Genomic DNA, 109,600 nt, shown 5'->3' on the forward strand with positions numbered 1-109,600 from the left:
CGTAGCCCGGATGGAGCGCCAGCGTAATCCGGGACGGTGCGAGATGCCGGGCGAGCGGCCCCGGATTGCGCTTCCGCCGTCGCTCTTCGAGCTATGGCGGACAAGTCGCTTCATCCGGGCTACGCGAAGCTACGATCCGAAATCCCGTGGGCTGAACGGCAGGTCCATGATCTTCCATTCCCCGTACAGATTTGCCGGCAGCATCTTGTAAGGTTGGCAGTTCTGGAGCGCGCTCATGGCGGACTTCACGAGTGCCACCCCTTTTGCGGACGGCGGAGCCTCGATCAGGATCGGCTCGCGCGCCAGCGTGCCGTCGGTCGCGAACACCGTGCGCAGCTTGATGTGAACGGCGTCGGTCGGGCTGAGTCCGGCCGGCAATTTCGCACAGCTGCGCAAATGGCGACGAAGCGCGGCGATGACTTCAGCCGGCAACTTGGCTGCGATTGAATCCTTGGCATCGCCGCCATCGTCCTTGGGGGTGTCTTTCGGCAGTTCCGGCGGCAATTCCGGCGGCAGGCCCAGCATGACGCCGTACTTGACGGTGACGTCAGGTTGCGGAGCCTGATAGGCCGGCGGCGGTGCGGCCTCCGGCTGCTGCATCGCTTGCGGCGGCGGCTGCATCGGTGGCTGCGGCATCGCCTGGGACGGCGGTTGTTGCTGGGCTTGCGGCGGCGGCTGTTGCGACGGCTGTGGCTGTTGAGGCTGCGACTGCACGTTGGCCTCACGCTGCTTCGGCGCCGGCGAGGTTTGCGGCTGCTTCTGCTGCGGTTCAGGTGGCGTCTGCTGCGACGGTGCCGCGGCCTGCTGCTTGGCCGCGGGCTTGTCCGCCGCTTCGGACTTGTCGGTGAAATCGAGCTTCGGCAGTTTCAGATCGGGCGTCGGCTCCGGCGGCTTCTCCTTGGCCGCCTCCTTCGTCTCCTGCTCCTTGATCTCTTCCTTCACCTGCTCCGGCGTGACGATGTCGACGGTCACGGTCTCCGGCGGCTGGCTGCGAAACGGATGGACCTCGCTGATCACGATGATCAGCGCCACCAGCGTCAGATGCGCGATTGCTGACGCCGCAATGTCCGTCCGTATGATCTTCCGCAGTTCCATCGACCGATCTTGGGTTGCCGTCGCGGTCCTAGCATACCCCGGCCCCCTCTCAATCCCATTTCGGGGCGAAGCCGAAGTCGGTCAGGCGGCCCTTCGGATGGGCGAGTGCGGCGATCCGGCTCATCTCGTCCTCCGACAGCTCGAAATCGAAGATCTCGATGTTTTCAGACAGGCGTTCGATGCGCGAGGTGCGCGGGATCGCAGCGACATTCTGTTGCACCAGCCAGCGCAGGCAGACCTGCGCCGACGACTTGCGGTGGGCGCGTCCGATCTCGGCCAGCCTCTGGTCGGACTTGATGCGTCCCTTGGCGATCGGGCTGTAGGCGACGAGCGCAAGGTCATGCTGGTCGCAGGCCGCCCTCACCTTCGCCTGATCGAGATAAGGGTGGTATTCGACCTGGTTGCAGACCAGCGGCTCCGGCGAGAGCGCGACCGCCTGCTCGATCAGCGCCACCGTGAAATTGGAGACGCCGATGTGACGGGTCAGGCCCATGGTCTTCGCATGCGACAGCGCGCCGAGCGTCTCCACCAGCGGCACGTGCGAATTGGGCCAGTGCAGCAGCAACAGATCGACGCTAGGAAGCCGCAAGCGGGCCAGGCTCTCCTTGACCGAGCGCTCGAGATCGTGGGGCGCGAAATGGTTGGTCCAGACCTTGGTGGTGAGGAAGATGTCGTCGCGCCGCACGCCGGAGGCGCGCACGCCGTCGCCGACCTCGCGTTCGTTCTCGTAGACTTGCGCGGTGTCGATGTGGCGATAGCCGAGCCGCAGCGCCTGCTCGACCAGGCGCGCGGCAGGTCTTCCGCTCAGCTCCCAGGTCCCGAGCCCGATCGCCGGGATTTTTGCGCCATTGGCCTCGACGAACAGCATGAGGACTCCTCTTCCGTTGCGGCAGCCCCTGACGTCATCCGGTCTCATTATGGACCCGGCCCACGATGCTGCCAACGGAAGGCCGCGGCAGTCCAGCGGGTTATTTGGCGCAAATGCTAACGGGAGGTTCGCGTCAGGGCCCGGCAGCCCTCGGTGTCAGGGCTTTGGCGTCAGGCTTTGGCGAGCGCCTGGAACACGGTATCCGGGGCGTGCGCGATCACCGCGAGCAGCGCACGGGCCGGTCCCCGCGGCGCGCGCTTGCCCTGCTCCCAGTTGCGGATGGTCTCGACGGGAACGCCGAGCTTGGCGGCGAACTCCATCTGGGTCAGGCAGGCGCGGCGGCGCAAATCGCGCACTGCGAGTGGGTTGGCGTCGGCCGGCGCGGCATTGGCCGTGGGCTCGACCGGCGACGGCTGGACCGGAAATTCCTGTCCATCCCGCAACTCAACGACTCGTCCGTCCGCCTTCAGCCGCAACCGCATGCTCATTCCCCCAAGCGAGGCGATGATGCGGCAGGTCGCTTAAGTTCGGATTAAAGACAGGAGCCCGTAGCCCGGATGGAGCGCAGCGTAATCCGGGACCACTGTCGCTTGGGGCACCCCCGGATTGCGCTGCGCTCCATCCGGGCTACGAATTCCCGCTGCCCGCCCCTACCTCAACCCGAACCAGAGCGTCGCAATCCCGAGGAAGGAGAAGAAGCCGACCACGTCCGTCACCGTGGTGACGAAGGTGCCCGACGCCACCGCCGGGTCGGCCCTGACACGCTCCAGCGCCATCGGGATCAGGATGCCGCCAAGCGCGCCGGCGATGAGGTTGCACACCATCGCCAGCCCGATGACGATGCCGAGGCCTGGGATCTTGAACCAGGCCACCGCCGCAATCCCCGTGATCACGGCGAAGGCGAGCCCGTTGACGAGACCGACCAGCGCCTCGCGCATCACCACGCGCCAGGCGTTGGAAGAACCTAGCTCGCGCGTCGCCAGCGCCCGCACCGCCACCGTCATGGTCTGGGTGGCGGCATTGCCGCCCTGGCTCGCCACGATTGGCGCCAGCACGGCGAGCGCGACCATCTTCTCCAGCTGGCCCTCGAACAGGCCGAGCACGGAGGACGCCAGGAAGGCTGTCGCGAGATTGACCAGCAGCCAGTTGAACCGCGCGCGCGCAATCGTCAGGAAGGTATCCGATAGCTCTTCGTCGCTGGTGACGCCGCCGAGCGCCTTGAGGTCCTCGTCCGCCTCCTCCTCGATGACGTCGACGACGTCGTCGACGGTGATGACGCCGACCAGGCGGTCCTGGGTGTCGAGCACGGGAGCTGCGACGAGATTGTACTTGCCGAACATGCGCGCTACCTCTTCCTGGTCCTCCAGGACGGAGACGCGGCGGCGGTCCTCGTCGGTGAGCTCGGTGAGCGGCACCGGCCGGCGCGCGCGCAGCAGCACGTCGAGGGGGACTGCGCCCTGCCAGTGCTGGTCCTTGTCGACGACGTAGATCTCGTAGAAGCGGTCGGGCAGATCCGGCGTTTCGCGCATGTAGTCGATCGCCTGCCCCACGGTGAAATCCTGGGGCACCGCGATAAACTCGGTCTGCATCCGGCGGCCCGCGGAATTCTCGGGGTACAGCAGGCTGCGTTCGAGCGCGACGCGCTCCCTGAGCGGCAGCTTCTCGAGGATCTCCTCCTGCTCGGCCTGGTCGAGGGTCTCCAGCAGCTCGACGGCGTCGTCGGATTCGAGCTCGCGAACGCCCTCGGCGACGGTCTCCGGCGGCAGTTCTTCGAGGATCTCCTCGCGCACGCCCTCGTCGAGCTCGTTCAGCGCGGAGAAGTCGAAATCGCGCCCCGTCAGCTCGACCAGGCGGACGCGGTCGTCGGGCTCCAGAGCGCCGATGAGATCGCCGAGATCGGCCTCGTGCAGCTCGGCGACGCAGGCGCGCAGCGAGGCGCTGTCGCCGGCCTCGATCGCATGGGCGATTTCCTCGACGAATTCGTGCCTGATATCGCCGTCTTCATTGCGCATCGGCACGTGGTCGAGTACCGAATCCGCAGCGGATCGGGCAACGTCCATATGTTCATCCATGGCGCGCCTCGCCGTTTGACAGGTTGGAACGAATGGTCTGGGCTGACGGTCAGGCAATACCCACAAGGCAAAGCCGAGCGCAATGACAAAGATGCTTCGACAGCGGTGGACCGCGATGTCATCAGGCGCGGCCCTCGCTGCCCTGATCGGCATCGCCTCGACGGAAGCCGCCGAGTGCCCGCGCAAGGACGCGCTCGGCACCTCGCGCGTGCTGAGTGTCGATGCCAGGACCACGCCGCGCGTGGGCCTGAAGAGCTTTCCGCAGACGCTTGCGCTGGCCGATCACGAGGTCGTGCTGACCTTCGATGACGGGCCGAACCCGCCGACGACGTCGAAGGTGCTGGTAGCGCTGGCGCAGGAATGCGTGCGCGCGACCTTCTTCCTGATCGGCCTGCACGCCAGCCAGCATCCCGACATGGTCAAGCGCATCGCGCGCGAGGGCCACACCGTCGGCCACCACACCTTCTCGCATCCGTTCATGGCGCGGATCCCGTTCGACAAGGCCAAGGGCGAGATCGACCGCGGCGTCGCGGCCGTCGAGATGGCGCTGCACGGCAGCTCGACGGCGACGCCTTCGACGCCGTTCTTCCGCTTTCCCTATTTCCAGGGGACGCAAGCGCAGCTCGACCTGCTCCAGTCCCGCGGCGTCGTCGTGTTCGGCGCTGACCTCTGGGCCAGCGACTGGAACGAGATGACGCCGGAGCAAGAATTGAAGCTGGTCACGGAGCGGCTTGCCGCTAGCGGCAAGGGCATCGTCCTCTTCCACGACCCCAAGGCGCGCACCGCCGCGATCATGCCGGCCTTCCTGCGGTATCTGAGGGAGAACGGTTTTCGCGTGGTCCACATCGTGCCGGCCGGCCCGCCGCAGAAGAGCGCCGATGCGCGCTGATGCCGGAATGTCACGCCGGCGCAAAATGGGGTGATTTGGGCCCTATTAACACTCTGTTCATGATACCCCCTGCTAATGGACGGGGACTTTGTGACGGGTAAGGCTGCTGGCGCCTGAACCGTTTCCTGATGTCTCCGACCTACTATGGCGGCCATCGCACATGAGGGCAGACGGGGTTCATGATCGGAAGTAGCGTTGTCTTGCGGACGCGATCGTGGATCGTCCTTTGCCTCGGCGGATTCCTTGGATGTTCGACCATCGGATCGCCGGCGGCGCTTGCCGCCGACTGCCCGGGCCATCCCGACGCGCTCGGCACGTCCCGCACCCTGGTGGTCGATCCGCGCGAGCATCCGCTGATCGGCACCATGCAGTACCGCGAGACGCTGCCGCTCAAAGATCATGAGGTCGTCCTGACCTTCGACGACGGTCCGCTGCCGAAATATTCCAACCAGGTCCTCAAGATGCTCGACGACGAGTGCATCAAGGCGACCTTCTTCATCATCGGCAGCCAGGCCAAAGCGAATCCCGAAGGCGTGCGCAAGCTGGTGGCGGCGGGCCACACGGTCGGCACCCACAGCATGAACCATCCGCTGACCTTCGACCGGATGCCGATCGAGAAGGCCGAGGCCGAGATCAACGGCGGCATCGAGTGGACCTCGGCCGCGATGACCGACCCGTCCAAGCTGGCGCCGTTCTTCCGCATTCCCGGACTGATGCGCGCCGAAGGCGTCGAACACCATCTGATCTCGCGCGGCATCCAGGTGTGGAGCGCCGACTTCCCCGCCGACGACTGGCGCCATGTGTCGTCCGACCGCGTCTATCAGCTCGCGATCCAGCGGCTGGAGGCCAAGGGCAAGGGCATTTTGCTGCTGCACGACATCCAGGCCCGGACGGTCGCGGCGCTGCCAAAAATCATCCGCGACCTCAAGGCGCGCGGCTATCGCATCGTGCATGTTGTGCCGGCGACCGCCGAGCGGCCGGCGACGCCGACCACGCCGGTGGAATGGCTGCTGCATCCGCCGACCGAGACCGTGCCGATCGCGCGCTGGCCTTCCGTTCCGAGCTTCGTGTTCACGCAGACCAGGACGCTTCCGGCGCCCTCGCTCGCCGACCTCAATGCGCAGACCGAGCATCAGCCGCTGCTGCCGCGCCGAACCAAGGGTCAGATGGACGTCGCATCCGCCCTGCCCGTGCCCGGCCGCGCTCTGTTTGCGATCCCGGAAGGCTCGGTCGAGGTGCTGCTGTCGACGACATTGTCGCGGCGTGCCGCGACCCGGCTGGCAATGGCCGCCGAGACGCCGCATGCGGCCAGGGGCAAGGCCGCAAAGGGCAAGACGGCCAAGTCCCAGGCTCGGCACACCGCGCATGCGGCACCGGCCGCACCCAAGCCTGCCGCGCAGGCCAAGAGCGCCACGCCGCGCTCGACCCGCATCGCCAGCCTGAAGAAGCGCGCTTAATCCCTACCTACTGCCGCATGATGGCGGCGACGCAGAGCAGCACGATCAGCGCCAGGAAGAACAGGTCCATATAGGATTTGAGCTCGCCGTCGCGGCGCAGCCGGGCCACGTCGGCGACCACCTGCTTGCGCGCGTTCGTTCCCCCGGAGCCGTCATTGATCGGGCCCTGAAGCCTCCGCGTCTCGGCTTCCAGCTTCTCGATCTTCTGGAAGAAGTAGAACGCGCGGAGCGTCGAGACCGCGCGCATCGCGGCATAGATCAGCACCAGGATCGCCAGGATCGCCCGGTTCGGATACTTCTCCATGAAGTTCAGGCTGAAATAGACCACCGCCATGAACGCGAAGTTGGTGATGAAGCGGTAGACGAAGCTGAGAAAAACCATGCTGGCTCGAGCCTTGAGGGGTGCGCAGCCGGATCGTGCTGCGAATTCGGGATCGGGACCCAGACCGGGAGCTGGGTTGTGACGGCCCGTCTACGCCAACTTTGTTTCAACAAAGATACTGCAAGTCGCCGCCTTTTAGCCACACGCCGCCATAATGCAAGCCGGACGATGGCGGTCGGCCTACCCTGACGCAGCGCGCCCGCTACGGCTCAATGGCGATTTGACGGAAGTCGCGATAGACTGTGCGCTGCCGTCACATCTGGGATCTGCCGATGCCGAAGAAGGGAATCACCGGCCACGACGACTGGGTTCTGACCGAGGCTCTCGCGACCGCCCTGGTCGCGCTGGAGCAGCTCGAACCGAAGCACCAGCCGAACGCGCATATGGACGACCTCCGCAAGATGCTGGCGAACGGCAAGGAGCCGGCGGCGGTGAGCCTGCACCTCGCCCAGGCCAAATGCCGCCTGTTCCCCGACCTCGATCCGCTGGAGATCTACCGGGAATACGGCATCGGCGAGGAATATGGCTGAAGCGGCCGGCCGCCTGTCTTGACGAGAAGCGCTAGTTTCGTGACGTCTTGAGCAACGGGCATTCGCTGTCGCTCAGCGGCAGAAAGGCGTCCTCGGCAGGTATCTTCTCGACGACGTTGTAATAGTCCCAGGGCGTCTTCACGTCCGAGGGCTTCTTGACCTCGACGAGATAGAAATCATGCACCAGCTTGTTGTCGGCGCGCAGCCGCGCGCCGCGCGCGTAGAAATCGTCGACCGACATCGCGCGCATCTGCTCCAGAACAGCGTTCGTCTCGTCCGTTCCGGCCGCAGACGCGGCCTTCAGATATTGCGACACGGCGGAGTAGACGGCGGCCTGCGGCGCGGTCGGCATGGCGTTGTGAAGCTTGTAGAACCTCTGGGCGAACGCGCGCGTTTCCTCGTTGAGCGCCCAATACCAGGCGGTGACGGTCGTCAGCCCCTTGGCCGTTTCGGCCCCCATCGCGTGTACGTCGGTCAGGAACATCAGCTCGGCGACCGCCTTCTGCGGCCCCGCGTTCATTCCGAACTCGTTCCATTGCTTCATCGAGGTCACGAGCTGCTCGCCGGCATTGGCGAACGCAACCACCTTGGCCTTGGACGCCTGGGCCTGCAGCAGGAAGGAGCCGTAATCGGCATTTCCCAGCGGATGAAAGACCGCGCCGAGCGACTTGGCCCCTGCCGCCGCCAGCACGCGCTGGGACACCTCGACCATATTGCGTCCGAACGCGTAGTCGGACGCGATGAAGAACCAGCTGTCATAGCCTTGCGACACCAGCTTTCGGACCGAGCCGGCGACCAGATTGTAATTGTCGTGCAGCCACATCAGGCCGGTGCGCGAGCATTGCTTGCCGCCGATCTCGGTGGTGCCGACCGCCGAATAGATCACGATCCTGTTCTTGTCGCGCGCGATCGACTGGATGGCGAGCGCCACCGCGGAGTTTCCGACGTCGGCCACCATGTCGACGCCGTCCACGTCGAACCATTTGCGGACGATCTGGGCGCCGATATCCGGCTTGTTCTGATGGTCGGCGACGACGATCTCGGCCTTCAGCCCCGGCGTTGCGCGTTGAAAATCGTCCACGGCCATCCGCGCGGCGACGACGGAGCCGGGCCCGGCCAGATCCGACAACGGTCCGGCCTGGTCATTGATGATGCCGATCCTGACCACGCCACCGGAGAATTCGGCGGCCGCGCTCCGTTCGGCCAGCGCTGCCGGACTGAGCGCCAGGATGAGGCCGAAGGTCAAACGGCAAAGCCGGCTGCGCGACGATAGCAATTCTCCAACACGACAAGGCGCCATTGCCCCCTCCGCTTCAGCATCGCGACGGCATGTCGGCGATGATCGATATCCGGTCCCGACGGCGCTCGGCCGGTCGAATCTGCTCGCTATCCCTGCCGCTCGACGGCCTTCCTGACGAAGTCCAGCCGCCGCGCCTGCGCAGGCGCAACCCGTTCCTTCATGGCAGCGACGATCGCCGCCGGTGCCGTGTCCGGCGAGCCGGCCGCAAAGGGCGGTGCGGGATTGTACTCCATGCGCAGCTGGATCATCTCCGCAGCGGCCTGGCCTCGCAACATCGACACCAGGGTGAGCGCGAAGTCGATGCCGGCGGTGATGCCGCCGCCCGTCATGCGATTACGGTCGGTGCAGACCCTCTCCTGCGACAGCTCGGCTCCGAACAGCGGCAATGCATCCCTCGCCGTCCAGTGCGTGGCCGCGCGATATCCCTTCAACAGACCGGCGGCGCCGAGCACGAGCGAGCCGGTGCAGACCGACGTCACGTATTGCGCGCCCCTCTCCTGCTGTCGCAGAAAAGCGAGAACGTCCTCGTCCAGCATCAGCTCGTCGGTGCCGTAGCCGCCCGGAACGCAGATCACGTCGAGCTGCGGGCAATCGGCGAAGGTGACCGTCGGCGTCAGCGCGATGACGGAATCGCTCGGCACCGGCTCGATGCGTTTCCAGACCAGATGCACGGTCACGTCAGGCAGGCTGGAGAAGACCTGGGCGGGACCGGTGAGATCGAGCTGGGTGACGCGCGGAAAAACCAGAAGACCGATCTGCAACGGGCCCGACATGTCCAACCTCGACAACGTGCTTGACGGTTGCAGCCTGCCATGTTGGCCTTGCGGTCGAAATGGCTTAATTCCCTCAATTCTGGACACGCCCATGATCGGCTTCCTGATCTTTCCCGAATTCCAGTTGCTGGATGCGGCCGGTCCGATCTCGGTGTTCGAGATCGCCAGGCGTCACACGCCGAATGCGCCGCGCGTGATCACCGTCGCAACGAAAGCGGGCGCCGTGCGCAGCTCGTCGGGCATCGAGATGCTGGCGCGCAATCTGCGATCGGCAAGCTCGGTCACGACGCTGTTCGTCGCCGGTGGAGAGGGCGTGGAGGCCGCGGCGCGCTGCAAGACGACCATCGCCTTCATCCAGCGACTGGCGAGCCGCGGCGTGCGCATCGCCAGCGTTTGCAACGGCGCCTATCTTCTGGCGCAGGCGGGACTGCTGGACGGGCGCTGCGCGACCACGCACTGGTCTTGCACCCGCGACTTCATCGGACGCTACCCGAAGGTGCGACTCGAGCCGGACCAGATCTTCATCCGCGACGATCGGGTGTGGACGTCGGCCGGCATCACGGCCGGGATCGATCTCGCGCTCGCCATGATCGCGCAGGACCATGGCGAGGAGGTCTCGCAGGCGACCGCGCGGCAGCTGGTGCTCTATCATCGCCGCAGCGGCGGACAATCGCAGTTCTCGAGCTTGCTCGAGCTCAAGACGCCGAACGGCCGCTTCGGCAGCCTGTTGTCATGGGTGCGCGAGAATCTGGATGCGCATCTCACGGTCGAGGCGCTGGCCGAACGCGCCGGATTGAGCGCCCGACATTTCGTCCGCTCCTTCACTGCCGAGACCGGATCCACGCCGACCAAGGCGGTCGAGCGCCTGCGGGTCGAGGTGGCGCGCGAGCGCGTGCAGTCCTCCGGAGAGGCCATCGAGCGCGTCGCCCAATCCACCGGCTTTCGCGACCCCGAGCGGATGCGCAGGGCCTTCATCCGCGCATTCGGTCAGCCGCCGCAGTCGCTGCGACGCGCGGCGCGAAGCGCATGAGAAGCGGCCGGTCGACCTCAAGGCCCGCCGGCGACTGATCCCGCGATCACCATGACGAGGGCGCCAAGGTCGATCCTGCCGTTGACGGTCAGCTCCTCCGAGCTCTTCACCTCGCCCTGCACCTTGAGCGATTGCGGCCGGTCGGCGGCCTGCCGCTGCAGCTCGCCGATGATGGCGTCCTTGAGTTTCTCTTCCAGCATGGGCTTCGTCCTTCAGGCTGCCATCGCGCGGCAGGATTGTGCACAGGAGCGGCACGCCGAGACGCATTCGTCCATGCCGCCGACCCGCTCGCAATCGGCGGCGCATTCGGTGCAGATCTCGGCGCATTCGCCGCAGGTATGCCGGTGGTGCGGCGTGTTGATCAGCATGAAATGCGCAGCCGTCCGGCACATTTCGGCGCAGGCCATCATCAGGCGGAAGTGTTTCGGCTCGACGTGCTTGCCGCCGGTCTCGAGGCAATGGTTCATCGCCGTGCCGAGGCAGGTCTGGTAGCAGCTCATGCAGAGCGAGATGCAGCGGGTCATGTCTTCTGATTGAGCCATCCGGTTCTCTCCGTTGCGCATCGGTATCCCCCGCTCCACCAAGGCAAGGCAACGCACTTCGTTCCTGGTTCCGGCCGATTGTGACGTCCGCGGAACCGTCCGATGCAGCGCTAGCCGAAGCGCCTCTCGCGCAGCGCGCGGTAGCGGACATTGGTCTGCGGCTTGATGAACAGCGCCTTCACGCCCGGATGCCGCTTGCGGGTCTCCGCCTCGATCGCAATGACACATTGCTCGATGTCGTCCGCGCGCTTGTCATCCGCAAACTCGACGCTCAGGGCGGCGACGATCTCAGCCGGCGACAGCTGTACCGTCAGAAGGCCGTTGGCCCTGAGCACGCCGGGCGAGCGCCGTGCGATATCCAGAACGGACCGCGCCAGCTCCGGATCGGCAGGCTCGCCGATCAGCAGGCTCTTGCTCTCGCGCGCGAGGCCGACGGACGTGACCGCCAGCAATATGCCGATCAGGATCGAGCCGATGCCGTCCCAGACCGGCTGCTCCAGCCATACGGCAGCCGCTGTGGCCGCGGCAGCGATGGCGATGCCGACCAGCGCCGCGCTGTCCTCGAGCAGCACCATGAATGCCGGCGGATCCTTGCTGCGAACGAACGCCTGGTAGTATCCGAAGCGCTGGCCATCGGCGCTGAAGTGCCGCAGGGCGACCAGCCAGGAGGCGCCTTCGAACAGAAACGACAGGCCGAGCACCACGAAGCTGACCATGGGATCTTCGATCTGCTCGGGTGCGGCGACGTGCAGAATGCCCTGATACAGCGAGACACCGGCGCCCAGCGCGAAGATGAGCAGTGCAACGATGAAGCTCCAGAAATACAGCTCGCGCCCATAGCCAAGCGGGTGGCATTCGTCGGGCGGACGGCTCGCGCGCCGGTAGCCGTAGAGCAGCAGGATCTCGTTGGTGGTGTCGACGAGCGAATGCACGGCCTCGCTCGTCATCGCCGAGCTTCCCGTCCACGCAGCGGCGCCGATCTTGGTGACCGCGACGAGGACATTGCCGAGCAGCGCCGCGTAAACAGAGGTCTTCGTCGAAGATCCCCCCGCGACGTCTTCGATGTCTGGTGCCGCGCTCCTCATGCCAGGCGCCGCGGCAGGCTGTGGTGGATCGTGCAGGCGGCAACCGCGGCGTGGCCGAATGCGACCGAGATCTGGTGCAGGTCGGTGACGACGTCGCCGATGCCGTAAAGGCCGTCAACCGAGGTACGCTGATGGTCGTCGACCTTCAGATAACCCTCCCCGGTATGATCGGCGTCCAGCGAGACCGCGAGCTGCGAACGCACCTCGGCCCCCATCGCCGGATAGACCGTGTCGAATTGCATCGTCCGGCCATCGACGAAAACGGCCTCGAGACCCCCCACCCTTCGCCGCAAGCGCAGGTCGGGCGCGAACACGATGTCGACGCCGGCCTCGACCAGCTCCGATGTCACGCTCTCCTCGTCGTCCTGTCCGGTCGCGAGCAGCGTCACCTCGCGCGAGTAGCTGCGCAGGAACAGTGCCTTGCCGGCGGCCCGGCCAAGCGGGCCGACGACGCCGATGCGGCGGCCGATCACCTCGAAGGCGTCGCAGACGGGACAATAGCGCAGCAGCCCGTCCGCGACCGCGGCGCGCCATTGCTCGAATGGCGGATGGCTGTCGACGATGCCGCTGGCGAGGATGACGGTGGTGGCCTCGAGCGCGCCGCCGTTCCAGATCGCCTGAAAGCCGTCGTCGCGCCGCTGCAAGGCGGTAACCTCGGCTTCCACGCGCTCGACGGCGAGCTCGCCCAACTGCGCCGACATGCGCGCGATCAGGTCCGCGCCTGATAGTCCGTGGACGAAGCCGGGAACGTTGTGGCTGCGCGGGATCAGCGCGGCCCGGCTCGCGCCAAGGTCCACAACACAGACGCTGCGGCGGAAGCGTGCCAGATAGATCGCGGCCATCAGCCCGGCAGGGCCGCCGCCGACGACCAGGCAATCGAACCGCGCGCCGGTCATTTGGGATTCGGATCCGCAAGACCGGCGCCAGGCTCCTGCAGCTGCCCACTCCGCGCCAGCCGGACGGCATTGCCGAGCGCGCGCGCCGCGTTCTGCACCTCCTGCTGGAATTCCCCGTCGTCGTCGAGCTCGCGATGCGAGGTGGCATATGGCTCCATGTAGCCGACATAGCCGTCGAGCTCGGCAAAGCGCCCCGCCGAGATCAGCTGCATGTCGGTCAGCCAGTCCGACAAAGCGCGGCGCACGCCCTCGGCACCGACGGCGTCGCCATGAACGACCACGCCGAAATGACGGCCGGCGAGATGGCGCGGATAGGGCCAGCCCTTCAGCTCCATCGCCTTGGCCTCATCGGCCTTCTTGCCATGCGTCGAGGTCGGATCGGGATTGCCGCCGTCGGCGCAGACCATGCGGTCCATCATTGCCTTCAGCCCGGACGGCACGTGGTACCAATTCACCGGCGTCACGATCAGGATGCCGTGGGCCGCGACCCATAGCGGATAGATCTCGTTCATCCAGTCGCCGGTCTGCCCCAGCGAATAGTTCGGATAGCAGCTGCACGGCCAGTGACAGAGCGGCATGGCCGTGCCGACGCAGGATTTGCAGGGATGAATATTCTTGCCGAATTCCGAGGCGAGGCGCGACAGATCGAGAATGTCGACAGCAAACCCCATATCGACGAAAACAGGTTCGGCCAACTTGACCAGACGCCAGGTCTTGGACATCTCGCCGGGACAGGTGTGCTCGCTCCGGGCCGAGCCATTAATGATGAGAATGCGCGGCGTCTCCTGCGCATCGTCATGCCGGCGCTGCGCCGCCAGGATCTTCGCGCGCGCGTCGAGCCAGTCGATAGCAATGTCGTAATCGGGGTCGGAGAAACCCGCGCCCGCCTTCCGCGTCAACGGCGCCTTGCGCGAATGGCTATAGGCGTCCCAAGCGGCGCCGACCACGGCATCGAGCTCGCGCTGCAGTGGGGCAAAGGCGGGATCGATGAACTGACGCTTGTAGCGCCGTTCGAACTCCTCGCGCGACAGCTTGACGGGCGGCATCCCCTTGCGAATTTCGGCATCCGTCATGTTGGCTCCCGGCGAAGGCGGTATCATCCGACCAACCCGGGGGGCAGCAACCGGTTCCTTGCCGCTACTGGCGCGCCACGTCCTGCGGCGTATCGAATTTCGCGATACGCTGGTCCAGCCGCCACAGCTCGATGCGATGGGCCAGCACGAGCGAGGCGGCCTCGCGCTTGGCCTGCTCGTCATTATCGCAGACGAGATTGATGCATCCGAACACATGCCCGTCCGGATCGATCTGGAACGCGCGGTAATGCTTGAAGTTGCGCATCGTCATTCTCCTCGTCTCGTGCAGACCGGTGCGCTCAGCCAGTCCGTCAGGTTCGAGGTCACGTCGTTCTGCTTGGCGCGCTGCAGCAGCAGCTCGCGCTCCCTGCCAGGCGGCAGGCTGAGTGCGCGCTCGCGGGCGTTTTCGGCAAATGCGGCCAATCGCTCCTGGAGCGATTGGGTCTGTTTCCTGCGGTTGCGTTTGGCGGTCATTGTTGTTCACGGTGATTTCGGTTGGACGGAAATCGGCGCCGGCGGGGGCCGCCGGGGTCGAGGTTCTCTTGTCATTCAGCTTCCGTCGCAAAGGCGGGTTCCGGCATTTCAAAAAGTTAAAGCTGCGCGATTTTGCGCGAGGACGGCCGCACGTCATCGTCCCTCGTGCTCGCGTGCCGTTCGTCACGATAATCGACTGCGCCGGAACCGAATTGCTGATTCGCATGTTCAAGAACGACTTGAAGGAGAAACATCATGGCGAAGACAGCATGGAAACGGCCGGGCTCCCCGATCGGCCGCAAGGGGCCACGCAAGGCCAATCCCGCGTACAAGCGCCGCGCGCGTCAGCCGTGGACGCCTGCGGATGTGAGCAAGCTGAAGCAGCTCGCGAAGGGAAACACGCCGACGGGCGTGATGAGCATCAAGTTGCAGCGCCCGGTCGCGGCCATTCGCAGCAAGGCGCAGCGCGAAGGGATTTCGCTGCGTCCGGCCAACCGCTCACCCTACAACCGGCGAACCAAAGCCGCGAAGCGGCGTTGACGGAAGGCACCGCCGGGTGACAACCGGACACAACGGGGACGATGGACGTGGCGCTCATTTTTCCGGTTTCTGCCCACGACATCAGCGCATCGGTACGCGCCGACATCTAACCCGTTCCCGGCGCGTGCCGCCTGAACTGCTGCACGCTTCGCTCCGTTCACACGCCAGGCCAAGCCGGCGTCAAACCGGCGGCTGCAAGCCCGGCGAGCGCAGCCACTCGCTCATCTGGGACCCGGTCTCCGCTTGGCGCGCCTTACGCAACATCTCGTCGCGCGCCGCTCCGGGCGGAAGCGACTTGGCTTCTTCGCGCAGCCGCTCCGCTTCGGCGGTCAGACGCATCTCCAACAGATCCGTTTGCTTCACTCGACGCCGCGTCAACATGGGCGTTCTCCCTGATCACTGGGTCGTCGGAGCGCTCCGTTGCGTTCTTACCGATTGAGGTCATTGCGCATAGCGATGGTTCTAGAACGTTCCAGAACCACAGCGGTTGCAGACCAGGCGCATCCCATGGTCGCGGCATAACCTAGGTTAAATTAGTCGGTGACAAAATTTGCTAATCTGGGGAACATCGAGTGACCGGCTTGGATTGGCGTAAATGGACGACTATCGCCGACTGCAGAAAATCTGCGAGAGCCAGGCCGCTCTCAGCTCCTCCCCCGCAACGCGGACTGCGCTGCTGGAAATGGCGGAGGAGTATCGCAAGCGAGCCGAATGCACGGCACTTCAGGGGGGGGGGGGGCGAGCCGGCCAATCCCGGACGCACCGAAGGTCTCGGCTAGCCGGCTGTCCCGGCCTCGATCAATCGGGCCGATAGAGCTGCAGGTAGTTCGGCGAGAACAACGCCGCGTCCTTGAGCGCGTCGAGATCGTTGATGGTCAGCGTGCGGTCGCGCAGCACGATCAGACCGGTCGCACGCAGCTCCTGCACCGTCCGGTTAAGATGCACCACCGACAACCCGGTGGCGTCGGCGAGATCCATCTGCGTGACCGGCATGACGCAGGAATTGCCGTCGACCATCCCGACGGGACGAAGCCGTTCGAATATCTCGCAGAACAGATGCGCCACGCGCTCCAAGGCGGTGCGGCGACCGAGGTTAATGGCCCATTCGCGCTGGATGGCGTTGTTGACGAGGGTCTCGCACCAGAACGCCTCGGCGAGCGAGCGATCGCTCATCGTCAGACTTTCGAAACGTGCGCGCTTGATCTCGGCGTAGACCACCGGCGTCATTGTCGCGATGGAATGGTCCATCACGGGGAGCAAGAACGCGTGCGCGTCACAGCTCTCGCCCGGAAAGATGAAATTGACGATCTGGCGCCGGCCGTCCTCGAGCGTCTTGTAGCGGCAGAGCCAGCCTGATAGCACCACACGGACGCTGTCAACGGGATCGCCCTCCGAGATCAAGTCTTCACTCGCCCCGGCGCGCACGAGACCTTCGAGCAACGCATATTCAAGCGACGCACGGGCCTCCGACGACAACGGCCGCATCACGTTCAGCCGGCGAATGACCAGCTCCACCAGGCTGCGATCGGAGGTCGACAAGGACATCAGTCAGCCATCCGGTGTGTGGAACGTGCGCTTGTTCAGCGGAATAGCGATCGTGCATTGCAGCCCCGGGGGGTCGAATGCCAGGGAGGTCAGCCCCTTGAACTCGAACGCCAGCGTGCGCTCCAGAAGCTCCGTGCCAAAGCCCTTTCGCGGCGGCGGCTTGACCTGTGGCCCGCTGCGCTCGCGCCATTCGAACACCAGCTCCGCGGGCTCCGTGCTTTCGTCGATGCGCCAGCCGATTTCAATACGCCCGCTCGGCTGGCTCAAGGCGCCATATTTCAGCGCGTTCGTCGCAAGCTCGTGGATCGCGAGCGCGAACGTTTCGGCGGCCTTGGGCTGGAAGCGCACCTTGGGACCTGAGACCTGCATCTGCTCGCCCTCGCGGGCATTATAAGCGAGAAGCTCCTCGACCACGAGATATTCCAGATCGACACCGCCCTCGGGATCGCGTGTCACCAGCGCCTGGGTGCGGGCAAACGCGTTCAGCCGTCCGTCGAGATGGGAAGCATATTCCTCGACAGTAGTGGCGGATTCGGCCGAACGGCGGGCGATGGAGCGCACCACGCCGAGCGTATTGCGAACGCGGTGCTGCAGCTCGGCCAAAAGCAGGCGCTGCCGCTCCTCGGCGCGGGTGATCGCCGGAACATCGATGAAGGTGATGACAACGCCAGCGATGACATCGTCGATGCTGTGATAAGGCAGGATGCGCACGATGTAGCGCGTGTCGCCATCCAGCGCGCTCAGCTCACGCTCGGCGCTCGCAAGCGTACGCAGCACGCGGCGAATGTCGTCATAGAGTTCCTCGATCGGGATGCGCGCCTTGATGTGAGTGATGGGCCTGCCCGTGTCGGTCTCCACGAGATGCAGGAGCTGGGTAATTGCCGGTGTGAAGTTCATCACGCGCAGCTCATTGTCGAGAAAGACGGTCGCGATGCGCGTGCTCTCCAGGAAACTCTTGAGATCGCGGGTGGCACGCGTCAATTCCTCGACACGGTGCGTCAGCTCGCCGTTGATGATGGTCAGCTCCTCGTTGACCAACTGCAACTCCTCGGGCGAAGCTCCGGGCTCCTCGTGGGCCAAATGTAACTCCTCGTTGAGAGACTGGTATCCTCGTGGACGGTTTCGGCTACTCAGGGATGCTCTTCAGGGTTGCTCGCGAACTCCTCGAAATGTGGCCTGGAGGCGCTCGCCTGTGGCGCGCGCAGCTCGCTCCCGGGACGCTCGACATGCTCGGTGCGCACTGGCCCCTACCATAGCAAAAATCGACATTCTCCCAACGGATCAAAGGCAAATGATGATGGAGTCGCGTTTGGCCATGGAACCCACCCCGGCTTCCATCGTTGGGACCAAACCGGCCTCCGACCCTATGTTCCCATCGGTCCGGCAGGCTTGCTGGAGGGATCATGTCTGTCTCCACCACCCCGCCTAGGCTAAGCTCGCCACTAACGGGTCGCCGTATCCTCGTGGTCGAGGATGAATATTTTCTCGCCGATGACATCGGCAAGGCGCTGCGCGCGCTCGGCGCGGAGATCGCCGGTCCCGTCGGCCACATCGAGGATGCGGTCGAAATGCTGCACGATGGCGGCGTTCTGGATGCAGCCGTGCTCGACGTGAACATCCGCGCCAAGCCGATCTTTCCCGTCGCCCGGGAGCTTAGGGCACGCCAGGTGCCCTTCGTGTTCACCACGGGCTACGACAGGATCAGCATCGAGCCGGAATTCCAGGACGTGCCGATCTGGGAGAAGCCGATCGACATCGTGGCCATGGTGCAGAATCTGGCGAGCCTCGTCGACGGTCAACCGTCATCGCCGCAGCCATCGTCGCCTGAACGGGCTGCGCCTGCGGGATGAACGAGCCGCAACCAAACGGGAATCAGAACAGATGCGCGAAGGCGAGCCAGGCGGTCACCGCCAGGCACAACACAACGGCGACGTAAGGTAGCGCGACGCGCAAGACGGCAAGCCTTTCCGCGTCAGCTCATCATCATCCAGGTAAATGCCGCCACCATCACGAGAAAACCCGTGATCGCGGTCGCGACAAAGGCCTGTTCGATGCGATCCATCGCCATCGCAGCCCCCTTTCCAGCCCGGGCAATGTGACCGCTTCGGGGCCGCCGCGCATTAGGCTATGTGAATCGGCTTTCCTCCTTTTGTCAGTCCGCCGGTTCAGCCGGGCAGCGCCGCGGAAGTTGCGACGACATCGCCCTACGACTTCGCCGTTCCCGGCTCGGCCATCTTGCGATGCTGCCTGGCCAGCATCTCGTTCGGGGTGACGTTGGCGACCGTGCTCTGGATCTTGTTCTTCAGCCCGGTGACGACATCGGACTCGCCGCGCAGCATCGCATCGAACCCCGCCTTGGCGACGTCGTAGGCGCCGTCCTTCTGCTCGGTGCCGACCTTGGTGTCCATCATCCCGGCGCGGCGGAAGAACTCGGTATCGGTGGCGCCCGGCATCAGGCAGGTGACGGTGACGCCGCTGTCACGCAATTCCTCGCGCAGCGCGAACGAGAATGAGTCCAGGAACGCTTTGCTGGCGTTATAGGCCGCCTGGAAACTGCCGGGCGTGAAGCCGGCGATCGAGCCCGTGATCAGGATGCGTCCGGACTTGCGCCGCAGCATCTCGTTGCCGACGCGATGGATCAGATAGAGCGTGCCGGTGATGTTGGTGTCGACGAGGTGCCTGACCCTGGCAAAATCCTGATCGAGGAACGCCCTGCCGAGCCCGATTCCGGCATTGGCCAGCAGCGCGTCGATCGGCCTGTCGCCGACCGCGGCGCAGAGCTTGTCGACGCCCTCGGTGGTGGCGAGATCGGCCTCGACGGGCTCAACGCTGACGCCGAGCCTGCGCAGATCGACCGCCACCCGCTCGATCATCGGCTCGTCAGCCGCGATGACGAGGTTGAATCCCGCCTGGGCACAGCACCTTGCGAGTTCCAGGCCGATACCGGTGGAAGCGCCGGTGACGATTGCGAGTTGATTGGCGGGCATGAGCGTGTCCTCGCTTGAGGTTGATCACGCCCAATTACTGCCCTGCGCTCTCGTTCCTATCCGCGTCGCGATTTGCGCCAGCCGGTGCAGTGCGAAGAATTTGCGCGCGGCGTTAGCAACCAACGTTCACGCCTCGACTTAGATGGCCAACTGGTTCAGTCGGGAGGACGGAAGATGAAGGCGCTGGTTTGGCACGGCAAGGAGGACATCCGCTGCGACACCGTCACCGACCCGGAGATCCAGGACCCGCGCGATGCCATCATCAAGGTCACGAGCTGCGCGATCTGCGGCTCCGACCTGCACCTCTTCCACAATTTCATCCCGGGCATGCTGCCCGGTGACATCATGGGCCACGAGACCATGGGCGAAGTGGTCGAGGTCGGCTCCGGCGTCGACGGCAAGCTGAAGAAGGGCGACCGCATCGTCGTGCCCTTCACGATCATCTGCGGCGAATGCGACCAGTGCAAGCGCGGCAATTTCTCCGTGTGCGAGACCACCAACCGCAAGCGCCATCTGGCCGACAAGGTGTTCGGACACACGACGGCCGGCCTGTTCGGCTACACCCATCTGACCGGCGGCTATCCAGGCGGCCAGGCCGAATATCTCCGCGTGCCCTATGCCGATGCCACCCACATCAAGGTGCCGCCAGGCATTCCCGACGAGCAGCTGCTGTTCCTCAGCGACATCTTCCCGACCGGCTGGCAGGCCGCCGTGCAATGCGACATCGAGCCCACCGACACCGTTGCGATCTGGGGCTGCGGTCCCGTGGGGCAGATGGCGATCCGCAGCGCCATCCTGCTCGGCGCCAATCAGGTGATCGCGATCGACTGCCTGCCCGAGCGGCTCAGCATGGCGGAAGCCGGCGGCGCCACCACCATCAACTTCGAGACCGAGAGCGTGGTGGAGCGACTGAACGATCTCACCGACGGCAGGGGACCGGAAAAGTGCATCGACTGCGTCGGCATGGAATCGCATGTGATGGCCTCCCTGCCCGACACGCTGCTCGACCGCGCCAAGCAGATGGTGATGGCGGAGAGCGACCGGCCCCACGTGCTGCGCGAGATGATCTATGTCTGCCGGCCCGGCGGCATCATCTCGGTGCCCGGCGTGTACAGCGGCCTGTCCGACATGCTGCCGATGGGCGCGTTCATGAACAAGGGCCTGACGATGCGGACCGGCCAGACCCACGTCAACCGCTGGACCGACGACCTGCTCCGCCGCATCGAGGAGGGCGAGATCGATCCCTCCTTCGTCATCACCCACACCGTCCCGCTCGAGCAAGGACCGGAGATGTACCAGGTGTTTCGCGACAAGCGCGACTCCTGCGTCAAGGTCGTGCTGAGGCCCTGAAGGAGCAAGCCATGTTTCATTTCTCCAACATCGTCCGCACCAAGGGCGATCCGAAAATCGTCGAGGGCGGGCCGAGCCTGAAGCGGCCGGAAGATCAGCTCGCCCGCGCGCTCGGCTGGTTCAGCATCGGCCTTGGCGTCGTCGAGTTCTTCGCGCCGAGACGCGTCACGGAAACGCTGGGCATGGAAGGCCATGAGACCATGGTCCGCGCCTTCGGCGTGCGCGAGATCCTGGCCGGGATCATGTCGCTGTCGGTCGACAAGAACGCCGGCCTGTGGGCCCGCGTCGGTGGCGACGGTCTCGATGCCGCCGCGCTGCTGTCGGGGCTGACAGCCGACAATCCCAAGAAGGGCAACATCGCGCTGGCGCTCTTGATGGTCGGCGGCATCGCCATGCTCGACTACCGCGCCGCGCAGGACACCAGGCCGAGGCGGCCGCCGCGCGAGGCACGGCGCAAGCTGTATCCGAACCGCAGCGGCTTCCCCAAGGGCATCGAGAGCGTCAGAACGGCGGCCAGGCAGATCGCAGCGCCCGCCGATAATGAGGTGAAGCAAGGCGATGAGCGTCGAGTCCCGTGATAAAGCTGCGTGGTGGGAATCCGCCGTCATCTACGAGATCGCACCGATCTCCTTCCAGGACTCCAACGGCGACGGCAAGGGCGATCTCGCCGGCTTGCTGTCGCGCATCGACTACCTGAAATGGCTCGGCGTCGACGCAGTCTGGCTGACGCCGATCTACAAGAGCCCGTTCCGCGACCTCGGCTACGACATCTCCGACTATTGCGCGATCGATCCTGCCTTCGGCAGCCTCGAGGATTTCGACCGGCTGCTCGAAGCTCTGCACGCCGAAGGCATCCGGCTCATCCTCGACCTCGTCCCCAATCACACCGCCGATGATCACGAATGGTTCGTCGAGAGCTCCAGCTCGCCCGCCAGCGCCAAGGCCGACTGGTACATCTGGGCCGATGCGGCCGAGAACGGCGGGCCGCCCAACAACTGGCTGAGCCGCTTCGGCGGCAGCGGCTGGGAATGGTGCGAGGCGCGGCGGCAATACTATTATCATTCCTTCCTGGTCGAGCAGCCCGACCTCAACTGGCGCAATCCGCAGGTGCGAGGCGCGATCGCGGGCGTGATGCGGTTCTGGCTCGACCGCGGCGTCGACGGCTTTCGCGTCGATGCCAGCGCGGTCCTGATCAAGGACGAACTCTTGCGCGACAACCCGCCCAATCCGGCGGCCGGGAGCAAGCCGCCGCCACAGCGCCAGACGCCCGTCTTCACCGACGACCGGCCGGAGACGATGGATTGTATCGAATTCATCCGCGAGGTGATCGACGGCTATCGGGGACGCATGCTCTGCGGCGAAGTCCAAGGCAAGACCGACCGCATCGGCCATTTCTACGGTAACGACAAGCCGCGCCTGCATCTGCCGCTCAGTTTCGCCCTGCTCGACTCGCAATGGGACGCTCTCTCGCTGCAGGCAACGATCGACGCCTATTTCAACGCCCTGCCCGCGCATGCCTGGCCGGTCTGGGTGATCGGCGGCCACGACAAGCAGCGGGTCGCGAGCAAGATCGGCGAAGCGCAAATGCGCGTGCTGGCGATGCTGCTGATGACGCTGCGGGGAACGCCGTTCCTCTTCATGGGCGACGAGATCGGCCGCAAGCGCGTGCCCATTCCACCCGACCGCGTCCATGATCCTTTCGAGAGGCTGGTGCCGGGATATGGCCTCTGCCGCGATCCCGAGCGCGCACCGATGCGATGGGACGACAGCCCCGACGGCGGCTTCACCACGGGCCGTCCGTGGCTGCCGCTGGAGCCCCCCGGATGGCGCGGCCAATGTTGCCGGGCAGCGGCGCGACGAGCATTCGATCCTGGCGCTGTTTCGCGCGCTGATCACGCTGCGGCGCGAGCATGCGGGCCTGCATCACGGCGGTCATGAGCCGCTGCGCGCGCAGAACGACGTTCTCGCCTACAAGCGGACCGACGGGCGCAACGAATTTCTGGTCGCGCTCAACATCGCCGCCGAGCCGCGCAAATGGCACTGGATGGGCCGCGGCCGCCTGCTGATGTCGACGCATCTCGACCGGCCGCCCGTGGCGTTGCCGGATGCTTCCATCCTGCTCCGGGGCAATGAAGGCGTGATCATCGCGCTCGATCCGCGCTGAAGGCCGCGAGGAACCATCCGCGCGGCAGAGAGTCTGATCAACGCCTCCGACGTCCCCCCTGCCGGAGGCAGACTGCACGAAACCGCAACCCCGGCGCTCACCGCCCCTTCAGGCGCCGGGGTTAGCGGCGTGGGTCTGGGAGGCAGGTCACCTTGGAGACAGCCATTTGGAGACAAGCCATGGGCAACACAAAGGGACTCCAGCAACGCATCGTCGGCAAGACCAGGCAAGCCGTCGGCGAGATCATCGGCGACCAGGATCTGCACGATGACGGCAAGGCCGAGGCCGAGCGCGGCCGCGACAAACGGGACAAGCCGAGTGAGCTCAACCCGCTGAAGAAGCTCAAGCAGCTGACGTGAACGCAGAGCCGCGACCAGCACTTGCCAACGCAGCGCGGCGCACTGACGAAGGCCTGTCGCGGGTCACGGGGAGACGACGACGTTCGCGCTGGATTGCCGCCGCCGAGTTCGGCCTGATCAGCAGCACTTTCTCCACCATCGTCAGCCAGCTGTTCGCCGCCCGGATCGGCCGCGATGCCGCGGTCGACTGGATGACGGTCGCCGCCATTCCCGCGCGCGACTGGGCGATCAGCGCGGAGCCGTCATGGAGTGCGGTCCTCACCGGGATCGCCTTTCATCAATGGGCGGATTTTTCCTGGGCGCTGGTGTTCTTCGGTGTGCTCGGACGCTGGACCGCCGAGTTGCGGCCGGCGACCATCCTGCTGCTCGCGCTGCCCTGGGCCGCATTCTCGTCGGCCACGGAATGGTTCGTGCTGGTGCCGCTGTTTCCGTTCTGGCAGCCGCTGTTCACGCTGCAGCAGCCCTATTGGATCGGCCTGCTCGTTCATGGCACCTCGGCCCTGACGTATCCCCTGTTCGCCCGGTTGCGCTGGAGACGCGGCGCTGCAGCCGGGCGCGACATCCGCTTCACCAATGCCTGGATCACCGGTGCGCTGGTCGTGGTGGCGCTGTTAGGCGCGATCGCGTTGTTCGGCAGCCACGGCTACGAGCCGCCGTGGATGGGGCGCGACAGGGATGCGGACCAGACCTATATCCGTCACATGACGGCGCATCATGCCCAGGGCATCGAGCTGGCCCGGATCGCCGTGGAGCGCGCCCAGGACCCGCATCTGCGCAAGCTCGCGATGCTGATGGTCGCGAGCCAGGCCGGCGAGAGCCGGATCTTCGAGAACTGGTGGCTGAGCTGGTTCGACACGGAGATGCCCGACTGCAGCACCGAAGAGCGTGCCGCCATGCCGGGCTTCCTGACTCAGGCCGAGATGCGACAGGTCAAGGCCGCGCCGGCGGACCGGTTCGACGCGGTGTTCGTCGAGACCATGAGCAAGCATCACATGGGCGCGGTCAGGATGGCCGACCGGATGTGGCGGAGTAGCGGAGACCCGCGCCTCCGCATCATGGCGCATGCCATTCGCCACGCCCAGCAGGGCGAGATCGCGCTGATGCACGATGCGAGCGGCATTTCGGCGGTCGCCACGGCCGTCCGCAACATGCTCGCCGACAACGTCAATTGAGCGGATCGCCTCCTACTCCCGCCAGAACTCGGCCAGTTCTTCCGTTGTCACCAGGTCAACCTGGCCGTGAAAGCGGGTGCGGTACATCGTCATGAGCGCGTCGTGCCCGACGTCGGATGAGCTGCACAAGGCATCCTCGACGATGACGACCCTGAAGCCGAGATCGACCGCGCTCAGGACCGTCGAGAGCACGCAGACATCCGTCTCAGCGCCCGTGATCACGACCGTGCCGACGTTCTTGTCGATCAGCCGGCCCGCGAGGGCGGGATTGCTGAACGCCGAATAGGCCGGCTTGTCGATCATGGCAGCCGGCGGAACGAACTTGCTCAGCGCGGGCACCAGCTCGAGCGCGGATGGCGGCAGATGCTTGCGCGTTGCCTGGCTCCAGCGATGAAAATAGCTCTGCCACTGGCCGGGACGATCTTCCGGATCCTGCGGCGTGATGAAGCGCGTGAAGATGGTTCTGGCCTGGTGGCGCGCGACGATCGAGACGATCGCCGGCAGGACCCGCTCCATCCATGGCGTCGCCCACAGACCGCCGGGGGCGAAAATGTTCTGCATGTCGATGCAGAGGTGAACGGCCTCCCTGACCTCGGCCACTTCCGACGTGCTGTCCCTCATCGTCCTCCACCGTCAAGCGCATTCGGCGATCCATTGCGAATGCGAAGGCGAAGGCTTTGGTTCCGAACCGCCGCAGTGCAGAGGCAGACCTGGAACCCGCTACGCGATTACGCCGGCGTTGCGGTCGGCGCCACGTCGAGGCGAACCGCAATCCCATTCAGCTCCGGCCTTGGCGCCGGGTAGAGCTTCATGACGAGCGGATCATGGCCGGGGACGATGTGGTCCGCGCTGGGCGCCGCGACGCGCAGCTTGTCGAAGCCGACAAGCATGTCGCCGACATGAAACGCCGTCGTGAACGGACGCTCGCTGGTCATGTTCTCGTAGAAATGACTGACGTCGGAGGCGAGCACGACAGGGCCGCGGCGTGTGTTGACGCGGACGAATTGAAGACCGGCGGAATGGCCGCCGGCCGCATGCACCGTCAGCCCGGGCGCAATCTCGGCATCGCCGTCGTAGAACAGCACCCGACGTGCGTAATTCAGCCGCACGATCCCGCAGACGTCCTCGACCTCGAACGAATGCGACAGTCGCGGATATTGCATATAGCGCCCGGTGGCGTAGGCGAGCTCGCGCTCCTGCAGATGAAATCGCGCGTTCGGAAACCGGTCGAAATTACCGACGTGGTCGTAGTGCAGATGCGTGAGGATCACATCCCCGACGTCGGCAGGGTCGATATCGAACGCGGCAAGCGTCTCGACCGGGCAGCGCAGGAAATTCCGCCTGCGCTGCCTGGCCACTTCCGCGTTGAAGCCGGTGTCGATGACGAAGCTGCGCCCGCCTCCCCGCGCCAGCCACATGAAATAGTCCATCGGCATCGGCCCGTCATGCGGGTCGCCGCCGATGAAGTGCTCGCTCCGCTGCGCATCCCGCGTTGCGTAGCGGATGGCGAAGAGCTCGTAGTCCGGGTCAGCCATGGGATTCGCTCAGGAACCGGCCGCGTCGACCTCATTGAAGGCCTCGCGCGCATTGCGGAAGGCGTCGATGCCGGCGGGAACGCCGCAATAGACCGCGACCTGGAGCAGGATCTCCTTGATCTCCTCCTTGGTCAGCCCGTTCTTCAGGGCGCCCTTGACGTGCAGCTTCAGCTCATGCGGCCGGTTCAGCGCGCCGAGCATCGCCAGATTGACGATCGAGCGCGTGCGCCGGTCGACGCCGGGCCGCGTCCACAAGGCACCCCAGCAGAATTCGGTCGACCATTCCGCCATGGTGCGCGTGAACTCGTCGGCCCCGGCAATCGACTTGTTGACGTAGTCCTCGCCGAGCACCTCCTTGCGAACCTTGAGGCCTTTTTCGAACAGTTCGGTCTTGCTCATGATCGTCCCTTTCAGGTCTTGAGAGAGTTGAGTTGGAAGTTGATTAGCGCGATGCCGGTCGCAGCGATTGCAGGAGATTGCCGACGTCGTCGACCGAATCGAGCCGCCAGACTGCGTCGATGACACGGTCCGCATCCCAGTCGCTTCGGCCGGTCCGCACGGCCTCGCGCAGCTTGGCCTCGAGGTCGCGATCTGTGAGCGGCGCAGCAAGACTGCCACGCGGCGAAATGACGGTCTCGGTGAGGACCTCACCGGACGAAAAGCGCAACGTCACGCGCGCGGCACCATCGGGGATCTCGCTGTCCAGCTCCGCCCTCACCTTCTGCCGCAGCTGCGCGATATCGGGCCGGACCACCGTCTCACGCGCGAATTCGGCCACCCCGGCCGTGCCGAGCAATAATCCGCACGCCACGCAATGATGGATGCTGACGCGCGCATCGCGCTCGTTGTTGACCGGGCGATCGCCGCGGGCAAGCAGCAGCGCCGAGCCCTGCACAATCACCAACTCGATCTGGTCGACGCGTCCAGCGATGCGCTCGCGCAATGAGAGGCAGGCGTCGATCACCGCGTGAAAGACGATGCCGGCGGGATAAGGCTTGTAGGTGTTCTTCGCGATCTCCCAGGTCTTGCCGAGACCATCGAGCAGGCGAGCAATATCGGGCTCGTCCCCCATCGTACGCGCCCAGCCGAGCGGGCCTTCGATGGCGCGGGGCGCCGCTTCATAGCCCTGCTGCGCAAGCAGTGCTGCAAACAATCCGTTCCGCGCCGCGTTGCCGACGCTGACATTCTTGGCCGCGCTGGGCAGGTTCTCGACATTGCCCGCCGACTGGCTCGCCGCGAGCCCGATTGCATTCGCAATCCCCTCCGCGGGCAAGCCCAGCAGTTTCGCGCAAGCCGCCGCTGCGCCAAAAATCCCACAGGTCGAGGTGATGTGCCAGCCGCGTGCGTAGTGGCGCGGCGAGACTGAATTGCCGATGCGGCATTCCACATCCACGCCGAGAATGAACGCGGTCAACACCTCCCGGCCCGACAGCTTGCGCATCTCCGAAAGCGCCAATATCGGCGCAGCAACCGGCGCGGCGGGATGAATGATCGTCTCGGGATGGGTGTCGTCGAAGTCGAGCAAATTGGCCGAGATGGCATTGAGAAATGACGCACACAACGCATCCATCGGCTGCGAGTGACCGATGACCGTCGATGTCGCGGCCCCGCTGAACGGCGACAGCGTGCGCATCGCCGCCATGACGACGGGATCGCGCGCGGAGCCGAGCGCCGTCGCGAAGAAATTGAGAATCGATCGACGCGCCTCAGAGCTCTGCGCCTCCACCTCCGCCCAGGACGAAGCAGCGACGAAATCGGCGAGCGTCTTGCTCACACTCGGAATTGGGACTTGCGGCACGCGGAGCGTCTTCCTCGTTTTCCCGAACCTTATGCCGATCCGCGGCAAACTGTCGACCCTAAATGTTATGCTTGACAGCTTGTCTGACAATCATAACAATCCGGCCGTTGGCGCGGGATCCCCCGCTGCCACGACGACGGCGGCCGAGACGGCCGGCCGGCGAACGCGTTCGACCCAACGAGATGAAGAAGGCGCACCCGTCACGGGATCGCGCGACAGGGAGTAGACGATGGCGGGAGAGATTCTCGGCGTAATCGGCACGGGCCGCATGGGCGGCCCGATGGCGGGACGATTGATGGACGCGGGCTATTCGCTCGTCGTCTATGACACGCAGGTCGAGGCGACTCAGCCGCTGGTCAAGCGCGGCGCACTGCTCGCCAGTTCGCCGGCCGACGTCGCTTCACGCTCCGACATCGTGCTCGCCAGCCTGCCGACGCCCGACATCGTCAAGGCCGTTGCGCTCGGCCAGGACGGCATCAGCAGCGGCAACCGTACGAAGATCGTCATCGATCTCTCGACGTCTGGGCCCGGCGCAGCGAAGTTCGTTGCCGAAGGCCTGAAGGCCAAGGGGATGACGCTGGTGGATGCGCCCGTGAGCGGCGGCATCAAGGGCGCCGTCAACGGCACGCTGGCGGTGATGGTGTCCTGCCCGCAGGCGACCTACGACACCGTGCAGCCGATCCTGAAGAACTTCGGCAAGCTGTTCTACACCGGCGACAAGCCAGGCGTGGCGCAGACCGCCAAGCTCGCCAACAATCTGATGGCAGCAGCCGCACTCGTCATCACCTCGGAAGCCGTCGCGATGGGCGTCAAGGGCGGCGTCAACGCAAAAGTGCTGATCGACATCATCAACGCCAGCAGCGGCCGCAACAGCGCCTCCGAAGACAAATTCCCCCGCGCGGTGCTGCCCGGCACCTTCGATTTCGGCTTCGCCACCGGCCTCTCCTACAAGGACGTCCGTCTTTGCGTGGACGAGGCCGAGGCGATGGGCGTGCCGATGGTCTGCGGCGCGGTGGTGCGGCAGATGCTGGCGATCACCAATGCCAAATACGGCGCCTCATCCGACTTCACCTCGATCGCCAAGGTGCTCGAGGAGTGGGCCGGCGTCGAGATGCGCGGCTGATCGCGCAAACCTTTCAGGGAGAACGACCGGCGATGACGACCGGCCCGTCAAGATCAGGCAAGATGCCGCTCGCGCGCCAGATGGCGCGGAGCGTGCTCGCGCGGGATCTCGGAGATTTCGGGCCGGACGTCATCGCCAAAGCAAAACTCTGCCTGCTCGACTTCCTGTCCTGCGCCTTCGAGGCGGGCCATCATCCCTGGAGCCGCCAGGCGATTGCGATCGCGCAAGCCGGCGACAGCGCAACGATCATCGGGACGTCGCAACTCTCCTCGCCAGCCGACGCAGCTTTCGCCAATGCGGTGATGGGGCACGGTCTCGTGCGCGAAGACATGCATGCGGCCAGCATCGCGCACCACGGCGTGGTGATCTGGCCGGCCCTTCTCGCGCTGTCCGAACAAACGCCGCTGCACGGCGCCGGACTGCTGACGGCAGCCATCATCGGCTATGAGATCGGCGCAAGGATCGGCCGCGCGCTGCTGACCTCGGACCTCGCACGCCTCTATCGCCCGACCGGCCTCGTGGCCCCCTTGGGCGCCGCGCTCGCGGGAAGTTTTGCACGCGGCCTTTCCGAGGACCAGGCCACCAGCGCGATCGCGATCGCGGCCAATACCTCCAGCGGGCTCAACGAGTGGCCGCATGCCGGTGGCTCCGACATGTATTTCCATCCGGGCTTTGCAGCCAGCAATGCGATCAAGGCAATTGGCCTGGCCGCAGCCGGCGCCTTCGGCTCGGAAACCATACTGGAGGGTGAAGCCGGCCTGTTCGCCGCTTATCGCCGCCAGGCCGCGCCGGACAGCATCGCGCTGTTTCCCAATGGGGAGTGCGAGATCATGGCCGTCTACAACAAGCCGGTGCCGGCCTGCAATTTCGCGCAGACCGCCGCGCAAGCAGCGCTACGCGTTTCGCACGAACTCGCCAGCGCGGAGGAGATCGACCGGGTCGTCATTCGCGCGCCGGATGCCGCGGTTCGCTATCCCGGCTGCGACTCCATAGGTCCCTACCGCAATGCGCTTCAGGCCAAGATGAGCATTCCCTTCAGCGTCGCGGCGACGCTGGCGCGGGGCGAGATCGAGGAAGACAATTACGCCGAGCTCGACGATGCCGACATCATCCGCCTGATCTCGGTGACCGAGCTCAAGGCGGAAGCCGGCTTCACCGCCGCCTTCCCCGGCAAGCAGGGTGCGGAAGTGTCGGTGCAGCTGCGCGACGGCCGGACCATCCGGCACGCTCTGCCCGACGTCATTGCCGCGACACCTGCGGATATTCGCGCACGCTTTCGCAGCTCGGCAGCGGGAGTCCTCGGTGAGGACCGCGCGCATCGGCTCGAGCAACTCATCGACGATTGCGAGCAGCTCGGCAATGCAGGCGACATCGCCGCGCAGTGCCGCCTGAACGCAACGGAACGGGCTTTACGATCGGCATCATGAGAAGTGCCGGAGAGTACGGGGGAAACATGGTCGATCTCGAGACCAGCTTGGAATTGTCAGCGGCGCGGAGGCGGGGCTGATGGAAGGATTCCTGCAAGCGCTCGCCGCGGGGCTTTTGATCGGCGCCGTCTACGGCCTGATGTGCGTCGGGCTCGGCCTGATCTTCGGCGTCATGCGCGTCATCAACTTCGCCCATGGCGATTTCATGATGCTCGGCATGTACACCGCCTTCTATCTCTTCACCGCCGCCGGCATCCAGACATTGTTCGGCAATGCCGTCGGGCCGTTCGTCGCCATCCTGCTGGCCGGGCCGGTGCTCGCACTGTTCGGCTATTTCGTGCATCGGGCGCTGATCTCGCACGTGTCAGGCACGCGCACCGCCTCGCTCGAAGGCGAAGGCCATTACGCCCAGCTCATCCTCACGCTCGGCATCGCGCTGATCCTGCAGAACGGCGGCCTCATCGTGTTCGGCTCCGTGCTGGCCTCGATCCGCACGCCGCTGTCGAGCTCGGCCTGGGAGCTCGGGCCCTTCTTCGACATGAGCATCTTCCTCAACAAGGCTCGCAGCATCGATATGATCGTCTCGCTGGCGATCATGGTCTTTCTGTCGCTGCTGATCACGCGCACGCGGATCGGCAAGTCGCTCCGCGCCGCCGCGGACAATCCGACGGCTGCGACCTATATGGGCATCGACGTCGACCGCGCGCATCGCACCGCCTTCGCGCTCGGCTGCGGCATCACCGCGATCGCCGGCGGCCTGCTCGCCACCAACTACCCGTTCCACCCCTTCGTCGGTCTTGAATACGTCATCGTCATGTATGCCGGCGTCGTGCTCGGCGGCATGGGCAGCATCATCGGCGCGTTCTGGGGTGGCATGACGATCGGCCTCGTGCAGCAGATGTCGACGCTCATCCTGCCGACGCAATTGCAGAACGCCGCGATCTTCGCCGTCTTCCTCCTCATCATCTTCTTCCGTCCGCAGGGCTTCTTCGGGCGCATGGTCGAGAGGACGTGACCATGCTGCGGATGCGCTCCTGTCTGCCTCCCCTGCTCTTCACGCTCGCCTATGCGGTCGTGTCGCTCGGCGTCACTAACTCCTACTATCAGCTGATCCTGACGCTGGTCCCGGTGTGGGCGGTGTTCGGGCTGTCGTGGAACCTGCTCAGCGGCTACACCGGCCTGATCTCGTTCGGCCATGCCGCCTTCTTCGGGATCGGCGCTTACGCGACCGCGCTCGGCCAGATCTATTTCGACATCTCGCCCTGGCTGCTCATCCCGGTCGCCGCCATGCTCGGCGGCATCGCCGGGCTCCTGATCGGTTTTCCGACCTTCCGCCTGCAGGGCCACTACTTCGCCTTGGCAATGCTCGCCTACCCGCTCGCCATTCTCTACGTGTTCGAATGGCTCGGCTTCCAGGAGGTGACGCTTCCGATCAAGCGCGAGGCGCCGATCGCCTACATGCAGTTCGCCGATCCGCACCTCTACACGCTGCTTGGGCTGGCGCTCATGCTCGCCACCATCGTTCTGACACAGGTGATCGAGCGATCCCGCTTCGGCATGGCGCTGCTCGCGATCAAGCAGAATGAGGCTGCGGCCGAAGCCGCCGGCATCAACACGCTGGCCTGGAAGCTGCGCGCGATCACGCTGAGCGGGGCGATCGCCGCCGCCATCGGCGGGTTCTACGCGCAGGTGCTGCTGGTCGTGACCCCGGCATCGGTGTTCGGCATGCTGGTGTCCGCGCAGGCGCTGACGGTCGCGATGTTCGGCGGCGTCGGCACGGTCTGGGGCCCGGTGATCGGCTCGGTGATCCTGATCCCGCTCGCCGAGATCCTGCACGCCGAAGCCGGCGCGCGCATCCCCGGCATTCAGGGCGTCATCTTCGGCATCGCCATCGTCTGCGTCATCCTGCTCGCGCCGGAAGGCCTGTTCTGGAAGCTGCGCGACCTCCTGCGCAAGCGCACCGCATCCAAGGCGGCGGTCAGTGATACACCGGAAGCAGCAGCTGCCAACGTGACGGCCCTGAAGCCGGCTGCGCGACAGCGTGCCGCCACCGGCGAGGTCGTGCTCGAAGTGAAGAACCTCTCGCGCTCCTTCGGCGGCCTCAAGGCCGTGCAGGACGTCAGCTTCAGGCTGCACAAGAACGAGATTCTCGGCATCATCGGGCCCAACGGCGCCGGCAAGACCACGCTGTTCAATCTCCTCAACGGCTTCCTCAAGCCGAGCCAGGGCGAGGTGCTGATCGACGGCCGCAACATGTCGGGCCAGCGGCCGCACGTGATCTGCGAGGCCGGCATCGGCCGCACCTTCCAGGTGATGCGGCCGTTCCTGCGCATGTCGATCCTCGACAATGTCGTGGTCGGCGCCTATGTGCGCGCCCGCACCGACGATGAGGCGCGCAAGATGGCCGCCGACGCGGTCGCCCGCGTCGGACTCTCTGCCGTCGCCGACCGCGTCGCCGGAGAGCTCTCGACCAAGGAGCTGCGGCTGATGGAGCTCGCCCGCGCGATCGCCGGCCAGCCGCGCATCCTGCTGCTCGACGAGACGCTCGCGGGCCTCGGCCACGGCGAGGCCGACGAGGTCGTCGCCGTGATCCAGCAGCTCGCGCGCGACGGCATGACCATCGCGATCATCGAGCACACCATGCAGGCGATGGTCCGGCTGGTCGACAGATTCCTCGTGCTCGACCACGGCGCCGTCATCACCGAAGGCCTGCCGGAAGTGGTGACGCGCGACAACCGCGTGATCGAGGCCTATCTCGGCAAGAAATGGGTGGGCCATGCTGCGAATTGAGCGATTGAGCGCGGGCTATTCGGCCAAGCCCGTCCTGAACGACGTCTCGATCAATGTCGGCGCGGGCCAGTTCGTCGCGATCGTCGGACCCAACGGCGCCGGCAAGACCACGCTGTTCAAGACGATCTCCGGCATCGTCAAGCCGAGCGGCGGCGCGATCACGTTCGACGGCGTCGATCTGCTCGCGGTGCCGCCGCCACAGCGCGCCCATCTCGGCATCGCCCACGTCCCGGAGGGACGCCAGGTCTTCCCGTCACTGACCGTGATGGAGAATCTGGAGATGGGCGCGATGACCGAAAGCGGCCGGCGGGACTGGCAGGCCAATATCGAACGCATCTTCGAATGGCTGCCGGTGCTGAAGGAGCGCCGCGATCAATTCGCGGGCACGATGTCCGGCGGCCAGCAGCAGATGCTCGCGATCGGCCGCGGCCTCGCCTCCTCCCCGAAGCTTCTGATGCTGGACGAGCCCTCAATGGGGCTGGCGCCCTCGACTGCGGACTTCATCTTCGAGCGGCTGATCGAGATCCGGCGCCAGTCCGGGCTGACCATGCTGCTGGTCGAGCAGCGGGTCGCGGAAGCGCTGGAATCCGCCGATCACGGCTATGTCCTCGAAGCCGGACACGTCGTGCTCGAAGGCAACAACGCCACGCTGCGCGCCGACGACCGCGTGCGGAAGGCCTATCTCGGCATGTGACGACGATAAAAAAACAGGGACCAGGGAGCAAACAAAATGGACAAGACATCGAAGAGTAAAATATCGACGGGCCTCACGCGCCGCACCGTGCTCTCCGGCGCCGCGGCCGTCGGCCTCGCCGGTGTAGCGCGCGCGCAGGCACCTGGCGAGATCAAGGTCGGACTGATCGTGCCGCTGTCGGGCATCTACACCCGCCCCGGCCAGGTGATGAAGATGGGCGCCGAGATGGGCATCGAGCACATCAACGCGCAGGGCGGCATCAAGGCGCTCGGCGGCGCTAAGCTGAAGCTGGTCGTGATCGACTGCGGCGATACCACAGAAAAAGCCAAGAACGCGGCGCAGCGCATGGTGGCGCAGGAGCCTGATCTGGTCGCCGCCACCGGCTCCTATCTGTCCTCCTTCACGTTGGCCGTCACCGAGGTGACCGAGCGCGCCGAACTGCCGGTGCTGACGCTGTCCTATTCGGACCTGCTGACTGACCGCGGCTTCAAATACATCTTCCAGACCGCCGCGACCGCGAGCCGCCAGTCCGAGCTCGGCCTGCCGACGCTGATGAAGCTCGCCGAGAACGCCTCGGGCAAGAAGCCGAAGACCGTGGCGATGTTGATGGACAACACCGCGACGTCGGTGGCAACCGCCAAGGCTCTCAAGGAGCGGCTGTTCGCGCAGGAGGGCCTCCAGCTCGTCGTCGAGGAAGTCTGGACCCCGCCGCTGTCGGATGCGACGCCGCTGATCCAGAAGGTTCGTTCGGCCAAGCCCGATCTGCTGCTGTTCATGCCAAATGCGGTGTCGGACGCCAAGCTGGGCCTCGAGAAGATCAGCGAGTTCGGCCTCGGCCAGGGCAAGATCCCGACCGTGTCCTTCAGCATCACCATCGCCGAGCCCGACATGCTGCAGAGCGTCAGCCCGGAGACGGTGCAAGGCATCATGACCATCGTCGCCAATTGGGGCTCGAAGGGCCACGAGGCGCTGATCGCCGAGCTCAAGACCAAATACAAGGAGCCCTGGATGACGCAGAACGTCATCTCGACCTATGGCGACATGTGGCTGATGAAGGAAGCCCTGGAGAAGGCCGGCAAGGCCGACCGCAACGCGGTCGCGCAGGCCTTCCGCACCATGGATGCCGGTCCCTCGAAATATTATCCGGGCGGTCAGCTCAAATTCGACGAGAAGGGCCGCCGGGTCGGCGCCGGCGTCGTCATCGTGCAATGGCAATCGGGCGTGCCTGTCACCGTTTATCCGCCCGAGCTCGCGCAGGCGCAGCCGTTCTGGCCGAAGAAATCCTGACAACGTCGCGCAATTTTTCAGGGAGGAGAATTGTCATGACTGCCAAGAGCAAGATCACGATATCGCGGCGAACGCTGCTGGCCGGCGCCTCCGGCACGCTGATCGCGTCCCGCGCCGGCTGGGCGCAGCAACCTTCTGAAGTGAAGGTCGGCCTGCTGGTGCCGATCTCGGGACTCTATGCCCGCCCGGGAACGGTGATGCGCGAAGGCGCCGAGATGGCGATCGACCACATCAACGCGCAAGGCGGCGTCAAGGCGCTCGGCGGCGCCAAGCTGAAGCTCGTGGTGCTGGATTCCGGCGACACCACCGAGAAGGCCAAGAACGCGGCACAGCGCATGGTGGCGCAGGAGACCGATCTGGTCGCGGCCAGCGGCGCCTATCTGTCCTCGTTCACCCTCGCCGTGACCGAGGTGACCGAGCGCGCCAACCTGCCCATGCTCACCCTCTCCTACTCCGACCTGATCACCGAGCGCGGATTCAAATACGTGTTCCAGACCGCGGCCACCGCGGGGTCGCAGGCACGGCAAGCGTTGCCCCAGCTCATCAAGCTGGCGGAGACGGCTTCCAGCAAGCGACCGAAGACGGTCGCGATCCTCACCGATAACACGGGAGCCTCGATCGCCTCGGCCAAGGCGATGCGCGACGGCCTGCTGGCGGAGAACCAGCTGCAGCTGATCGTCGACGAGACGTTCACGCCGCCGCTGGCGGATGCGACATCGCTGGTGCAGAAGATCCGTTCGGCCAAGCCCGATTTACTGTTCTTCCTGCCGACCGTGATCTCGGACGCAAAGCTGCTGCTCGAGAAGATGAACGAGTTCGGCCTCGGCCAGGGCAAGGTGCCGACGATCTCGTTCGGCATCGCGATCGCCGAGCCCGACATGCTGCAGACCGTCAGCCCCGAGCTGCTCCAGGGCGTGTTGACCTGCGTCGCCAGCTGGGGCGCCAAGGGGCATGAGGCGCTGATTGCCGAGTTGAAGACCCGCTACAAGGAGCCGTGGATGACGCAGAACGCGATCTCCACCTATGGCGACATGTGGGTGATCAAGGACGCGCTGGAGAAGGCCGGCAAGGCCGATCGCGTCGCCGTCGGCGAAGCGCTGCGCACCATGGATGGCGGCCCCTCGAAATATTACCCGCTGGGCGAGATCAAGTTCGACGAGAAAGGCCGCCGCGTTGGCGCGGGCATGACCATCGTGCAGTGGCAAGCCGGCATTCCAGTCACGGTGTTCCCGCCCGAACTCGCCCTGGCAAAACCGTTCTGGCCCAAGAGCTGACCTAAGAGCTGACAACGCCAAACCAAGAAACGGAGACCACAATGGACAAGGCGACCTACGACCGCGGCCTCGAAATCCGCAAGAGCGTGCTCGGCAACGAATTCGTCGACAAGGCGATCGCATCCGCCGACGAGTTCAACCGGCCGATGCAGGACCTCACCACCGAATATTGCTGGGGTTACGTCTGGGGCCGCGAGGGTCTCACCCGCAAGACCCGCAGCTTCCTCAACCTCGCAATGCTCTGCGCGCTCAATCGCCCGCATGAGCTGAAGACGCATGTCCGTGGCGCGCTCGCCAATGGCGCGACCAAGGAGGAGATCCGTGAGGTCTTCATGCAGGTCGCGATCTATTGCGGCGTGCCGGCTGGCGTCGATGCGTTCCGGAACGCGAAGGAAGTCTTCGCCGAGCTCGACAAGACGTAGCGGAGCGTGGCTGCGATGAAGGACAAATGGGCACTCGTGACCGGTGCGACCGCGGGCCTCGGCTTCGCCGTCGCGGAAGGCCTTGCCGGCGCGGGCGCCAATATCGTCCTTCACGACCTCGCTCAGCCGAAACAGGCCGCAGATGATCTGCGCGCCCGCTTCGGCGTCGAGGTCATCGCAGCCGGCGCCGATCTGTCCCGGCGCGAGGCGATCGAGCCCATGATGGCGGACCTGCTCGATCGCTGCGGCGCCATCGACATCCTCGTCAACAACGCCGTCGTGCGGCATTTCTCTGCCATCGACCGGTTTCCGCCCGAGCGCTGGGACCAGGCCCTCGCCGTCAATTTGTCGGCGCCGTTTCACCTCATCCGCCTGGCGCTGCCGGCGATGAAGCAGCGCGGCTGGGGCCGGATCATCAATATGGGCTCGATCTATTCAAGCCGCGCGGTCGAGGACCGCATCGACTACGTCACCACCAAGACAGCGATCGCAGGCATGACCCGCGCGGTGGCCATCGAGACGGCGCGCAGCGGCATCACCTGCAACACGCTCTGCCCCGGCACGCTGCCGACGCCGGCCATCCTCAACAAGATCGCGACGATGGCTTCGAGCAGCAATCGTCCGGTCGACGACGTCACCCGCGACTATCTCGGCGAGCGCCAGCCGACGCAGCGCTTCATCGAAATGGATGCGGTCGCCGCCATGGTCGTCTTCCTCTGCGGTCCGGCCGCAAACGACATCACCGGCGCCAGCCTGCCGATCGACGGCGGTTGGTCGGTTGCATGAGAACTGGAATGGGAGTGCTGCGATGACTGAACAATCGGGACAAACCGTCGTGCTGACCGGTGCCGCCGGCGGTATGGGACGGGCCATCACCAAGGCGCTGCTCGACAGCGGCCGCCGCGTCGTGCTGGTCGATCGCGACGCCAAGGCGCTGCAGGAATTCGCGGCAACGTGCGGCGACGCGGTATTTCCGATCCAACTCGACATCAGCGACGCCAAGGCTGTGGATGCCCTGCCGAACGCCATTCCCGCCCACTTCAAGCCGATCGAAATTCTTATCAACAATGCCGGCCATGACATCGGCGGCCGGACGCGCTTCGACATCGGTTCTGCGGACGACTGGTCCAACATCATCCAGACCAATCTGATCGGCCTGATGCGCGTCACGCGCGCGATTCTTCCCGGCATGGTCCAGCGCAACGCCGGCCATGTCGTCAACATCAGCTCCATCAACGCGGTGCGGATCGTGCCCGACATGGCGGCGTACAGCACCAGCAAGGCGGGCGTGCACATGTTCACCGAGACCCTCCGGGGCGAGCTGGCGGAAACCGCGATCCGGGTCACCGAGCTGCAGCCCGGTCTGACCCGGACCAATATCATCCTGACCCGCTACCGCGGCGATACGCAGAAGGAAAAGGACTATTTCGACCAGTTCAGGATGGCGCTCGATCCGGCCGATATCGCCCGCTCCATTGTCTTCGCCCTCGACCAGCCCGCCCACGTACAAATTGCCGAAATAATGATTCTGCCTGTAAACCGGTACTGAGTTTTCCCGAACAGGACCCGGACATGGAAAGACGCCGCGAATTGCAGTCGACACTCCGCATCGAGGACGTCCCGACCGTCCGGGCGATGGTGGCGCAGAAGCTGCGTGAGGCGATCATGTCGGGGACGCTGAAACCGGGCCAGCGCCTGGTCGAGCGCGAGCTTTGCGAGATGATGGGCGTCAGCCGCCCCTCGATCCGCGAAGCGCTGCGTGCGCTCGAAGCCGACGGGCTGGTCAATACGGTTCCGCACCGCGGCCCCGTGGTGTCCACGATCAGCCTCGAAGAGGCCCGGCAGCTCTACGCGGCACGCGCGGTGCTTGAGGGCTTCGCCGGCCGCGAATGCGCCAGGCTTCACGACCCCGAGGTCGCGCGCCGGATCGGCGACGCCCTGACGCGGCTGAAGGCCGCCGCGGCCAAGCAGGATCTCGTCGGCAGCCTCGAAGCCAAGACCGATTTCTACGCGGCACTGATCGGCGGCTGCCGCAATGCCTTCATCGAGCGCATGCTCAAGCCGCTGCACGATCGCATCCAGCTGCTGCGGATCACCTCGATGTCGCAGCCGAAGCGGATCAACAAGAGCCTTCGCGAGGTCACTGCGATCTGGCGTGCGATCCAGAACGGCGATCCGGATCTCGCCGAGCGTTGCTGCGTCGACCACATCAATGCGGCCGCGGTGGCCGCGCTCGACATGATCGAAAAATCGTCGGCAGCCAAGGAGGCGGCGCCTTCCGACGACTAGAACAATGCCGCCAGGGAGTGTTCGATGAAGTTTCTCGTACGATCGCTGATCCTGCTCCTCCTGCTCTGCCCTCGCGATGCGGCGATCGCGGACGACTACCCCGCCCGCCCGGTCACGGTCATCGTGCCGTTCTCCGCCGGCGGTCCCGGCGACGTCATCGCGCGTATCCTCGGCAGCGCCATGAGCGCGACACTGAAACAGTCCATCGTCATCGAGAATGTCGTCGGCGCCGGCGGCACGCTCGGCACCAACCGCGTCGCCAAGGCGGCCGCGGATGGCTACACGCTGCTGCTGATGCATGTCGGCCAGGCCACCGCCCCTGCCCTCTATGCCAAGCTGCCGTTCGACCCGGTCGGCGACTTCGCCCCGATCGGGCTGGTCACCGACGTCCCGATGATCCTGGTGGCGCGGCCGAACTTTCCGGCCAAGGATCTCAGCGAGCTGGCCACGCACATCCGCAATGCCGGTGACAAGGTCACTTTCGGCAATGTCGGTCTCGGCTCGGCCTCGCAGCTCTGCGGCCTGATGTTCATGAGCGCCACGGATACCAAGCTCACCCCGATCTACTACAAGGGCGGCGGGCCGGCGCTGAACGACGTCATCGCTGGCCATATCGACGTCTATTGCGATCCCGCGACAGGGCCGACGCCGTACATCCAGTCGAAGACGATCAAGGGCTATGCCATCACCAGCAAGACGCGTGTCGCGACGCTGCCTGATGTGCCGACCTCGGCTGAAGCCGGCGTTCCCGAGTTCAATGTCACGACCTGGTACGGCCTCTACGCACCGCGCGGCACGCCCAAGCCCGTCGTCGATCATCTCGTCGGCGCACTGCAGACGGCGCTGAAGGATCCCGCGCTGATCAGCCGCTTTGCCGAGCTCAGCATGGCGCCGGTCGAGCCCGAGCGCGCGACGCCGGAAGCTCTCGAGACGTTCCTGAAAGCCGAGATCGGCAAATGGGGACGGATCATCAAAGCGGCCGGAATCGAACCGCAGTAGGTTCGCGCCATGTTCTGATCAAGTGCAGAAATATCCGAGATTTCAAAGGGAAGATTGACTTTGGGGCACTCGAGTGGCGGCCGCGTTGAGAGTTCAGGTGCAGTTCCACTGATCGGTGCACTTTTCCGTAGATCGGCCGAGCCCCATTGCGGGGCTTCGTCGCGAGGCGTAATTTTCAACTCTACGTAGCTCATTCGAAAGCATCTATCGGGTTCGGCCTAGCGGGAGCGAGCAATGGCGGATGTCCCATGGCACCTTTCCGGTGACTATTTCGAGAATTGCAGTTGCAGCATCGTGTGTCCCTGTCTGGTGTCGGCGGCGCCTCCATTGACCGCGCGACCGACCGAGGGCTTCTGCAACGTACCGCTGATCTTCCACATCGAAAGCGGACGCTATGGTGAGATCGAGCTCGATGGACTCAACGTCCTCGTGATCCTCCACGCACCTGGGGTCATGGCAGACGGAGATTGGTCGGTGGCCGCCTATATCGATGAGCGCGCCAGTGATGAGCAGACCGAGGCCCTGGCTGCGATCTTCACCGGCGCTGCCGGCGGTCCGATGGCCGCGTTCGCGCCGCTGATCAGCAAGAACCTGGGGGTGCGCAAGGTCCCGATCACGTTCCGGATCGACGGCAAGACGCGGTCCGCGGAAATCCCCGGCATCCTGCACATGTCCGTCGATCCCCTGCCAACCATGCATCCGAGCGGGGAGATGTGGGCGAACATCGGCCATCCGGTCAGCCCCGATGCCATGGTGATGGCCGTCGGCGCGCCCGGCAATACCTTCAGCGATCAGGGCATGCGCTGGGATAATTCCGGCAGGAACGGCCTCTATGCGCCGATCCGCTGGTCGAACCAGGCGTGATGTAAACTTCCGATACCGGCCTGCGTCAGGGCCGCCAATTTCGATCGCAAATGAAGGACAGCCCACTTGAAACCGTGCTGCGTCGCGATCGCTGGATCGTCGGCGGCGCGATCGGCCTCATTGTCGCGCTGGCATGGACCTATGTGCTCTGGCTCGCCCACGACATGGACATGGGCGGCATGGACATGACCGGATTCCGCATGATCCCGGCCGGGATCGGAATCATGCTGCCGACGAGCGAGCCGTGGCGAACGTTCGAGTTCGCCTACGTGCTCCTGATGTGGGCGGTGATGATGATCGGAATGATGGCCCCCTCGGCTGCGCCCATGATCCTGATCTACGCCCGCGTAGGCCGACAGGGCAAAGCACAGGGCAAGCCGTTCGCCGCGACCGGCTGGTTCGCCGCCGGTTATCTCCTCGCCTGGTGCGGCTTTTCGCTGGCAGCCACCTTTCTCCAATGGGCGGTCGAGCGGGCCACCTTGCTGGATTCCCGGATGGCGCTCGCAAGCAACCTGCTCGGCGCCATCGTGCTGGTCGCGGCGGGTGTCTATCAATGGACGCCGTTGAAGAACGTCTGTCTCGCCCAATGCCAGTCGCCGTTTCTGTTCCTGATGCGCCACGGCGGCTTTCGCGGCGACCTGCGCGGCTGCCTGCTGCTGGGACTTCGGCACGGAGGCTATTGTGTCGGCTGCTGCTGGGTCTTGATGGCGCTGTTGTTCGTCGGCGGAATAATGAACGTGCTCTGGATCGCGGTTTTGGCGCTGCTTGTCCTCCTGGAGAAAGTTACGCCGGTCGGACGATGGATCGCGCGCGCTGCCGGCATCGCATGTGTGGCCGCGGGCGCCTGGCTGCTGGTGTTCTTGCCGCAGTCGTGAGCAACCTCTGAACGGGCCGCCGCTCATCCTTCGAGCCGTCCGGCATTTTGCCTGCCCCAACCGCTCCGTGCGGGCAAAGAACAATCAGTTGAATGTTCGTAACTCCAGCTGAACCGCAAAACGGCTTGACGAGGACGCCGACAATGAATGTAATGTTATAACATTACATATCTGGTCCCGATGCCCAACCGTCACCCTATCCCCTTGAAAAGACTGTTCGATCTCCATGCGCAAACTCCCCGTCACCGTCTTGTCCGGCTTCCTCGGGGCTGGAAAGACCACTTTGCTGAACCACGTCCTGAACAACCGGCACGGCCTGAAAGTGGCGGTGATCGTCAACGACATGAGCGAGGTGAACATCGATGCGGATTTGGTCCGTGGTGGCGGTGCGAACCTGTCCAGGACTGACGAGAAGCTCGTCGAGATGACCAACGGGTGCATCTGCTGCACGCTGCGCGACGACCTCCTGAAGGAGGTGCGCGCCCTCGCCGAAAACGACCGGTTCGATTATCTGCTGATCGAATCCACCGGCATCTCCGAGCCGCTGCCGGTTGCAGCGACCTTCGACTTCCGTGCCGAGGACGGCGAAAGCCTCTCCGACGTGGCACGCCTCGACACCATGGTCACCGTGGTCGACGCGGTGAATCTTCTGAGGGATTATTCATCGACGGATTTCCTGGAGCTGCGCGGCGAAGCGCTGGCGAACGACAAGCGCACGCTGGTCGATCTGCTCGTCGAGCAGATCGAATTTGCCGACGTGATCGTGCTCAACAAGGTCGATGACGCCTCGCCGGCACAACGCGAAGCAGCGCGAAAGATCATCCGCGCGCTTAATCCGGAAGCGGAGCTGATCGAAACCAACCACAGCCGGGTCGCCTTCGATCGCATTCTCGACACCGGCCGGTTCGACCTCGAAAAGGCGCAAGCGCATCCGCTCTGGTTCAAGGAACTCTACGGCTTTGCCGATCACGTGCCGGAGACGGAGGAATACGGCGTGAGCAGCTTCGTCTATCGCGCGCGCCGGCCGTTCGATCCCGAAAGATTCGACAAGTTCGTGCGAGAGCCCTGGCCCGGCGTCATTCGCGCCAAGGGACATTTCTGGCTGGCAACGCGGCCGCAATGGCTGGGCGAGATCAGCCAGGCCGGCGCGATCACGCGCACCGAGGCCCTTGGATTCTGGTGGGCGAGCGTGCCTGCAGAACGCTGGCCGGACGACCCGTTCTGGCGCAAGCGATTGCGCGCGAACTGGAACGACGTCTATGGCGATCGTCGTCAGGAAATCGTGTTCATCGGCGCGGGCATGGACGAGCGCGCGCTCCGCGCACGCCTGGATGCCTGCCTTGTGCCGGGCAAGCCGGCCATGAACGTCACGGAATGGGCGAAGCTCGCAGACCCGTTTCCGGTCTGGCGGCGCGCGAACGAAGTCGTGGAACGCGAATGAGCAACGTCGTCCGCTTCGTCTCGAAATCCGAACTCGAGCGGCAGCGCCTCATCCGCGAGGCGCGTGCGATCTACGACAGCATCTTCCCGCCGGACGTCCCCGCCAGCGGCTGCGCGCATGATCCGTCAGATCAATGGGCGGCGCACGAGGCGGCCGCCGAAATCCAGCCCAAATAATAATAAGGGATGAAGGTGGTGCGCTCGGAGGGACTCGAACCCCCACGATTTTACTCACTGCCACCTCAAGGCAGCGCGTCTACCAGTTCCGCCACGAGCGCTTTGGGGATGCCGGCTTGAGGCTTGAAGGCCGGCCGGATCAACGGCGCCGATCTAACAAATCCATCAGAGGGGTACAAGCCTGCAAAGGCCCTGAATTCCACAGCTTTGCAGGAAAGTTCCTGGCCTTCCCCCGAATCGGCCCTTACCGCAGGTCCAGTGCCCTACCGCATGCCCGGGCCGCGACCACGTCCCCCTATCGGGTCCCCGGCGTGCGCGGCAGCATCTGCTTGACCTCGACCGCGATCCGGTTGCGGTCGACCAGCACGACGCCGGAGGCGACCGGCAGATTATTGGCCAAAACCTTGACCTCATCGGCCTCGGTTGCGTCCAGCTCGATGATGGCGCCGCGGGAAAGACGTAATACTTGATGGATCGGCATCGTGGTCGTCCCGAGGACGACCATGAGATCCACGGTGACTTTATCGAGAGTGGGCACTGTCAGGACCGCCGCAACCAGGGACTAAGGACCAAGGACTTAGAACAAGGCCTTGGCATTTGCGCCTGCAATGATCACCACGTTATGGTTAGCCAATGGTTAATTTGCCCCAAAACCCGCGCCAAGAGCTGGATTTGACGTCGTTTTCGGCGTCCCGCGGCCAGCCCGTGGAGTGGCGCATCTCCGACGCGCCAGTGCCCTATCCGGAGGCGGTGGCCGCCATGGAAGCCCGGGTCGCCGCCATTGCCGCGGGCGAGGCCCCGGAGCTGGTCTGGCTGCTCGAACACCCCCCGCTCTACACCTCCGGCACCTCGGGCAAGGACAGCGACCTGCGCGATCCCCGATTCCCGATCTTCGCCACCGGGCGCGGCGGGCAGCTCACCTATCACGGGCCGGGCCAGCGGGTTGCCTATGTCATGCTTGACCTCAAGCGCCGTCGGCCGGACGTCCGGGCCTATGTCGCGAGCCTGGAGGAGCTGATTCTGCGCACGCTCGCCGCCTTCAATGTCCGCGGCGAGCGGCGCGAGGACCGGGTCGGCGTCTGGGTCAGGCGGCCCGACAAGGGCGAAGGTTACGAGGACAAGATCGCGGCGATCGGCGTACGGCTGAAGCGCTGGGTCTCGTTCCACGGCATCGCCATCAATGTCGAGCCGGACCTGTCGCATTTCGCCGGCATCGTACCGTGCGGCGTGGTCGATCCCCGCTACGGCGTCACCTCTCTGGTCGATCTCGGCCAGCTCGTGACCATGGCTGAGGTCGACATCGCGCTTCGGCAGGCGTTCGAGGAGCTGTTCGGGCCAACCAAGGCGTTGGTGCCGGAAGCGGCCGCCTAGCATTGCTTCCTGAACAATTCCGAAGTTCAGTTCCGGGCAGCAAGCTGACGATCAGGCCGCGGGTGAGATGGCTCACCCGCGGCTTCAGCCTCACGCCGCCTGCAGCGACACGTCGAGCTTGCCGGCGATGTAGCGGCGCTCCTGGGTGAGGCCGCCGAAACCGTAGGCATCGCCCTTGACCTCGTCGACATGCGCATAGGTCTCGGGATGCAGCGGGCCCAAAATCTCGGCCATGCGCTTGAACATGGCGGCGAGATAGGCCGCCTTTTCGTCCTTGGTGTTGGTGCCTTCGGTGACGTGGATATCGAGCCAGTAGCTGGCGAGCTTCTGCTCGGCGAGCGACTTGCCGCCGGCGAACCAGTCACCGGCCTCCACCGATTTCACGATGATGGCAGTCACCTTGGGATCCTTGTGCAGGATTTTTGCCGTGAGCTCGGACACGGCGTTGGCGATGTCGGCCTTCAGCGAGGGCGACTGGCGGGACGAGGCGTAGGACACGGTGATCAGCGGCATGGTGGCTCTCCTCAAGATGCAGCGCGGGATTTGCGCGGCGTTGGTGAGAAGCTAGACCTCCCCTCGCCATTTTGATATCTTATCTCTATTGATACCAGTGATAATGATACATAATGACAGCCACCCTCGACATCGCCACGATCAAGGCCTTCCTGCTGGTCGCCGACCTCCAGAGCTTCACCCGCGCCGCGGAGGCGCTAGGCACGACCCAGGCGGCGGTCAGTCTCAAACTGCAGAGGCTGGAAACATTGCTGGCAAAACGCCTCGTCGAGCGCTCGCCGCGCGCGGTCCGGCTCACGGCCGAAGGCGCCAGCTTCCTCGATCGCGCCCGCGCGCTGATGGCGGCGCATGACCGCGCGCTGTCCGGCGAGGCCCCGGCTGCGCAATCGCTCTCGCTCGGCATCTCCGATCACGCGGCAGGCCCCGAACTGGTCCCGCTGCTGGAACGCCTGCACGCGATGTCGTCAAATCTCACCCTCGCCGTCACCATCGGCTTCTCGCGCGAGATGCAGGATGCCTATGACGCCGGCGAACTGGATGCTGTGATCGTGCGCCAGGAAGGCAGCCGCCGCGGCGGCGAGAAGCTGACGGAGGACGGGTTCGGCTGGTTCGCCGCACGACGCTTCACGCTGCCGAAGGGCGAAGCGCTGCCGCTTGCGACCCTCGCCCCGCCCTGCGGCGTCCGCGCCGTCGCCGTGCGCGCGCTCGACAAGGCCGGTCTCGCCTGGCGCGAGCGCTTCGTCGGCGGCGGCGTCACCGCGGTGGTCGCGGCGGCGCTAGCGGGACTTGCGATTGCACCGCTGGCGCGGCGGATCGCACCTCCCGGGCTGGTCGACATCGGGCCCGCGCACAAGCTGCCCAAACTCGGCAGCTCGAAGGTGATGCTGCATTCGAAGGTCAGCGATCCCGCCAAGCTCGCGGCGCTACGCGCGGTGGCGGCGACGTTCCGGAGTGCGGCGGCGACCTGATGCCTCACAGGATCGCCTCGAACGCGCTACGCAGCGTCTCGTGCCGGAACACAAAGCCCCGGCTCAGCGCCTTGTTCGGCAGCACGCGCTGACCGCCAAGCAGCAGCTCGTCGGCGAAGCCGCCGCCGATCCGGCGCAACAGGCCGCCGGGAATGCGGAAGATCGCTGGCCGATGCAGGCGGCGGCCGAGCTCCTCGGTGAACTTTGCGTTGGTGACGGGGATCGGCGCGGTGGCGTTGACGGGGCCCGACAGATCGGGCGTTGCCATCACATAGGCGATTAGCCGGATCAGATCGTCGCGCTCGATCCAGGACATCCACTGCCGCCCGGTGCCGATGGGACCACCGAGGCCGAACTCGAACGGCGTCAGCAGGCGCGTGACGAAGCCGCCTTCGGTGCCGAGCACGAGGCCGATGCGCAAACAGACCACACGGACGCCGAGCTCTTCCGCCGGCCACGCCGCCTTCTCCCACGCCGCGCAGAGCTCGTGGCTGAAACAGGCGTGCGACTTGGCGGACTCCGTCAGTACCTGGTCGGCCCACAATCCGTACCAGCCGATCGCGGAGCCGCTGACCAGCACCTCGGGCTTGCGATCGAGCCGTGCGATCAGTTTGACGACCTCACCGGTCATGTCGATGCGTGAGCCAAGAATCTTCGCCCGCTTCGCCTCGGTCCACAAGCCGTTGCCGATCGGCTCGCCGGCGAGATTCACGATGGCGTCGATCGGCGTGTCCGAAGCGAGCTGATCGAGGCTGGTGATCAGCGTGACCGGCGGCGGCAGCATCTCGGCCTTGGCGGGGTGCCGGATCAGCGCGATGACGTGATGCCCTGCGGCGCTGAGGCTCGCCGCGAGGCGACTGCCGATGAAGCCGGTGGCGCCCGTGATCAGCACGGTCTTGCGGCCGGGGAGCTTCTCGACGAGCCCCTCGGCGGGAACGCTGCGCATGCGGCCGAGCCGACGCATCGCTGCAAAATCCCTGAGGCCGCACAGCGCGGCACCTACCGCGCAGGCGGTCGCGGCGATGCTGAGCAGACCCTGATAGACGACGATCACGCCAAAGGGCTGCATTGCCCAGTCGATCAGCACGGGCAGCAGCAGCACCAGAATGGCGCCGTAATTGATCGCGAGCAGCGTGTGGTTGATGCGCTCGCTCGGCGGCAGTTTCCGGCTCAGATCCTCCTCGACGAAATCCATCAGCGTGATGACGATCTCGGCGACCAGCACCGCGACGATCAGGAGCGCCAGCAATCCATAAACCTCGAGCCAGCCGAGCACGAGGAATAGCAGCGCATAGAGCATGTTGCGGATGCCATGCAGCTTGAGCTCGAAGCGCTGCGACACCCGCCAGGCCAGGCGCTCGGTGAATTCGTGGTGATAGAAGGTGTCGAACACGCCCATCACGATCTGGATGGCGATGAGCGTCCACAACAGCGGCGTCATGATACGGCCTCCCTGAAGGTGGCGGACTGGTGGATCAGCGCGCCGAAACGTGGATGAATGACATCGAGGGTGAAGCGGAATGCGCCCTCGCCGAGATCGCGGTGCGTCACCGTGAGATCGCCCGGCGTGAGCCAGCGCGGCAAGGGGATCCACAGGCGTCCGAGCTGGAGCCCATAACCGGCGCTGCGGAAGGTCAGCGTCTGGTCCTCGACCGCGGTGCGGAGCGCCATTGAGACTCCGAAGCCGACATATTCCTCGAGCCCGGTCGGACCGGCAAAACGCTTGGCGGAATGGATCACGTGCGGAAAGCCGCGCTTGCGCGCGCAGATGCGGGTCCAGGTCTGACCGCCGGTCGTGCCGTCCTCAGTCACGGTAACGATCATGGGAACACCGGTGTCGCGGCCGGTCGGCAGCGGCCCGCCGATCAGGCGCGCAGCCTGGGCGAACCACCAGCCGATCTCGCTGAAGGAGACCTCGTCGACCACGCCGACATAGACGACGCTCTCGCCGTCCGCGACGCGTTTGGAGAAACGCCGCCAGGTCGCGAGCGGCAGGCGGCCCCAATCCTCGTCCGACAGCAGCGCGCGGAAACGGCGGTCGTCGAGCAGTTTGGTGTGAGCGGAGGTCGATGCGTTGGAGCCTGATAATCGAGCCGACGTCATCGCACCCTCCTCAGCGCTATTTGGCCTTGCCCAGCGGCAGCAGGCTGACGATCTTCTCGCCAAGCCGCATCAAGGCGACCAGCCGCGGCCGCGGCACCTTCAGCATCTGCATGAACCAGTGATCGGCGAGCTCGGTGAAGGCGAGCATCTCCTTCAGCCGCTTGGCTGCGACCGGATTGATGGTGGGATCGCCGGCGGCATCGGACACGCAGGCCCTGAGCGCCGCGATCGCCGGATCGAGCTCCCGCTCCTTGCGCCGCGCCGCTATCCTGGCGGCGACCTCCCAGATGTCGGTCTCGGCCTCGTAATGGTCGCGGCGGTCACCGAGGATCGGCACCCGCCGGATCAGGTTCCAGGCGAGCAGCTCCCTGAGTGAGTTGGAGACGTTCGAGCGGGCCATGCCAAGCGTGTCGGCGATGTCCTCGGCGGTCATCGGCGCCTCGGCGAGATAGAGCAGCCCGTGAATCTGGCTGACCGAGCGATTGACGCCCCACTCATCCCCCATATCGCCCCAATGCAGGATGAAGCGCTCGACGGCGCTTGGGAGTTTCTTCTTTCCGGTTAGTTCTGTCATTACAGAAATATCTGACGATAACGTCCCCTTGTCAAGCGGGCTTCGTCCCGTATACGGGTGCGGGATATCTGCCTAAAAATGTCCCAACTTCAGGGAACCATCCGCTTTCTGTGGCGTTTGCTCCCGTCGAGGCAGGGTCCCGGAATGATCGGAAAGTTCAGTCAACAGCGAGACTTGTTCGAGAGCGAGCGCAGTTTCCGGCTGTTGGTTGAGGGAGTTGCGGACTACGCGCTCTACATGCTCGATCCCAGGGGGATCATCACCAGCTGGAATATCGGCGGCGAGCGCATCAAGGGCTATTCGCCCGGGGAGATCCTCGGCCAGCATTTCTCCCGCTTCTACACCGAGACCGACCGTGCCAACGGCAAGCCGGCCCGCGCGCTCGGCATCGCGCGGGAAAAGGGCCGCTATGAGGAGGAAGGCTGGCGCGTCCGCAAGGACGGCACCTTCTTCTGGGCAAGCGTCGTGATCGACCCGATCTACGAGGACGGCGAGCTGGTCGGCTTCGCCAAGATCACACGCGACATCACAGAACGCCGCAATACGCAGCTCAAGCTCGAGGCGATGCAGAAGCAGCTCGCCGAGTCCCAGAAGTTCGATGCGCTGGGACAGCTCACCGGCGGGGTCGCGCACGACTTCAACAACCTCCTGATGATCATCAGCGGCAGCCTGCACATGCTGAAGCGGGGTCCCGACGACGCGGCCAAGGTTCAGCGCGCGATCTCGGCGATCGAGACCGCCACCAAGCGCGGCGCGGCGCTGACCAACCAGCTCCTCACCTTCGCGCGGCGGCAGAGCGTCAATCCGCAGGCGATCGATTTCGCCGAACGCATCGCGGAGATCCGCGAGGTGCTCGATGCCGGCGTCGGCAGTTCCGTACGCCTGGCCTTCGACATCGGCCACGATGTCTGGCCGGTCAAGACCGACGCCTCCGAGCTCGAGACCGCGATGCTCAACCTCGTCATCAATGCCCGCGACGCGATGCCCGACGGCGGCACGGTGACGATCGGCGCGCACAATGTCGTGCTGGACGAGGCGCCGCTTGCCGGCGACTTCGTCGCAATCGACGTCACCGATACCGGGCTCGGCATTCCCTCCGACGTTCTCGACAAGATCTTCGAGCCGTTCTTCACCACCAAGCCGATCGGAAAGGGCACCGGCCTTGGCCTGTCCCAGGTGCACGGCTTCGCCCATCAGGCCGGCGGCACGGTGAAGGTCGCAAGCGAACTCGGCAAGGGCACGACGTTCACCATCCTGTTGCCGCGCGGAGAAGACACGCCGTCGCGAGAGACGGCTGGGGGACCATCCTTCCAAGGCAGCGGCACGGTGCTGCTGGTCGAGGACAATCCCGACGTGGCGCTGGTCAGCATCGGTCTGCTGGAGCAGCTGGGCTACCACGTCCGCCGGGTCGCCGACGCCGAAGCCGCCTTGCGCGAGATCGAGAAAAACGGCGTCGACTTCGTGTTCTCGGACATCGTCATGCCCGGCAAGATGGACGGGCTCAGCCTCGCCCATCGCCTCCGTCAGATCCGCCCTGGCCTGCCGATCCTGCTCGCCACCGGCTACAGCGACGTCGCCGCCGGCGTGCGCGGCGATTTCCCGATCCTGCGCAAGCCCTACGAAATCCACGAGCTGAGCGAAGCAATCGCCAAGCTGCCAAGGTGAGGCTTCGTCTTCACCTCTCCCCGTAAGAACGGGGCGAGGGAGCGCACCGTCTGCGCGACGAGACTGCCCTACACCGTCGGCAACACCGAGAACGCTTCCCCTGCCCTGCGCAGGTTCAGCTCATCCGCGCTGGCCGTCTCACTCGTCACGCTGTCGACGCGCGAGGACGGCGGGCCATGGCGGCATAGCGCGACCATGTCGGCGACGTGCTTTGGCGCTCCCGCGAACAGCGCTTCGACGCAGCCGTCGCGGCGGTTGCGGACCCAACCTTCGAGGCCGCTCGCAGTCGCCTGGTACTCGACCCAGGCCCGATAGCCGACGCCCTGGACGCGGCCGCGGATCATCACCTGAAGGATCGCCCGGCTCATTTTTTCAGCCCGAGAAAGTCGGCGCTGCGCGCCTTGACGTCGGCCTCACGCATGACGCGGCTGGTCAGGTCGGATGATGCCAGACCTCTCAGCGCCTTCGGCGCCGTGCCCTCGCGCAGCGCTTTCTGCGTTTCATACACGGCTTGCGTCGCAGCGGCGATCGGCGCGTGGCCCTGAAGCGCGATACGCACGCGCTGGCCGGCGAGATAGTCGAGCGCGCTCAGCTCCTCCGGCGCACCACCGAGCACGATCGGCAGGCGCGTGGCGGCCGCGACGGCCTCGAGCTCCGCGCGCGACTTGATGCCGGTGAAGAACAGCGCATCGACCCCGGTCGCCTCATACGCCTGCGCGCGGCGGATCGCGTCCTCGATCGAGGTGATCGAGGCAGCTCCCGTGCGGCCCATGATGACCAGCGAGGCATCACTGCGGCCATCGAGCGCGGCCTTCATCTTGCCGACGCCTTCCTCGAGCGAGATCAGCTGCGTCCTCGCCTCACCGAAGGCGGCCGGCAGCAGCGTGTCCTCGATGGTAAGGCCGGCGGCGCCGGCCGCCTCCAGCTCCTGCACCGTGCGACGAACATTGAGCGCATTGCCGTAGCCGTGATCGGCATCGACCAGCACCGGCAGCGCTGCGGCGCGCGACATCCGCCGCATCTGCTCGGCAAGCTCGGTGAGCGTGATCAGCGTGACGTCGGGGTCGCCGAGCACCGCGAGCGAGGCGACCGAGCCGCCGAACATGCCGAGCGGAAAGCCGAGGTCTTCGGCGATGCGGATCGAGATCGCGTCATAGACCGAGCCCGGATGGATGCAGGCCGAGCCCGACAGGATGAGGCGCAGTTTCTCGCGGCGGGAACGAAAGGCCATGGTGCCTCACTCCAAAATCCTCATCCTGAGGAGCGCGCTCTTGCGCGCGTCTCGAAGGATGCAGGCCCGGCTGTGGCCTCGCCCTTCGAGACGCCGCGCAAGCGCGGCTCCTCAGGGTGAGGGTCGACTGTCGTGCTCCGGAGCGCCTTACGCAAACTCCAGAATCAGCGCGTCCACCGCGAGCGTCGCGCCCGCGCTGGCGTGAACCTTCTTCACGGTGCCGTCCTGCTCGGCGCGCAGCACATTCTGCATCTTCATGGCTTCGACCACCGCGAGCGTCTCGCCGGCCTTGACCTCCTGCCCTTCGGTCACCGCGATCGAGACCACGAGCCCGGGCATCGGGCACAGCAGCTTCTTGCCGGTGTCGGAGGCCGTCGTCACCGGCATCAGCCGCGCCGAGGTCGCTTCCGCTTCGGTCCAGACATAGACGGGGACCTCGACGCCCTGATGCGCGAGGCGAATGCCGTTCGGAATCGGCCGCGCCTGCACCGCGACGAAGTGGCCGTCGATGGTACCCTGCCAGACCGGATCGCCCGGCTTCCACGGCGACTGCAACAGATGCGCATTGCCGGCCTTGCCCTCGGCATCGACGAAGCGGATCGCGATCGCATCACCTTCGCGCGCGACCTCGAGCTGGATCTCCTGGCGGTCGAGCCAGACCGCGCGACGGCGCTCGCGCTGCACGACGCGGCCGCCCAACTGACCGGAGATCTGCCGCTTGCGTTCGCCGAGCACGTGATCAATGGCGGCGCCGACCGCGGCGATCCGCCGGGCGACCTCGCCTTCCGGCACGCGCACGGCAAAGCCCTTGGGAAATTCCTCGGCGATGAAGCCGGTCGAGAGCCGTCCCTCGCGCCAGCGCGGATGATGCATCAGCGCCGACAGGAACGGGATGTTGTGCCTGATGCCGTCGACATAGAACGAATCCAGCGCGGTCGCCTGCGCCTCGATCGCGGCCGCGCGCGAGGGCGCATGCGTGACGAGTTTTGCGATCATCGGATCGTAATGGATCGAGATCTCGCCGCCCTCCTGCACGCCGGTGTCGTTGCGGATGGTGATGCCGTCGTGGCTCACTTCCGCCGGCGGACGATACTTCACGAGCCGCCCGATCGAGGGCAGGAAGTTGCGGAACGGGTCTTCGGCGTAGAGGCGCGATTCCACCGCCCAGCCCGTCAGCGTGACGTCCTTCTGCGCGATGGCGAGCTTCTCGCCGGCGGCAACGCGGATCATCTGCTCGACGAGGTCGATGCCGGTGACGAGCTCGGTGACGGGATGCTCGACTTGGAGGCGCGTGTTCATCTCCAGGAAGTAGAAGCTCTTGTCCTGCCCCGCGACGAACTCGACGGTGCCGGCGGAGTCGTAATTCACGGCCTTGGCCAGCGCGACGGCCTGCTCGCCCATCTTGCGGCGCGTGGCCTCGTCGAGCAGCGGCGACGGCGCCTCCTCGATGACCTTCTGGTTGCGGCGCTGGATCGAGCATTCGCGCTCGCCGAGATAGATGACGTTGCCGTGCTTGTCGCCCAGCACCTGAATCTCGATGTGGCGGGGATCGACGATGAATTTTTCGACGAAGACACGATCATCACCGAACGACGCCTTGGCCTCGGCCTTGGCGAGATTGAAGCCCTCGGCGACCTCGGCCTTGGAATGGGCGATGCGCATGCCCTTGCCGCCGCCGCCGGCGGAGGCCTTGATCATCACGGGGTAGCCGATCTCGTCGGCGATGCGGACCGCCTGCTTGTCATCCTCGATGACGCCGAGATGGCCCGGCACGGTCGAGACCTTGGCCTTGGCCGCCGCCTTCTTCGACTCGATCTTGTCGCCCATCGCCGCGATCGCGCCCGGGTTCGGGCCGATGAAGACGATGCCTGCGGCCTCCAGCGCGCGCGGAAACGCCTCACGCTCGGACAGGAAGCCGTAACCGGGATGCACGGCTTGCGCGCCCGTCTTGCGGCAGGCCTCCACGATCTTCTCGATCACCAGATAGCTCTCGGCTGCCGCCGGCGGGCCGATCAGCACGGCCTCGTCCGCCATCTCGACATGAAGGGCGTCGCGGTCGGCTTCGGAATAGACGGCGACCGTCTCGATTCCCATCTTGCGGGCAGTCTTGATGACCCGGCAGGCGATTTCGCCGCGATTGGCGATCAGAATGCGTTTGAACATGCTTTTCTTGAGTCTCGACCTTGGGCGGGACCCTTCCCTGGGCCGTTGGGGCCTATGGGACGGGCCGTGTGGCTCCCGTGGTACATCAAAATGGGCCGGAGGCAACGGTCTAAATCCGGGCCATCTGGCGTACCAGCGCAAGACCGAAACGGGCTCGGCGAGCCCTAGGGACGCCCTGCGGCGTCCTGTGCCTTCCCAGACTTGGCGACGTCCCGGACCAGGCCATGAACGAAGCCCAGCTTGCCGACCACGGCGGGCGACAGGATGAAGGGATAGAGGTCGCGCAGGCCCATGGCGCGGTTGACGCTGTTCATGGCGAAGGTGAAGGGCAGCCATGCGTTGACCAGCGCCTCGACGTCCCTGGCCTCATAGGGGTTGAAACGGATGCGCGCCGTCAACTCCCCGTCGCGGTCGACCTTGGGACGCACCTCCATGCCGAACTCGGCGGCCATCTCCAGGGTGTCGACGATGTGAAGATAATGCGCCCAGGTCTCGGCGAAATCTTCCCAGGGGTGCATCGTGGCATAGGCCGAGACATAGTTCTGCTGCCAATCCGGCGGCGCGCCTTCGGCATAGTGACGCTGCAGGGCCTGGCCGTAATCGGCGGAATCGTCACCGAATACCGCGCGGCATTCCTCGAGCTTGCCGCCATCGCGGACCAGCACATCCCAGAAATAGTGCCCGACCTCATGCCGGAAATGCCCGAGCAGCGTACGGTAGGGTTCTCCCATCTCGAGCCTGCGCCGCTCGCGCTCGATGTCGTCGGTCTCGGTGAGCGCGATCGTGATCAAGCCGTTGTCGTGGCCGGTCATGACCTTCTCTGCGCTGTTCGGATCGTCGGCAAGGAAATTGAAGATCAGACCATGCTCGGGATCGTCTTGCCGGGCCTGGAGCGGCAGCTTCCAGCGGATCAGGGAATAGAACAAACGGTGTTTCGCCACCTCCAGCTCGCGCCAGCCGGCAAGCTGGGCGGGGTCGGACAAATCCGGCACGATGCCGTTGTGGCGGCATGCGCGGCAATAGCCGTTGCCCTCGCCCGTATCCGTCAGCCAGTTGCAGGCATCGTACTCGGTATTCCGGCACAGCATCCGGCTTTCGCCCTTGTCGGCCAGGATTCGCCAGGCCTCTCCGTCGGGCTCGATCGCCGACATTGTCTCCTTCTCCGGCAGGAAGGCGACCCGATGGCCGCAGCGTTCGCAGGCACGGTTCTCGAAATAGAGAACGTTGCCGCAGGCCTGGCAGACAAAGAGCTTCAAGATTTATCCTCTTCGGAAAGAGAGCCTTATCAAAGACGTTCGTGACGCCTCGCGAAGACGCCTCCGCCGGCCGATCGTTCCAGTCGCCGGAACAAATTGCCAGACCCAGCGTTCGTTCATACGTATCGCCCTCCGTTTCATGGCGACCTTTCCCAGCCCAATCCCTCTAAACAATGGCCATCACGCTCCGTCTGTGTGAATATCGGTCCGGCACGTGCGCTCCCGCATGACAACGGCCGATGCCTTGAACGATCCCTTGCCCGAGACCATCGCTGCCGAAAGGCTGCGCCAACACCTCGAAGACGTCGCGCGCGAGCGCGACAACGCCTATCGCGCGCTCCAGGAGCGCGAGGCCGAGCTGGCGCGCATCCAGCGCATCGGCAAGGTCGGCGGCGTCGAGGTCGATTTTCGCGAAGGCTTCAAGAACCGCCGCTCGCCCGAATACCTGATGATCCACGGCCTGCCGCCGGAGGCTGCGGAGGAATCGCACGAGGATTGGGTCAACCGCATCCATCCCGAGGACCGCGACGCCACCGTCAAGCACTTCATCGAGGCACTCGCCGGTACGAGCGAAGACTACAGCGCCGAGTACCGCATCGTCCGCCCCAATGACGGCGAGACCCGCTGGATCCGGGTCGTCGCCAAGATCGAGCGCGACAAGGACGGCCGCGCCATCCGCCTTGTCGGCGCCCATATCGACATGACCGACCAGGCGCTCGCGCGCGAGACGCTGCGCGAGAGCGAGGAGCGCTTTCGGCTGATCGCCGACAGCGCGCCGGTGCCGATCTGGGTGACCAAGCTCGATCGCAAGCGCTCCTTCGCCAACCAGGCCTATGTCGATTTCGTCGGCCTGCCCTACGATCAGGCCATCGACTTCGACTGGCGCAAGGTGCTGCACCCCGACGACCTGCCGCACGTGCTGCAGCAATCGGTCCAGGGTGAAGCGTCACTCAAGCCCTTCGTGCTGGAAGCGCGCTACAAGAATGCCGGCGGCGAATGGCGCTGGTTGCGCTCGGAATCGCAGCCGCGCTGGGACCCGACCGGCAAGCATATCGGCTTCATCGGCGTCGCCCACGATATCACCGTCGCCAAGCAGGCCGAGATCGAGCTCAGGCGGCTCAACGAGACGCTGGAAGAGCGCATCGCCGAGCGCACCGCCCAGCTCGAATCCAACGAGGCGCGGCTGCGCGCGATCCTGGAGACCAGCAATCAGTATCAGGGCCTGGTCAATCTCAGGGGCGAGCTGCTTTACGCCAACAACACCGCACTCGACGGCATCGGGGCGAGCTCGTCGGATGTGATCGGAAAGCCGTTGTGGGAGACGCCCTGGTTCAGCGCGACGGAGGGCATGAGCGCGCTGGTGCGCGAAGCCTTCCACACCGTGCTCAAGGGCGAAGCCGTGCGGCTGGAGATGCGGCTGCGCCTTCCCATCGGCGAGCGCGATTTCGACTTCGGCATGCGCCCCGTGCTCGACCGTCACGGCAACATCACCGGCGCCGTCCCTGAAGCCGTCGACATCACCGAACGCCGGCGCGGCGAGGAAGCGCTGCGGCAGTCGCAGAAGATGGAGGCGATCGGCCAGCTCACCGGCGGTGTCGCCCACGACTTCAACAATCTTCTCACCATCATCCGCTCGGCCACCGATTTCCTGCGCCGCCGCGAGCTGCCGGAGGAGCGCCGCCGCCGCTATGTCGATGCCATCTCCGAGACCGTCGAGCGCGCCTCCAAATTGACCGCCCAGCTTCTGGCGTTCGCGCGCCGGCAGCCGCTGAAGCCGCAGATCTTCAACGTCGGCAGCCAGGTCGAGGGCGTCGCGCAGCTGGTCCGGCCGCTGGTCGGCGGCCGTATCGACATCGCGGTGGAGATTCACGATGCCGACTGCTTCACCGTCGCCGACATCGCCCAGTTCGAGGCCGCTCTGATCAACCTCGCCATCAACGCCCGAGATGCCATGAACGGCGAAGGCCGCCTGATCATCGCCGTGCGCAAGGTCTCCGGAATTCCCAGCCTGCGGGCGCAATCGGCGCGCGGCGGCGACTACGTCGCGATCTCCGTCACCGACACCGGCAGCGGCATCGCGCCGGAACATCTCGACTCGATCTTCGAGCCGTTTTTCACCACCAAGGAGGTCGGCAAGGGCACCGGCCTCGGCCTCAGCCAGGCTTTTGGTTTCGCCAAGCAGTCCGAGGGCGACGTCGCGGTGACGAGCACCCAGGGCAAAGGCGCGACCTTCACCATCTATCTGCCGCAGGCACAAAGCCCCGCGACCGACAAGGAGGCCGCGGCGCTGACCCATGAGGCCGCGGCCACCGGGCGCGGCTATCGCGTGCTCGTGGTCGAGGACGACGACGAGGTCGGCCGCTTCTCCACCGAGCTTCTGGAAGATCTCGGCTACGTCGTTCGCCGCGTTGCCAACGCCAACGCCGCGCTGGCGATCCTCGGCGAGAACGAATTTGCCGTCGACCTCGTGTTCTCCGACGTCATCATGCCCGGCATGAACGGCGTCGAGCTCGCCGGCATCATCCGCGAGCGCTATCCGGGCCTGCCCGTGGTGCTCACCTCCGGCTACAGCAACGTGCTCGCCGAAAACGCCCATCGCGGTTTCGAATTGATCCAGAAGCCGTATTCGGTGGAATCGCTCTCGCGCATCCTGCGCAAGGCGATCACGGAGAAGCTATCGGTGGCGCGGTGACGCGAGCCGAGATTTGAGGCTGGCGGATCGATCCGGGGCACGGTAGTCAAGAGCGGTTTTCCGGAGATCAACTTGCCGACCGTGCCGTCTGACGCCATCTGGGCCTGGAGCATCATCGTCGTCGCGACAGCAGGCGTCATCATCCGCCCCTTTCGCCTGCCCGAGGCGGTCTGGGCGGTGATCGGCGCGAGCGCCCTGGTGCTATCAGGCTTGCTGCCGTGGCAAGACGCGCTTGCCGGCATCGAAAAAGGCCTCGACGTCTACCTCTTCCTGATCGGCATGATGCTGATCGCCGAGCTCGCGCGCCTCGAGGGCCTGTTCGACTATCTCGCCGCGCTCGCGGTCGAATACGCGGCCGGCTCGCCGCAACGGCTGTTCCTGCTGATCTATCTCGTCGGCACGCTCGTCACGGTGCTGCTCTCCAACGATGCCACCGCGATCGTGCTGACGCCCGCCGTCTATGCCGCAACGCGCGCAGCCGGCGCCAAGCCACTGCCCTATCTTTTCGTCTGCGCCTTCATCGCGAATGCCGCGAGCTTCGTGCTGCCGATCTCCAATCCCGCCAATCTCGTCGTGTTCGGTGCGCGTATGCCGCACCTGACGGAATGGCTGCGTATGTTCGCCCTGCCCTCGGCGGCCTCCATCCTGCTGACCTACGTCGTGCTGCGCCTGACCCAGCACCGGGCCCTGAAAGAGGAGACGATTGCGCGCCGCGTGCCGCATCCAAAACTCGGCCGCGGCGGCAAGCTGACGGCGATCGGCATCGTCGCGATCGGCGCCGTGCTGATCACGGCGTCCGCGCTGGACAAGCAACTGGGCCTGCCGACCTTCATCTGCGGCGGCGTGACAGCCGCGATCGTGCTGCTGCTCAGCCGGCAGTCGCCATTGCCCGTGCTGCGCGGCGTGTCCTGGAGCGTGCTGCCGCTGGTGGGTGGGCTCTTTGTCATGGTGGAGGCGCTGGTCAAGACCGGCGTGATCGCGCAGCTCAGCGCGCTGCTGCATGAAGCAGTCGCGCAATCCGTCCCGCAAGCCGCCTGGAGCGTCGGCATCGCGACCGCAATCGCGACCAACATCGCCAACAATTTGCCCGTGGGCCTCGTCGCTGGCTCGGTCGCGGCCAGCGATCATCTGCCCGCCCCGGTCGTCAGTGCCATCCTGATCGGCGTCGACCTCGGCCCCAATCTGTCGGTGACGGGCTCGCTCGCCACCATCCTCTGGCTGGTCGCGCTCCGGCGGGAGAAGATCGAGGTCGGCGCCTGGCCGTTCCTCAAGCTCGGCCTGCTGGTGACGCCGCCCGCCTTGATCGCGGCACTGGCGGCGGCCATCAGGTAACGCAGGCTCCGACCTTCGAAATTAAGCGCAAGCTATTTGCGGTGCGTCAATGCCGGCAGCGACGCTGCGGCTAGAATTCCATTGTCGCGCAAATCAGATCGAGAGCGCGCGGCAAGGAAGGTTCATCATGCAGATCCAATCGAAAGCGTTGCCGCAGAGCTCCTTTCTGCGTCGCGCGATCCGGAGCCTCACCGCAGCAAGCGAGAGCGGTGTCGAGACGGCCCATCCCCTGCTGGTCGTCTCCGCAGTGGTGTTGTTCACACTGTTCGTCATCGTGGAGGTCGACCTCCACTCCGCCCAGCTTCAGGCGCTCGGCCTGCTCGGCCATGGGATGGGCATCGATCCGGTCTTCCTGAGCCCGTAGTCGCCTGCCCCAGCGTTCCGAAATCAGTCCCGATCGCGGCGACGACGCCGCGACCGGGAAGCGCATCGTCAGTCGTTCTCGTAGCCGTAGACTTCCGGCAGGATGAAGATCGCGGCGAGCAATCCGATCAGCGGGAAGATCGCGACCATCAGCGTGGCATTCGCCTGCCCGATCGCGGCGAACACCGTCGGGAACAGGAAAATCGCCAGGAACGACGGCAGCTTCACGAACATGTAGGCGAATCCGCTGGCGGTGCCGCGATATTTCGGCTTGGCGACCATGGTCGGGATCGTCATGCAGTTCGACGCGTCCCAGTAGTGGCCCCACAGCATCGCGGCGGCCGCGAACGGCAGCAGGATCTTGTTATCGGTGTAGAGCGCGAAGGCCGCGACTAATAGCGAGGCGAACACGATCGAGAAGCCGGCGATCGCGATGCCGCGGTGGCCGATCTTCGGCGTCAGCAGCGGCCCGACCCAGCCGGACAAAGCGGCGAAGGAAAACAGCGCCATCGTCACCAGGTTGATGCCGAGCACGCTCGACACGCCGACCATCACGAACAGCACCGGCAAATAGAACGCGAAGGTGGAGAACTCGCTCGCCTGGGTGAAACAGGCGATCCAGCCATACAGCGTGGCGCGCCAGCGAATCGGGTCCTTCTTGAGGTCGGCGAGGAACGCACGGGTGCTGGTTTTGGGAACCACCACGTCATGATTCGGCAGCATGTCGAGATTGTCGTTGAACATCTCGCGCGCGACCTGCTTGGCCTCGCGGTAACGTCCCTTCTGCACCAGCCACACCGCCGTCTCCGGCACGTCGTGGCGCATCAGTAGGATGATCAGTGCCGGCACCGCGCCGAGGCCGAGCGTGACCCGCCACAGCATCTCGTGCTGCATGTCGATCAAGAGGAAGATCACGATGACGCCGATGGTCAGGACCTCGCCGACCGCGAACATGAATTGCCAGCGGTTGCCCATGACCTCGCGCTCGCCCTTGGCCATGGATTCCATGATGTAGGTGTAGCCGGTCGAGATGTCCGAGCCGAGCGGGATGCCGAGCAGGAATCGGATCACGATGAGCCAGGTGACGTCAGGCACAAAGGCCTGCGCCAGCGCCAGCACGATGAACATCACCATCGTCACCAGGAACATGACGCGGCGGCCGATCTTGTCGGACAGCCAGCCGCCCAGCAGCGCACCGATCAGGGCACCGCCCTGCGTGCCCGCCGCGGCAAGGCCCAGCATCAGCGCCGTGGGATTGTACTGCTCCTTGATGAAGATCAGCACGAAGGCGATCGAATAGAGGTCCCAGGCTTCGACCAGGATCGAGGCCATCATCAGCCAGCCGACCTTGTTGCCCTTGGGACTGTAGTTCGTGATGAGGTAGCGGACCGCGGCTTCGCTCGCGGTCGGTTGTGGCATCGCCATCGTTGTCATGCTTGGTCCTCTTTTCAAAACTCGCTACGTGCCGAGCAGCGGCTCGATGCTGCAATCGAGCAGGCGCGGATCGATCCCCGCTTCCATGCCGGTGAATATCTCGCCCATGTAGTCGATCAGCGCATCGCTCGCCTTCACAGCGTCATCGACGCGGCGGCTGGCCACCGCGGCGAGAATGGCGAGATGACAATCGATCGTGCCCGACAGATCGGCCTGCCCCGGCATGAAGCGGTGGTGGATGTAGCCGATGCGCCGGTACAGCGTGTGCAGCGGCCGCAGCGTGTGCACCAGGAACGGCTCGCCGGCGGCTTCCAGCACCAGCGCGTCGATGCGGCGGTCGATGCTGTTGAATTCGTCGAGGGTCAGGCTGGCGCGGCGCTCGCGCAGGAGACGTTCGATATGCAGCGCCTGATTGCGATGCGAGAGGCTGGCGCGATCGGCCGCAAGGCGGATCACGAACCGCTCCATGTCGCGGCGCAAGGCCAGCAGCATGCGTTCGCGTGCAAGGTCGATCGGGGCAATGTGCAGGCCGTGGCGCGGACGGATGATGATGAGCGTATCGGCGGAGAGACGATTGACGGCGTGGTGCACCGGCGTGCGCCCGAAGCCGGTGATCTGCTGCAATTCCAGCATGGTCATGAACTGACCGGGCTTGAGCTCGCAATGAACGAGGAGCTCCTCGATCCTCTGATAGGCCAGCTCGAAGAAGTTGAGACGATTGCGCCGGGAGGGCCTGCCCTCGCCGTCATCGTCGCTTCTCACCACTTCGAGCGCGCGCTTGCGCCGGGCCATGTTGTCCTCCCTGCCACCCTGCTCGCGCTGCCGAGCGGCGGCTTATTTGTGATATCCTTAAAACATGTTGTGATATATTACAAGCGGGCGTATGACTGCCTACCGGGATCGCCGGTTTTGACCGGCATAGACACGAACAACAAGACGGGCGCGAGGCGCCTTATCATGGGAGGACTGTTGCAGTGAAGATCACTTCGATCGAGACCCTGCGCACCGAGGAATTCTCCAACGTCATCTGGGTGCGAATCCACACCGACACCGGCGTGATCGGGCTCGGCGAGACCTTCTACGGCGCGGGCGCGGTCGAGGCGCAGATCCACGACACTTTTACCGGCCGCCTGCTCGGCCGCAATCCCCTGCACATCGAAGCCATCCACCGCGACATGCTGAACCTGCCGATGGCGCAGTCCTCCACCGGCGTGGAATATCGCGCGGCGTCCGCGATCGACATCGCGCTGTGGGACCTGTTCGGCAAGGTTTGCAATCAGCCGGTGCACCAGATGCTCGGCGGCCTCTGCCGCGACAAGCAGCGCATCTACAACACCTGCGCTGGCACGCAATATGTCCGCTCGACCAATATCAGCCCGGTCGCGAACTGGAATCTCGGGGCGTCCAAGGGCCCCTATGAAGACCTTGATGGCTTCATGAATCACGCCGATGCACTGGCCGAGAGCCTGCTGGAAAGCGGCATCTCCGCGATGAAGATCTGGCCGTTCGATCCGGCGGCGCAGGAGAACAAGGGCCTTTACATCACCGCCGCGCAGATGAAGCAGGCGATCGAGCCGTTCGAGAAGATCCGCAAAGCGGTCGGCGACAAGATGGAGATCATGGTCGAGCTCCACTCGCTGTGGAATCTGCCGACCGCCAAGCAGATCGCCCGTGCGCTCGAGCCTTACAAGCCGACCTGGTACGAAGACCCGATCCGGATGAACTCGCCGCAGGCGCTGGCCGAATATGCCCGCTCGACCGACGTCTGGGTCTGCGCCAGCGAGACGCTGGGCTCGCGCTTTCCCTACAAGGACATGCTCGACCGCGACGCCATGCACGTGGTGATGGCGGATCTGTGCTGGACCGGCGGCCTCACCGAGGGCCGCAAGATCGCGGCGATGGCCGACACCTATCACCGGCCCTTCGCGCCGCACGATTGCATCGGCCCGATCGGCTTCATCGCCGCCATCCACATGTCGTTCAGCCAGCCCAACACCCTGATCCAGGAATCGGTGCGCGCCTTCTACAAGGGCTGGTACAATGAGCTCGTCACCACCATGCCCGTGATCAAGGACGGTTTTGTTTATCCGATGGAGGGACCCGGTCTCGGCGTCGACCTTCTGCCCGCCGTATTCGAGCGCTCAGATCTCACCGTGCGCCGCTCCAACGTCTAAGGACTTTCTGACATGAGCACCTCTCTTTTCGATCTCTCCGGGCGCACGGCGCTCGTGACCGGCTCCTCCCGCGGCCTCGGCCGCGCCATCGCGGAAGGCATGGCCAAGGCCGGCGCGAAGATCATCGTCAACGGCGTCGATCCCAAGCGAGTCGAGCAGGCTGTCGCCGAGTTTCGGGCCGCCGGGCATCAGGCCGAGGGCGCAGCCTTCAACGTCACCGACGAGCCCGCAATCGTCGCGGCGTTCAACGACTTCGACAAGAAGAACATCGCGGTCGACATCGTCGTCAACAATGCCGGCATCCAGCACCGCAAGCCGCTGGTGGAGTTCACCACCGACGAATGGCGCAAGGTGATCGAGACCAACCTCACCAGCGCCTTCGTGATCGGCCGCGAGGCCGCCAAGCGCATGATCCCGCGCAAGCACGGCAAGATCATCAATATCGGCTCGCTCGGCAGCGAGCTCGCCCGGCCCACCATCGCGCCCTACACCGCGGCCAAGGGCGGCATCAAGAATCTCACCCGCTCGATGGCGGTGGAATGGGCCCAGCACGGCATCCAGGCCAACGCGATCGGCCCCGGCTACATGCTGACCGACATGAACGAGGCGCTGGTCAACAACACCGATTTCAACAATTGGCTGATGGGCCGCATCCCCTCCAAGCGCTGGGGCAGGCCGGACGAGCTGGTCGGTGCCGCGATCTTCCTGGCGTCGGACGCCTCGACCTATGTCAACGGCCAGATCATCTATGTCGATGGCGGCATGATCGCCGCGATGTGATCCGCGAACCAGGAGCAAGCCATGCGCGCTGTCGTCATCCACGCCCCGAAGGATCTGCGGATCGACACTTACCCGGATCCGGCCCCCGGCCCGGGCGAAGTCCGCGTCAAGATCGCCAATGGCGGCATCTGCGGCTCCGACTTGCATTACTACCATCACGGCGGCTTCGGCGTGGTGCGCATCCAGCAGCCGATGGCGCTAGGCCATGAGATCGCCGGCGTGGTCGCGGCCGTCGGTGACGGCGTCACCGACGTGAAACCGGGCACGCGCGTTGCGGTCAATCCGAGCAGGCCGTGCGGCCAGTGCCTGCATTGCCAGGAAGGCATGCGCAACCAGTGCCTCGACATGCGCTTCCTCGGCAGTGCGATGCGCTTCCCTCATGTGCAAGGCGGCTTCCGCGAGTTCATCACGGTCGATGCCACGCAGGCGGTGCCGATCGCGGACAAGCTCTCGCTGGCGGAAGCCGCGGTCGCAGAGCCGCTCGCGGTGTGCCTGCATGCCGGCAAGCAGGCCGGCCCCCTGCTCGGCAAGCGCGTGCTGATCACGGGTTGCGGCCCGATCGGCGCGTTGATGATCCTGGTGTCGCGCTTCGGCGGCGCCGCCGAGATCGTGGTGACCGACGTGGCCGAGGCGCCGCTCGCGGTCGCCAGGAAACTCGGCGCGACGCACGCCATCAATGTCGCAGCCAATGCCAGCGCGCTCGATCCCTGGCGCGCCGGCAAAGGCGTGTTCGACACGCTGTTCGAAGCCTCCGGCAATCAGGCGGCGCTGCGCACCGCGCTCGACGTGCTCCGTCCCGGCGCAACGCTGGTGCAACTCGGCCTCGGCGGCGAGATGACGCTGCCGATCAATTCCATCGTCGCCAAGGAATTGCAGCTCCGCGGCACCTTCCGCTTCGATCCCGAGTTCGAGCTGGCGGTGCGCCTGATGGGCGAAGGCCTGATCGACGTGAAGCCGCTGATCACGGCCACCATGCCGTTCGAGAACGCGGTCGCCGCGTTCGAGCTCGCCAGCGACCGCTCGCAGTCGATGAAGGTGCAGCTTACTTTCTGAGCATGATCCGGAAAAGTGTGCAGCGGTTTTCCGAAAAGATCATGCTCAAACAAAGATCTAAAGGGCGATGAGTCTCATCGCTCTTTAGCTGCGCCGGCGGCCTGCTGGCTCTCGATCAGCCGGTCGCTGACCAGCCGCACCGCGCCCCGTTTCCAGGAATAGTCCGCGCCGAGGCGCAGGCCGCTGTCGCCGCGCGCCAGCACCGCGCCGGTGCGGGCGTCGCGCAGCTGGAAGCCGAGCGTGTATTCGGTGCGGCTGACCCGCCGCACCACGCCGATCAGCGATTGATCCGCGCCGAGCTCTTTTGCAATCGCGGCCTCGCAGCCGCCGCAGTCGCGTAACGCGCGCGCCTTCGCCGCCTCGCCGCTCGCGCTGCCGACGTCGACGATGCGATAGCGGCCGGACTGGCCGAGCACGTCACGCACGCCGCCGGTGGTCTCGGCGAGGTACGATGCGTCTGAACCGGCCAAGGTGCCCCCCGATGCGGCCGTCATGTCCTCCAGCTCGAAATCGAACACCGCAAGCGCGACCGGCGCGGGCGTGCCGAGCGCCGCAATGACCTCGCGGGCGAGGAACGCCTCGGCACGGTCCCAGGCCTCGTCGTTGTCGCCGCGGAATGTGTAGAGCTTCTCGAACAGGACCTTCTTGGCCGCGGTATCGATCACGGCGACCCGCGCCCATTGCACCAGCGTGCTCGTCTTCTGGACGCCGCCGACGACCTTGAATTTTGCATCGGCTTGCCCGGCGGGCGCAAGCTGGTAGCGCTTGTCGGCCCCGACATCCCGCCGCAGCGCGGCCATGAACGCGCCCAGCTGCTTCTCGTGGGCGGCGGTCTGGTCGACCGGCTCGCCGGACGTATCCAGATACTGGAAGTCCTCAATCGACACGCCGGCCGGTGCTGGGGCGGCCGCCTCGGTGCCCGCGCCGGCAGGCCGGACACCCACAAGGATAGCGAGGAGAAAAGCAGGAACGATCAACCGGGAGAGGTGCATGAGCGTGGCCTCGCAGATGGAGCGGTTGGCAAATCTCGGCGGCAGCCTGACACCCTGCAACGGGGGCCGTCCCGGTGAGCGCCGGGAAAATTTCACGTCGTTGCACTGCGGTAACGCGTGGCGCTTTGCGCGGCTGGCGTTCTGCCGTTTAATGCGGCGGCGACAAGCCTGTTCGCGCTAGGTGCTGCCCGATGTGGAACCGCCCGAGATTCGATCTCAAGGTCCGTCTGACGTTGCGCGTGGCCGCCATAACGGCCGCCTGCTTCGCCGCAATCTCCGCCTATTTCCTGATCGCGGCCGACCGCGCGGTGCACGCGCGCATCGACGGCATCGCCGCGATCGTCGCGAAGTCGCTGGAGCTCCAGCAAGGCAAGATCCAGTGGGTGGCCGGCCCGCGCGACTTTCCCAACCTTGATCCCGTCGCGGCCTATGTCATGACGCCCGGCCTGTGTCTTGCTTTCCGTGGCCCGAGCGGCGAGATGCTGCAGCGATTCTGCAGCGGTGCGCCTGCCCCGGCGAGCCCGTCGCCGCAGGTCTTCGCGGCCTTCTATCGCAGCCTGTTCGACCCCGGCCGCGAAGCGGCACGGCCCGTGATCGTGCGCGGCGCCAAGCTCGGCGAGACCGTGGTCTCGGTCGATCCGGCCGTGCAGACGGCGGAAGCCTGGCACGAGGCCGGCCGCCTGATGATTGCGTTTGCGATCGCGCTTCCGCTGCTGTGCTTGCTGGTCTACGCCGCGCTGGCGCGCGCGCTGCGCCCGACCCGCCTGATCCGCACCGGCCTCGAGCGGATCGCCGCCAACGACCTCTCGGCGCGGCTGCCGCCGTTCGATCTGGCCGAACTCTCCGCGATCCGCGACGGCTTCAACCATCTCGCCGAAAGCCTCGACAATGCGCTCGCCGAGCGCAGCGAGCTGACGCGCAAGCTGATCGCGCTGCAGGACGACGAGCGCCGCCATCTGGCGCGCGAGCTGCACGACGAGTTCGGCCAGTCGCTGGCCGCGATCCGCGCCCTCGCCTCCTCCGCCCGCCAGACCGCCGCGCAGGACTGCCCCGCTTTGCTCGGCGAATGCGACGGTATTTCGCGGACCGCGACCAGCATGATGGAGACGCTGCGCGGCGCGCTGTTCCGGCTGCGTCCGCCCGACGTCGAGGAGCTCGGGCTGGTTGCGAGCCTGGAAGGCCTCGTCGCGGGCTGGAACGGACGCAGCCGCGGCGAGACGCGCTTTTCGATCCATTTCGACGGCGCGGTCGAGACTCTGCCCGCCGCGATCAGCGCCAACCTCTACCGCATCGTGCAGGAGGCGCTCACCAACGCCGCCAAGCACGCCGGCGCCACCAAGGTGGACCTGCATTTGACGATGGCGGCAGACGAGATCGCGCTTGCCATCGACGACGACGGCCGGCCGAACGACGCGTCGGTCAAATCCGGCATGGGCCTGCTCGGCATGCGCGAGCGCGTTGCGGCCTTGCGCGGCCGGATGAGCTTCGAAGTCGGTGCCAACGGCGGCTCGGCGCTGCGCGTCGTCATTCCGCTCACCGCCGCCGATCGGCAGGTGCTGGAGCATGCGGCATGAGCGCGGCCGATGCCTCCATCCTGCTGGTCGACGACCATTCGGTGGTCCGCGAGGGTTATCGCTCCGTGCTCCAGAAGCAGCCGGGCCTGCGCGTCATCGCCGAGGCTGCTGACGGCGCGGAGGCCTACCGGCTGTACAAATCCGAGGCGCCTGACCTCGTCATCATGGATCTGAGCATGCCCGGCATCGGCGGCATCGAGGCCGTGAGGCGGATCAGGCAATGGGACAAGGGCGCAAGGATCCTCATCTTCACCATGCATCAGAATGCGGGCTTCGCCGTGCAGGCGATCCGCGCCGGCGCCAGAGGTTACGTCACCAAGACCAGCCCGCCGGAAACGCTGGTGCGGGCCGTGATGGACGTGCTCGCCGGCAAGATCGCCATCAGCCCCGACATCGACCACGAGTTGGCGCTGAGCCGGCTCGGCGGCGAAAGCTCGGCCGCCGACGTCCTCACCGCCCGCGAGTTCGAGGTGATGCGGCTGCTGCTCGCCGAGCGGACGACGGAGGAGATCGCCGAAACGCTGCATGTCAGCCCGAAGACGGTGGCGAACCTGCATTCCCTGATCAAGGACAAGCTCGGCGTCGGCTCCGACATCGAGCTGGTCCGCCTCGCGCTGCGCCAGGGACTGTTGACCGAGCCCGATCTCGGCGAAGCCTGAGCGTTCAGGCTACGCCGCGCGGCCACGGATCATTCGCGCGCGACCACGTGGTCCAGCCACGCGCAGTTAAGCGGCGGCACGCGGGGATCGGCGACGCGCACGCCGCGCGCCGCCGCATCGAGCCGCATGTCGCGCAGGCGCTTGCGCTGTTCTTCCGGCATATGGAGGCGCTCGTGGCCCCACAGCGACGGGCCGTCGAACGTCTCATGCGGCTGCCAGGTCTCGGGATCGATGACGCGCGCGCCCCAGCCATATTCGATGAAGAAGCCGGAAGGGGTGTTCACGTAGAACGAGGTCATGTGGTCGTTGGTGTGCCGGCCCAGCGTGTAGGCAACGCGGCCTTCGTCGAGCTGCGCGAGATCGTAGCCTTGTCCGACATCGTCGAGGCTGCCGAGCTCGACCATGAAATGATGCATCGCCTTGCGCCCCGAGCCGACCATCGCGAAGCTGTGGTGGCGACCGTTGACGTGGAAGAAGTACAGCCCGTACGGCTTCAGTCCGAAATCCGAGACGTGGAAGCCGAGCACGTCGCGGTAGAACGGCAGCAGGGGCTCGACATCCTCCACATTGAGCACGACGTGCCCCATGCCGAGCGCGCCGGTACGGAAGCCCGAAATCGGCCGGCCTGGCCTGAAGGGCTCGGACGCAAGCTCCGGCTTGCAAAAAGCTTCCAGCCGGTTGCCGGCGGGATCGGCGAACGAAATCAGCTCGGCGACATGCCGCTCGTCAGCGAGCGCGCGCGAGCCGCGCGTCACCTTGACGCCGTGGCTTTCGAGCCGTCCCGCCAATTGATCCAGCTCTGCCGTGGACGGAACTTCCCATCCCATCACCGCAAGGCCGGCATCGCTGCTGCCGTCCACGATCAGCCGCTGCTTGCGGTCGTCCATGCGGAAGGCGCACATCTTGCCGCCGCGATCGACCCGCTGCATGCCGAGCAGACCTGTCGCCATCCGGCCCCACTGGTCGAGCTGCGAGGAATTGATTGCGATATAGCCGAGCGCGGTGATTTCCATCGAATTCCTCCCGAAGGCATCGCGTGTGCCGCAATGCGGCGAACTTGATACCGGCCGCGCACGATCTTAACGTGGCGTTCCGCAATCGCTTCGCGTTCGCAACGATAATCGCGAGACCGCGCGCCACAAGGGAGGAAATGCGAAGTGTCCAAGGAGCGGACGGGGACGGCAGCCCCCCGGCAGTCGGAAGGCGTCCGCGCCTTCAAGCGCGGGCTCGACGTGCTGCGAGAGGTCAATCGCTCAGGCGGCATCCGTGCCGGCGACGTGGCCCGCGCGCTCGACCTGCCCCGCCCCACCGTCTATCGCCTGCTCGAGACTCTGGAGGAACTCGGCTATATCGCCCGCAGTGCCAGCGACGACCGTTTTCGCGTCACCCGCCGCGCGCTGAGCCTCGGCGACGGCTATGATCCCGGCGTGGTGATCTGCCAGGCGGCGGCGCCCTATCTCGCCGAGCTCAGCAAGGATCTGGTCTGGCCGGTCGATCTCTCCACTTACGAGAACGCGGCGATGGTGGTGCAGGAGACCACCCATTCCCGCAGCCCGCTCTCGATCGACCGCGGCATGATCGGCAAGCGCCTGCCGATGCTGCGGACGTCCGCGGGCCGCGCCTATCTCGCCGCCTGCCCGGCCCGCGAGCGCGACCTCATCGTCAGTCATCTGCGCCGCATCGACGAGGCCGACGACCGCCCCTTTCTCGACGAAGCCCGCCTCGATCGCATGATTGCCGAGACGTCCGCGCGGGGTTACGCGATTCGTAGCGAGGGCGAGTATAATCCCAAGACGGCTTCGATCGCCGTTCCCATCGTGCGGGGCGGCGTCGTGTTCGGCTGTATCTCCATCATCTGGATTCGCTCGGCGCTGGGGATCGACGAGGCGATTGCGCAGTTTGCAGCGCGGCTTCAGGAGACGGCCGCGGCCATCCCGGTTGAGGACTAGGCGGATCCGTCCGCTGGGCGGACACTTGGCGCGGCGGCGTTGAATGGGCGGCATGGCTTGGGGAAGAGATAGCCCCATGCAAAATAAATCCGTCCCCGAAGAGTTCGATGTCGTGATCGTCGGCCGTGGTCCGGTCGGCGCCACGCTCGCCAATTTGCTCGGCCTGTGCGGCGTTCGCACGCTGGTGCTGGAGCGCGAGGCGCGGACCTATCATTTGCCGCGCGCCGTGCATTTCGACGACGAATGCATGCGCGTGTTCCAGACCATCGGTTTAGCCGACGCGATCCTGCCGCAGACAATCCTCAGCCCCGGCATGCTGTTTCTGGACGCCAACGGCAAGATGCTGCTGGACTGGTCGCGCCCGCAGACATTGACCCCGATGGGGTGGCATCTCAGCTATCGCTTCCACCAGCCCGATCTGGAGGACGTGCTGATCGGCGGTCTTGCCCGCTTTCCCAACGTCACCTTGCGCAACCGCTGCGATGTGTTCGCGCTCGATCAGGACGAGCATGGCGTGCGCGTCCGCTACGAAGACCTCTCGAACGGAACACTTACCGAAGTCCGCGCAGGCTATGTGATCGGCTGCGACGGCGCCCGCTCGCTGGTCCGCCGCTTCATCGGCTCCGGCATGGACGATCTCGGCTTCCACGAGCGCTGGCTGGTGATCGACCTGCTGCTCAAGCGCGCGCGCGACGATCTCGGCGATTACAGCCTCCAGCATTGCGATCCCAGGCGTCCCGCGACCTATGTGCGCGGCACCGGCACGCGGCGGCGCTGGGAGATCACGGTTCTCCTGGACGAGGATTCCAAGGAGATCGCGCAACCGGCAAAGACCTGGGAGCTGCTGTCGCGCTGGATCACGCCTGATGATGCCGAACTCGAACGCGCCGCGGTCTACACGTTCCATTCGGTCATCGCACAACAATGGCGCAGCGGCCGATTGCTGCTCGCGGGCGATTCCGCACACCAGACCCCGCCCTTCCTCGGCCAAGGCATGTGCGCCGGAATCCGCGATGCCGCAAACCTCGCCTGGAAGCTCGCCGCAATCATCCAGGGCGCCGCCGCACCCGATCTGCTCGACACCTATCAGAGCGAACGCCAGCCGCATGTGCGCGAATTCATCGAGCTCGCCATCCGTCTCGGCGGCGTGATCAACACCAAGGCGATCGAAGCGGGCCTTGCCGCCGGCCAAGCCCGAGAGAATGCGCCGGTGAAGCTCGAGGTGAAAAAGCCCCTGCTCGGCCCCGGGCTCGCGCTCGGCGAGCTGCCCTTGGCCGGACATCTCGCGCCGCAGTTCGAGCTACGGGACGGCCGCCGCGGCGACGACCGGATCGGTTACGGCCACGTGCTCCTCGTCGAGAGTGCGACCACGCACTCATCGCGTCTTTCGCAAGCCGGAATCCAAATCCTGACCAGCGACGATGCCGCGGGCATCGGACCTTGGCTTCGCCAGCACGGCATCATCGCCGCACTGGTCCGCCCGGACCGTTACGTGCGCGGCACCGCCCGTAACGAAACCGAACTCGACCGGGTCGTCGCCGCCCTCACGCCTCCAACCCATGTGCCGTCCGCGGCCTGACCCAACACGTTTCAAGGATATCTCATGAAGCTGCTTTCTTTCATCGCCGACGGCCGCGCCTCTTTCGGCGCCGTCAAGGACAACGGAATCGTCGATCTCGGCGCGCGTATGGCGCCCTGCACCACGCTGCGGCAGTTGCTCGAAGCGGATCGCCTCGCCGAGGCGGCAAAGCTGGTCGCGTCCACGGCGCCCGATCATCCGCTCGACAAGATCAGCTTCGCCGCCGTGATCCCCGATCCCGGCAAGATCATCTGCGTCGGCCTGAACTACCGCGATCACGTCGCCGAAACCGGTCGCACCGTCACCGAGAAGCCGGCGCTGTTCGTCCGCTTTCCCTGCAGCCAGGTCGGTCATCTCCAGCCGATCGTGAAGCCGAAAGTGAGTGACGATTTCGACTATGAAGGCGAGCTCGCGCTGGTCATCGGCAAGGAAGGCCGGCACATCCCGGCTGGCCGCGCGCTCGATCACATCGCCGGCTATTCCTGTTACAATGAAGGCAGCATCCGCGACTGGCAGCGCCACACCAGCCAGTTCCTCTCCGGCAAGACCTTTGCCGAGAGCGGCAGTTTCGGCCCGTGGCTGGTGACGGCGGACGAAATTCCGGATCCGTCGAAGCTCGCCTTGCAGACGCGCCTCAACGGCACCGTCGTGCAGGACACCACCACCGACCTCCTGATCACAGGCATCCCCGAGCTGATCGCCTACACATCCACCATCTGTCCGCTCGTCCCCGGCGACGTCATCGTCACGGGCACGCCGGGCGGGGTCGGCGCCAAGCGGACGCCGCCGCTGTGGATGCGCCCCGGCGACACCGTCGAGGTCGAGATCTCAGGCATCGGAACCTTGCGCAACACGGTCATCGCCGAACCGGCCTGACCACGTCTTCAAACAATCAAAAACGACAAAGTCAGGAAACGCCATGGCCAACCTCCGCACGACATCCGCCGCCATCCTGCTGGTCACGCTGGCGCTCGCGGGCCCGCCTGCGCGCGCCGAGATCAAGGGCGATGCGATCCGCATCGGCGTGCTTACCGACATGAACGGCGTATTCGCCACTGCGATGGGTCCGGGCTCGGTCGAGGCGGCGCGGATGGCCGCGGAGGAGTTCGGCGGCAAGATCAACGGCAAGCCGATCGAGATCCTGCAGGCCGATCACCAGAACAAACCGGATCTCGCGGCTTCGCTCGCCCGCAAATGGTTCAGCGACGGCGTCCAGGCGATCGCCGACGGCGGCAGCTCCGGCGCCGCCCTCGCGGTGCAGGAGCTCGTGCGCGGCAACGGCAGGATCTTCCTCGTCTCCGGCGCCGGCGCCAATCAACTGACCGACGAGGCGTGCGCGCCGACCAGCGTGCAATGGACCCAGGATGCCTATTCCACCGCGACCGCCGTGGTCTCCGGCATCATGCAGACCAGCAAGGAGCCATGGTTCTTCATCACCGGCGACTATGCTTTCGGCCATTCGATCGAAGCGACCGCACGCGCCCGTATCGGTGAGCTCGGCGGCAAGGTCGCCGGCAGCGTCAAGGCGCAGCTCGGCACCCCCGACTACTCGTCGTTCCTGCTGCAGGCGCAGTCCTCGGGCGCCAAGATCCTCGCCATCAACGTCGCCGGCGACAACGCCACCGCAATCAAGCAGGCCGAGGAATTCGGCCTCGCCGACCAGGGCATCAAGATCGTGCCGATGTCGTTCCAGAACGTCGATATCGCGGCTGTCGGGCTGAAGGCGACCCGTGGCGACCTCATCGTCACCTCGTTCTTCGAGGACGTCTCGCCCGCCGCCCGGAAATTCTCCGACGCCTTCTATGCGCGCCGCAAGGCCATGCCCTCGCAGATTCAGGCCGGCGTCTATTCCGCCGTGCGTCACTATCTGCAGGCGATCAAGGACACAGATACCGACGACAGCGCCGCCGTGATGGCGAAGATGAAGGCAACGCCGGTGTCGGATGCCTACACCCCCAACGGCCGCATCCGAGAAGACCAGCGCATGGTGCATGATCTTTATCTGGTGCAGGTCAAGACGCCCGAGGAATCCAAAGGACCCTGGGATTTCGTCAAGCTGGTCGCGACGATCCCGCCCGATCAGGCCTTCCGTCCGCTCGACCGCAGCAAGTGCAGCCTGGTCGGCAAGTAACCGCTCAGGCCAAATACCGCGCCAGATAGCCTTCCATCGCATAGAGCGCGCAGAGGGCAAGGCTCGACCACACCGCGGCGCTGAAATACAGGAACATCCAGGTCAGCTCGCCCTTCCAATGGGCGATGTCGTGGGTCACCACCCAGCGCGTCGAGACGTCGTGCAGGCCTTCGAGGAAGCCCAGGAACCTGCCGCCCTCGGCGTGCCCGGCCCGCCAGCGGCTGAGATACATCGGCACGTCGACGGTGACGAGGAAGGCGAGGAAGCAGGCGATGCCGACGATGCCTGACATCAGCGCCCAGCGCACCGGGCCCTGGAATTCCGGCATCAGGCGGCACAGCGCGATGCCGGCGAGGAAGAAGGTCACCGCCCACAGCGAGTTCTCGATCGCGTTGTAAAGGAAGTTGGTCGTCACCACCGCGTACCAGGAGAAACACTCCGCGATGATGATGATCGGCACGATCACGAGCGCGATGTTCACCGCGGTCTCGGCGCCCGTCATCTTTCCGAACTGATGCAGGATGATGGCCCATTGCGCGACGAAGCAGAGCTCGGCCACGGTCGCAACCGTGCGGCCGACGACGACGCTCGAGAGCCAGGTGTCGAACAGGCAGATGCGCTGCACGTCGGCGCGCGGCAGGAACGAGCGGAACGCGCAGCCGAACACATAGCCGGCGCACAGCAGCAGCATCAGCCCGATGTCCGAGCCGCCGCTGAGGCTGCCCGCAGGCGTCGGGTAGAATTCGCGGTACAGCATGAACCACACCAGGATATTGGCGCCGCTCACGAGCGTGAGGGATCCCCACCACCACGCGAGGGGATTTGACCGCGCCTGCCACTGCAACATGAACCGCTCCGCAAAATTATCGATCTGACATGTCGTCGTAATAATCCTGTCACAACACGACATGCAATCACGACAAAAATCTGTGTGTGCTGCGCGGTCCGGCGCGTCCTTCAACGAAAACCCCGACGCGATATCGGTGTCCACATATCGGACAATTTTGCCATTTTTGCCGAATCTATTGGACAGAAGCAATTTCGCCGTCTGATATTCGGGGATGACCCCGAGAGATTCATCCAAACCGCGTCATCCGCTCTCCTCCGCCGCCGCAGTGCTGGCGGAGAGTGTCGACGACGCCGCCTTCGCCACGACGCTGGCAAAGGGACTAGTCGTGCTCGAGGCGTTCAAGGCCGGGAGCACGCTGCTGGGCAACATGGAGCTGTCGGCGCTGACCGGCATTCCGCGGCCGACGGTGGCGCGGCTGACGCACACGCTGGCCGAGCTTGGCTACCTCCGCTACGACGCCGAGCGGGCCAAGTACCGCGTCGCTGCGCGGGCACTGCGGATCGCGCATCCTCTGCTGGCCGGAATGCAATTCCGCCAGATGGCGCGGCCCATGATGCAGGAGCTGGCGCTCAGCGTCCGCGGCACGGTCTCGATCGGCCTGCTCGACGCGACGTCGATGATCTATGTCGAGACCGCGCGCTCCGGCGATGTCGGGCCGCACGCGCCCGACATCGGCATGCCGATTCCCGTGGTGATGACCGCCATGGGCCGCGCCGCGGCGGCGACCCTGCCACCAGCCGATGCAGACCGGCTCGAACGGAACATCGGTGCTGAAGACCCCGAGCTTTGGTCGGCCTTCCGCGACAGATACCGGGCCGGGATCGCGCAATGCAAAAGCCGCGGCTTCTGCACCTGCTGGGGCGAGTACATGGCCTCCATCCATGCCGTCGCCGCGCCGCTGTTTCACGCGAGCGAGTCGAGGCAGTCGTTCTCGATCAATTGCGGCATCCCCGCCTTCCGGCTCCAGCCGGGCCAGCTGGAAGGCGAGATCGGCCCGCGCATCGCGGCGCTCGCCGACAGCATCCGCGCCATCGTCGGACAGGCCGAGCTCGCGCCGCCGCGCAAGACCAAGAAAATCACAAGCGCCGGAAAATGACATGGCTGGACCGCTCGAGGGACTGAAGGTTCTCGACATCGCGACGATCATTGCAGCGCCCTTCGCCGCCACGCTGCTGGCCGACTACGGCGCCGAGGTCCTCAAGATCGAGATGCCCGGACACGGCGACGGCGTAAGGTCGTTTCCGCCGTTCAAGGACGGCAAGCCACTATGGTGGAAAGCCGCCAATCGCAACAAGAAGTTTGCCACGCTCGATCTGCGCACTGGGGAAGGACTTGCGCTGTTCAAGCAGCTGCTTCCGCGCTTCGACGTGCTGATCGAGAATTTCCGTCCGGGAACGCTGGATCGATGGGGCTTGCCTAAGGAGGTGCTGTGGTCGATCCAGCCGCGCCTCGTGATCCTGCGCGCCACCGCCTTCGGGCAGGATGGCCCTTATCGCGAGCGACCTGGCTTCGCCCGTATCTTCGAGGCCATGGGCGGGCTCACCTACATCACGGGCGAGAGCGATGGCGAGCCGACCCATCCGGGATACCCGATCGGGGATTCGATCGGCGGCCTGTTCGGCGCCGTCGGCGTGCTGGCGGCGCTGTGGAAACGGGCGCGCGATCCCGATGCGCCCGGCGAGGAGATCGATCTTTCGCTGACTGAGGCGACCTTCCGCCTGCTCGACGTCCTCGCCATCGAGCACGATCAGCTCGGCACCGTTCGCAGCCGGATCGGCAATTCCAACGGCTATTCGGCGCCGGCCGCCGTGTTTTGCACCAGCGACGATCATTGGGTGACGCTCGCAGGCTCGACCAACGCGCTGTTTGCGGCGAACTGCCGGGCGATCGAGCGGCCCGACCTGATCACCGATCCGCGCTTTGCCAGCAACGACCGGCGCGTCAGGCACGCCGCCGAGCTCAACGACATCTTCGCCGGCTGGTGTGCCACCCATCCCCTTGAGGAGGTCCTCGCGCGATTCAATGCCGCGCAGGGAACGCTCGCCCCGATCTATTCGATCGACCAGATCGCCGACGACCCGCAAGTGAAGGCGCGCGAGGTGATCACCCGCGTTGCCGACAAGGATTTCGGCACGGTCGCCATGACCAATGTCGTGCCGCGCTTCACCAATGACCCCGCGCGATTGCGTCACGCCGCCGGCGACGTCGGCGAGGACAATGACGAGGTGTTTCGCAATTGGCTCGGCCTTTCGGACCAGGAGATCGAAAGGCTCACCGCGCGAAAGGTGATCTGAAATTAACAAGAAGACCAACAACAAAAAGGGAGGAAGACAACAGTGACATCATTCACGGTCACACGCCGAACCCTGCTGGGCACGCTTGCAGGCGGGCTCGCCGCCGGCTCAGGCCTGACGGCACAGGCCGAGGATGCATGGCCCTCGCGCATGGTGCGGCTGATCTCGCCCTATGGGCCCGGCGGCTCCAACGACATCTCGTTGCGATTGCTCGCCGAAGAGTTCGGCCGCAGTCTCCGTCAGCAGTTCATCGTCGAGAACAAGCCGGGTGCCGGCACCCGCATTGCCAACGACATGGTCGCCCATGCCCCGGGCGACGGCTACACCCTTCTCTACGTCGCGGCCCCCTACGCGACCACCGAGGCGCTGTTCGGCAAGCTGACCTACGACCGCAAGGACCTGCAGCCGGTCGCGATGGTCGTGGTCGCGCCGCTGTTTCTCATCATCAGCGCCGATGCGCAGTTCAAGACGCTCCCCGAACTGATCGCCTACGGCAAATCGAAACCGGATGGGCTGACCTTCGCCTCTCCCGGCGCCGGCTCGCAGCCGCACCTCGCCGGAGAGCTGCTGTTTCGCGACGCCGGCGTCAAGGGCCTGAACATTCCGTTCCGGGGCGATGCCGCCTCCTACACCGAGCTGCTCGCCGGCCGCGTCGATGCCACACTGACGGCGCTGCCGACCGCCCTGCCCTACATCCAGAGCGGCAAGTTCACCGTGCTCGGCGTCGCGTCGGCCGAGCGCAGCGCGCTCTACCCGCAGGCGCCGACACTGCGCGAGCAGGGTTTTCCCAACGTGGCTGCCGCCGGCTGGTACGGCTTCATGGCGCCCGCCACGACGCCGCGCGCGATCGTCGACAAGTTCCAGGGCGAGGTCCTGCGCGCGCTCGCCGAGCCGGCGATCAAGGACAAGCTAACCGCCCAGGGCCTCGAAGTGCGCGCCGGCACTGCGGCCGAGTTCGGCCAGTTCATCGACGCCGAGACGCAGAAATGGACCAAGCTGATCCGCGACGCCGGTCTCAAGGGCGAATGACCATCGGGAAGGACCGGACATGACAAGCACTCTGCTCAAACACATCGCGGCGTCCGCACTGCTTCTCGCGCTGTCGAGCGCGGCGGCGCAGGCGCAGAAGAAATACGATTCGGGCGCGTCCGACACGGCGATCAAGGTCGGCCAGACCGTGCCGCTCAGCGGCCCGGCTTCGGCCTATGCCGTGATCGGCAAGACCCAGGCCGCCTATATGAAGATGATCAACGACCAGGGCGGCGTGAACGGCCGCAAGGTCGAGCTGATCCAGTATGACGATGCCTATTCGCCGCCGAAGACCGTGGAGCAGACCCGCAGGCTGGTCGAAAGCGACGAGGTGCTGCTGACGTTCCAGATCATCGGCACCGCGCCGAACGTCGCCGTGCAGAAATATCTCAACGCCAAGAAAATCCCTCAGCTGTTTGCCGCGACCGGCGCCGCGCGCTTCACCGATCCCAAGAACTTTCCCTGGACCATGGGATTCAATCCCTCCTACCTGGTTGAGGGCCGCATCTACGCGCAATATTTGCTGAAGAACCACCCGAACGCGAAGATCGGCGTGCTCTACCAGAACGACGACCTCGGCAAGGATTATCTCGCCGGCCTCAAGGCCGGTCTCGGCGACAAGGCGAAGATGATCGTGGCCGAGACGTCCTACGAGATCACCGAGCCGACGATCGACTCGCAGATCCTGCGGCTGAAGGATGCCGGCGCCGACGTGCTGTTCAGCGCCACCACGCCGAAACAGGCGGCACAGGCGATCAAGAAGGTCGCCGAGATCGGCTGGAAGCCGCTGCACATCATCGACATCAACGCCTCCTCGCTCAGCGCCGTGCTGAAGCCGGCGGGGCTGGACAATTCCAAGGGTGTCGTCAGCGTCGGTTACGTCAAGGATGCCGCCGATCCCGAATGGAAGGACGATCCCGGCATGAAGCGCTACCTCGCCTTCATGGCAAAATACTATCCCGACGGCGACAAGGATTCGAACCTGAACGTCTATGGGTACATCACCGCGCAGCTGCTGGTTCAGGTGCTGAAACAATGCGGCGACGACCTCACTCGCGACAACGTGATGCGGCAGGCCGCCAGCCTCAAGAACGTCGAGCTCGACCTGACGCTGCCGGGGATCTCGGTCACGACCACGCCGACCGACTATCGCGTCAACAAGCAGTTCCAGATGGTGCAGTTCGATGGCCAGCGCTGGCAGAACCTCGGCGACATCGTGACGGACGAAGCGAAAGAGTGAGGTTGTGAGAGACGCGGTGGCGGCGCTCATTGTCCTCCCGCGAGCCGCCCGCCGCTGCGGATGACATCGTCGCGTTGATCGACATGGCGCTGATATTCGGAGATCGCGCGATTGGCCATCCGGATCCGGTTCGTGTGCCCCTCCTCGACCATCATGGTGATGCGCTGCGCCAGAAACACGCAGGCCGCGAACTCATCGCCGATGGCGCCCGTCCGCGTGAGAAAGTTCCAGGCGATCTCATAGGCCTGCTCGGCGGCGGGGTTGCGGTAGTCGCTGAAGATAATGTGCGTCATCACCGGCAAAGCCGCAGGGCAGCGATCGTTCCTGTGGTCCCTTCCGACGTCCCCCAATCATGGGCTGCATTGAGTCCCCGATGGTGTTCCGGTCCCCGGAACGAAATGCACTTCCGCTGGCAGACACGTTTCGACGCTGGGTCGCAGGCCTCCAGTTCGATGCACCCGCAACGCCTCGCGCAGGAACGGTTGGCCGCGCGCGTGATTGGTCCGGCATGAACCTCAGGGAGACACAACATGCGTAAGACAATGCTGACGATCTTCACAGCTGCAATGCTCGCCGGCGCTTCCGTCGGCGCAGCATTCGCTCAAGGTGCTGGTGGCGGCGCAGGCGGCGGAGCTGGTGCCGGTGCGGGAGCCGGTGGCGCGGGGGCCGGTGGTGCGGGCGCAGGTGCTGGTGCAGGCGGTAGCGGCGCTGCCGGAGGAAGCGGAAGCGCTGGAGACGGTTCCGGCGGCGGCAGTGGTGACACCACCCATACGCAACGCGGCGGACAGGGCGCGTCCAGCGCTCCAGGCATGCGCAACGAGAACACCCCACCGACGAGCGGCACCGCACCGCGGCGCTAGCGCATGATCCGGAAAAGTGTGCGGCGGTTTTTCGAAGAGACCATGCTCAAACGATAAATAGAGCGCGATGGCGATTTATCCTGATCTCATCGCGCTTCAGTCGCCTCGTTGATCGCCCTCTTCGGAAACCGATCCTTCGAGATGTACGAAAGCGGTCCCCGCGAATCCTTCGCCGGGACCGCTTTGTCTTCACCGCTTCATGCCCGCCACATAGGCCGCGAGCTTGTCGAGAGTCTGGTAGCCGTATTCGACGGCGCCGAAGCCGATCATGCCATCGCGCTGCGCGCTGCTCGAGGCCAGCTGGCGCATCATCAGCACGGTCTTGCCATTGCTCTGCTCGGCAAAGGTGACGGTGAAGCGGAACATGCCGGGATCCTCGTCCTGGTCGACGCCGTGGTCCATCTCCATCAGCTGCGGCCGCTCGATGCGGCGGAAGCGCATGCGGTTCGGATAGACCGTGCCGTCGGGGCCGATCATGTTGAAGCGCCAGACGCCGCCGACGCGTACGTCGATCTCGAAGGTCTCGACCTTGAATCCCTTCGGCCCGAACCATTGCGGCAGATGCTTCGGGTCGGACCACGCCTCGAACACCAGATCGCGCGGCGCGTCGATCACGCGCGACATCACGATCTCACGGTCGAGCGACCATTGCGACAGAGCGGGATTGGCAGAATTCGTCATCACTCAGAACCTTTCCGTTTGGTTGTTCGGGACGGCCGCTTGGCAGCCGCCCGCTCCTTCTCTTTCTTGAGCTTCATCACGTAGGCTTCGAACCGGTCGAGCCGAGCCTCCCAGATTGCGCGCTGCTGCTGGAACCAGTCCTCCGCACCGAGCAGCGCATCCGGGCTGAGACGGCAAGTGCGCACGCGGCCGGATTTCTCCGACAGCACGAGCCCGCTCGTCTCCAGCACATGGATGTGTTTCATGAAGCTCGGCAGCGCCATGGCGAAAGGATCGGCGAGCTCCCCGACGGAGGCCTCGCCGGCGCACAGCCGCATCACGATCGCCCGTCTGGTGGGATCGGCGAGCGCTGCGAAAACCTGGTCGAGGCGGGGCGATTGGTTAGCCATGAAGCTAACTATAGGCGACCCGTGCATCGGCGTCAACAATTGTTAGCCCACAAGCTAAGTAATTTGATCGCAGGCCGCGCAACGGAACCTGAAACGCGCAATTGTGAATTGGGCCGCCGGGCGCTTCCCGCTAAATGAGACCGGGGGCACCATTGCATCGTTCGTCAGGGCACGTGCCGCCTTTTGTCACATCATCATCGTTCACCAGGCGGGCGCTCGCCCGGGCCGCGCTTGTTCCCCTCGCGATCGCGCTTTCCCCGCGCCGCGCCTCCGCGGATTCCGACATGATCGCGCAGATGCGCGACATCGTCGCAAACGAGCTGGCGCCGACCGTAGCGCCGGGCCATGCGGGCGGCCTCGCCGCCGCCCTCTATGCCGGACGGCATGTCGAATTCTTCGACTACGGTCTTGCCGATGACGCCACCAAGCGGAAGGTGACGCCGGACACGCTGTTCAACCTCGCGTCTTTAAGAAAGCCGTTCGAGGCGACGCTGGTCGCACTCGGCACGCTCCGCGGCGAGCTGCGGCTCGATGACCGCGTCCCTAAATATCTTCCCGAGCTCGACGGCGATTACATCCGCCGCGTCAGCGTCGGCGATCTCGTCACGCACACCTCGGGGCTGTTGCTGCCGACCGACCATCCGCCCTGGCCGAACGATCAGTTCACGCGCGAGCAGTTCATCGCCATGCTGAACGCCTTCGCGCCGGCGCCCGGCGTCGCACCCGGCCGACAGCGCATCTACACCCATGCCGGCTACGTGCTGCTTCAGCTCGTGCTCGAGCGCTGCTACGGCACGCCGATCGGCGCGTTGATCCAGCACCGCATTCTCCGCCCCCTCGCCATGGACGCCAGCTTCATCCCCGAGCGCGGCGCGGACAGTCGCGCCGTCATGGACGGGGCCTGGATGCGGCGCGTGGTCCAGGGCTATTCCGACCAGGGCACGGCGATCGGCCCAATCGGCGACCAGCAGAGCTATTTTGATTTTCCCGGCACCGGCCAGATGTTCTCTTCCGCCCGGGATCTTGCCACCTTCGCGGCAGCCTGCGTCGACGGCCGGTCGATCGATCCACAATTGCGCGAGGCGCTGCGGATGACGCAGCGTGAAGTCTTCCGCATCGACGACAAGTTCGGACAGGGCATGGCCTGGGAGACCGTGCGTCTGCCGGGCGTCACCGTCATCGACAAGCCCGGCGGCCTCAACAATGCGTCCGGCTATATCGGGCTCGTGCCGGCGCGGCGGATCGCCATCGTCCTGCTCGCCAACCGCGGCGAATATCCGCACGAGATCGCGCGCTACAAGATCCTGCCCGCGCTGGCGCATCTGCTGCCATCGCACGCAGGCTGAGCTTTAAAACAGAAAGCCCCGGCCAGGCCGGGGCTTTCCACGCCAGGATCGGAACGGGATGCTCAGTATCTGGCGACGACCGGTCCGCCGAACTTGTAGTTCACGCCGACGCGCACGATGTTGGACTTGAGATCCACCGAATGGGTGAAGGTCTGGGCCGGCAACGCCACACCGACGTTGAAATTGTTGCTGGTCATGCTGCTGCGGCCGAGATCGACGTAAAGATATTCGGCCTTCAGCGACCAGCCGTTGCCCACGGCGTATTCGCCGCCGACGCCTGCTGTCCAGCCGACGCGGGTGTCGCGGATCGCTCCGGACTCGGTCGCGCCAGCAAAGGTGTCGGTGAAGCTGAAATTGCCCCTCACCTCGGCGATGGCGGCGCCGCCGGTGGCGTAAATCAGCCAGCTCGGCGTCGCGAGGAAGCCAATGCGGCCGCGAATGGTGGCGAGCCAATCGGCCGAGACCGACGAATTGACGGTGAAGGTGGTCGGCGCGCAGCAGGGATACACGGCCGTGCTGCTCGCGCTGCCCTTGAAGCCGAAATAGTTGATGTCACCCTCGAGGCCGAGCACGGCGTTGTTGACCTGCCAGTTATAGCCGGCGGTGAAGCCGCCGGTCACACCGGAGCTGTTGATGTGTTGGGCGCCGACCGTCCCGATGGCGGTCACGCTCGAATCCGCGAAATAGGCGGCCACCGGAAACAGCGTGGTGGTGGCGGGGTTCGCGCTGCCCCACTGCCCGCCGACATTGCCGCCGACGTAGAAGCCGGTCCAGTTATAGACTGGCGCCATCACCGTCGCCTTGGTGTAATGCGCCGCGAGATCGGCCGCCTGAACGGATGCGGTGCCCAGGATGACCGAGACAACCGAGGCAGCCGCCAGCAAAAACTTGTTCATTCCAGTCTCCTTGCCCCACGCGATTGACCTCGCGTTTCGAATGCGCGCAGGTAAAAGCCAACCGGCGCAGTTAGGGCATAGGGCGGGCGCCGCTGCTCGTCTTGGGCTGCGGCGCAGTTCGCAAGGACTGTGACGTAGTGTGCGCCTCAGATCGTGCGAACAGATGACGAGTGTGACCGAGGAGCCACGCCTCATCCATCATCAGCGGCGCGCGACGCACCGCCCGTGTCGCGTCACGACAAGACCGCCAAAGGCGCGATTCGAGACCGTGCGCTTCAGACCGAGCGCGTCAGCCCGCCATCGACGCGGATGTTCTGGCCGGTGATGTAGGCCGCGCCGTCGGAGGCCAGGAACGAGACCGTCGCGGCGATCTCCTCGACCTTGCCGTAGCGCTTCATCGGCACGCTGTCGCGGCGCGCATCCAGCTGCGGCAGGCTGTCGATCCAGCCCGGCAGGACATTGTTCATGCGGATGTTGTCGGCCGCATGGGTATCGGTGAAGATCTTGGTGAAGGCGGCAAGGCCCGCGCGGAACACCGCCGAGGTCGGGAACATGGCGCTGGGCTCGAAGGCCCAGGCGGTCGAGATGTTGATGATGGCGCCACCCTTCTGCGCCTGCATGATCGGCGTCACCAGCCGCGTCGGGCGGATCACGTTCAAGAGATACGTGTCGAGGCCGGTGTGCCACTGATCGTCGGTAATCTCCGTGATCGGCGCCCGCGGCCCGTGCCCGGCGCTGTTGACGAGCACGTCGATGCGTCCCCACTTCGTCATGGCGCCGTCAACGAGGCGCTTCAGATCGTCATTCTCCTTGTTGGAGCCGGTGACGCCGAGCCCGCCGAGCTCGGCCGCCAGCGCCTCGCCCTTGCCGGAGGACGACAGGATCGCGACGCGAAACCCGTCCGCCGCCAGCCGCCGCGCAGCCCCTGCCCCCATGCCGCTGCCGCCGGCGGTAACGAGCGCAACCTTCTCTGCTGCCATGACCGATCATCCCTTCAGTTGAGGCGAGCCGCAGGCTCGGCCTATCATGAGGCCTTCTACAGCCAGACCTGTCGGCAGGTCCATGGTCGAAGGCATCCGTCATGAGCAACCCGAGAAGTGATTTGCTGATCCGCAATCTGCGCCCCGAGGAGATCTCCCTTGCCATCGACTGGGCCGCGGCCGAGGGCTGGAATCCGGGCCATCGCGATGCCGCCTGCTTTGCGGTTCCCGACGCGCAAGGTTTCTTCGTCGGCGAGATCGATGGCGAGCCGGTGGCGACCGTCTCCTGCGTCAATTACGATGATCGCTTCGCCTTCCTCGGCTTCTACATCGTGCGCGATAGCTTTCGCGGCGCGGGCCATGGCCTGCGCATCTGGAATGCGGCGATCGCGCATGCGGGCGCGCGCGTGATCGGGCTCGACGGCGTCGTGGCGCAGCAGGACAATTACAGGAAGTCCGGTTTCCAGCTGGGCTACGCCAATATCCGCTATGGCGGCATCGTCGCCGCGCGCTCGAGGCCGCCCACTGAGGTCGTTGCGCTCGACACGATTCCTTTTGCGCTCGTGGAAGCGGACGATGCCACCGTCTTCCCGGCCCGGCGCAGCGCCTTCCTGCGCGCCTGGATCGATACATCAGGCCATGTCGGCCGCGCCCTCGTGCGCGACGGCAAGCTCGCCGCATGGGGCGTGATCCGGCCCTGCCGGACCGGCTGCAAGATCGGCCCGCTGGTCGCCGACGATCGCGCGGCGGCGGAGGCGATCGTGCAGGCTTTGCTTGCGAGCGCCGATGTCGGCGAAATCTTCCTCGACGTCCCCGCCGTCAATCGCGAGGCGATCGCGCTTGCGGAAGCACTCGGGCTCAAGCCGGTGTTCGAGACGGCGCGGATGTACACGGGAGCGATCCCGCCGCTGCGCATCGACCGCGTCTTTGGCGTGACCAGCTTCGAGCTGGGCTAGCGCATGTACTCATAGAGGCAACGTCGGCTGCTGACGGCCAAGCGGAAAGCATCTGCTCGGCTTGAGCTTTACTGGTTTTGACCCATTTGAGACATCAAACCGGCTTGCTTTCCTCTGAAGTTTCGTCAATATCGGCCGCATGACTGTCGTCGTGATCGCGCTCGCGAACTTGTGGTGGCGCTCCACTTAGGAGCGGCACGGCTTTGTCATTCACTCAACCGTCGCCGCCGTTCATCGGCTTGCGAGGTTGCTTCATCAAAAGTCCGATTGAATGGCGGCTCCTAATTTGGAGAACCGCGATGCAAGATTCGTCAGCCACCCTCCCTGTTATCCTGACCGGCGACAGAACAACCGGACCGTTGCACCTAGGGCACTACGTCGGTTCGTTGAAGAACCGCGTCGCCCTGCAGACAACGCACCGGCAGTACCTGCTGCTGGCCGACACCCAGGCACTCACCGACAACGCGCACAATCCCGGTCGGGTGCGTGACAATGTCATTGAGATTGCGACAGACTACCTCGCCGTTGGCATCGACCCGAACCAGAGCACGATCTGCCTTCAATCGCATCTTCCGGCATTGGCCGATTTGACCCTGCTGTACATGAACTATGTCACGGTGGCGCGGCTTGAGCGCAACCCAACCATCAAGGACGAAATTCAGGCGCGAGGTTTCGGCAGGGATATTCCTGCAGGCTTTCTCTGCTATCCCGTCGCCCAAGCCGCAGACATTACCGGCTTCAAAGCGACGATTGTCCCGGTTGGAGAAGATCAAGCTCCATTGGTCGAGCAAACCAATGAAGTTATTCGTCGCATCAATCGTCAAGCTAGAGTTGACGTGTTGCCAGAAGCCCATGCGCTTATTCCTTACGTCGGGCGTCTTCCCGGTATCGACGGCAAAGCCAAAATGAGCAAGTCGCAGGGCAATACCATTCGGCTATCAGCGACGGCCGAGGAAATACGGGAGGCTGTCAGGCGTATGTTCACTGATCCAAACCATCTTAAGGCGTCCGATCCGGGTTGCGTCGAAGGCAACGTCGTCTTTACGTATCTGGATGCGTTCGACGAAGATCACATGACGGTTGAGGATTTGAAGGCACGCTATATCCGCGGCGGCTTGGGGGACAGCATTGTCAAGAAACGACTGGATGACGTTCTGCAGGCGCTTATCGCGCCAATCCGAGACCGTCGCCGCGCACTCGCTCGCGATCCCTGCTATGTGCTGCAAGTAGTTAAGCAGGGCACTGCGCGGGCGAGGGAGATAACTGATGCTACTTTGCGCGATGTTCGCGCGGCGCTTGGTCTATTCACACTGAATTAGTGGGAGGGGGGCCAAGCGGAGCTTGTATCTGGATTTGGCCCCTAGCTGCACTTGATGGATGTCCGCCACTCCGCCGCTGTCGAGGCTCGAGCAGACATCGATGCGCTGGTCCTCGCCAAGCATGAGTACACGCCCTGGCTGGACGGACTACGACGTTCAGTAGCAGCGCGTGATGTTGACGGTGTGCTCGCTGCCGCCGCGGCCGGGCACCGTCACCTGCTCGGTCGGGCAGCTCGGCACATAGGGCCGGTCGGACGGCACGACGTTCGGCGGGAAGCGATGCGACCAGTCCCAGGGGACATCATAGGTGTAGGTGTAGCGCACGTCGGTGGAGACCGGCTGCCCGGCGTCGCCGAAGGGCTGGCTGTAGCCGGCGCCGTCGTAGAAGAACCCGCCGCCGCCCGGCCAATAGACGAACGGGTTATTGCGCCGGTGGAACCGGGCTCCCGGCCCCATCGGGGCACGCGCCATCGCGCCGGAAGGCGCAGCGGTCACCCCATGCGGCGCGGCGCCGCCGGGTCTGGCAAAACTGTCGCTGGGGCTAAGGAGCAGCGCGGCTGCGCTAAGCGAGGCGAATAGCGCCCCAAGTGATCTGCCATGGGATCTGGACATCATGATACGCACCAACTCGTTTGGCTTAAGCGATAGCTCCCCGCAGCTACGCTAGGCCCGCCCGTCGCCCGCCCGCAAACGTATAATTAATTATTGGTTAAGACACGGGATTAACCGGGGAACAGGTGCGGCAAGACGCCCGGGATTCCCGGTTGATTTCAGGCACTTCGTTCCGCGGCCCGCGCTTCATAACCAGTTGATCGGAGTTGATCGCTTCCACCGAACGCGTCCCGGAACGCTCCCGCAGTGCAACCGTTGGCCCCCGACACAAGCAAGGAGCATCTCCAATGCAGAACAAGTCAAAACTCCTCTGCCTGATCACGGCATCACTCGTCGCCGGCACTGCGGCTGCCTCGGCGCAGGGCTACGATTGGAACGGATCGCGCATGGGTTGGGACCGCACGGCCCCCGCCTACGAACCGGTCCAGCCGCGCGCGTATTATCCTGATGTCGGGGGGCCCTATGGTGCGCTCAACGGCACCAACCATCCGACCCCGAGCTCGACACAGGGCGACGTCGGCCCTGACGGCAACAACAACGGCACGTTGACCGGCGGCTATCGCTGGTAAGGTCCACACTCACGGCGAGGCCCGCCGTTCTTTCGCGGACGGTGGGCCTTCGTGCGTCAGCGGCCCTGCTGCTTGCGCAGCCAATCGAGCATGTCCTGTATGTTTTCCTGCGCGTTGCCGGTGCCCTGTGTCACGATCGCGGTGTTACCGCCGCTGCGCCGGTACACCGTCGTGCGCCCCGGCTCCTTCTCGATCTTGACGTCGGCCTGAGCGGGATCGCCGCTCTGCGTGATCACCGAGGTGCCGTTCTCGTCCTGGACCACTGTGGTGTGACCGTCGGCAGCGCCGGCCGGCGCCATCGCGATCACGCTCATGAGTCCTATTCCGGATGCGAGCAGGAGCAATCTCATGTCACACCTCCATCATCGGCTGAACTGAAAGATCGCCAGCCAGTTGAAACGCCCGAACTGCCTTACCGCTCCCGTATTCATGTCTCCGATCTGGAGCAGGAGCGCGTTGGTGGAATTGCCGATCTGGGTGATCTCGGCGGTGTTGCTCGCACCGGATTGACCGATGATCGCATTGGTGGTGCCGCCCACCTGGATCACATTGGCATAGTTGCGCGTGCCGTTCTGGATGATGGTCGCATCCACCGTCCCGGTGCCGCCGATCTGGATCACCCGCGCGATATTGATGCGGCTGTTCTCTTCGATCGTCACGGGCTGAACATCGTTGCCGAACTGCACGACCGTTTCGATGCTCACGTTCCGGTTGGTCACGCTGCGCTGGACCGACCCGGCGCTCGCCTGCGTCGCCGTGCCGATGGCGGCGAGCATCGCCGCCAGCGCCAACACGTGCCTCAAGATCTGTCCGCATCGCATCGCGCTTCCCCGTTCGTTCCTGGCACCGGCGCGTTCGCTCGCGCCTTACGGGCCGGTCTGGACGATCGTCGAGGCGTTGATCGTGCCGAATTGCGCCACCGTGCCCGCATTCATCGTGCCGAGCTGCGATATCAGGCTCGTCGCCGACTGGCCGGTCTGACCGACGAAGGCAAGATTGTTCGTTCCGGCCTGCCCGATCGATGCGGAATTCGTTCCGCCGAATTGCAGGACGCCCGTGGCATTGTTGGTGCCGGTCTGCGTCACTGTCGCGCTGGTGCTGCCGCCGATCATGAACACGCCCGCCATGTTGAGCTGACTGTTCTGGTTCAGCACCACCGGCGGCCCGCCGACAGAGACGATGGTCTTGACGTCGGCGGTCTGGGCACCGGCTGATCCGGTGCCCGCCGAGCACAGGGCGAGCAAGACGGCGCCCGCGCGTCCCAAATGATGTTTCATGACATGCCTCGTCGCTTCGGGTCGGCTCACGGAGCCTGCTGGATGATCGTCGAGCCGTTCAGGATTCCGAGCTGACCAACTCCGGCCGTGTTGTTCGCACCGATCTGGCCGATCAGGCTCGAATTGGAGCCGCCGACCTGGCCGGCCAGCGCGGTGTTGGATGCCGTCGCGGTCGTGCCGCCCTGCCCGATCACCGAATTGTTGACGGTCAGGAGCGAGCCCGTCTGCAGGGTGGTCGCCGTATTGGTGGCGCCGAACTGCATCGTGGTCGCGTTGTTGTTGGTGCCGCCGCTCTGCGAAATGAACGAAGTGTTGGTCGTGCCGAACTGCAGCACGCTGGCGGTATTGCCGGCGTTTGCGTCGGCGGCCGTCAGCGCACCGAGCGCCACGAAAGTTGCAATGAAATAGGTGATCCGCATGTCATTTCCTCCGCGACAATGGGCGGGCCATCGCAATTGATCGGCCGGCCGGATTGCGGTGCATTCGAGAATGGCGCGGACGCAACCGCAACTGGCTGCGTCCGGCCAAACGGGGCTGTGTGTCAGTGCGCCGTCTGCGAGACGGTGCTGCCGTTGACGCCGAACACGCTGAGCTGGCCGACGCCGGCGGAGTTGTTCTGCAGCGCGGGGGGCCCGAACGAGTTCTGGGTGATCGCGCTGGTGTTGTTGCCGAACGCCACCTGGCCGGTGGTCGCCGAGTTCTGCACGCCGACCTGGTTCACCGTGCTGCCGTTGTTGAGCGAGGCAGCGCCGGTCCCCTGCATCGTGGACGCAGTGTTCACGATGCCGAGCTGGCTGGTCGTCGAGCTGTCATTGGTGAGGCCGTTCTGCGTGACGGACGAGCCGTTCACGACGCCGACTTGCACCGTGGTCGAGGTGTTGGCGGCCTGTGCCGCGGAGGACAGGGCGAACAATGCAACGGAAGCAAAAAACAATTTACGCATGGAGTATCCCTTTCTGGCCAAGTTGTCTGACTGAATTTGGATGCCGTCTTGGAGGAGGCCGACATCGTAGGGATACTGTGAACCGATCGTGGCCAGCGCGACAGACTGCAGTTCATGCTAATCGGTACGGACTAGACATTGCGCGAGATGTCGGCACGTCGAAGCGCCGAAATAGCTGCTATCCCGTGCCGGCGCGAATCGTCTCGGCTTCGCGCCCCATGCTGTCGATCAGCCGCACCACTTCGATCGGCGTGCGCAGCTCCAGCTTTCGCATCATCCTGGCGCGATGGACCTTCGCCGTCACTTCGCTCACGCCGAGCCTGGCCGCGATCTGCTTGGCAATCAGCCCTTCGGCCATCAGCAGCATGATCTCGCGCTCTCTCGCCGTCAGCGTCTCGACGCGCTGGCGGGCTTCACGCACCACATCCTCGCGTTCCAGCCGCCTGCGGTCGCGCTCGATGCCGTGCCTGATCGCATCGAGGATCTCCTGCTCGCGAAACGGTTTTGGCAGAAACTCGACCGCGCCGCGCTTCATGGCCTCGACCGAGACGCGGACGTCGGAATGGCCGCTGATGAAGACGATCGGAATGGGCACGCCCGTCTCGGCGAGTCGTCGCTGAAGCTCGAGGCCGGTCGGTGACGTCCCGGGAAAGCGGACGTCGAGCACGAGGCACGACGGCCCGGGCGAAATACTCTCCGCGAGAAACTCTTCCGTCGAGGCGAACAATTTTACCTGGTGTCCGGTCTCCTCGCAGAGATTTCCGATCGCGGTTCGAATCTGAATCTCGTCGTCAACGACATAAACGGTGGCTTGACCTGAATTCATTGCAGCAAACTCCCCGGCTTGTGACTCGATGGGCGAGCAACGAGCCGTCCATTCTTCTTGCAAGCTAACAAGGTGCTTGGATGAATCTGCGGGGATCGAACAATCAGCGTCCGTCCACCGGTTCGACGTCTTAGGGCCAATGCACGCCGGAAGCGAGTGAAGGCGTTCACACTTCGGGCTTCTTGATTGCAGGGATCTCGCCGCGCCACAGGCGGCATCACGGCGAGGCGCGCTATCGCGAATATGACGATCCGGTATCGTGGCCGCAGCGTCGCCAACTGCGTCATGGCATTGCTACCCATGTGCCGGCTTGAACGCCCGCCACCGGCACTTTGGCCGGATCATACGGGACGTTCAGTCAGCTTATCGAGTTCGATACCGCGCGCATCTTATCGATACGACGGGTATGCATTTCCGGCAAATCACGAAACGTCGCACCCGCGGACTTTACTTCTGGATCATGTTGCGCGCCCGACCGTCGCCCCGACGAGAACGACATACTGACGATCGATACTACCTTAGATAATTTACAACCATAGCGAGCTTGCCATTTTTTCCCGCAACGAAGCCATTTCAACCAGGCGGGTTTTGATATGCGATTTGTGCCAGCAATTGCCTTGCTCGGAACTGCATGCGGCCTCGCTGCGATCTACGCCGCAGGGCCAGCCGCCATCGCCGGCGCCGGGAGCGCGGCAGACACGGCGGCGCACGCCTTGGAATCGACCAGGCGCCTGCTCGTGCCCGCCGGACGCGAAGCTCCGACATTCGGGTCCGAGTCGCCCGTGTTCCGCTACGCCTCGATTCAGCGCGGCAGCATCGAGCAGACCGTCACGGTCACTGGTGCCCTGCAGCCGGTGAAGACGATCGAGGTCGGTTCCCAGCTGTCCGGGCAGCTCGCCCGGGTCTATGTCGATTTCAACGACACCGTCAGCAAGGATCAGCCGCTCGCCTTGATCGATCCGCGCAGCTTTGCGGCCAAGGTCGACGAAGCCAGGGCCGCCCTTGCCGTCTCCAATTCGCTGGTCGACATCGCCAGAGCCAAGCTCGATCGCGCCCGGATCGATCTGCAAAATGCGAGGGGCAGCCGGGACGTGCTCGTCGCCAAGCTCGAAAGCGCGCAGGCGGTGAAGTCCTCGGCGCAGAAGACCTTGCAACGGAAACTGGCGCTGCAATCGCAAAACGTGGTGGCGACCACGGCGGTCGACGATGCGCAGACCGAGTTCACCGCACGCCTCGCCCAGGAGCGCGAGGCCGAGGTCCTGATGTCCCTCAACTCCTATTCGGTTGAGGGGGCACAGGCCGACGTCCGCCGGATCGAGGCGGAGCTGCAACAGGCGCGCATGGCAGTGCCGGAGAAAGCGGCCGTTCTCGCCGCGGCCCAGGCCGATCTCGACCGCACCGTGATCCGCTCGCCGATCGACGGCGTCGTCGTCGGCAGGTTCGTCAACGAGGGCCAGACGCTCGCGGTCGGGCTGGAATCGCGCACCACCTTCGTGGTCGCCCACCGCCTCGAGGACATGGAGATTCATGCGCAGGTCGACGAAGCCGATATCGGCCGCATTGCGCCCGGCCAGCGCGCGCATTTCACCGTGGATGCCTACCCCGACCGCCGCTTCGAGGCAGTGGTGCGGCAGGTGCGCAAGGCGCCGCAGACCCAGCAGCACGTCGTCACCTACACCGTGGTCCTGGCAACCTCCAATCTCGACGGCGCGCTGCTGCCGGGAATGACGGCCCTGGTGAAGATCGTGATCGAGCGGCAGGACGACGTTCTGAAAGTGCCGCTCGCCGCACTGCGCTTCCAACCCTCCGGCACGCGGCAGGATCCAGCTGCACGCAGCGGGGTGTGGGTGCGCACCGCAAGCGGCTCGCTCCAGCGCATCGCGGTGACGGTCGGCGTGGCCGGCACCGAACAAGTCGCCCTCAAGAGCGGAGATCTCGACGAGGGCAGCCAGGTTGCCGTCGGCCAGGCCATCCGTCCCGCGGGCATGGAATTTCTCGGAATCAGGTTCGGATCATGACCGCCTCCCCGCCGCTCATCAGCCTCCAGTCGGTCGGCAGGACCTATCGCACCGACGGCGTGGCGGTCACCGCCGTCCGCAATGTCAGCTTCGACATCGCGCAAGGCGAGATCGTCGCCGTGATGGGTCCGTCCGGCTCCGGCAAGTCGACGCTGATGAACATGATCGGGCTGCTCGACCTGCCGAGCGAGGGGGCGGTCTATCTCGAAGGGGCCGATGTCGCCGATCTCTCGGAGGATCGCCGGTCGTCCTTGCGCGCCCGCAGCATCGGCTTCGTGTTCCAGTCCTACAATCTGCTCGCGCGTCACGATGCGATCGAGAACGTCGCGCTGCCGCTGGTCTATTGCGGCGTCGGCCGCAGGGAACGCCTGGCGCGCGCGGAAGCGAGCCTTCAGGCCGTCGGCATGCTGCACCGGGCCCATCATTTTCCGCGGCAGCTCTCCGGCGGCGAGCAGCAGCGCATCGCGATCGCGCGCGCCCTGATCGCCTCCCCGCTGATCGTGCTTGCCGACGAGCCGACCGGCGCGCTCGACAGCCGCACCGGCGCCGAGATCCTGGCGCTGTTCGCCGCGCTCAACCGGACCGGCCAGACCATCGTGATGATCACGCATGATCCCGGCATCGCGGCGCAGTGCCGCCGCACGATCCACCTGCATGACGGCGAGCTCGTCGCTGACGAGACGCCGGCGCCGGCCCTGCCGAAACGGAGCGCTGCGCCATGACGATGCTCCAGGGATTCCAGATCGCCCTGCACGCACTCAGGCTCAATCCGCTGCGCAGCTTCCTGACCATGCTCGGCATCGTGATCGGCGTCGCCTCCATCGTGACGGTGTTTGCGATCGGTTCCGGCGCGCAGCTGCGTCTGCAGGAACAGATCCGCTCGATCGGCGCCAACGTGCTGATGATCACCCCCGGCGCGGTCTACCAGGGCGGCGTGCGCCTCAAGGACGGCAGCAAGCTGACGATGACGGAGAGTGACGTGCAGGCCATCCTCGAGCAGATTCCGGAAGTCCAGGCCGCGGCCGGCTCGATTGCCGGAACGGCGCAAGTCATCCACGAGGGCAAGAACTGGAATACGACGATCAACGGCACGACGACGGGGCACTTCATGGTGCGCGACTGGCAGCTCGCGACCGGCCGCTATTTTTCCGGCACCGAGGAGGCCGGAGCAGGCAAAGTCGTGATCCTCGGCAGCACGGTCGCACGCGAGCTGTTCGCTCCCGGCGACGACCCCATCGGTGCGCAGATCCGGATCATGAAGGTCCCGTTAGAGGTGGTCGGCGTTCTCGATCGCAAGGGACCCGCGCAGGACGACGTCGCCTTCGTGCCGCTCGCCACCGCCAAGCTGCGTTTTCTCGGCAGTGCCAGCAACATCAACCGGGATTCGGTCGCCTACATCATCGCCAAGGTGGCCGGCGACGGACAGATGGCGGGGGCGCGATCGGAGATCGAGAACCTGCTGCGGCAGCGCCACCGTGTCCCCGCCGGCCAGGAAGACGATTTCAAGGTCCAGGATCCGGCCGCCGCCATGGAAGCGCAGCAGGGTGCGATCCGCACCGTCGCGCTCCTGCTCGTCGCCATCGCCTCGGTCTCGCTGCTCGTCGGCGGTATCAGCATCATGAATGTCATGATCGTGTCCGTCACCGAGCGCACGCGGGAGATCGGCATCCGCCGCGCGCTGGGCGGGCGGATGCGCGACATCCGTCTGCAGTTCCTCTGCGAGGCGCTCGTGCTCTGCCTGCTCGGCGGAGCCATCGGCGTCGCCGGCGGCGTCACGCTCTCGATGACGGTCGCCCGCATGGCAGGATGGGTCACCTCGATCGACGGGCAGGCGATCGGCCTTGCCCTCGCCTTCTCGATCGCGACCGGCCTTATCTTCGGTTTTTATCCCGCGCACAAGGCGTCCAAGCTCAGCCCGATCGAGGCGCTCAAGACGGAGTGACAACATGCTGGGAGTGGCCACATCAACCCGCAGTCCAGGGAGCAGCCAGCCATGAGCCGAGATCCGCAGGACTCGATTACACCGACGCCGCGCGAGCGCGAGCTGATGATGTTGATCGCACGGGGGATGCAGAACAAGAATATCGCCTACGAGCTCAAGATCTCAGAGAATACGGTGCGGGCGCATATCGGCAACATCATGCGCAAATACCGGCTTTCGAACCGAACGCAGATCGCGATCGTGTTTACCCTGCACGCAGCGCCATCCTCGCTACGCCGCGATCTTGGCAGGGTCGACTGCCCTCCGACGGCGACAAAGCCCGCGCAAGCCCCTGCACCAAGGGTGCAGACCGCGACGGATTGAACGTCCCGGCCACAATCCATTGCGTTGCCCGACGGGCAAAACACGCGAGCCCTGGGTCAACGCGTTGTGGCAAAAATATTCCACTTTACCGAAATTCGGAAATCGCGTATGTGTCGCTGCATCCCGGCCCAACGAAGAGGGGCGTATCGCGATCGTCACGAACGCGGGCCGGGTGGCGGTGGACGTGGGTCACATCGGCGCTGAGGGTTTTGCAGGGCGGGCAACCGTGAGCAAGACCGTCGCGCACACGACCGGTGGGATCCGCGTACGGCAAAATCGTGTGGTCCTGGCGCCCGGGGTCTGTGCGCCAAGTCTTGCGGTGATGTGGCGGTCCAACCGGGCACGCGCATCAGTCATCCACAAGGCGACGGGGGCAATAGTGCAACGCTCCCCGGGGAGAGTACGACATAAGCCGTAAAGCCACTGCGCAGGGAAGGCCGGGATGCTCCGGTTGCCCTGTTATCCGCTATGCATGAAGCACACGCAATCTGCTCTTCGCATGGCGGTCGATGGAGCCAACCGGCTCCCGGCCTTCCCTGCGCCCTCTTTCAAATGAGGGTGAAGAGATGAAGCCCGCGAGGATGCGAAACTGCGCCGCGCTGTCTGCATGTCGAAAGCGAATAAGGAATGCTGCCACAAGCTCTATCCATCACCGTCACCCTGAGGTGCGCGCACTGCGACGCGGCAGCGACGCAGTGCAAGCCTCGAAGGGGCGACGGCCCGGCTGCACCAGCTCGGCCGTTTATCCTTCGAGGCTCCGCATGCGATGCGCTCGCATCGCACGCCTCGCACCTCAGGATGACGGGATGGATACTGTCAGTGGGGAGAGATTGTGGATGGCTTGACTTCGCGCTCCGGCGGACAAGCCGCTCGCAATGACGATGTTGATGCAGCTCTGCGCCAAACTCCGCTCTCGTGCCCCGGACGCTGCGCAGCGCCACTTCGGCGGTGCGCTGCAGAGCCGGGGCCCATGTGGCTGCGAACCGCGCGGCCCTCTGGGTCCCGGCTCTGCGCAGCAGCGTAAGAACGCTGCAGCGCGTCCGGGACACGAGACTGACAAGTCCCTCCCCCCAACCCCTCTTGCATCGGCGACAGGCCTTGTAACAAAACCGTCACGCAGCGAAACTAAACGAACCGGGGGCCGCGGGTTGCGGCCGAGCCGCCTCGCAGGGAGATTTCGATGCGCCGTTCACTGGTGTTGCTGTCCGCCGGACTGACAGTGCTATCCACCGGATTTGCGTCTGCCCAGAACAACACGCCCCGCAATCTGATCCTGTTCATTCCGGACGGTCTGCGCGCGCTGAAGGTCAACCCCGACACGGCGCCCGCCATGGCCGAAATCCGCGACAAGGGCGTCAATTTCAAGAATCCGCACTCGCTATTCCCGACCTTCACCATGGCCAACGGCTCGGCGATGTCGACCGGTCACTATCTCGGCGATACCGGGGTGTTTTCCAATACGATCTGGACCAACTACACGTCCGTCCCGGCCGGCGACACCGTGGTCCCCTTCATCGAGAACGACGCCGTGCTCGGTGACATCGACGAGCATTTTAAGGGCGACTACCTCAACGAGGAGACCATCCTGAAGCTCGCCCGCGACAAGGGCCTCAGCACCGCCGCGATCGGCAAGGTCGGCCCGACCTATCAGTTCGACCACACCGACAAGCCCGAGAAGGCCGGCCTGCATTCGGTCGTGTTCGACGACGCCACCGGCGGCAAGAACGGGGTCGCGCTGTCGGACGAGGTAAAGGAAGCCCTGACCAAGGCCGGCCTGCCCACCACCACGCCGCCGCGCGGTGACAATTCCAAGGCGGGCGATGCCAAGACGCCCGGCACGACCGTCGCCAACGTCGCGCAGCAGGCCTATTTCGCCGACGTCGCCACCAAGGTGGTGCTGCCGATGTTCAAGGCGCGCAACAAGCCGTTCGTGCTGGTGTTCTGGTCGCGCGACCCCGATGGCAGCCAGCACAATACCGGCGACAGCCTCAACCAGATCATGCCCGGCATCAACGGCCCGACGTCGATGGCCGGCATCAAGAATGCCGACACCAACCTCGCCCAGCTCCGCAAGGCGCTGGACGAGCTCGGGCTTACGGCCTCGACCAACATCATTGTCTCCGCCGACCACGGCTTCTCGACCATCTCCAAGGAAAGCAAGACCAGCCCCTCGGCCAAGGTCAGCTATGACGACACGCCGAAGGATTTCCTGCCGATGGGCTTCCTAGCGCTCGACCTCGCCAAGGCGCTCGACCTGCCGCTGTTCGATCCCAACGACAAGAACGCGAAGATCGAGGGCAACAAGCATCCCAAGGCCGGCAACGGCGTGCTCGGCAAGGATCCGGAAAAGCCCGACCTCGTCGTCGCCACCAATGGCGGCTCGGACCTCGTCTATCTCCCGAACAAGGACAAGAAGCTGGCGGCCAAGGCCATCAAGGCGCTGCTCGCGCAGGACTACGTGTCCGGCCTGTTCGTCGAGGACTCGCTCGGCCGCTTCCCCGGCACCCTGCCGCTGTCGAGCATCAATCTGCGCGGCAAGGCGGCGACGCCGACGCCGTCGATCGTCGTCAACTTCCGCTCCTATGCCAGCGATTGCGGCGAGGCGCCGACCAACTGCTCGGTGCAGGTCGCCGACACCGTGCTGCGCCAGGGCCAGGGCATGCATGGCAGCTTCAGCCGCGGCGACACCATGAACTTCATGGCGGCGATCGGCCCGGACTTCAAAGCCGGCTTCGTCGACGAGCTGCCGGTCAGCAATGCCGACGTCGGCATGACGGCCGCCCGGCTGATGGGCCTAAGCGCGACACAGAAAGGAGAGCTGGCCGGCCGCGTGATGTCGGAAGCCATGCCCAACGGCACCGTACCGAAGGCTTATGCCGGCACGATGAAGTCCAAGCCCGCGGAGGGCGGCCTGACCACCGTGCTGAACTTCCAGCGCGTCGGCAGCCAGCGCTATTTCGACGCCGCCGGCTTCCCGGGCCGCACGCTCGGCCTCGAGCCGGACGGCGGCAAACAAAAAACGGCGGGGAAATAACCCCGCCGTTCAAATGCTCCTCGTCAGAGGCGCGAAATCTTACATGCCGATGTCGAAAACGTTCGGCAATTGGCCCGCCAGGGGCAGCGCGGTGGCGCCGAGGAAGGTCGCCACCATCGCCATCAGGCGGCGGTTGTTGTGGCGCTTACCGCGCATCTGGCCGGCGATCCACTCCAGCATCTCGCTGTTGACCTTGGAGGCATAGGACGGGGCCCAGCTCTCGATCTCGGCATCGGCCGACAGCGCGACGCTGCGCGGCGGCACTTTCAGGCCCGAGGCGCTTGCAGCATAGTGTGCCACCGCCTTGGCGAGCAAATCATCGAAGCGGCCGCCATCGGTGCGTTCAGTCGCGGCCTCGTTGATCTCGAACAGGACCTCGGCCTCAGCGCGGCTGACCGGCTGGTCGTTGACGGCGGTGGCGGTGAGGATGCGCGTGCACCAGGCGGTGTCATCGGCATCAAGCGAGCGGGAGAAATGGACCCGGCCCTTGGTGGTCGGGCCTTCGCCCGTGATCACGCCGTCGCGCACGATGGAGAGTGCATGGGCCGCGGTATCGCGGCAGGACGGTTCAAGGGACGGCGACTCAGCAGAGTTAGGCGCAGCGGCAGACATAGTTCACTTCCAGATTTCTTCTGATCGGCCAGCATTTTCATGCCGGCGTAAAGGGGTGGTTAACGATTCGATACGGGGATCGCGACTTTTCTAGATGGTTGCCAATTGGTCGCTGTCAGGACCGTTTTGGTTCTAGACGCGCCGGGCGGGCGTGATGGAAGTCATAAAAGGCATTATCGGGGCGAGCGAGACCGTGTGACCCCGGGTGGAGCTGTTTCGCCGCAGGTGCGGGTGTAACAATAAGTTGCTAGAAAATCGGCCCTTCAAGGAAGGAATTCACATTTTACTTTAACCGGTTCAGTTGGCGTTCACTTGGCGTTGTAAGACCCCTATAATGAGGGGAACGGCCACAGACAAATTCTCCAGTATATTCAATGTGATGAGGTAGAACCATGACACTCCCGATCGGCACCACCGCACCCGACTTCGAAGCCGAGACCACCGAAGGGAAGATCAAGTTCCACGACTGGATCGGCAACAACTGGGCGCTCTTGTTCTCGCACCCCAAGGACTTCACGCCGGTTTGCACGACCGAGCTCGGCGCGCTCGCCAAGCTGAAGCCGGAATTCGACAAGCGCGGCGTCAAGCTGATGGGCCTCTCGGTCGATCCGGTCGACCGCCATGCCAAATGGTCGGAAGACATCAAGGAGACGCAAGGCGCGGCCCCGAACTATCCGATGATCGGCGACACCGATTACAACGTCTCGAAGCTCTACGGCATGCTGCCGGCCGCGATCTCAGGCGATCCCCTCACCCGCACCGCCGCCGACAACCAGACCGTCCGCAACGTCTTCATCGTCGGGCCGGACAAGAAGATCAAGCTGGTGCTGGTCTATCCGATGACGACGGGCCGGAACTTCCAGGAGATCCTGCGCGTGATCGACTCGCTGCAGCTTACCGCCAAGCATCGCGTCGCGACGCCGGCCGACTGGAACCAGGGCGAGGACGTGATCATCGCAGGCTCGGTCTCCAATGACGAGGCCAAGACGATCTACCCGCAGGGCTGGAAGGAGCCGAAGCCCTACATCCGCATCGTGCCGCAGCCGAAGTAACAACGAACTGTCATTCCGGGGCGGTGCGAAGCACCGAACTATGGTGCGCACTTGCGCACCTGAGGATCTCGAGATCCCGGGTCTGGTCCTTCGGACCATCCCGGGATGACGGTGCAGCCAGCGTCAGGCCGCCCGCACGCGGTCCAGAAAACCGTCGACCTCGGCCTTCAGATGCAGGCTCTCGCCGGACAGCGCCTGGGCCGAGGCGAACATCCGGCTCGAGGTCTCGCCGGTCTCGCTGGCGCCCTTGGCGGCGTGGCGGACATTGACGGCGACATCGGCCGTGCCCGAGACCGCGGCGCGAACGCTTGCCACGATGTTGTGGGTCGCGCTTTTCTGCTGCTCGACCGCCGCCGAGATCGAGCCGGCGATGCCGCTGATGCGCTCGATGGTCTGGCCGATCGCCTTGATGGCGGCGACCGATTCCTCGGTCGCAAGCTGCATGCTGGCGATCTGGTTCGAGATTTCGTCGGTCGCCTTGGCGGTCTGGCCGGCCAGCGTCTTGACCTCCTGGGCCACCACCGCGAAGCCGCGACCGGCATCGCCCGCGCGCGCGGCCTCGATGGTGGCGTTCAGCGCCAACAAATTGGTCTGCTCGGCGATCGAGGTGATCAGCTTGACGACATCGCCGATGCGGGCGCCCGCCTCGGAGAGCTGCGCGATGCGCTGATCGGTCGCCTCGGCCTGCTGCACCGCCTCGGCGGAAATCTGGTTGGACTCCTGCACGCGGCGGGTGATCTCGGAGATCGATTGAGACAGCTCGTCCGAGGCCGACGCCGCCGAACGCACGTGCTCGGAGGCGTTTTCGGACGCGCCTGCCGACTGCGCCGACAGGTCGGCCGTGGAGCGCGCGACATCGGTCAGCTGCCGCGCGGCGCGCTCGAACTCGCCTGACGACGCCAGCACCTTGTCGAGGATGCCGCCGACGCTGCCGCGGAACTCCTCGACGAAGCTGCGCAGGTCTGATTTGCGCTGCTCGGCCGCCGCAGCCGTGGCGGCCGCCTGCTCGCTGCGCATGCGCGCCCGCTCCAGCGAATTGCTCCTGAACACTGCGACGGTGCGGGCGATCTCGCCGATCTCGTCGGCGCGATCCTCGCATTCGATCGCAACGTCGCTCTGGCCGTTGGCAAGCGCGGTGAGCGAGTGCGTGACCGAGGTGAGCGGCCGGGTGATGCGGCGGACGACCAGCAGGGTCAGGACCAGCACCAGAAGCGCGGCGAGGCCCGCGGCCGCTGCCATGCTCTCGATCGCCTGGGCCAGCATGCTCTCGTACTGGATCATGGGGATGCCGACGTAGAGAATGCCGACGACCTTGCCGGCCGCGTCCGCGATCGGGAAATAGGCGGTCATGAACGATTTGCCGAACAGCGTGGCCGGCCCCTTATAGGCCTCGCCACGGCGCAGCGGCGCCTGCCCCGGATGATCGGCGGCAAGCTGGGTGCCGACGGCCCGGTCGCCGTTTTCCTTTTTCACATTGGTGGAACGTCGCACGAACTGCCCGCTCGCATCGTCGAACACGAACAGGGTCGCATTGCCGCCGACATAGGACACCGCGCGATCGACGATGGCGTGGTCCTTGAACTCGGGCATCTTGGGGATCTCGGCGCGCGCCACCGTGCCATCCTTCATCGTAATCTTGGCGGCCGGAACGGTCTCGGTAAAGGCCAGCGCCAGCGTACGGAGGTTGACCTCGATGTCGCGCAACGCGCGATCGTTGAAGGCGGATGTCAGCGACCAATAGCCGACGCCGACCACGAGCGCGGTGTTCACGCCGATCAGCAGCACGGCACATAGAACGGCCTTCGTGCCGAGCTTGAACTGCGGCAAGAACTTCAGAATCTTGGACATGAATGGAACAACCCCCGTAATTCCTGCATAATGGTGCAGTCGGCTTACGGCCGCATTAACGACAGTTCACACCGCCGCGCGCGGCATGGTTTCCAAATCGTAAACGAGGACGCCCCTGACCACGCCGAGCGCGCCTGTCATCGTCTGGTTTCGCGATGACCTTCGTCTGTCCGACCATCCCGCCCTCCATGCTGCCGCGACAACCGGTGCGCCGGTGGTCTGCCTCTATGTGCTCGACGACGCTGTCGGGCGCCCGCCGGGCAGCGCAGCACGCTGGTGGCTGGCGCAGTCGTTGCGGGCGCTTGGCGCCGAGATTGCCACGCGCGGCGGATCGCTGATCCTGCGCAGGGGACCGGCGGCCAAGGTCGTCGCAGAATTGGCCCGCGAAAGCGGTGCCCGCGCCGTCTACTGGAATGGAATTGCGCAGGCGCCGCATCAGGCGGTTGAGCGGCAGCTCGAAGCCGCACTGGCAAAGCTTGGCATCGACTCGCAAAGCTTCCCCGGCGATCTCCTCGTCCCACCCTCGGCGATCCGCAACAAGGAGGGCCGGGGCTTGCGCGTGTTCACGCCGTTCTGGCGGCGCGTGCTGTCGCTCGGCGATCCACCCAAGCCCTTGCCTGCGCCGAAGCAGCTGCGCCCTGGTCCAAAGATCGCCAGCGATCGGCTTGAAAGCTGGCAGCTCGAGCCGACCAGCCCGGATTGGGCGGGCGGCCTGCGCGAGACATGGACCCCGGGCGAAGCCTCCGCGCGGGCACGCCTGCGCGACTTCCTCAAGCACACCGCGCGCCGCTATGTCGGCGATCGCGACCGGCCGGATCGGGACGGCACCTCAAGCCTGTCACCGCATCTGCGCTTCGGCGAACTCAGCCCGCGCCAGGTCTGGCACGCGGCGCGCTTCGCCGCGGATGAAGATCCGGCGCTCGGGCCGGGCATCGACAAATTCCTGAGCGAGCTCGGCTGGCGCGAATTCTGCCGTCACCTGCTCCACGATCATCCGGACCTCGCGAGCGAAAACCTGCAGACGAACTTCGACGGCTTCCCCTGGAAACGCGATCCCAAGGCGCTCGCCGCCTGGCGGCGCGGCCGCACCGGCTATCCGATCGTCGATGCCGGTCTGCGCGAGCTCTGGCACACCGGGGTGATGCACAACCGGGTCCGGATGGTGGTGGCGTCGTTCCTGGTCAAGCACCTCTTGATCGACTGGCGCGAGGGCGAAGCCTGGTTCTGGGACACGCTGGTCGACGCGGATGCCGGCAGCAATCCCGCCAACTGGCAATGGGTCGCCGGCTGCGGCGCCGACGCGGCGCCCTATTTCCGCGTGTTCAATCCGCAGCTCCAGGGCGAGAAGTTCGATCCGGATGGAACCTACGTTCGGCGCTGGGTGCCGGAGTTGAAGGACATGCCGACCAAGCTGATCCACCGGCCCTGGCAGGCGACGCCAATCGAGCTTGCGAGCGCGGGCATCACGCTCGGCAAGACCTATCCGCAGCCGCTCGTCGATCATGCCAAGGGACGCGAGCGTGCGCTCGCCGCCTACGCAAAGATCCGCAAAGGTTGAGCGCTGCTTTGACACAATTTCGAAACCCGCTATCGTCATCACTCCAATCAAACCGCGGGGGACGCAATGGACGACGACAAGCCGATCACCGAACAGGCGATGGAGACGATCACCACAGCCGTGGAAGCGACCAAGGACGCGGCGGTCACCGCCGTCAAGAAGGTCAGGAAAGCCGCCAAGAAGGTCGCGAAGAAAGTAGCGCCGAAGAAGGCCTCCAAGAAGAAGGCCAAGAAAGCCTCGAAGAAGAGTTCGAAGAAGGCTGCAAAGAAGTCGTCGAAGAAGGCGGCCAAGAAAACTGCAAAGAAGGCCGCGAAGAAGACCGCCAAGACAACGGCCAAGAAAGCCACCAAGTCGAAAAAGAAGGCTCGGAAGGCCAAGCGCTGATCGGGGCGCTCGAGCAGGTCTCCGGGTGCGTGCGCGCCCGGAGACAAGCCCGGGATACCCTACCCCCGCGGCCTGGATGCGCGCCGGCCCGGGTGATGCTCTCCCTTCGGATCACGGAATTCGCTGCGATGACCGCGGCGGTCCTCGGCCTTGAAGCGCCGCCGCTTTTCCGGTGAGCCGAACTGCTTGATCAGCCGCCTGCCATTGACCTTCTTGATGACGTAGCCACCCTCGGTCATCGAGAATGGCGCCTTGAGCGATCCCATATGGTCGAATTTGGTGCCACGGGGATGCTCGAAGGGCTCGAACCAGGACGGATAGACGAAGTTCGACATCGGGAAGCCGTTGACGAGAAAAGAGTCCTCCTCCACGGCGTCGCAGACCTCATAGGCATATTGGGTGTGACGGGTCTTGTCGGCCCACAGATTGGCCATGGGATCCAGCACCATCTCGAACAGCTCGTGCGATGCCGCCAGGCTGACGGGCTCGTCGCCCAGCGCCTTGACGAAGATCTTCGAGATCGGCTGCCCCCGATGCGTCAGCTCGTGCCGTCCGAGGAAGTTCTTGTGGGTGGCGTCGTCAAAATAGACGAGCTGCCAGTCCGTCGGCTTCGGCTTGTGGGTGACGTCGAGATCGATGGGGTAGCCCCAGACGGGGAGGAAATGCTGGTCGTAGCATTTCTGGAGCGCGGCTGTGAGCTTGGCCATCATCCGGTCGCTCATCATCTCCTCCGCGTAGTTGATGCAGGCAATCCGGACCGGCATCAACGATCTGCCGAGCAGCGCGCGCCTCGCCTTCTTCATGAAAATCACCGTGTAATGTGAAGCTGAAATGCGTTCAGCCTAACATGAACCTGCCGCGCACGTCAGGGATGTATCCCGACGCCCGCTCCATCCGCCTAGAAGCGCCGGTTGACGACGAACACGGCGGCCGCGCACATCCCCATGCCGGCAATCGCCAGCGCGTCGAGCTTCTCGCCGAACAGCAGATAGGCCATCAGCGCGGTCACGGCGGGCACCAGATAGAACAGGCTCGCGACCGAGGTCGCCGCGGCGTGGCGGATCAGCCAGTACAACAGCCCGATCGATCCGATCGAGAGCGCCACCGCGAGCCAGCCGAGCGCGAGCACGAACTCCCGCGTCCAGTGCACCACGCGGTCTTCGAACAGGAAGGCCCCGATCGCGAAGAAGATGGTGACGGACACATATTGCACGAGATTGCCGGCGCGCCAGTCGATCTGGTTGCAGTAGCGGCGCTGGTAGAGCGTGCCGAGGGTGATGCTGATCAGGGAGACGACCGAGGCAAGCCAGCCAAGCCCGGCTTCACCGGTCATGGGACGGTTGTGCAGGATCAGCACCACGCCGCCGAGGCCGAGCACGAGCCCGGCCCATTGCACCGGCGTCACCTTCTCGCCGAGCCAGCGGTTGGCGATGGTCGAGGTCAGGATCGGCTGCAGGCCCGGAATCAGCGCGGAGAGCCCGGCGGGGATCGAATGCGCGATCGCGATCGCGGTGCCGCCGAGATAGAAACCGTGGACGAGAATGCCGGCGACTGCGCTATGCGCGATGCCGGTGCGATCAGGCCATTTCGGCCGCGCGATCGCCACGATCATCGCCATCAGGCCGACCACGATCGCCATGCGGATGGCGAGATAGGTCAAGGGATCGGCATTGTTGACGACGTATTTGGTGCCGATGAATCCGGTGCTCCAGAGCAGGACGAACAGGATCGGCGCGGCGCGGGCGGTCAGGGCTTCTTGATTATGATTCATTGCCGCCCTCATTGCCCCAGCGGGGGCTATGCGGCAATGCGAATTTCGTGCGGACGATGCTGCGCTGCGACGGACGATTGCGGCTCAGCTCAGCCGCTCACCATTCTTCCGGACAGGGGTCGATGATCTTCCAGAGCTCGACGCCGTTCTTGATCTTTTTCATGTCGGTGGTGAGCCCGCCATTGCGGCGGATCCAGTCCTTCACCTTGTCGGGGTAGTAAGACATCAGGTCGGACGTGCCCTCGGAGCTGGTGACCTTGATGCCGAAGGTGAAGGCCTTGTCGTAATAGGCCTGGTGGAAACCGAGGCTTGCCCGCGGCGTCACGCAGATCTTGTTCATCGGCACGATGCCGAGCACCAGCGTGCAGGCCGAGTTGCAGATGCCGTCGATGATGACGCGCTCGCCCTTCTCGCGGACGCGCTTGTACTTGGTCTTGTATTCCTCGACATAGCCGCCGTGGTCGCGGGTGATATGCAGCTCTGCCCGCGCCGGCGTGGCGGCGGCGATGGAGAGCAACAGCAGGCTCAGAAGCGTGATGCGCATGGCGGCGTGACGGCGAAAGCCTTCAGGAATGGACCGGCCTCGCAGGACCCGCGAAATGAGCCCCTAGGCCGGCAACAGGATTCTTAACCGAATAGTCTTTGGTCATACTTGTGTGGGGAATTCGTTAAGCATCCCGAAAAGGCCAAAAATGGGCAGCCTTCGGCCGCATGTCCGGCAATTCTGTCACACCCACCCGGGAATCTGAGGGATCAGCCCCGATTTCCGGGCGCCGGACGGGTGCCCTGGAGGTCCGAAGTGGCTATAGATGGCTGACCACTTCGCGCGGGTTCCGGAGAATCGAGATGAGCAAGTTGACGCTTGTAGCCGCGGTTGCTGCCCTGTCGGCCGCAATCCTAGCCCCTGGCCTCGCGGAGGCGCGGGGTCATCACCGGCACTACCGCCATTACGCCAATCCGCTGCCCTACCCGATCAGCTATCTGCACAATTACGGCCCCGGCATCACCCCCGGCACTTTCGCCTTTTACGACGGCCCGTCGACCAACCATTGCTACCAGAGCGCGGCCGCCTATGTCGGCCAGGACCGCCGCCGGCACCCCTGCTACTGAGGGGCGCTGGCGCGGCCTCTGCGGGCGCCTCTATTTGGCGGCGCCCGACAGCAGCAATTGCCTCTCGATCTCGTAGACCGGCAGCTTGACGAGGTCCTTGCCGACCTCGGCCCGCAGCGCCTTGCGCATAATGTCCGAATAATCGGCGCGGATCATCCCGAGCGCGCGCGGTGAGGCTACCATGGTCAGGGCCGTGGTCTCGCCAGAGCTGACAGCCGCATCGAGCCGGCCGGCAAGGCTGCGCAGGAAGGCGCGCTCGGCCTCATCGTGCCAATCGGTCTGCTCGGCCGAGCTGCGCACGCCGCCGGCAGCGGCATGCAGGCGGCCCGGCGCGTCGCTCCCTTGCGCGCTGGTCAGGGGATTGGGCTGCTCGTGCACCTCCCTGGTGTGAAGGTTCGGAAACATCTCGTCGCCGAGGTTTTCCAGAATGAGCGCCTTGCGCCCATCGCACACGACCAGCCAACCACCCTTGTCTAATCTCATCTTGTCCATTGCACAGCTCCAAGCAACCTGTGAGCCCGCCCTTCGAATTCGTCGAAGGCTGGCCACGCGACAAGACTACGAACGAAGCCCCGACGGCGAATTGCGCAGGATCAAGAGCCGCATCGATGTCCTGCGGGGCCATCGCAGCGCGGGCCGCAGCATTGGTCACTCGCGCGAACCTGGGATAGTCTGGCGGGGTCGAGGTCAGCCTGCGGCGGACCGGCTGAAGATTTGTTCATCAGCATTACATTTCGGTTCCGCCACAATTTGATCAGAACAACTTCGATATCCTGGATCGCGTCAGCGGAGGAAGACATCATGAATCTCAAGATCGGCCTCGTCGCCGCAGCCCTGTTCGGCGCCATGTTCGGTGCTTTGGCGGCATCGCCGGCGGCGTCTGCCATGCCCATCGCGCCCGCGCCTGCAACGCCGCAGGCCTCCGGCATCGAGCAGGTCCGCATGGTCTGCGACGCCTGGGGGCGCTGCTTTTGGCGTCCGAACTACTATGGGTATTACGGGCCCCGGCCGTATTACGGCCCCCGGTATTATGGGCCGCGCTATTACGGTTACGGTCCACGCTATTATGGCCCACGCTATCGCCGCTGGTGACATCTGGAGGGGCCCTCGGGGCCCCTTCGCTTTTGCGAGATCATTCCTTGCGCCGTCATCGCCGGCTTGGAGCGATTCCGAAACTGATCCAGATCAAAGATGAAATCGGCCCGCACCGTCATTCTACGGCGATGGCGGACTTGATCGTTTTCCGATGCCCCCAGACGGGCATGAACGTACAGACGGATCTTGAGAAGCAGCTGAGGCAGGAGAGACGGAGCTTTGCATCCTTCGCATGTCCCGCCTGCACACGGCTGCATTTCATCGACCTCGCCTCCGGCCAGCCGATGAGCCGGGAACGTTGACGATGGCATTGATCCGACGGAGGTCATGGCATGACGTCCGCAATACTACGGCCTGAAATTCGGTTTACTGAAACGCGATGTTTCGCCATTGATGGCGGTGTATCGACGTTCATTTGATTGTCACATTTCAGCAGCCGGCCAGACCCATGTTGTTCGACGCCCTCGCTCCGTCCTCCGCCCTTCAACTGATCGGCTTTGCCGACGTCGATGCGTTTCGGCCGATCGAGACGATGGAGGACGCCAGAAGCATTCCGCTCGACATTCCGAACTTCGCCGCGGCCCGCGCCGTCGTCTCCCTGCCGGCGTGCCGCATCATCATGATGAGATCGTTCGCGCGCATCCTCGACACCGCCTATCGGATGCCGGGCGGAATGGTGATCCTGTCCATGACCGACGACCTCCAGGTCAACTTCAAGGGCTTGGATCTCGACGCGCGCTTCTTCGTGACGCTCCGCGGCAACGATGAATGCCACTTCGTCGAGCCTCAGACCAATCATCATGCAATGATTATCTTCTCCCCCGAGCTGAGAGACCGGGGCTGGTTCGATCAGGCCGACGATTTGCGGGCTCATGTCGCGAACCGGCCCGCCCTGCTGCACACGCGGCAGCTCCTGCTCGACATCCTGCGAACCGCCTCAATGCAGCCGCTCCTGTTCGAGACCACCGAGGCGGCGGCCCATCTGCAGGAGGGCCTGCTGCTCGCACTCGACGATCTGTTTCAGATCGATTCGATGTCGGATCGGAGCGCCTCGGTCCAGGGCGAGCGTTCGATCAAGCTTGTAGAGCGGATCGACGATTACCTCGCAGCCCATCCGACCGTACCGATCTATACCGCCGATCTCGCCGGCGAGTTCGGCGTCTCGATCCGCACCCTCGGCGGCGCAGTCAGCAAGGTGCGTGGCATGAGCCTGCACCAGTACATTCGCCTCAAGCGGCTGTGGGCGACCCGCGCCCGCCTGCTCAAGGGCGGCGGCGCCACCGTCGCCATATGTGCGCGCGCGCAGGGCTTCCATCACATGGGCGAGTTTGCCGCGGCTTACCGCGCGACGTTCCACGAGGCGCCCTCCGACACGCTGGCCCGCGGACGGCAAGGCGGCGTCTCGTCATTCTGACCGACGCGGCAAGCCCTCGCGAGGCTGCGCGGCATCAGCGCCGTTCTGGAACATATCTGGAACGCCAACGAGATGATTGGCGCGCTCGGAAGGATTCGAACCTCCGACCCTCGGAATCGAAATCCGATGCTCTATCCAGCTGAGCTACGAGCGCCCTGGCCCGGACACGGGGCCAAAAACCGAGACTTGCCAGACCGGC

General features: G+C 65.1%; 114 protein-coding genes, 2 tRNA genes and 2 pseudogenes. 62 read left to right on the forward strand and 56 right to left on the reverse strand.

What is annotated here, in order from left to right:
• Positions 1-129: 129 nt before the first annotated feature.
• The 4 genes from tolA to mgtE form a co-directional block, all read right to left on the reverse strand.
• Positions 130-1,095: a cell envelope integrity protein TolA gene (tolA, locus tag BM190_RS24965; protein ID WP_092259993.1), complete on the reverse strand. Its 966-nt coding sequence runs from the start codon at positions 1,093-1,095 to the stop codon at positions 130-132.
• Positions 1,096-1,144: 49 nt separating this feature from the next.
• Complete coding sequence (locus tag BM190_RS24970) at positions 1,145-1,963, reverse strand: aldo/keto reductase (RefSeq protein ID WP_092259995.1); 819 nt, start codon at positions 1,961-1,963, stop codon at positions 1,145-1,147.
• 170 nt (positions 1,964-2,133) lie between these two features.
• Positions 2,134-2,451, reverse strand: coding sequence for a helix-turn-helix domain-containing protein (locus BM190_RS24975; protein ID WP_038949950.1), 318 nt, complete (start codon positions 2,449-2,451; stop codon positions 2,134-2,136).
• 162 nt (positions 2,452-2,613) lie between these two features.
• A complete protein-coding gene (mgtE, locus tag BM190_RS24980) occupies positions 2,614-4,035 on the reverse strand; it encodes a magnesium transporter (RefSeq protein ID WP_018320588.1) in 1,422 nt (473 codons plus the stop codon).
• Between the two features lie 82 nt (positions 4,036-4,117).
• On the opposite strand from mgtE, the gene BM190_RS24985 reads away from it, so the two are divergent.
• Positions 4,118-4,924, forward strand: coding sequence for a polysaccharide deacetylase family protein (locus BM190_RS24985; RefSeq protein WP_092259997.1), 807 nt, complete (start codon positions 4,118-4,120; stop codon positions 4,922-4,924).
• A gap of 179 nt (positions 4,925-5,103) precedes the next feature.
• Positions 5,104-6,381: a polysaccharide deacetylase family protein gene (locus tag BM190_RS24990; RefSeq protein WP_092259999.1), complete on the forward strand. Its 1,278-nt coding sequence runs from the start codon at positions 5,104-5,106 to the stop codon at positions 6,379-6,381.
• A gap of 7 nt (positions 6,382-6,388) precedes the next feature.
• Here the strand turns inward: BM190_RS24990 and BM190_RS24995 are convergent, their stop codons facing one another.
• Entirely contained in the window at positions 6,389-6,763 is a 375-nt protein-coding gene (locus BM190_RS24995) for a hypothetical protein (protein WP_018320591.1), read from the reverse strand.
• A 272-nt stretch (positions 6,764-7,035) separates the two neighbouring features.
• Here BM190_RS24995 and BM190_RS40645 point away from each other — a divergent pair, with 272 nt between their 5' ends.
• Positions 7,036-7,293 (forward strand): hypothetical protein, encoded by a 258-nt coding sequence (locus tag BM190_RS40645; protein ID WP_018320592.1) that lies wholly within the window; start codon positions 7,036-7,038, stop codon positions 7,291-7,293.
• Positions 7,294-7,324: 31 nt separating this feature from the next.
• On the opposite strand, the gene BM190_RS25005 is transcribed toward BM190_RS40645, so the two are convergent.
• Complete coding sequence (locus BM190_RS25005) at positions 7,325-8,593, reverse strand: ABC transporter substrate-binding protein (RefSeq protein WP_244550728.1); 1,269 nt, start codon at positions 8,591-8,593, stop codon at positions 7,325-7,327.
• Between the two features lie 86 nt (positions 8,594-8,679).
• Positions 8,680-9,366, reverse strand: coding sequence for a DJ-1/PfpI family protein (locus BM190_RS25010; RefSeq protein WP_092260002.1), 687 nt, complete (start codon positions 9,364-9,366; stop codon positions 8,680-8,682).
• A 91-nt stretch (positions 9,367-9,457) separates the two neighbouring features.
• Here BM190_RS25010 and BM190_RS25015 point away from each other — a divergent pair, with 91 nt between their 5' ends.
• Positions 9,458-10,396 (forward strand): GlxA family transcriptional regulator, encoded by a 939-nt coding sequence (locus BM190_RS25015; protein WP_028140546.1) that lies wholly within the window; start codon positions 9,458-9,460, stop codon positions 10,394-10,396.
• A gap of 17 nt (positions 10,397-10,413) precedes the next feature.
• On the opposite strand, the gene BM190_RS25020 is transcribed toward BM190_RS25015, so the two are convergent.
• The 7 genes from BM190_RS25020 to BM190_RS25050 form a co-directional block, all read right to left on the reverse strand.
• Complete coding sequence (locus BM190_RS25020) at positions 10,414-10,596, reverse strand: hypothetical protein (RefSeq protein ID WP_018320596.1); 183 nt, start codon at positions 10,594-10,596, stop codon at positions 10,414-10,416.
• A 12-nt stretch (positions 10,597-10,608) separates the two neighbouring features.
• The gene (locus tag BM190_RS25025) at positions 10,609-10,938 is read right to left on the reverse strand and encodes a four-helix bundle copper-binding protein (RefSeq protein WP_092260383.1); all 330 of its coding nucleotides are present in this window, start codon (positions 10,936-10,938) and stop codon (positions 10,609-10,611) included.
• Positions 10,939-11,048: 110 nt separating this feature from the next.
• Positions 11,049-12,023: a cation diffusion facilitator family transporter gene (locus BM190_RS25030; protein WP_092260004.1), complete on the reverse strand. Its 975-nt coding sequence runs from the start codon at positions 12,021-12,023 to the stop codon at positions 11,049-11,051.
• Complete coding sequence (locus BM190_RS25035; protein ID WP_092260006.1) at positions 12,020-12,919, reverse strand: NAD(P)/FAD-dependent oxidoreductase; 900 nt, start codon at positions 12,917-12,919, stop codon at positions 12,020-12,022. The genes BM190_RS25030 and BM190_RS25035 overlap by 4 nt, the downstream gene beginning before the upstream one ends.
• Positions 12,916-13,992 carry a flavodoxin family protein gene (locus tag BM190_RS25040; protein WP_092260008.1) on the reverse strand — a complete coding sequence of 359 codons (1,077 nt, stop codon included), beginning with the start codon at positions 13,990-13,992 and terminating at the stop codon, positions 12,916-12,918. Before BM190_RS25040 ends, BM190_RS25035 begins: the two co-directional genes overlap by 4 nt.
• 64 nt (positions 13,993-14,056) lie before the next feature.
• Entirely contained in the window at positions 14,057-14,257 is a 201-nt protein-coding gene (locus tag BM190_RS25045) for a hypothetical protein (RefSeq protein ID WP_092260010.1), read from the reverse strand.
• Positions 14,258-14,259: 2 nt separating this feature from the next.
• A complete protein-coding gene (locus BM190_RS25050; RefSeq protein WP_018320602.1) occupies positions 14,260-14,466 on the reverse strand; it encodes a hypothetical protein in 207 nt (68 codons plus the stop codon).
• A gap of 255 nt (positions 14,467-14,721) precedes the next feature.
• On the opposite strand from BM190_RS25050, the gene BM190_RS25055 reads away from it, so the two are divergent.
• The gene (locus tag BM190_RS25055; protein ID WP_092260012.1) at positions 14,722-15,006 is read left to right on the forward strand and encodes a hypothetical protein; all 285 of its coding nucleotides are present in this window, start codon (positions 14,722-14,724) and stop codon (positions 15,004-15,006) included.
• Between the two features lie 180 nt (positions 15,007-15,186).
• Here the strand turns inward: BM190_RS25055 and BM190_RS25060 are convergent, their stop codons facing one another.
• From BM190_RS25060 to BM190_RS25070, 3 genes and pseudogenes are all read right to left on the reverse strand, one after another.
• Positions 15,187-15,387, reverse strand: coding sequence for a hypothetical protein (locus BM190_RS25060; protein ID WP_018320604.1), 201 nt, complete (start codon positions 15,385-15,387; stop codon positions 15,187-15,189).
• A gap of 417 nt (positions 15,388-15,804) precedes the next feature.
• A complete protein-coding gene (locus BM190_RS25065; RefSeq protein ID WP_092260014.1) occupies positions 15,805-16,551 on the reverse strand; it encodes a Crp/Fnr family transcriptional regulator in 747 nt (248 codons plus the stop codon).
• A gap of 3 nt (positions 16,552-16,554) precedes the next feature.
• A pseudogene (locus tag BM190_RS25070) lies at positions 16,555-17,792 on the reverse strand (sensor histidine kinase); the annotation flags it as partial.
• 162 nt (positions 17,793-17,954) lie between these two features.
• Here BM190_RS25070 and BM190_RS25075 point away from each other — a divergent pair.
• Complete coding sequence (locus tag BM190_RS25075; RefSeq protein ID WP_049814996.1) at positions 17,955-18,401, forward strand: response regulator; 447 nt, start codon at positions 17,955-17,957, stop codon at positions 18,399-18,401.
• Between the two features lie 354 nt (positions 18,402-18,755).
• Here the strand turns inward: BM190_RS25075 and BM190_RS25080 are convergent, their stop codons facing one another.
• Positions 18,756-19,538 (reverse strand): SDR family NAD(P)-dependent oxidoreductase, encoded by a 783-nt coding sequence (locus tag BM190_RS25080; RefSeq protein WP_092260016.1) that lies wholly within the window; start codon positions 19,536-19,538, stop codon positions 18,756-18,758.
• A gap of 174 nt (positions 19,539-19,712) precedes the next feature.
• Between BM190_RS25080 and BM190_RS25085 the strand changes: the two genes are divergently transcribed.
• From BM190_RS25085 to BM190_RS25105, 5 genes and pseudogenes are all read left to right on the forward strand, one after another.
• Entirely contained in the window at positions 19,713-20,888 is a 1,176-nt protein-coding gene (locus BM190_RS25085) for a zinc-dependent alcohol dehydrogenase (RefSeq protein ID WP_028140556.1), read from the forward strand.
• A gap of 11 nt (positions 20,889-20,899) precedes the next feature.
• Positions 20,900-21,466: a hypothetical protein gene (locus BM190_RS25090; protein WP_018320612.1), complete on the forward strand. Its 567-nt coding sequence runs from the start codon at positions 20,900-20,902 to the stop codon at positions 21,464-21,466.
• Positions 21,447-23,052: pseudogene (locus BM190_RS25095) on the forward strand (alpha-amylase family glycosyl hydrolase). The gene BM190_RS25090 and the pseudogene BM190_RS25095 overlap by 20 nt, the downstream one beginning before the upstream one ends.
• Before the next feature lie 179 nt (positions 23,053-23,231).
• A complete protein-coding gene (locus BM190_RS25100) occupies positions 23,232-23,411 on the forward strand; it encodes a CsbD family protein (protein WP_092260018.1) in 180 nt (59 codons plus the stop codon).
• Positions 23,408-24,583, forward strand: coding sequence for a DUF305 domain-containing protein (locus tag BM190_RS25105; RefSeq protein WP_092260020.1), 1,176 nt, complete (start codon positions 23,408-23,410; stop codon positions 24,581-24,583). The genes BM190_RS25100 and BM190_RS25105 overlap by 4 nt, the downstream gene beginning before the upstream one ends.
• A 12-nt stretch (positions 24,584-24,595) precedes the next feature.
• Here BM190_RS25105 and BM190_RS25110 read toward each other — a convergent pair whose 3' ends face one another.
• The 4 genes from BM190_RS25110 to BM190_RS25125 all read right to left on the reverse strand — a co-directional run bounded on the left by BM190_RS25110 (position 24,596) and on the right by BM190_RS25125 (position 27,916).
• Positions 24,596-25,204 carry a cysteine hydrolase family protein gene (locus BM190_RS25110; protein ID WP_092260022.1) on the reverse strand — a complete coding sequence of 203 codons (609 nt, stop codon included), beginning with the start codon at positions 25,202-25,204 and terminating at the stop codon, positions 24,596-24,598.
• A gap of 107 nt (positions 25,205-25,311) precedes the next feature.
• Positions 25,312-26,118 (reverse strand): N-acyl homoserine lactonase family protein, encoded by an 807-nt coding sequence (locus tag BM190_RS25115; RefSeq protein WP_092260024.1) that lies wholly within the window; start codon positions 26,116-26,118, stop codon positions 25,312-25,314.
• A 9-nt stretch (positions 26,119-26,127) separates the two neighbouring features.
• A complete protein-coding gene (locus tag BM190_RS25120; RefSeq protein WP_008557256.1) occupies positions 26,128-26,517 on the reverse strand; it encodes a carboxymuconolactone decarboxylase family protein in 390 nt (129 codons plus the stop codon).
• Between the two features lie 43 nt (positions 26,518-26,560).
• Positions 26,561-27,916, reverse strand: a complete 1,356-nt coding sequence (locus BM190_RS25125; RefSeq protein ID WP_092260385.1) for an MmgE/PrpD family protein — start codon at positions 27,914-27,916, stop codon at positions 26,561-26,563.
• Positions 27,917-28,145: 229 nt separating this feature from the next.
• Between BM190_RS25125 and BM190_RS25130 the strand changes: the two genes are divergently transcribed.
• From BM190_RS25130 to BM190_RS25205, 16 genes are all read left to right on the forward strand, one after another.
• Positions 28,146-29,039, forward strand: a complete 894-nt coding sequence (locus BM190_RS25130; RefSeq protein WP_092260026.1) for an NAD(P)-dependent oxidoreductase — start codon at positions 28,146-28,148, stop codon at positions 29,037-29,039.
• Between the two features lie 32 nt (positions 29,040-29,071).
• Positions 29,072-30,466 carry an MmgE/PrpD family protein gene (locus BM190_RS25135; protein ID WP_092260028.1) on the forward strand — a complete coding sequence of 465 codons (1,395 nt, stop codon included), beginning with the start codon at positions 29,072-29,074 and terminating at the stop codon, positions 30,464-30,466.
• A gap of 79 nt (positions 30,467-30,545) precedes the next feature.
• A complete protein-coding gene (locus tag BM190_RS25140) occupies positions 30,546-31,481 on the forward strand; it encodes a branched-chain amino acid ABC transporter permease (protein ID WP_092260030.1) in 936 nt (311 codons plus the stop codon).
• A gap of 2 nt (positions 31,482-31,483) precedes the next feature.
• Positions 31,484-33,256, forward strand: coding sequence for a branched-chain amino acid ABC transporter ATP-binding protein/permease (locus BM190_RS25145; protein WP_177237276.1), 1,773 nt, complete (start codon positions 31,484-31,486; stop codon positions 33,254-33,256).
• Complete coding sequence (locus BM190_RS25150) at positions 33,243-33,950, forward strand: ABC transporter ATP-binding protein (protein ID WP_018320622.1); 708 nt, start codon at positions 33,243-33,245, stop codon at positions 33,948-33,950. The genes BM190_RS25145 and BM190_RS25150 overlap by 14 nt, the downstream gene beginning before the upstream one ends.
• A 36-nt stretch (positions 33,951-33,986) precedes the next feature.
• Entirely contained in the window at positions 33,987-35,237 is a 1,251-nt protein-coding gene (locus BM190_RS25155) for an ABC transporter substrate-binding protein (protein WP_018320623.1), read from the forward strand.
• A gap of 35 nt (positions 35,238-35,272) precedes the next feature.
• Positions 35,273-36,511 carry an ABC transporter substrate-binding protein gene (locus BM190_RS25160; RefSeq protein ID WP_092260034.1) on the forward strand — a complete coding sequence of 413 codons (1,239 nt, stop codon included), beginning with the start codon at positions 35,273-35,275 and terminating at the stop codon, positions 36,509-36,511.
• A gap of 41 nt (positions 36,512-36,552) precedes the next feature.
• A complete protein-coding gene (locus BM190_RS25165) occupies positions 36,553-36,933 on the forward strand; it encodes a carboxymuconolactone decarboxylase family protein (RefSeq protein WP_028140570.1) in 381 nt (126 codons plus the stop codon).
• A gap of 15 nt (positions 36,934-36,948) precedes the next feature.
• Positions 36,949-37,719, forward strand: coding sequence for an SDR family oxidoreductase (locus BM190_RS25170; RefSeq protein WP_092260036.1), 771 nt, complete (start codon positions 36,949-36,951; stop codon positions 37,717-37,719).
• 49 nt (positions 37,720-37,768) lie between these two features.
• Positions 37,769-38,482 (forward strand): SDR family oxidoreductase, encoded by a 714-nt coding sequence (locus BM190_RS25175; RefSeq protein WP_244550729.1) that lies wholly within the window; start codon positions 37,769-37,771, stop codon positions 38,480-38,482.
• 23 nt (positions 38,483-38,505) lie between these two features.
• Positions 38,506-39,222, forward strand: a complete 717-nt coding sequence (locus tag BM190_RS25180) for a GntR family transcriptional regulator (protein ID WP_018320628.1) — start codon at positions 38,506-38,508, stop codon at positions 39,220-39,222.
• 24 nt (positions 39,223-39,246) lie between these two features.
• Positions 39,247-40,221, forward strand: a complete 975-nt coding sequence (locus BM190_RS25185) for a tripartite tricarboxylate transporter substrate-binding protein (RefSeq protein ID WP_092260040.1) — start codon at positions 39,247-39,249, stop codon at positions 40,219-40,221.
• 234 nt (positions 40,222-40,455) lie between these two features.
• The gene (locus BM190_RS25190; protein WP_092260042.1) at positions 40,456-41,085 is read left to right on the forward strand and encodes a DUF1326 domain-containing protein; all 630 of its coding nucleotides are present in this window, start codon (positions 40,456-40,458) and stop codon (positions 41,083-41,085) included.
• 50 nt (positions 41,086-41,135) lie between these two features.
• Positions 41,136-41,960 carry a DUF2182 domain-containing protein gene (locus tag BM190_RS25195; protein ID WP_092260044.1) on the forward strand — a complete coding sequence of 275 codons (825 nt, stop codon included), beginning with the start codon at positions 41,136-41,138 and terminating at the stop codon, positions 41,958-41,960.
• A 226-nt stretch (positions 41,961-42,186) separates the two neighbouring features.
• Complete coding sequence (zigA, locus tag BM190_RS25200; protein WP_092260046.1) at positions 42,187-43,401, forward strand: zinc metallochaperone GTPase ZigA; 1,215 nt, start codon at positions 42,187-42,189, stop codon at positions 43,399-43,401.
• Positions 43,398-43,577: a hypothetical protein gene (locus BM190_RS25205; RefSeq protein WP_092260048.1), complete on the forward strand. Its 180-nt coding sequence runs from the start codon at positions 43,398-43,400 to the stop codon at positions 43,575-43,577. The genes zigA and BM190_RS25205 overlap by 4 nt, the downstream gene beginning before the upstream one ends.
• Positions 43,578-43,593: 16 nt before the next feature.
• Here BM190_RS25205 and BM190_RS25210 read toward each other — a convergent pair.
• Positions 43,594-43,678, reverse strand: a tRNA-Leu gene (locus tag BM190_RS25210).
• 194 nt (positions 43,679-43,872) lie between these two features.
• On the reverse strand, positions 43,873-44,115 hold the full coding sequence (locus BM190_RS25215) for a FliM/FliN family flagellar motor switch protein (protein ID WP_011088012.1): 243 nt from the start codon (positions 44,113-44,115) through the stop codon (positions 43,873-43,875).
• 95 nt (positions 44,116-44,210) lie between these two features.
• On the opposite strand from BM190_RS25215, the gene lipB reads away from it, so the two are divergent.
• Positions 44,211-44,948 carry a lipoyl(octanoyl) transferase LipB gene (gene lipB, locus BM190_RS25220; protein WP_092260050.1) on the forward strand — a complete coding sequence of 246 codons (738 nt, stop codon included), beginning with the start codon at positions 44,211-44,213 and terminating at the stop codon, positions 44,946-44,948.
• Positions 44,949-45,038: 90 nt separating this feature from the next.
• Here the strand turns inward: lipB and BM190_RS25225 are convergent, their stop codons facing one another.
• Complete coding sequence (locus BM190_RS25225) at positions 45,039-45,461, reverse strand: tautomerase family protein (RefSeq protein ID WP_092260052.1); 423 nt, start codon at positions 45,459-45,461, stop codon at positions 45,039-45,041.
• 113 nt (positions 45,462-45,574) lie between these two features.
• Here BM190_RS25225 and BM190_RS25230 point away from each other — a divergent pair, with 113 nt between their 5' ends.
• Entirely contained in the window at positions 45,575-46,429 is an 855-nt protein-coding gene (locus BM190_RS25230) for a LysR family transcriptional regulator (protein ID WP_092260054.1), read from the forward strand.
• A 4-nt stretch (positions 46,430-46,433) separates the two neighbouring features.
• On the opposite strand, the gene BM190_RS25235 is transcribed toward BM190_RS25230, so the two are convergent.
• Genes BM190_RS25235 through BM190_RS25245 form a run of 3 tightly spaced genes read right to left on the reverse strand, consistent with a single transcriptional unit; the run spans position 46,434 to position 49,106 of the window.
• Positions 46,434-47,870 carry a TIGR01777 family oxidoreductase gene (locus BM190_RS25235; protein ID WP_092260056.1) on the reverse strand — a complete coding sequence of 479 codons (1,437 nt, stop codon included), beginning with the start codon at positions 47,868-47,870 and terminating at the stop codon, positions 46,434-46,436.
• Positions 47,867-48,532, reverse strand: coding sequence for a DUF4166 domain-containing protein (locus BM190_RS25240; RefSeq protein ID WP_092260058.1), 666 nt, complete (start codon positions 48,530-48,532; stop codon positions 47,867-47,869). Before BM190_RS25240 ends, BM190_RS25235 begins: the two co-directional genes overlap by 4 nt.
• 16 nt (positions 48,533-48,548) lie before the next feature.
• Entirely contained in the window at positions 48,549-49,106 is a 558-nt protein-coding gene (locus BM190_RS25245; RefSeq protein ID WP_092260060.1) for a GbsR/MarR family transcriptional regulator, read from the reverse strand.
• Positions 49,107-49,250: 144 nt separating this feature from the next.
• Between BM190_RS25245 and BM190_RS25250 the strand changes: the two genes are divergently transcribed.
• Complete coding sequence (locus BM190_RS25250; protein WP_092260062.1) at positions 49,251-50,771, forward strand: PAS domain-containing hybrid sensor histidine kinase/response regulator family protein; 1,521 nt, start codon at positions 49,251-49,253, stop codon at positions 50,769-50,771.
• 68 nt (positions 50,772-50,839) lie between these two features.
• On the opposite strand, the gene BM190_RS25255 is transcribed toward BM190_RS25250, so the two are convergent.
• The 4 genes from BM190_RS25255 to BM190_RS25270 all read right to left on the reverse strand — a co-directional run bounded on the left by BM190_RS25255 (position 50,840) and on the right by BM190_RS25270 (position 55,421).
• Entirely contained in the window at positions 50,840-51,139 is a 300-nt protein-coding gene (locus BM190_RS25255) for an acylphosphatase (protein WP_018320639.1), read from the reverse strand.
• Positions 51,136-52,002: an isocitrate lyase/PEP mutase family protein gene (locus BM190_RS25260; RefSeq protein WP_092260064.1), complete on the reverse strand. Its 867-nt coding sequence runs from the start codon at positions 52,000-52,002 to the stop codon at positions 51,136-51,138. The genes BM190_RS25255 and BM190_RS25260 overlap by 4 nt, the downstream gene beginning before the upstream one ends.
• Before the next feature lie 147 nt (positions 52,003-52,149).
• Positions 52,150-54,165 carry an acetyl-CoA carboxylase biotin carboxylase subunit gene (locus tag BM190_RS25265; protein WP_092260066.1) on the reverse strand — a complete coding sequence of 672 codons (2,016 nt, stop codon included), beginning with the start codon at positions 54,163-54,165 and terminating at the stop codon, positions 52,150-52,152.
• Positions 54,166-54,329: 164 nt separating this feature from the next.
• Positions 54,330-55,421, reverse strand: a complete 1,092-nt coding sequence (locus BM190_RS25270) for a zinc-binding metallopeptidase family protein (RefSeq protein ID WP_092260068.1) — start codon at positions 55,419-55,421, stop codon at positions 54,330-54,332.
• Between the two features lie 214 nt (positions 55,422-55,635).
• On the opposite strand from BM190_RS25270, the gene BM190_RS25275 reads away from it, so the two are divergent.
• The 3 genes from BM190_RS25275 (at position 55,636) to BM190_RS25285 (ending at position 59,809) form a co-directional block, all read left to right on the forward strand.
• Positions 55,636-58,113, forward strand: a complete 2,478-nt coding sequence (locus BM190_RS25275) for a hybrid sensor histidine kinase/response regulator (protein WP_092260070.1) — start codon at positions 55,636-55,638, stop codon at positions 58,111-58,113.
• Positions 58,114-58,194: 81 nt separating this feature from the next.
• Positions 58,195-59,445: an arsenic transporter gene (locus BM190_RS25280; RefSeq protein WP_092260387.1), complete on the forward strand. Its 1,251-nt coding sequence runs from the start codon at positions 58,195-58,197 to the stop codon at positions 59,443-59,445.
• A 127-nt stretch (positions 59,446-59,572) separates the two neighbouring features.
• The gene (locus BM190_RS25285) at positions 59,573-59,809 is read left to right on the forward strand and encodes a hypothetical protein (protein ID WP_092260389.1); all 237 of its coding nucleotides are present in this window, start codon (positions 59,573-59,575) and stop codon (positions 59,807-59,809) included.
• 68 nt (positions 59,810-59,877) lie between these two features.
• Here BM190_RS25285 and BM190_RS25290 read toward each other — a convergent pair whose 3' ends face one another.
• Positions 59,878-61,242, reverse strand: coding sequence for an MFS transporter (locus tag BM190_RS25290; RefSeq protein ID WP_018320646.1), 1,365 nt, complete (start codon positions 61,240-61,242; stop codon positions 59,878-59,880).
• 24 nt (positions 61,243-61,266) lie between these two features.
• Positions 61,267-62,034 carry a GntR family transcriptional regulator gene (locus BM190_RS25295; RefSeq protein WP_018320647.1) on the reverse strand — a complete coding sequence of 256 codons (768 nt, stop codon included), beginning with the start codon at positions 62,032-62,034 and terminating at the stop codon, positions 61,267-61,269.
• Positions 62,035-62,216: 182 nt separating this feature from the next.
• Between BM190_RS25295 and BM190_RS25300 the strand changes: the two genes are divergently transcribed.
• The 3 genes from BM190_RS25300 to BM190_RS25310 are packed head-to-tail and all read left to right on the forward strand — an operon-like array spanning position 62,217 to position 65,249.
• Positions 62,217-63,416 (forward strand): mandelate racemase/muconate lactonizing enzyme family protein, encoded by a 1,200-nt coding sequence (locus BM190_RS25300; protein WP_092260072.1) that lies wholly within the window; start codon positions 62,217-62,219, stop codon positions 63,414-63,416.
• A gap of 12 nt (positions 63,417-63,428) precedes the next feature.
• Positions 63,429-64,196 (forward strand): glucose 1-dehydrogenase, encoded by a 768-nt coding sequence (locus tag BM190_RS25305; protein WP_092260074.1) that lies wholly within the window; start codon positions 63,429-63,431, stop codon positions 64,194-64,196.
• A 21-nt stretch (positions 64,197-64,217) separates the two neighbouring features.
• Positions 64,218-65,249, forward strand: coding sequence for an L-idonate 5-dehydrogenase (locus BM190_RS25310; protein ID WP_092260076.1), 1,032 nt, complete (start codon positions 64,218-64,220; stop codon positions 65,247-65,249).
• A gap of 74 nt (positions 65,250-65,323) precedes the next feature.
• Here the strand turns inward: BM190_RS25310 and BM190_RS25315 are convergent, their stop codons facing one another.
• The gene (locus tag BM190_RS25315; protein ID WP_177237277.1) at positions 65,324-66,241 is read right to left on the reverse strand and encodes a DUF3280 domain-containing protein; all 918 of its coding nucleotides are present in this window, start codon (positions 66,239-66,241) and stop codon (positions 65,324-65,326) included.
• Positions 66,242-66,432: 191 nt separating this feature from the next.
• On the opposite strand from BM190_RS25315, the gene BM190_RS25320 reads away from it, so the two are divergent.
• Positions 66,433-67,815, forward strand: a complete 1,383-nt coding sequence (locus BM190_RS25320) for a sensor histidine kinase (protein WP_092260080.1) — start codon at positions 66,433-66,435, stop codon at positions 67,813-67,815.
• Complete coding sequence (locus BM190_RS25325) at positions 67,812-68,474, forward strand: response regulator (protein ID WP_028140919.1); 663 nt, start codon at positions 67,812-67,814, stop codon at positions 68,472-68,474. Before BM190_RS25320 ends, BM190_RS25325 begins: the two co-directional genes overlap by 4 nt.
• A gap of 29 nt (positions 68,475-68,503) precedes the next feature.
• On the opposite strand, the gene BM190_RS25330 is transcribed toward BM190_RS25325, so the two are convergent.
• Positions 68,504-69,487 carry a VOC family protein gene (locus BM190_RS25330; RefSeq protein ID WP_177237278.1) on the reverse strand — a complete coding sequence of 328 codons (984 nt, stop codon included), beginning with the start codon at positions 69,485-69,487 and terminating at the stop codon, positions 68,504-68,506.
• Between the two features lie 144 nt (positions 69,488-69,631).
• On the opposite strand from BM190_RS25330, the gene BM190_RS25335 reads away from it, so the two are divergent.
• The 4 genes from BM190_RS25335 (at position 69,632) to BM190_RS25350 (ending at position 74,133) form a co-directional block, all read left to right on the forward strand.
• The gene (locus tag BM190_RS25335; protein WP_092260082.1) at positions 69,632-70,423 is read left to right on the forward strand and encodes a DNA-binding transcriptional regulator; all 792 of its coding nucleotides are present in this window, start codon (positions 69,632-69,634) and stop codon (positions 70,421-70,423) included.
• Positions 70,424-70,499: 76 nt separating this feature from the next.
• On the forward strand, positions 70,500-72,002 hold the full coding sequence (gene mhpA / locus BM190_RS25340) for a bifunctional 3-(3-hydroxy-phenyl)propionate/3-hydroxycinnamic acid hydroxylase MhpA (protein WP_092260084.1): 1,503 nt from the start codon (positions 70,500-70,502) through the stop codon (positions 72,000-72,002).
• 24 nt (positions 72,003-72,026) lie between these two features.
• Positions 72,027-72,878 carry a fumarylacetoacetate hydrolase family protein gene (locus tag BM190_RS25345; RefSeq protein ID WP_092260087.1) on the forward strand — a complete coding sequence of 284 codons (852 nt, stop codon included), beginning with the start codon at positions 72,027-72,029 and terminating at the stop codon, positions 72,876-72,878.
• Positions 72,879-72,921: 43 nt separating this feature from the next.
• Positions 72,922-74,133: an ABC transporter substrate-binding protein gene (locus BM190_RS25350; protein WP_092260089.1), complete on the forward strand. Its 1,212-nt coding sequence runs from the start codon at positions 72,922-72,924 to the stop codon at positions 74,131-74,133.
• 4 nt (positions 74,134-74,137) lie between these two features.
• Here BM190_RS25350 and BM190_RS25355 read toward each other — a convergent pair whose 3' ends face one another.
• Positions 74,138-74,980, reverse strand: coding sequence for a hypothetical protein (locus tag BM190_RS25355; protein WP_018320659.1), 843 nt, complete (start codon positions 74,978-74,980; stop codon positions 74,138-74,140).
• 214 nt (positions 74,981-75,194) lie between these two features.
• Between BM190_RS25355 and BM190_RS25360 the strand changes: the two genes are divergently transcribed.
• Genes BM190_RS25360 through BM190_RS25375 form a run of 4 tightly spaced genes read left to right on the forward strand, consistent with a single transcriptional unit; the run spans position 75,195 to position 79,546 of the window.
• Complete coding sequence (locus BM190_RS25360; RefSeq protein ID WP_092260091.1) at positions 75,195-76,079, forward strand: IclR family transcriptional regulator; 885 nt, start codon at positions 75,195-75,197, stop codon at positions 76,077-76,079.
• Position 76,080: 1 nt separating this feature from the next.
• Positions 76,081-77,277 (forward strand): CaiB/BaiF CoA transferase family protein, encoded by a 1,197-nt coding sequence (locus BM190_RS25365; protein ID WP_092260093.1) that lies wholly within the window; start codon positions 76,081-76,083, stop codon positions 77,275-77,277.
• 42 nt (positions 77,278-77,319) lie between these two features.
• Entirely contained in the window at positions 77,320-78,306 is a 987-nt protein-coding gene (locus tag BM190_RS25370; protein ID WP_092260096.1) for a Bug family tripartite tricarboxylate transporter substrate binding protein, read from the forward strand.
• Positions 78,307-78,325: 19 nt separating this feature from the next.
• Positions 78,326-79,546: an ABC transporter substrate-binding protein gene (locus BM190_RS25375; RefSeq protein ID WP_092260098.1), complete on the forward strand. Its 1,221-nt coding sequence runs from the start codon at positions 78,326-78,328 to the stop codon at positions 79,544-79,546.
• Positions 79,547-79,572: 26 nt separating this feature from the next.
• On the opposite strand, the gene BM190_RS25380 is transcribed toward BM190_RS25375, so the two are convergent.
• Positions 79,573-79,839, reverse strand: coding sequence for a hypothetical protein (locus tag BM190_RS25380; protein WP_018320664.1), 267 nt, complete (start codon positions 79,837-79,839; stop codon positions 79,573-79,575).
• 237 nt (positions 79,840-80,076) lie between these two features.
• On the opposite strand from BM190_RS25380, the gene BM190_RS40650 reads away from it, so the two are divergent.
• Positions 80,077-80,406 (forward strand): hypothetical protein, encoded by a 330-nt coding sequence (locus tag BM190_RS40650; RefSeq protein WP_177237279.1) that lies wholly within the window; start codon positions 80,077-80,079, stop codon positions 80,404-80,406.
• A 189-nt stretch (positions 80,407-80,595) separates the two neighbouring features.
• Here BM190_RS40650 and BM190_RS25390 read toward each other — a convergent pair whose 3' ends face one another.
• Positions 80,596-81,087, reverse strand: coding sequence for an SRPBCC family protein (locus BM190_RS25390; RefSeq protein ID WP_177237297.1), 492 nt, complete (start codon positions 81,085-81,087; stop codon positions 80,596-80,598).
• On the reverse strand, positions 81,087-81,476 hold the full coding sequence (locus BM190_RS25395) for an ArsR/SmtB family transcription factor (RefSeq protein WP_026202395.1): 390 nt from the start codon (positions 81,474-81,476) through the stop codon (positions 81,087-81,089). Before BM190_RS25395 ends, BM190_RS25390 begins: the two co-directional genes overlap by 1 nt.
• Before the next feature lie 284 nt (positions 81,477-81,760).
• On the opposite strand from BM190_RS25395, the gene BM190_RS25400 reads away from it, so the two are divergent.
• On the forward strand, positions 81,761-82,822 hold the full coding sequence (locus tag BM190_RS25400) for a serine hydrolase (RefSeq protein ID WP_177237280.1): 1,062 nt from the start codon (positions 81,761-81,763) through the stop codon (positions 82,820-82,822).
• A 62-nt stretch (positions 82,823-82,884) separates the two neighbouring features.
• On the opposite strand, the gene BM190_RS25405 is transcribed toward BM190_RS25400, so the two are convergent.
• On the reverse strand, positions 82,885-83,718 hold the full coding sequence (locus tag BM190_RS25405) for an outer membrane protein (RefSeq protein WP_092260108.1): 834 nt from the start codon (positions 83,716-83,718) through the stop codon (positions 82,885-82,887).
• Between the two features lie 275 nt (positions 83,719-83,993).
• On the reverse strand, positions 83,994-84,698 hold the full coding sequence (locus tag BM190_RS25410) for an SDR family oxidoreductase (protein ID WP_092260110.1): 705 nt from the start codon (positions 84,696-84,698) through the stop codon (positions 83,994-83,996).
• A gap of 101 nt (positions 84,699-84,799) precedes the next feature.
• Here BM190_RS25410 and BM190_RS25415 point away from each other — a divergent pair, with 101 nt between their 5' ends.
• Together BM190_RS25415 and trpS are read left to right on the forward strand one after the other, a co-directional pair.
• Entirely contained in the window at positions 84,800-85,654 is an 855-nt protein-coding gene (locus BM190_RS25415; protein ID WP_092260112.1) for a GNAT family N-acetyltransferase, read from the forward strand.
• 299 nt (positions 85,655-85,953) lie between these two features.
• Positions 85,954-86,973, forward strand: coding sequence for a tryptophan--tRNA ligase (gene trpS / locus BM190_RS25420; RefSeq protein ID WP_092260114.1), 1,020 nt, complete (start codon positions 85,954-85,956; stop codon positions 86,971-86,973).
• Between the two features lie 156 nt (positions 86,974-87,129).
• On the opposite strand, the gene BM190_RS25425 is transcribed toward trpS, so the two are convergent.
• Positions 87,130-87,588: a hypothetical protein gene (locus tag BM190_RS25425; protein WP_177237281.1), complete on the reverse strand. Its 459-nt coding sequence runs from the start codon at positions 87,586-87,588 to the stop codon at positions 87,130-87,132.
• 284 nt (positions 87,589-87,872) lie between these two features.
• On the opposite strand from BM190_RS25425, the gene BM190_RS25430 reads away from it, so the two are divergent.
• Positions 87,873-88,154 carry a hypothetical protein gene (locus tag BM190_RS25430; protein ID WP_018320671.1) on the forward strand — a complete coding sequence of 94 codons (282 nt, stop codon included), beginning with the start codon at positions 87,873-87,875 and terminating at the stop codon, positions 88,152-88,154.
• Positions 88,155-88,210: 56 nt separating this feature from the next.
• On the opposite strand, the gene BM190_RS25435 is transcribed toward BM190_RS25430, so the two are convergent.
• The 6 genes from BM190_RS25435 to BM190_RS25460 all read right to left on the reverse strand — a co-directional run bounded on the left by BM190_RS25435 (position 88,211) and on the right by BM190_RS25460 (position 91,200).
• On the reverse strand, positions 88,211-88,504 hold the full coding sequence (locus tag BM190_RS25435) for a hypothetical protein (RefSeq protein ID WP_092260116.1): 294 nt from the start codon (positions 88,502-88,504) through the stop codon (positions 88,211-88,213).
• Positions 88,505-88,516: 12 nt separating this feature from the next.
• On the reverse strand, positions 88,517-88,948 hold the full coding sequence (locus BM190_RS25440) for a curlin (RefSeq protein ID WP_244550738.1): 432 nt from the start codon (positions 88,946-88,948) through the stop codon (positions 88,517-88,519).
• 72 nt (positions 88,949-89,020) lie between these two features.
• Positions 89,021-89,431 carry a curlin gene (locus BM190_RS25445; RefSeq protein WP_092260118.1) on the reverse strand — a complete coding sequence of 137 codons (411 nt, stop codon included), beginning with the start codon at positions 89,429-89,431 and terminating at the stop codon, positions 89,021-89,023.
• A 26-nt stretch (positions 89,432-89,457) separates the two neighbouring features.
• Positions 89,458-89,850: a curlin gene (locus BM190_RS25450; RefSeq protein WP_092260120.1), complete on the reverse strand. Its 393-nt coding sequence runs from the start codon at positions 89,848-89,850 to the stop codon at positions 89,458-89,460.
• A gap of 122 nt (positions 89,851-89,972) precedes the next feature.
• Entirely contained in the window at positions 89,973-90,374 is a 402-nt protein-coding gene (locus BM190_RS25455) for a hypothetical protein (protein ID WP_026202398.1), read from the reverse strand.
• A gap of 178 nt (positions 90,375-90,552) precedes the next feature.
• The gene (locus tag BM190_RS25460) at positions 90,553-91,200 is read right to left on the reverse strand and encodes a response regulator transcription factor (RefSeq protein WP_018320676.1); all 648 of its coding nucleotides are present in this window, start codon (positions 91,198-91,200) and stop codon (positions 90,553-90,555) included.
• Positions 91,201-91,793: 593 nt separating this feature from the next.
• Here BM190_RS25460 and BM190_RS25465 point away from each other — a divergent pair.
• The 5 genes from BM190_RS25465 to BM190_RS25495 all read left to right on the forward strand — a co-directional run bounded on the left by BM190_RS25465 (position 91,794) and on the right by BM190_RS25495 (position 98,557).
• Positions 91,794-93,218, forward strand: a complete 1,425-nt coding sequence (locus BM190_RS25465; protein ID WP_092260122.1) for an efflux RND transporter periplasmic adaptor subunit — start codon at positions 91,794-91,796, stop codon at positions 93,216-93,218.
• Positions 93,215-93,940: an ABC transporter ATP-binding protein gene (locus BM190_RS25470; protein WP_092260124.1), complete on the forward strand. Its 726-nt coding sequence runs from the start codon at positions 93,215-93,217 to the stop codon at positions 93,938-93,940. Before BM190_RS25465 ends, BM190_RS25470 begins: the two co-directional genes overlap by 4 nt.
• Complete coding sequence (locus BM190_RS25475) at positions 93,937-95,160, forward strand: ABC transporter permease (protein WP_018320679.1); 1,224 nt, start codon at positions 93,937-93,939, stop codon at positions 95,158-95,160. Before BM190_RS25470 ends, BM190_RS25475 begins: the two co-directional genes overlap by 4 nt.
• 51 nt (positions 95,161-95,211) lie before the next feature.
• The gene (locus BM190_RS25480; protein ID WP_092260126.1) at positions 95,212-95,523 is read left to right on the forward strand and encodes a response regulator transcription factor; all 312 of its coding nucleotides are present in this window, start codon (positions 95,212-95,214) and stop codon (positions 95,521-95,523) included.
• Between the two features lie 1,180 nt (positions 95,524-96,703).
• Positions 96,704-98,557 (forward strand): alkaline phosphatase family protein, encoded by a 1,854-nt coding sequence (locus BM190_RS25495; RefSeq protein WP_092260130.1) that lies wholly within the window; start codon positions 96,704-96,706, stop codon positions 98,555-98,557.
• Between the two features lie 39 nt (positions 98,558-98,596).
• On the opposite strand, the gene BM190_RS25500 is transcribed toward BM190_RS25495, so the two are convergent.
• Positions 98,597-99,169, reverse strand: coding sequence for a hypothetical protein (locus BM190_RS25500; protein WP_177237282.1), 573 nt, complete (start codon positions 99,167-99,169; stop codon positions 98,597-98,599).
• 392 nt (positions 99,170-99,561) lie between these two features.
• Between BM190_RS25500 and BM190_RS25505 the strand changes: the two genes are divergently transcribed.
• On the forward strand, positions 99,562-100,221 hold the full coding sequence (locus BM190_RS25505) for a peroxiredoxin (protein ID WP_092260132.1): 660 nt from the start codon (positions 99,562-99,564) through the stop codon (positions 100,219-100,221).
• A gap of 123 nt (positions 100,222-100,344) precedes the next feature.
• Here the strand turns inward: BM190_RS25505 and BM190_RS25510 are convergent, their stop codons facing one another.
• Complete coding sequence (locus BM190_RS25510; protein WP_092260134.1) at positions 100,345-102,069, reverse strand: methyl-accepting chemotaxis protein; 1,725 nt, start codon at positions 102,067-102,069, stop codon at positions 100,345-100,347.
• Positions 102,070-102,235: 166 nt separating this feature from the next.
• Between BM190_RS25510 and BM190_RS25515 the strand changes: the two genes are divergently transcribed.
• Both BM190_RS25515 and BM190_RS25520 read left to right on the forward strand, forming a co-directional pair.
• Complete coding sequence (locus tag BM190_RS25515) at positions 102,236-103,627, forward strand: cryptochrome/photolyase family protein (RefSeq protein ID WP_244550739.1); 1,392 nt, start codon at positions 102,236-102,238, stop codon at positions 103,625-103,627.
• 66 nt (positions 103,628-103,693) lie between these two features.
• On the forward strand, positions 103,694-104,011 hold the full coding sequence (locus BM190_RS25520) for a histone (protein ID WP_092260138.1): 318 nt from the start codon (positions 103,694-103,696) through the stop codon (positions 104,009-104,011).
• A gap of 59 nt (positions 104,012-104,070) precedes the next feature.
• On the opposite strand, the gene BM190_RS25525 is transcribed toward BM190_RS25520, so the two are convergent.
• The 3 genes from BM190_RS25525 to BM190_RS25535 form a co-directional block, all read right to left on the reverse strand.
• On the reverse strand, positions 104,071-104,814 hold the full coding sequence (locus BM190_RS25525; protein ID WP_177237283.1) for a hypothetical protein: 744 nt from the start codon (positions 104,812-104,814) through the stop codon (positions 104,071-104,073).
• 95 nt (positions 104,815-104,909) lie between these two features.
• A complete protein-coding gene (locus BM190_RS25530; protein ID WP_092260142.1) occupies positions 104,910-105,782 on the reverse strand; it encodes a DMT family transporter in 873 nt (290 codons plus the stop codon).
• A gap of 97 nt (positions 105,783-105,879) precedes the next feature.
• A complete protein-coding gene (locus BM190_RS25535) occupies positions 105,880-106,326 on the reverse strand; it encodes a hypothetical protein (protein WP_018322327.1) in 447 nt (148 codons plus the stop codon).
• A gap of 302 nt (positions 106,327-106,628) precedes the next feature.
• Here BM190_RS25535 and BM190_RS25540 point away from each other — a divergent pair, with 302 nt between their 5' ends.
• Complete coding sequence (locus BM190_RS25540) at positions 106,629-106,892, forward strand: hypothetical protein (RefSeq protein ID WP_018322326.1); 264 nt, start codon at positions 106,629-106,631, stop codon at positions 106,890-106,892.
• A gap of 30 nt (positions 106,893-106,922) precedes the next feature.
• Here the strand turns inward: BM190_RS25540 and BM190_RS25545 are convergent, their stop codons facing one another.
• Positions 106,923-107,384 carry a host attachment protein gene (locus BM190_RS25545; protein ID WP_092260144.1) on the reverse strand — a complete coding sequence of 154 codons (462 nt, stop codon included), beginning with the start codon at positions 107,382-107,384 and terminating at the stop codon, positions 106,923-106,925.
• A gap of 309 nt (positions 107,385-107,693) precedes the next feature.
• On the opposite strand from BM190_RS25545, the gene BM190_RS25550 reads away from it, so the two are divergent.
• The gene (locus BM190_RS25550) at positions 107,694-107,984 is read left to right on the forward strand and encodes a hypothetical protein (protein WP_092260146.1); all 291 of its coding nucleotides are present in this window, start codon (positions 107,694-107,696) and stop codon (positions 107,982-107,984) included.
• A gap of 451 nt (positions 107,985-108,435) precedes the next feature.
• Positions 108,436-109,401, forward strand: a complete 966-nt coding sequence (locus BM190_RS25560; protein WP_177237284.1) for an AraC family transcriptional regulator — start codon at positions 108,436-108,438, stop codon at positions 109,399-109,401.
• A gap of 77 nt (positions 109,402-109,478) precedes the next feature.
• Here BM190_RS25560 and BM190_RS25565 read toward each other — a convergent pair.
• A tRNA-Arg gene (locus BM190_RS25565) sits at positions 109,479-109,555 on the reverse strand.
• Positions 109,556-109,600: the final 45 nt, after the last annotated feature.

It is taken from the genome of Bradyrhizobium sp. Rc3b (genome assembly GCF_900114915.1).
Classification (GTDB): Bacteria; Pseudomonadota; Alphaproteobacteria; order Rhizobiales; family Xanthobacteraceae; genus Bradyrhizobium.

What these genes read in the sequence shown, in the direction of transcription:
- tolA (WP_092259993.1), bottom strand. Translation starts at nt 1,095, where the DNA reads ATGGAACTGCGGAAGATCATACGGACGGACATTGCGGCGTCAGCAATC.
- BM190_RS24970 (WP_092259995.1), bottom strand. Translation starts at nt 1,963, where the DNA reads ATGCTGTTCGTCGAGGCCAATGGCGCAAAAATCCCGGCGATCGGGCTC.
- BM190_RS24975 (WP_038949950.1), bottom strand. Translation starts at nt 2,451, where the DNA reads ATGAGCATGCGGTTGCGGCTGAAGGCGGACGGACGAGTCGTTGAGTTG.
- mgtE (WP_018320588.1), bottom strand. Translation starts at nt 4,035, where the DNA reads ATGGATGAACATATGGACGTTGCCCGATCCGCTGCGGATTCGGTACTC.
- BM190_RS24985 (WP_092259997.1), top strand. Translation starts at nt 4,118, where the DNA reads ATGACAAAGATGCTTCGACAGCGGTGGACCGCGATGTCATCAGGCGCG.
- BM190_RS24990 (WP_092259999.1), top strand. Translation starts at nt 5,104, where the DNA reads ATGATCGGAAGTAGCGTTGTCTTGCGGACGCGATCGTGGATCGTCCTT.
- BM190_RS24995 (WP_018320591.1), bottom strand. Translation starts at nt 6,763, where the DNA reads ATGGTTTTTCTCAGCTTCGTCTACCGCTTCATCACCAACTTCGCGTTC.
- BM190_RS40645 (WP_018320592.1), top strand. Translation starts at nt 7,036, where the DNA reads ATGCCGAAGAAGGGAATCACCGGCCACGACGACTGGGTTCTGACCGAG.
- BM190_RS25005 (WP_244550728.1), bottom strand. Translation starts at nt 8,593, where the DNA reads ATGGCGCCTTGTCGTGTTGGAGAATTGCTATCGTCGCGCAGCCGGCTT.
- BM190_RS25010 (WP_092260002.1), bottom strand. Translation starts at nt 9,366, where the DNA reads ATGTCGGGCCCGTTGCAGATCGGTCTTCTGGTTTTTCCGCGCGTCACC.
- BM190_RS25015 (WP_028140546.1), top strand. Translation starts at nt 9,458, where the DNA reads ATGATCGGCTTCCTGATCTTTCCCGAATTCCAGTTGCTGGATGCGGCC.
- BM190_RS25020 (WP_018320596.1), bottom strand. Translation starts at nt 10,596, where the DNA reads ATGCTGGAAGAGAAACTCAAGGACGCCATCATCGGCGAGCTGCAGCGG.
- BM190_RS25025 (WP_092260383.1), bottom strand. Translation starts at nt 10,938, where the DNA reads ATGGCTCAATCAGAAGACATGACCCGCTGCATCTCGCTCTGCATGAGC.
- BM190_RS25030 (WP_092260004.1), bottom strand. Translation starts at nt 12,023, where the DNA reads ATGAGGAGCGCGGCACCAGACATCGAAGACGTCGCGGGGGGATCTTCG.
- BM190_RS25035 (WP_092260006.1), bottom strand. Translation starts at nt 12,919, where the DNA reads ATGACCGGCGCGCGGTTCGATTGCCTGGTCGTCGGCGGCGGCCCTGCC.
- BM190_RS25040 (WP_092260008.1), bottom strand. Translation starts at nt 13,992, where the DNA reads ATGACGGATGCCGAAATTCGCAAGGGGATGCCGCCCGTCAAGCTGTCG.
- BM190_RS25045 (WP_092260010.1), bottom strand. Translation starts at nt 14,257, where the DNA reads ATGCGCAACTTCAAGCATTACCGCGCGTTCCAGATCGATCCGGACGGG.
- BM190_RS25050 (WP_018320602.1), bottom strand. Translation starts at nt 14,466, where the DNA reads ATGACCGCCAAACGCAACCGCAGGAAACAGACCCAATCGCTCCAGGAG.
- BM190_RS25055 (WP_092260012.1), top strand. Translation starts at nt 14,722, where the DNA reads ATGGCGAAGACAGCATGGAAACGGCCGGGCTCCCCGATCGGCCGCAAG.
- BM190_RS25060 (WP_018320604.1), bottom strand. Translation starts at nt 15,387, where the DNA reads ATGTTGACGCGGCGTCGAGTGAAGCAAACGGATCTGTTGGAGATGCGT.
- BM190_RS25065 (WP_092260014.1), bottom strand. Translation starts at nt 16,551, where the DNA reads ATGTCCTTGTCGACCTCCGATCGCAGCCTGGTGGAGCTGGTCATTCGC.
- BM190_RS25075 (WP_049814996.1), top strand. Translation starts at nt 17,955, where the DNA reads ATGTCTGTCTCCACCACCCCGCCTAGGCTAAGCTCGCCACTAACGGGT.
- BM190_RS25080 (WP_092260016.1), bottom strand. Translation starts at nt 19,538, where the DNA reads ATGCCCGCCAATCAACTCGCAATCGTCACCGGCGCTTCCACCGGTATC.
- BM190_RS25085 (WP_028140556.1), top strand. Translation starts at nt 19,713, where the DNA reads ATGAAGGCGCTGGTTTGGCACGGCAAGGAGGACATCCGCTGCGACACC.
- BM190_RS25090 (WP_018320612.1), top strand. Translation starts at nt 20,900, where the DNA reads ATGTTTCATTTCTCCAACATCGTCCGCACCAAGGGCGATCCGAAAATC.
- BM190_RS25100 (WP_092260018.1), top strand. Translation starts at nt 23,232, where the DNA reads ATGGGCAACACAAAGGGACTCCAGCAACGCATCGTCGGCAAGACCAGG.
- BM190_RS25110 (WP_092260022.1), bottom strand. Translation starts at nt 25,204, where the DNA reads ATGAGGGACAGCACGTCGGAAGTGGCCGAGGTCAGGGAGGCCGTTCAC.
- BM190_RS25115 (WP_092260024.1), bottom strand. Translation starts at nt 26,118, where the DNA reads ATGGCTGACCCGGACTACGAGCTCTTCGCCATCCGCTACGCAACGCGG.
- BM190_RS25120 (WP_008557256.1), bottom strand. Translation starts at nt 26,517, where the DNA reads ATGAGCAAGACCGAACTGTTCGAAAAAGGCCTCAAGGTTCGCAAGGAG.
- BM190_RS25130 (WP_092260026.1), top strand. Translation starts at nt 28,146, where the DNA reads ATGGCGGGAGAGATTCTCGGCGTAATCGGCACGGGCCGCATGGGCGGC.
- BM190_RS25135 (WP_092260028.1), top strand. Translation starts at nt 29,072, where the DNA reads ATGACGACCGGCCCGTCAAGATCAGGCAAGATGCCGCTCGCGCGCCAG.
- BM190_RS25140 (WP_092260030.1), top strand. Translation starts at nt 30,546, where the DNA reads ATGGAAGGATTCCTGCAAGCGCTCGCCGCGGGGCTTTTGATCGGCGCC.
- BM190_RS25145 (WP_177237276.1), top strand. Translation starts at nt 31,484, where the DNA reads ATGCTGCGGATGCGCTCCTGTCTGCCTCCCCTGCTCTTCACGCTCGCC.
- BM190_RS25150 (WP_018320622.1), top strand. Translation starts at nt 33,243, where the DNA reads ATGCTGCGAATTGAGCGATTGAGCGCGGGCTATTCGGCCAAGCCCGTC.
- BM190_RS25155 (WP_018320623.1), top strand. Translation starts at nt 33,987, where the DNA reads ATGGACAAGACATCGAAGAGTAAAATATCGACGGGCCTCACGCGCCGC.
- BM190_RS25160 (WP_092260034.1), top strand. Translation starts at nt 35,273, where the DNA reads ATGACTGCCAAGAGCAAGATCACGATATCGCGGCGAACGCTGCTGGCC.
- BM190_RS25165 (WP_028140570.1), top strand. Translation starts at nt 36,553, where the DNA reads ATGGACAAGGCGACCTACGACCGCGGCCTCGAAATCCGCAAGAGCGTG.
- BM190_RS25170 (WP_092260036.1), top strand. Translation starts at nt 36,949, where the DNA reads ATGAAGGACAAATGGGCACTCGTGACCGGTGCGACCGCGGGCCTCGGC.
- BM190_RS25180 (WP_018320628.1), top strand. Translation starts at nt 38,506, where the DNA reads ATGGAAAGACGCCGCGAATTGCAGTCGACACTCCGCATCGAGGACGTC.
- BM190_RS25185 (WP_092260040.1), top strand. Translation starts at nt 39,247, where the DNA reads ATGAAGTTTCTCGTACGATCGCTGATCCTGCTCCTCCTGCTCTGCCCT.
- BM190_RS25190 (WP_092260042.1), top strand. Translation starts at nt 40,456, where the DNA reads ATGGCGGATGTCCCATGGCACCTTTCCGGTGACTATTTCGAGAATTGC.
- BM190_RS25195 (WP_092260044.1), top strand. Translation starts at nt 41,136, where the DNA reads ATGAAGGACAGCCCACTTGAAACCGTGCTGCGTCGCGATCGCTGGATC.
- zigA (WP_092260046.1), top strand. Translation starts at nt 42,187, where the DNA reads ATGCGCAAACTCCCCGTCACCGTCTTGTCCGGCTTCCTCGGGGCTGGA.
- BM190_RS25205 (WP_092260048.1), top strand. Translation starts at nt 43,398, where the DNA reads ATGAGCAACGTCGTCCGCTTCGTCTCGAAATCCGAACTCGAGCGGCAG.
- lipB (WP_092260050.1), top strand. Translation starts at nt 44,211, where the DNA reads ATGGTTAATTTGCCCCAAAACCCGCGCCAAGAGCTGGATTTGACGTCG.
- BM190_RS25225 (WP_092260052.1), bottom strand. Translation starts at nt 45,461, where the DNA reads ATGCCGCTGATCACCGTGTCCTACGCCTCGTCCCGCCAGTCGCCCTCG.
- BM190_RS25230 (WP_092260054.1), top strand. Translation starts at nt 45,575, where the DNA reads ATGACAGCCACCCTCGACATCGCCACGATCAAGGCCTTCCTGCTGGTC.
- BM190_RS25235 (WP_092260056.1), bottom strand. Translation starts at nt 47,870, where the DNA reads ATGACGCCGCTGTTGTGGACGCTCATCGCCATCCAGATCGTGATGGGC.
- BM190_RS25240 (WP_092260058.1), bottom strand. Translation starts at nt 48,532, where the DNA reads ATGACGTCGGCTCGATTATCAGGCTCCAACGCATCGACCTCCGCTCAC.
- BM190_RS25245 (WP_092260060.1), bottom strand. Translation starts at nt 49,106, where the DNA reads ATGACAGAACTAACCGGAAAGAAGAAACTCCCAAGCGCCGTCGAGCGC.
- BM190_RS25250 (WP_092260062.1), top strand. Translation starts at nt 49,251, where the DNA reads ATGATCGGAAAGTTCAGTCAACAGCGAGACTTGTTCGAGAGCGAGCGC.
- BM190_RS25255 (WP_018320639.1), bottom strand. Translation starts at nt 51,139, where the DNA reads ATGAGCCGGGCGATCCTTCAGGTGATGATCCGCGGCCGCGTCCAGGGC.
- BM190_RS25260 (WP_092260064.1), bottom strand. Translation starts at nt 52,002, where the DNA reads ATGGCCTTTCGTTCCCGCCGCGAGAAACTGCGCCTCATCCTGTCGGGC.
- BM190_RS25265 (WP_092260066.1), bottom strand. Translation starts at nt 54,165, where the DNA reads ATGTTCAAACGCATTCTGATCGCCAATCGCGGCGAAATCGCCTGCCGG.
- BM190_RS25285 (WP_092260389.1), top strand. Translation starts at nt 59,573, where the DNA reads ATGCAGATCCAATCGAAAGCGTTGCCGCAGAGCTCCTTTCTGCGTCGC.
- BM190_RS25290 (WP_018320646.1), bottom strand. Translation starts at nt 61,242, where the DNA reads ATGACAACGATGGCGATGCCACAACCGACCGCGAGCGAAGCCGCGGTC.
- BM190_RS25295 (WP_018320647.1), bottom strand. Translation starts at nt 62,034, where the DNA reads ATGGCCCGGCGCAAGCGCGCGCTCGAAGTGGTGAGAAGCGACGATGAC.
- BM190_RS25305 (WP_092260074.1), top strand. Translation starts at nt 63,429, where the DNA reads ATGAGCACCTCTCTTTTCGATCTCTCCGGGCGCACGGCGCTCGTGACC.
- BM190_RS25310 (WP_092260076.1), top strand. Translation starts at nt 64,218, where the DNA reads ATGCGCGCTGTCGTCATCCACGCCCCGAAGGATCTGCGGATCGACACT.
- BM190_RS25315 (WP_177237277.1), bottom strand. Translation starts at nt 66,241, where the DNA reads ATGCACCTCTCCCGGTTGATCGTTCCTGCTTTTCTCCTCGCTATCCTT.
- BM190_RS25320 (WP_092260080.1), top strand. Translation starts at nt 66,433, where the DNA reads ATGTGGAACCGCCCGAGATTCGATCTCAAGGTCCGTCTGACGTTGCGC.
- BM190_RS25325 (WP_028140919.1), top strand. Translation starts at nt 67,812, where the DNA reads ATGAGCGCGGCCGATGCCTCCATCCTGCTGGTCGACGACCATTCGGTG.
- BM190_RS25330 (WP_177237278.1), bottom strand. Translation starts at nt 69,487, where the DNA reads ATGGAAATCACCGCGCTCGGCTATATCGCAATCAATTCCTCGCAGCTC.
- mhpA (WP_092260084.1), top strand. Translation starts at nt 70,500, where the DNA reads ATGCAAAATAAATCCGTCCCCGAAGAGTTCGATGTCGTGATCGTCGGC.
- BM190_RS25345 (WP_092260087.1), top strand. Translation starts at nt 72,027, where the DNA reads ATGAAGCTGCTTTCTTTCATCGCCGACGGCCGCGCCTCTTTCGGCGCC.
- BM190_RS25350 (WP_092260089.1), top strand. Translation starts at nt 72,922, where the DNA reads ATGGCCAACCTCCGCACGACATCCGCCGCCATCCTGCTGGTCACGCTG.
- BM190_RS25355 (WP_018320659.1), bottom strand. Translation starts at nt 74,980, where the DNA reads ATGTTGCAGTGGCAGGCGCGGTCAAATCCCCTCGCGTGGTGGTGGGGA.
- BM190_RS25360 (WP_092260091.1), top strand. Translation starts at nt 75,195, where the DNA reads ATGACCCCGAGAGATTCATCCAAACCGCGTCATCCGCTCTCCTCCGCC.
- BM190_RS25365 (WP_092260093.1), top strand. Translation starts at nt 76,081, where the DNA reads ATGGCTGGACCGCTCGAGGGACTGAAGGTTCTCGACATCGCGACGATC.
- BM190_RS25375 (WP_092260098.1), top strand. Translation starts at nt 78,326, where the DNA reads ATGACAAGCACTCTGCTCAAACACATCGCGGCGTCCGCACTGCTTCTC.
- BM190_RS25380 (WP_018320664.1), bottom strand. Translation starts at nt 79,839, where the DNA reads ATGACGCACATTATCTTCAGCGACTACCGCAACCCCGCCGCCGAGCAG.
- BM190_RS40650 (WP_177237279.1), top strand. Translation starts at nt 80,077, where the DNA reads ATGCGTAAGACAATGCTGACGATCTTCACAGCTGCAATGCTCGCCGGC.
- BM190_RS25390 (WP_177237297.1), bottom strand. Translation starts at nt 81,087, where the DNA reads ATGACGAATTCTGCCAATCCCGCTCTGTCGCAATGGTCGCTCGACCGT.
- BM190_RS25395 (WP_026202395.1), bottom strand. Translation starts at nt 81,476, where the DNA reads ATGGCTAACCAATCGCCCCGCCTCGACCAGGTTTTCGCAGCGCTCGCC.
- BM190_RS25400 (WP_177237280.1), top strand. Translation starts at nt 81,761, where the DNA reads ATGATCGCGCAGATGCGCGACATCGTCGCAAACGAGCTGGCGCCGACC.
- BM190_RS25405 (WP_092260108.1), bottom strand. Translation starts at nt 83,718, where the DNA reads ATGAACAAGTTTTTGCTGGCGGCTGCCTCGGTTGTCTCGGTCATCCTG.
- BM190_RS25410 (WP_092260110.1), bottom strand. Translation starts at nt 84,698, where the DNA reads ATGGCAGCAGAGAAGGTTGCGCTCGTTACCGCCGGCGGCAGCGGCATG.
- BM190_RS25415 (WP_092260112.1), top strand. Translation starts at nt 84,800, where the DNA reads ATGAGCAACCCGAGAAGTGATTTGCTGATCCGCAATCTGCGCCCCGAG.
- trpS (WP_092260114.1), top strand. Translation starts at nt 85,954, where the DNA reads ATGCAAGATTCGTCAGCCACCCTCCCTGTTATCCTGACCGGCGACAGA.
- BM190_RS25425 (WP_177237281.1), bottom strand. Translation starts at nt 87,588, where the DNA reads ATGATGTCCAGATCCCATGGCAGATCACTTGGGGCGCTATTCGCCTCG.
- BM190_RS25430 (WP_018320671.1), top strand. Translation starts at nt 87,873, where the DNA reads ATGCAGAACAAGTCAAAACTCCTCTGCCTGATCACGGCATCACTCGTC.
- BM190_RS25435 (WP_092260116.1), bottom strand. Translation starts at nt 88,504, where the DNA reads ATGAGATTGCTCCTGCTCGCATCCGGAATAGGACTCATGAGCGTGATC.
- BM190_RS25445 (WP_092260118.1), bottom strand. Translation starts at nt 89,431, where the DNA reads ATGAAACATCATTTGGGACGCGCGGGCGCCGTCTTGCTCGCCCTGTGC.
- BM190_RS25450 (WP_092260120.1), bottom strand. Translation starts at nt 89,850, where the DNA reads ATGCGGATCACCTATTTCATTGCAACTTTCGTGGCGCTCGGTGCGCTG.
- BM190_RS25455 (WP_026202398.1), bottom strand. Translation starts at nt 90,374, where the DNA reads ATGCGTAAATTGTTTTTTGCTTCCGTTGCATTGTTCGCCCTGTCCTCC.
- BM190_RS25460 (WP_018320676.1), bottom strand. Translation starts at nt 91,200, where the DNA reads ATGAATTCAGGTCAAGCCACCGTTTATGTCGTTGACGACGAGATTCAG.
- BM190_RS25465 (WP_092260122.1), top strand. Translation starts at nt 91,794, where the DNA reads ATGCGATTTGTGCCAGCAATTGCCTTGCTCGGAACTGCATGCGGCCTC.
- BM190_RS25470 (WP_092260124.1), top strand. Translation starts at nt 93,215, where the DNA reads ATGACCGCCTCCCCGCCGCTCATCAGCCTCCAGTCGGTCGGCAGGACC.
- BM190_RS25475 (WP_018320679.1), top strand. Translation starts at nt 93,937, where the DNA reads ATGACGATGCTCCAGGGATTCCAGATCGCCCTGCACGCACTCAGGCTC.
- BM190_RS25480 (WP_092260126.1), top strand. Translation starts at nt 95,212, where the DNA reads ATGAGCCGAGATCCGCAGGACTCGATTACACCGACGCCGCGCGAGCGC.
- BM190_RS25495 (WP_092260130.1), top strand. Translation starts at nt 96,704, where the DNA reads ATGCGCCGTTCACTGGTGTTGCTGTCCGCCGGACTGACAGTGCTATCC.
- BM190_RS25500 (WP_177237282.1), bottom strand. Translation starts at nt 99,169, where the DNA reads ATGTCTGCCGCTGCGCCTAACTCTGCTGAGTCGCCGTCCCTTGAACCG.
- BM190_RS25505 (WP_092260132.1), top strand. Translation starts at nt 99,562, where the DNA reads ATGACACTCCCGATCGGCACCACCGCACCCGACTTCGAAGCCGAGACC.
- BM190_RS25510 (WP_092260134.1), bottom strand. Translation starts at nt 102,069, where the DNA reads ATGTCCAAGATTCTGAAGTTCTTGCCGCAGTTCAAGCTCGGCACGAAG.
- BM190_RS25520 (WP_092260138.1), top strand. Translation starts at nt 103,694, where the DNA reads ATGGACGACGACAAGCCGATCACCGAACAGGCGATGGAGACGATCACC.
- BM190_RS25525 (WP_177237283.1), bottom strand. Translation starts at nt 104,814, where the DNA reads ATGAAGAAGGCGAGGCGCGCGCTGCTCGGCAGATCGTTGATGCCGGTC.
- BM190_RS25530 (WP_092260142.1), bottom strand. Translation starts at nt 105,782, where the DNA reads ATGAATCATAATCAAGAAGCCCTGACCGCCCGCGCCGCGCCGATCCTG.
- BM190_RS25535 (WP_018322327.1), bottom strand. Translation starts at nt 106,326, where the DNA reads ATGCGCATCACGCTTCTGAGCCTGCTGTTGCTCTCCATCGCCGCCGCC.
- BM190_RS25540 (WP_018322326.1), top strand. Translation starts at nt 106,629, where the DNA reads ATGAGCAAGTTGACGCTTGTAGCCGCGGTTGCTGCCCTGTCGGCCGCA.
- BM190_RS25545 (WP_092260144.1), bottom strand. Translation starts at nt 107,384, where the DNA reads ATGGACAAGATGAGATTAGACAAGGGTGGTTGGCTGGTCGTGTGCGAT.
- BM190_RS25550 (WP_092260146.1), top strand. Translation starts at nt 107,694, where the DNA reads ATGAATCTCAAGATCGGCCTCGTCGCCGCAGCCCTGTTCGGCGCCATG.
- BM190_RS25560 (WP_177237284.1), top strand. Translation starts at nt 108,436, where the DNA reads ATGTTGTTCGACGCCCTCGCTCCGTCCTCCGCCCTTCAACTGATCGGC.